At 62.7% G+C, this 94,461-nt stretch carries 80 protein-coding genes, 1 tRNA gene and 1 riboswitch (1 of these 82 cut by a window edge); of the genes, 35 read left to right on the top strand and 46 right to left on the bottom strand.

The window, feature by feature from the left end; translation table 11 throughout:
* The first annotated feature begins 175 nt into the window (after positions 1–175).
* Both NKI16_RS25245 and NKI16_RS25240 read left to right on the top strand, forming a co-directional pair.
* Positions 176–625 carry a hypothetical protein gene (locus tag NKI16_RS25245; protein WP_352572214.1) on the top strand — a complete coding sequence of 150 codons (450 nt, stop codon included), beginning with the start codon at positions 176–178 and terminating at the stop codon, positions 623–625.
* Between the two features lie 181 nt (positions 626–806).
* Positions 807–1,148 (top strand): hypothetical protein, encoded by a 342-nt coding sequence (locus tag NKI16_RS25240; protein WP_292663955.1) that lies wholly within the window; start codon positions 807–809, stop codon positions 1,146–1,148.
* 64 nt (positions 1,149–1,212) lie between these two features.
* Here NKI16_RS25240 and ggt read toward each other — a convergent pair whose 3' ends face one another.
* From ggt to NKI16_RS25225, 3 genes are all read right to left on the bottom strand, one after another.
* Positions 1,213–2,949 carry a gamma-glutamyltransferase gene (gene ggt, locus NKI16_RS25235; RefSeq protein WP_023677383.1) on the bottom strand — a complete coding sequence of 579 codons (1,737 nt, stop codon included), beginning with the start codon at positions 2,947–2,949 and terminating at the stop codon, positions 1,213–1,215.
* A 573-nt stretch (positions 2,950–3,522) separates the two neighbouring features.
* Positions 3,523–4,815, bottom strand: coding sequence for an L-rhamnose catabolism isomerase (rhaI, locus tag NKI16_RS25230; RefSeq protein ID WP_023677382.1), 1,293 nt, complete (start codon positions 4,813–4,815; stop codon positions 3,523–3,525).
* 125 nt (positions 4,816–4,940) lie between these two features.
* Positions 4,941–7,043, bottom strand: a complete 2,103-nt coding sequence (locus NKI16_RS25225; protein WP_023677381.1) for a bifunctional rhamnulose-1-phosphate aldolase/short-chain dehydrogenase — start codon at positions 7,041–7,043, stop codon at positions 4,941–4,943.
* 187 nt (positions 7,044–7,230) lie between these two features.
* Between NKI16_RS25225 and NKI16_RS25220 the strand changes: the two genes are divergently transcribed.
* The 7 genes from NKI16_RS25220 to NKI16_RS25190 all read left to right on the top strand — a co-directional run bounded on the left by NKI16_RS25220 (position 7,231) and on the right by NKI16_RS25190 (position 14,372).
* Positions 7,231–8,040 (top strand): DeoR/GlpR family DNA-binding transcription regulator, encoded by an 810-nt coding sequence (locus tag NKI16_RS25220; protein ID WP_023677380.1) that lies wholly within the window; start codon positions 7,231–7,233, stop codon positions 8,038–8,040.
* A 55-nt stretch (positions 8,041–8,095) separates the two neighbouring features.
* On the top strand, positions 8,096–9,091 hold the full coding sequence (gene rhaS / locus NKI16_RS25215; protein ID WP_352448664.1) for a rhamnose ABC transporter substrate-binding protein: 996 nt from the start codon (positions 8,096–8,098) through the stop codon (positions 9,089–9,091).
* Positions 9,092–9,174: 83 nt separating this feature from the next.
* Positions 9,175–10,716 carry a sugar ABC transporter ATP-binding protein gene (locus NKI16_RS25210; RefSeq protein ID WP_352635691.1) on the top strand — a complete coding sequence of 514 codons (1,542 nt, stop codon included), beginning with the start codon at positions 9,175–9,177 and terminating at the stop codon, positions 10,714–10,716.
* Positions 10,713–11,690: an ABC transporter permease gene (locus tag NKI16_RS25205; RefSeq protein ID WP_352635693.1), complete on the top strand. Its 978-nt coding sequence runs from the start codon at positions 10,713–10,715 to the stop codon at positions 11,688–11,690. Before NKI16_RS25210 ends, NKI16_RS25205 begins: the two co-directional genes overlap by 4 nt.
* Positions 11,687–12,688: an ABC transporter permease gene (locus tag NKI16_RS25200; RefSeq protein WP_352448661.1), complete on the top strand. Its 1,002-nt coding sequence runs from the start codon at positions 11,687–11,689 to the stop codon at positions 12,686–12,688. Before NKI16_RS25205 ends, NKI16_RS25200 begins: the two co-directional genes overlap by 4 nt.
* Positions 12,688–13,005 carry an L-rhamnose mutarotase gene (gene rhaM / locus NKI16_RS25195; RefSeq protein ID WP_352635695.1) on the top strand — a complete coding sequence of 106 codons (318 nt, stop codon included), beginning with the start codon at positions 12,688–12,690 and terminating at the stop codon, positions 13,003–13,005. The genes NKI16_RS25200 and rhaM overlap by 1 nt, the downstream gene beginning before the upstream one ends.
* A complete protein-coding gene (locus NKI16_RS25190; protein ID WP_352756047.1) occupies positions 13,002–14,372 on the top strand; it encodes an FGGY-family carbohydrate kinase in 1,371 nt (456 codons plus the stop codon). The genes rhaM and NKI16_RS25190 overlap by 4 nt, the downstream gene beginning before the upstream one ends.
* 36 nt (positions 14,373–14,408) lie before the next feature.
* Here NKI16_RS25190 and NKI16_RS25185 read toward each other — a convergent pair whose 3' ends face one another.
* Together NKI16_RS25185 and galE are read right to left on the bottom strand one after the other, a co-directional pair.
* Positions 14,409–15,659 carry a D-amino acid dehydrogenase gene (locus NKI16_RS25185; protein ID WP_352572218.1) on the bottom strand — a complete coding sequence of 417 codons (1,251 nt, stop codon included), beginning with the start codon at positions 15,657–15,659 and terminating at the stop codon, positions 14,409–14,411.
* Between the two features lie 43 nt (positions 15,660–15,702).
* On the bottom strand, positions 15,703–16,698 hold the full coding sequence (gene galE, locus NKI16_RS25180) for a UDP-glucose 4-epimerase GalE (protein WP_352572219.1): 996 nt from the start codon (positions 16,696–16,698) through the stop codon (positions 15,703–15,705).
* Positions 16,699–16,963: 265 nt separating this feature from the next.
* Here galE and hemA point away from each other — a divergent pair, with 265 nt between their 5' ends.
* The gene (gene hemA / locus NKI16_RS25175; protein ID WP_023677371.1) at positions 16,964–18,241 is read left to right on the top strand and encodes a 5-aminolevulinate synthase; all 1,278 of its coding nucleotides are present in this window, start codon (positions 16,964–16,966) and stop codon (positions 18,239–18,241) included.
* 53 nt (positions 18,242–18,294) lie between these two features.
* On the opposite strand, the gene NKI16_RS25170 is transcribed toward hemA, so the two are convergent.
* Positions 18,295–19,461: a pyridoxal phosphate-dependent aminotransferase gene (locus tag NKI16_RS25170; protein ID WP_352572220.1), complete on the bottom strand. Its 1,167-nt coding sequence runs from the start codon at positions 19,459–19,461 to the stop codon at positions 18,295–18,297.
* A gap of 110 nt (positions 19,462–19,571) precedes the next feature.
* Positions 19,572–19,994, bottom strand: a complete 423-nt coding sequence (mscL, locus tag NKI16_RS25165) for a large conductance mechanosensitive channel protein MscL (protein ID WP_023677369.1) — start codon at positions 19,992–19,994, stop codon at positions 19,572–19,574.
* Between the two features lie 231 nt (positions 19,995–20,225).
* Here mscL and NKI16_RS25160 point away from each other — a divergent pair, with 231 nt between their 5' ends.
* The gene (locus NKI16_RS25160; RefSeq protein WP_352621853.1) at positions 20,226–23,714 is read left to right on the top strand and encodes a PAS domain-containing hybrid sensor histidine kinase/response regulator; all 3,489 of its coding nucleotides are present in this window, start codon (positions 20,226–20,228) and stop codon (positions 23,712–23,714) included.
* A gap of 3 nt (positions 23,715–23,717) precedes the next feature.
* Here the strand turns inward: NKI16_RS25160 and NKI16_RS25155 are convergent, their stop codons facing one another.
* Positions 23,718–24,380 carry a response regulator transcription factor gene (locus tag NKI16_RS25155; RefSeq protein WP_031211969.1) on the bottom strand — a complete coding sequence of 221 codons (663 nt, stop codon included), beginning with the start codon at positions 24,378–24,380 and terminating at the stop codon, positions 23,718–23,720.
* Between the two features lie 118 nt (positions 24,381–24,498).
* Entirely contained in the window at positions 24,499–24,930 is a 432-nt protein-coding gene (locus NKI16_RS25150) for a hypothetical protein (RefSeq protein ID WP_023677367.1), read from the bottom strand.
* A gap of 126 nt (positions 24,931–25,056) precedes the next feature.
* Between NKI16_RS25150 and NKI16_RS25145 the strand changes: the two genes are divergently transcribed.
* Together NKI16_RS25145 and NKI16_RS25140 are read left to right on the top strand one after the other, a co-directional pair.
* Positions 25,057–25,407: a DUF952 domain-containing protein gene (locus NKI16_RS25145; RefSeq protein WP_023677366.1), complete on the top strand. Its 351-nt coding sequence runs from the start codon at positions 25,057–25,059 to the stop codon at positions 25,405–25,407.
* Positions 25,404–26,480, top strand: a complete 1,077-nt coding sequence (locus NKI16_RS25140) for a quinone-dependent dihydroorotate dehydrogenase (protein ID WP_023677365.1) — start codon at positions 25,404–25,406, stop codon at positions 26,478–26,480. The genes NKI16_RS25145 and NKI16_RS25140 overlap by 4 nt, the downstream gene beginning before the upstream one ends.
* Positions 26,481–26,483: 3 nt before the next feature.
* Here NKI16_RS25140 and NKI16_RS25135 read toward each other — a convergent pair whose 3' ends face one another.
* Positions 26,484–27,908, bottom strand: a complete 1,425-nt coding sequence (locus tag NKI16_RS25135) for an MATE family efflux transporter (RefSeq protein ID WP_031211968.1) — start codon at positions 27,906–27,908, stop codon at positions 26,484–26,486.
* Between the two features lie 50 nt (positions 27,909–27,958).
* On the opposite strand from NKI16_RS25135, the gene NKI16_RS25130 reads away from it, so the two are divergent.
* Positions 27,959–28,861, top strand: coding sequence for a histone deacetylase family protein (locus NKI16_RS25130; RefSeq protein WP_023677363.1), 903 nt, complete (start codon positions 27,959–27,961; stop codon positions 28,859–28,861).
* A gap of 4 nt (positions 28,862–28,865) precedes the next feature.
* On the opposite strand, the gene NKI16_RS25125 is transcribed toward NKI16_RS25130, so the two are convergent.
* Positions 28,866–29,129 carry a DUF6460 domain-containing protein gene (locus NKI16_RS25125; RefSeq protein WP_023677362.1) on the bottom strand — a complete coding sequence of 88 codons (264 nt, stop codon included), beginning with the start codon at positions 29,127–29,129 and terminating at the stop codon, positions 28,866–28,868.
* A gap of 131 nt (positions 29,130–29,260) precedes the next feature.
* Between NKI16_RS25125 and NKI16_RS25120 the strand changes: the two genes are divergently transcribed.
* A tRNA-Gly gene (locus tag NKI16_RS25120) sits at positions 29,261–29,334 on the top strand.
* Between the two features lie 313 nt (positions 29,335–29,647).
* On the opposite strand, the gene NKI16_RS25115 is transcribed toward NKI16_RS25120, so the two are convergent.
* Entirely contained in the window at positions 29,648–30,637 is a 990-nt protein-coding gene (locus tag NKI16_RS25115; RefSeq protein WP_023677361.1) for a LysR family transcriptional regulator, read from the bottom strand.
* A gap of 317 nt (positions 30,638–30,954) precedes the next feature.
* Here NKI16_RS25115 and chvE point away from each other — a divergent pair, with 317 nt between their 5' ends.
* From chvE to NKI16_RS25090, 5 genes are all read left to right on the top strand, one after another.
* The gene (gene chvE / locus NKI16_RS25110; protein ID WP_023677360.1) at positions 30,955–32,019 is read left to right on the top strand and encodes a multiple monosaccharide ABC transporter substrate-binding protein; all 1,065 of its coding nucleotides are present in this window, start codon (positions 30,955–30,957) and stop codon (positions 32,017–32,019) included.
* A gap of 99 nt (positions 32,020–32,118) precedes the next feature.
* Complete coding sequence (gene mmsA / locus NKI16_RS25105; protein WP_352840737.1) at positions 32,119–33,651, top strand: multiple monosaccharide ABC transporter ATP-binding protein; 1,533 nt, start codon at positions 32,119–32,121, stop codon at positions 33,649–33,651.
* The gene (gene mmsB, locus NKI16_RS25100; RefSeq protein ID WP_023677358.1) at positions 33,648–34,940 is read left to right on the top strand and encodes a multiple monosaccharide ABC transporter permease; all 1,293 of its coding nucleotides are present in this window, start codon (positions 33,648–33,650) and stop codon (positions 34,938–34,940) included. Before mmsA ends, mmsB begins: the two co-directional genes overlap by 4 nt.
* Before the next feature lie 185 nt (positions 34,941–35,125).
* Positions 35,126–36,118 carry an AraD1 family protein gene (gene araD1, locus NKI16_RS25095; protein WP_352923777.1) on the top strand — a complete coding sequence of 331 codons (993 nt, stop codon included), beginning with the start codon at positions 35,126–35,128 and terminating at the stop codon, positions 36,116–36,118.
* A 27-nt stretch (positions 36,119–36,145) separates the two neighbouring features.
* Positions 36,146–36,598, top strand: a complete 453-nt coding sequence (locus tag NKI16_RS25090) for a hypothetical protein (protein ID WP_023677356.1) — start codon at positions 36,146–36,148, stop codon at positions 36,596–36,598.
* 16 nt (positions 36,599–36,614) lie between these two features.
* On the opposite strand, the gene NKI16_RS25085 is transcribed toward NKI16_RS25090, so the two are convergent.
* Complete coding sequence (locus NKI16_RS25085; RefSeq protein WP_023677355.1) at positions 36,615–37,709, bottom strand: 2'-deoxycytidine 5'-triphosphate deaminase; 1,095 nt, start codon at positions 37,707–37,709, stop codon at positions 36,615–36,617.
* A 135-nt stretch (positions 37,710–37,844) separates the two neighbouring features.
* A riboswitch (SAM riboswitch) is annotated at positions 37,845–37,922 on the top strand.
* A gap of 70 nt (positions 37,923–37,992) precedes the next feature.
* Here NKI16_RS25085 and NKI16_RS25080 point away from each other — a divergent pair.
* Positions 37,993–39,183 (top strand): O-succinylhomoserine sulfhydrylase, encoded by a 1,191-nt coding sequence (locus tag NKI16_RS25080; protein WP_031211967.1) that lies wholly within the window; start codon positions 37,993–37,995, stop codon positions 39,181–39,183.
* A 36-nt stretch (positions 39,184–39,219) separates the two neighbouring features.
* On the opposite strand, the gene NKI16_RS25075 is transcribed toward NKI16_RS25080, so the two are convergent.
* The gene (locus NKI16_RS25075; RefSeq protein WP_023677353.1) at positions 39,220–40,374 is read right to left on the bottom strand and encodes a glycosyltransferase; all 1,155 of its coding nucleotides are present in this window, start codon (positions 40,372–40,374) and stop codon (positions 39,220–39,222) included.
* 226 nt (positions 40,375–40,600) lie between these two features.
* On the opposite strand from NKI16_RS25075, the gene apaG reads away from it, so the two are divergent.
* Complete coding sequence (gene apaG, locus NKI16_RS25070; protein WP_023677352.1) at positions 40,601–40,993, top strand: Co2+/Mg2+ efflux facilitator ApaG/CorD; 393 nt, start codon at positions 40,601–40,603, stop codon at positions 40,991–40,993.
* Positions 40,994–40,999: 6 nt separating this feature from the next.
* On the opposite strand, the gene NKI16_RS25065 is transcribed toward apaG, so the two are convergent.
* From NKI16_RS25065 to NKI16_RS25055, 3 genes are all read right to left on the bottom strand, one after another.
* Positions 41,000–42,010, bottom strand: a complete 1,011-nt coding sequence (locus NKI16_RS25065) for an Hsp33 family molecular chaperone (RefSeq protein ID WP_023677351.1) — start codon at positions 42,008–42,010, stop codon at positions 41,000–41,002.
* Positions 42,011–42,172: 162 nt separating this feature from the next.
* On the bottom strand, positions 42,173–43,084 hold the full coding sequence (argF, locus tag NKI16_RS25060; protein WP_031211966.1) for an ornithine carbamoyltransferase: 912 nt from the start codon (positions 43,082–43,084) through the stop codon (positions 42,173–42,175).
* Positions 43,085–43,098: 14 nt separating this feature from the next.
* Positions 43,099–44,298, bottom strand: coding sequence for an aspartate aminotransferase family protein (locus tag NKI16_RS25055; RefSeq protein WP_023677349.1), 1,200 nt, complete (start codon positions 44,296–44,298; stop codon positions 43,099–43,101).
* Between the two features lie 355 nt (positions 44,299–44,653).
* On the opposite strand from NKI16_RS25055, the gene NKI16_RS25050 reads away from it, so the two are divergent.
* The gene (locus tag NKI16_RS25050) at positions 44,654–45,178 is read left to right on the top strand and encodes a GcrA family cell cycle regulator (RefSeq protein ID WP_023677348.1); all 525 of its coding nucleotides are present in this window, start codon (positions 44,654–44,656) and stop codon (positions 45,176–45,178) included.
* Between the two features lie 182 nt (positions 45,179–45,360).
* Here NKI16_RS25050 and NKI16_RS25045 read toward each other — a convergent pair whose 3' ends face one another.
* From NKI16_RS25045 to NKI16_RS25035, 3 genes are all read right to left on the bottom strand, one after another.
* On the bottom strand, positions 45,361–46,368 hold the full coding sequence (locus NKI16_RS25045) for a magnesium and cobalt transport protein CorA (protein WP_023677347.1): 1,008 nt from the start codon (positions 46,366–46,368) through the stop codon (positions 45,361–45,363).
* Positions 46,369–46,484: 116 nt separating this feature from the next.
* Positions 46,485–47,210 (bottom strand): phosphate signaling complex protein PhoU, encoded by a 726-nt coding sequence (gene phoU / locus NKI16_RS25040; RefSeq protein WP_023677346.1) that lies wholly within the window; start codon positions 47,208–47,210, stop codon positions 46,485–46,487.
* 117 nt (positions 47,211–47,327) lie between these two features.
* On the bottom strand, positions 47,328–48,590 hold the full coding sequence (locus NKI16_RS25035; protein ID WP_352570369.1) for a sensor histidine kinase: 1,263 nt from the start codon (positions 48,588–48,590) through the stop codon (positions 47,328–47,330).
* Positions 48,591–48,787: 197 nt separating this feature from the next.
* On the opposite strand from NKI16_RS25035, the gene ppk2 reads away from it, so the two are divergent.
* Complete coding sequence (gene ppk2, locus NKI16_RS25030) at positions 48,788–49,690, top strand: polyphosphate kinase 2 (protein WP_352570368.1); 903 nt, start codon at positions 48,788–48,790, stop codon at positions 49,688–49,690.
* Positions 49,691–49,714: 24 nt separating this feature from the next.
* Here ppk2 and NKI16_RS25025 read toward each other — a convergent pair whose 3' ends face one another.
* From NKI16_RS25025 to NKI16_RS25015, 3 genes are all read right to left on the bottom strand, one after another.
* On the bottom strand, positions 49,715–50,464 hold the full coding sequence (locus tag NKI16_RS25025; RefSeq protein ID WP_352570367.1) for an enoyl-CoA hydratase-related protein: 750 nt from the start codon (positions 50,462–50,464) through the stop codon (positions 49,715–49,717).
* A 15-nt stretch (positions 50,465–50,479) separates the two neighbouring features.
* A complete protein-coding gene (locus NKI16_RS25020) occupies positions 50,480–51,118 on the bottom strand; it encodes an acyl-homoserine-lactone synthase (RefSeq protein WP_023677342.1) in 639 nt (212 codons plus the stop codon).
* A 97-nt stretch (positions 51,119–51,215) separates the two neighbouring features.
* A complete protein-coding gene (locus NKI16_RS25015) occupies positions 51,216–51,947 on the bottom strand; it encodes a helix-turn-helix transcriptional regulator (RefSeq protein WP_023677341.1) in 732 nt (243 codons plus the stop codon).
* A gap of 271 nt (positions 51,948–52,218) precedes the next feature.
* On the opposite strand from NKI16_RS25015, the gene NKI16_RS25010 reads away from it, so the two are divergent.
* A complete protein-coding gene (locus tag NKI16_RS25010) occupies positions 52,219–53,070 on the top strand; it encodes an ABC transporter substrate-binding protein (RefSeq protein WP_352570366.1) in 852 nt (283 codons plus the stop codon).
* Positions 53,071–53,084: 14 nt separating this feature from the next.
* Here NKI16_RS25010 and NKI16_RS25005 read toward each other — a convergent pair whose 3' ends face one another.
* Positions 53,085–53,495 (bottom strand): tellurite resistance TerB family protein, encoded by a 411-nt coding sequence (locus NKI16_RS25005; protein WP_023677339.1) that lies wholly within the window; start codon positions 53,493–53,495, stop codon positions 53,085–53,087.
* A gap of 246 nt (positions 53,496–53,741) precedes the next feature.
* On the opposite strand from NKI16_RS25005, the gene NKI16_RS25000 reads away from it, so the two are divergent.
* Positions 53,742–55,397 carry a lysine--tRNA ligase gene (locus NKI16_RS25000; RefSeq protein ID WP_352570365.1) on the top strand — a complete coding sequence of 552 codons (1,656 nt, stop codon included), beginning with the start codon at positions 53,742–53,744 and terminating at the stop codon, positions 55,395–55,397.
* Here NKI16_RS25000 and NKI16_RS24995 read toward each other — a convergent pair.
* From NKI16_RS24995 to NKI16_RS24965, 7 genes are all read right to left on the bottom strand, one after another.
* Positions 55,360–56,199 carry a thermonuclease family protein gene (locus tag NKI16_RS24995; protein WP_352570364.1) on the bottom strand — a complete coding sequence of 280 codons (840 nt, stop codon included), beginning with the start codon at positions 56,197–56,199 and terminating at the stop codon, positions 55,360–55,362. The two genes, NKI16_RS25000 and NKI16_RS24995, sit on opposite strands and share 38 nt — an antisense overlap.
* Positions 56,200–56,210: 11 nt before the next feature.
* Complete coding sequence (locus NKI16_RS24990) at positions 56,211–56,855, bottom strand: S24 family peptidase (protein ID WP_352570363.1); 645 nt, start codon at positions 56,853–56,855, stop codon at positions 56,211–56,213.
* 82 nt (positions 56,856–56,937) lie between these two features.
* Complete coding sequence (locus NKI16_RS24985; protein ID WP_352570362.1) at positions 56,938–59,157, bottom strand: 3-hydroxyacyl-CoA dehydrogenase NAD-binding domain-containing protein; 2,220 nt, start codon at positions 59,155–59,157, stop codon at positions 56,938–56,940.
* Positions 59,158–59,169: 12 nt separating this feature from the next.
* On the bottom strand, positions 59,170–60,378 hold the full coding sequence (locus tag NKI16_RS24980; protein WP_352570361.1) for an acetyl-CoA C-acetyltransferase: 1,209 nt from the start codon (positions 60,376–60,378) through the stop codon (positions 59,170–59,172).
* 31 nt (positions 60,379–60,409) lie between these two features.
* Positions 60,410–61,579 (bottom strand): acyl-CoA dehydrogenase family protein, encoded by a 1,170-nt coding sequence (locus tag NKI16_RS24975; RefSeq protein WP_352570360.1) that lies wholly within the window; start codon positions 61,577–61,579, stop codon positions 60,410–60,412.
* A 237-nt stretch (positions 61,580–61,816) separates the two neighbouring features.
* On the bottom strand, positions 61,817–63,613 hold the full coding sequence (locus NKI16_RS24970) for an acyl-CoA dehydrogenase (protein ID WP_352923774.1): 1,797 nt from the start codon (positions 63,611–63,613) through the stop codon (positions 61,817–61,819).
* Between the two features lie 237 nt (positions 63,614–63,850).
* Positions 63,851–64,312, bottom strand: a complete 462-nt coding sequence (locus NKI16_RS24965; RefSeq protein WP_023677331.1) for a MerR family transcriptional regulator — start codon at positions 64,310–64,312, stop codon at positions 63,851–63,853.
* Between the two features lie 552 nt (positions 64,313–64,864).
* On the opposite strand from NKI16_RS24965, the gene NKI16_RS24960 reads away from it, so the two are divergent.
* From NKI16_RS24960 to NKI16_RS24945, 4 genes are all read left to right on the top strand, one after another.
* Positions 64,865–68,725 (top strand): peptidoglycan-binding protein, encoded by a 3,861-nt coding sequence (locus tag NKI16_RS24960; RefSeq protein WP_352756034.1) that lies wholly within the window; start codon positions 64,865–64,867, stop codon positions 68,723–68,725.
* A 191-nt stretch (positions 68,726–68,916) separates the two neighbouring features.
* Positions 68,917–69,840 (top strand): sulfite exporter TauE/SafE family protein, encoded by a 924-nt coding sequence (locus NKI16_RS24955; RefSeq protein WP_023676949.1) that lies wholly within the window; start codon positions 68,917–68,919, stop codon positions 69,838–69,840.
* Entirely contained in the window at positions 69,840–70,631 is a 792-nt protein-coding gene (locus NKI16_RS24950; RefSeq protein ID WP_352448631.1) for a TIGR02186 family protein, read from the top strand. Before NKI16_RS24955 ends, NKI16_RS24950 begins: the two co-directional genes overlap by 1 nt.
* A 108-nt stretch (positions 70,632–70,739) precedes the next feature.
* Positions 70,740–71,996: an Hsp70 family protein gene (locus NKI16_RS24945; RefSeq protein WP_352756033.1), complete on the top strand. Its 1,257-nt coding sequence runs from the start codon at positions 70,740–70,742 to the stop codon at positions 71,994–71,996.
* A 5-nt stretch (positions 71,997–72,001) separates the two neighbouring features.
* On the opposite strand, the gene NKI16_RS24940 is transcribed toward NKI16_RS24945, so the two are convergent.
* Positions 72,002–72,904, bottom strand: a complete 903-nt coding sequence (locus NKI16_RS24940; protein ID WP_352455139.1) for a LysR substrate-binding domain-containing protein — start codon at positions 72,902–72,904, stop codon at positions 72,002–72,004.
* A 282-nt stretch (positions 72,905–73,186) separates the two neighbouring features.
* On the opposite strand from NKI16_RS24940, the gene NKI16_RS24935 reads away from it, so the two are divergent.
* From NKI16_RS24935 to NKI16_RS24925, 3 genes are read left to right on the top strand one after another with little or no spacing between them, the layout of a single operon-like run.
* Positions 73,187–76,117: a molybdopterin oxidoreductase family protein gene (locus tag NKI16_RS24935; protein ID WP_352756031.1), complete on the top strand. Its 2,931-nt coding sequence runs from the start codon at positions 73,187–73,189 to the stop codon at positions 76,115–76,117.
* Positions 76,114–76,848: a 4Fe-4S dicluster domain-containing protein gene (locus NKI16_RS24930; RefSeq protein WP_352455137.1), complete on the top strand. Its 735-nt coding sequence runs from the start codon at positions 76,114–76,116 to the stop codon at positions 76,846–76,848. The genes NKI16_RS24935 and NKI16_RS24930 overlap by 4 nt, the downstream gene beginning before the upstream one ends.
* Before the next feature lie 11 nt (positions 76,849–76,859).
* Positions 76,860–77,795, top strand: a complete 936-nt coding sequence (locus tag NKI16_RS24925) for a dimethyl sulfoxide reductase anchor subunit family protein (RefSeq protein ID WP_352570352.1) — start codon at positions 76,860–76,862, stop codon at positions 77,793–77,795.
* Positions 77,796–77,797: 2 nt separating this feature from the next.
* Here NKI16_RS24925 and pdeM read toward each other — a convergent pair whose 3' ends face one another.
* From pdeM to NKI16_RS24900, 5 genes are all read right to left on the bottom strand, one after another.
* Positions 77,798–78,514 (bottom strand): ligase-associated DNA damage response endonuclease PdeM, encoded by a 717-nt coding sequence (gene pdeM, locus NKI16_RS24920; protein WP_023676942.1) that lies wholly within the window; start codon positions 78,512–78,514, stop codon positions 77,798–77,800.
* On the bottom strand, positions 78,511–81,033 hold the full coding sequence (locus NKI16_RS24915; protein WP_352455135.1) for a ligase-associated DNA damage response DEXH box helicase: 2,523 nt from the start codon (positions 81,031–81,033) through the stop codon (positions 78,511–78,513). Before NKI16_RS24915 ends, pdeM begins: the two co-directional genes overlap by 4 nt.
* Positions 81,034–81,100: 67 nt before the next feature.
* A complete protein-coding gene (locus tag NKI16_RS24910; protein ID WP_502896642.1) occupies positions 81,101–82,012 on the bottom strand; it encodes a C40 family peptidase in 912 nt (303 codons plus the stop codon).
* Positions 81,975–82,325: a MarR family winged helix-turn-helix transcriptional regulator gene (locus NKI16_RS24905; RefSeq protein ID WP_023676939.1), complete on the bottom strand. Its 351-nt coding sequence runs from the start codon at positions 82,323–82,325 to the stop codon at positions 81,975–81,977. The genes NKI16_RS24910 and NKI16_RS24905 overlap by 38 nt, the downstream gene beginning before the upstream one ends.
* A 69-nt stretch (positions 82,326–82,394) precedes the next feature.
* Entirely contained in the window at positions 82,395–83,759 is a 1,365-nt protein-coding gene (locus NKI16_RS24900) for a leucyl aminopeptidase family protein (RefSeq protein ID WP_352455133.1), read from the bottom strand.
* Between the two features lie 122 nt (positions 83,760–83,881).
* Here NKI16_RS24900 and NKI16_RS24895 point away from each other — a divergent pair, with 122 nt between their 5' ends.
* Positions 83,882–84,703, top strand: coding sequence for a tetratricopeptide repeat protein (locus NKI16_RS24895; RefSeq protein WP_023676937.1), 822 nt, complete (start codon positions 83,882–83,884; stop codon positions 84,701–84,703).
* Between the two features lie 116 nt (positions 84,704–84,819).
* Here the strand turns inward: NKI16_RS24895 and NKI16_RS24890 are convergent, their stop codons facing one another.
* The 9 genes from NKI16_RS24890 to NKI16_RS24850 all read right to left on the bottom strand — a co-directional run bounded on the left by NKI16_RS24890 (position 84,820) and on the right by NKI16_RS24850 (position 93,883).
* Positions 84,820–85,836 (bottom strand): type II secretion system F family protein, encoded by a 1,017-nt coding sequence (locus NKI16_RS24890; RefSeq protein WP_023676936.1) that lies wholly within the window; start codon positions 85,834–85,836, stop codon positions 84,820–84,822.
* 9 nt (positions 85,837–85,845) lie between these two features.
* The gene (locus NKI16_RS24885) at positions 85,846–86,859 is read right to left on the bottom strand and encodes a type II secretion system F family protein (protein ID WP_023676935.1); all 1,014 of its coding nucleotides are present in this window, start codon (positions 86,857–86,859) and stop codon (positions 85,846–85,848) included.
* 29 nt (positions 86,860–86,888) lie between these two features.
* The gene (locus NKI16_RS24880; protein ID WP_352455132.1) at positions 86,889–88,397 is read right to left on the bottom strand and encodes a TadA family conjugal transfer-associated ATPase; all 1,509 of its coding nucleotides are present in this window, start codon (positions 88,395–88,397) and stop codon (positions 86,889–86,891) included.
* A 29-nt stretch (positions 88,398–88,426) separates the two neighbouring features.
* Positions 88,427–89,710, bottom strand: a complete 1,284-nt coding sequence (locus tag NKI16_RS24875) for a CpaE/TadZ family protein (protein ID WP_352455131.1) — start codon at positions 89,708–89,710, stop codon at positions 88,427–88,429.
* Positions 89,711–89,765: 55 nt separating this feature from the next.
* The gene (locus NKI16_RS24870; protein ID WP_023676933.1) at positions 89,766–90,500 is read right to left on the bottom strand and encodes a CpaD family pilus assembly protein; all 735 of its coding nucleotides are present in this window, start codon (positions 90,498–90,500) and stop codon (positions 89,766–89,768) included.
* Positions 90,501–90,514: 14 nt separating this feature from the next.
* Positions 90,515–92,044, bottom strand: coding sequence for a type II and III secretion system protein family protein (locus NKI16_RS24865; RefSeq protein WP_023676932.1), 1,530 nt, complete (start codon positions 92,042–92,044; stop codon positions 90,515–90,517).
* The gene (cpaB, locus tag NKI16_RS24860) at positions 92,041–92,856 is read right to left on the bottom strand and encodes a Flp pilus assembly protein CpaB (protein ID WP_023676931.1); all 816 of its coding nucleotides are present in this window, start codon (positions 92,854–92,856) and stop codon (positions 92,041–92,043) included. The genes NKI16_RS24865 and cpaB overlap by 4 nt, the downstream gene beginning before the upstream one ends.
* A gap of 189 nt (positions 92,857–93,045) precedes the next feature.
* Positions 93,046–93,564: an A24 family peptidase gene (locus NKI16_RS24855; RefSeq protein ID WP_023676930.1), complete on the bottom strand. Its 519-nt coding sequence runs from the start codon at positions 93,562–93,564 to the stop codon at positions 93,046–93,048.
* A gap of 148 nt (positions 93,565–93,712) precedes the next feature.
* Positions 93,713–93,883, bottom strand: a complete 171-nt coding sequence (locus NKI16_RS24850; RefSeq protein ID WP_023676929.1) for a Flp family type IVb pilin — start codon at positions 93,881–93,883, stop codon at positions 93,713–93,715.
* Positions 93,884–94,226: 343 nt separating this feature from the next.
* Here NKI16_RS24850 and NKI16_RS24845 point away from each other — a divergent pair, with 343 nt between their 5' ends.
* Positions 94,227–94,461: the 5' portion of a pilus assembly protein N-terminal domain-containing protein gene (locus tag NKI16_RS24845; protein WP_352455128.1), read on the top strand. Its footprint extends 188 nt past the window's final position; the window shows 235 of its 423 coding nt (coding positions 1–235); its start codon is at positions 94,227–94,229; its stop codon lies beyond the right edge, outside the window.

The following is a 94,461-nucleotide window of genomic DNA, read 5'->3' as shown; positions in this document are numbered from 1 at the left end:
CCACCCAGGCGTATTCTCGTCTATATCAGCCTGTCTGGTCAATGCGGGGGTGGTTCCGCCCCGGCGCCGGCATAGGTGGGGCGGGCGACGTATGCGTTAGGCGGTTCCTCGGCGTCGTCGCTCAGCAGGAACCCGCCGTACCGTCGAGGGCCGGGGGGCCTCACAGGCAGTTTCAATGCGAACAATCAGCAGACTTTTTGATTCCCATGACCAGGCGGCGCGAGCCGTCGAAGCACTTCAGGCGGCAGGGATCGCCCGCCACGAAATCAGTGTCATCGGACCCTACGATGACGAAATCGGCGCCGTCTTGCGCGGTCCAGGCACCGGTGCCGCCCTTGGCGCGGCGGCGGGTTTGTTGGCCGGCCTCGGCGCCTTTGATATCCCCGGCATCGATCCCCTCGGCGCGGGATGGCTGGCATCGGCCTTCGTCGGTGCAGCCTTGGGCTGCGTTGCCGGCAGACTTTTCGACACATTGTCCGGTACCGGCAAGCAGCTAGGCCAGCCGGATGCCGCACAAGGTGTGATCCTGGTGCTGGCGCATGTCGATGAAAGGCAGGCCGACACCGCACAGGCGGTGCTTGGGGCTTCCGTTCAGGCGACGCGGTCTTTGGCCAGGGCGGCATGAAGATTCAGCTCGGGCAAAGCGCTTGACCAGGCCGCGCAGCGGGGCGGCGATCCAAGCGCGAATTCAAAAATCTCTGGCAAGCCGCCGCCAGAAAGTGTTGAACACCGTGCCGATCACATTCGGCGAGCGGTTGCGCTCGGCGAGGCTTGATGATTTGCTGTCGGTTTGCGGAGAACGAATAATGCATGAGCCTGTCGGTCAAGACGAATATGGGTCGACCAGCCCGTTCGATCCGGACGATCTGTCGAGGTTGAACGCAATCGGCCCGAGCGCCGGCAGCAACGATTTCGAAAAATACGCAGTCGCCGTGATCATCGTGTTCGGCGCCCTGATCATCGGTGGCCTGATGGCTGCCGGCTTGAGCTTCGGGCGCCGCAGCACCTTCTTTTTCGCGCTTGGTGGCGCCACCGCGGCATGGATATCCGGCAATGCACTTCTGCTCGACCGGCCGCGCATCTACGCCCTGTTCGTCGGCATCGCGGCGCTGATGCTGATAGCGTCGACGATCGCGCTGGTCACCTGAAGCAAGGCGCAATCTTCTTGTTGACCATGATCTTATCCGAAAACCGGTTCCCACTTTTTGGGGTTTAATACCCGATAGCCTTGCCGGCTGCGGCGCGGCTGTCGATGGCGCCATTGTAGCGGGCGCCGCCACCCTTCTCGATTTCCGCCAGGCTCTTGCCGCCGACCAGGATGCCGGCCGCCTGGCCCCAGGTCGTGTCGGCAAGATCGAGGCGGTAGCCCATGCCGGTAAGCAGCTTTTCGGTATCGGGCGACAGGCCGAAGGGTTCGATATAGACCGTGTCAGGCAGCCACTGGTGATGGATGCGCGGTGCGTCGATGGCCTCCTGGATGTTCATGCCGTGATCGACGACGTTGACGATCGCCTCCAGCGTGATGGTGATGATGCGTGAACCGCCGGGGCTGCCGATGACCATGAACGGCTTGCCGTCTTTGGCGAGGATGGTGGGGCTCATCGACGACAGCGGCGTCTTTTTCGGCGCAATCGCATTCGCCTCGCCCTGGACGAGGCCATAGAGATTGGGCACGCCGGGTTTCTGGGTGAAATCGTCCATCTCGTTGTTGAGCAGGATGCCGGTGCCGGCGGCGACAACGCCGGCGCCGAAAGAGCCGTTCAGCGTGTAGGTTACCGCGACGGCATTGCCGTCATTGTCGATGATCGAAAAATGCGTCGTCTCGTTGCTCTCGCCAAAGCCCTTCGGCATCAATTCCTGCGAGACGCCGGCCCGGAACGGATCGATCTTTTCGCGAATTTCCCTGGCGTAATTCTTGTCGAGCAGTTTTGCGACCGGATTGTCGATGAAGCCGGGATCGCCGAGCGCCGAATTGCGGTCGACATAGGCGTGGCGCATCGCCTCGACCATGACGTGAACCGTCTCGGCCGAACCGGCGCCGAGATAGGACAACGGATAGAACTCAAGCACGTTGAGGATCTCGCAGATGATGACGCCGCCGGAGCTCGGCGGCGGCGAGGAAATGATCTCGTAGCCGCGGTAATTGCAGGTCGCCGGCTTGAGCTCGCGCACCGCATAGTTTTCGAAATCAGCCCTGGCCAGAATGCCGCCCTTCTCGCCACTCGCCTTGACGATGGCGTCGGCGGTCGCGCCTTTGTAGAAGGCATCCGCCCCGCGTTCGGAAATGGCGGCAAGCGAAGCCGCGAGATCGGGCTGAACAAGGCGCTCGCCGACAGCATAAGGCTTGCCGTCCGGCTTGAGGAAAATGGCCGCCGCCGCTGGGTCCCTGGCCAACCGCTCCGCGCCGCCCTGGAGCGAGGCCGCATCGCCCTGCTCCAGCACGAAGCCTTCTTTGGCAAAGCGGATGGCCGGCGCCAGCAAGTCCTGCCGCGACAGCGTGCCGTATTTCTCCCGCGCCATTTCGAAACCAGCGACCGAGCCCGGCACGCCGACCGCCAGATAGCCGTCGAGACTGGCGCCTTTTACCGGCTTGCCGTCCTTGTCGAGATACATGGTTTTGGTCGCGGCCAGCGGCGCGCGCTCGCGAAAATCGAGGAAGGTCGAGCGGCCGTCCTTGAAGCGGATGGTCATGAAGCCGCCACCGCCGATATTGCCGGCGGTCGGATAGACCACGGCCAGCGCATAGCCGACGGCGACGGCGGCATCGACCGCGTTGCCGCCCTGCTTCAGCACCTCGACGCCGACCTCAGACGCAAGGTGCTGGGCGGTCACCACCATGCCGTGCTCGCCCTTCGCCGGCTGCGGCGAGGCGGCATAGGCGAGGAAGGGTACGAAGGTCAGGGTGAGGGAAAGGCTTACGGCGATTAGGGTTCGGCGGGTGTTGTGCATGGCCGTACTCCGAGGCGTGGGGTAGGCCTAGGAAACGCGCTTGGAGCGGTTGAGTCTACTGCGAAGATCGAAAGAATCGGGAGGGTTCGCACGCCTGTGCCGGTTCGCCTCGCAACCGCCGTTGCAATCTTCGGCGACTGCAACGGCATGGATCCTAGGGTCTCCGCTACGTCGCTTCGCTCCTGCTCCGCCCTAGGATGACGAAGGGAGGGAGGGATCGGCTAATCCCGAAAGTTTGCGATTTGCCAGCAGCCGCCAGCCTGCAACGTTTGCCATTGCCATCAGCCGCCAATCCCCAACATCTGCGATTAGCTGTAGGCCCTCACGCCTTCGTCATCCTAGGGCGGAGCAGGAGCGAAGCGACGTCGCGGAGACCCTAGGATCCATGCCGTTACTTCTGAGCGCCGCAGCGTTGGAAACAAGGCCACGCTTCATCGCGGCTCCCAGAATTTTCACGTTACAGCAATTTTGTTCTTGCTTTGTGCCGGCAGCTATGCTACTAATTTGAGTGTGGTGCTAATTGGCTCCAACGACCCGCCCTTCGTGGCGGGTTTTTCATTTTCACCCCCAACATCAAACAATCCCGCCGCCGACGCTCGCCACCGCCGGCCGTTCGGCTGCGACCTTCGCTCGGTAGCCGGCGGCGCGGTAGGCGGCGACCGGATCGATGGCGCCGCCGGTCTTCAGCCGCGCCATGGCAAGGATCGGCTCGACGTCGGTGCGATAGGCTATCTTCAGCGTCTGCGTCGCCATCAGCGCGTCATTGGCGTCCTGGAAACCTTCGAGCGCCTTGCGGTCGACCAGCAGCGCCTGAGCATAGGCGCGCTGCACCTCAATTGCCGACAGCATCAGGCTTTCGATCGGGTCGGTGACGTTGTGGCTCTGGTCGAGCATGTGAGCCGGATCGAACCCTTCTGCACCTGAAAGCTCGGCATCGACCAGTTCATTGAAGACGAGGAACAGCCGGTAGGGATCGATCGAGCCGGCGTCGAGATCGTCGTCGCCGTATTTCGAATCGTTGAAATGGAAGCCGCCAAGTTTCTTGAACTGGATCAGTCGCGACACGATCATCTCGATGTTGACGTTGGGGGCGTGATGGCCAAGGTCGACCAGACAGAACGCCTTGTCGCCAAGCTCTTTGGCGATGATGTAGTTGGTGCCCCAATCCTGCACGACGGTCGAATAGAAGGCCGGCTCGTACATCTTGTGCTCGGTGAACAGTTTCCAGCCGTCCGGCAGTCCGGCATAGATCTCCTTCATCGCGTCGAGATAGCGCTCGAATGCCTTGGCGAAATTGACCTGGCCGGGAAAGTTCGAGCCGTCACCGATCCATACCGTCAGCGCTTTGGAGCCCAGCGTCCTGCCGATCTCGATGCATTCGAGATTGTGCTCGACCGCCTGCCGGCGTGTTGCTGCATCGGCATGCGACAGCGAGCCGAATTTATAGGAAAGTTTTTGGTCCCTGGCGTCGGAGAAGGTGTTGGAGTTGATGGCGTCGAAGCCGAGGCCGAAGCGGGATGCCGCCTGCTTCAGCCGGTTCGGATCGGCCTTGTCCCAGGGAATATGCAGCGAGACGGTCGGCGTCGCCTGCGTCAATTGCCGGATGACGGCGCAGTCCTCGATCTTGTCGAAAATGTCACGCGGCTCTCCGGCGCCGGGAAAGCGGGCAAAGCGGGTGCCGCCGGTGCCGACGCCCCAGGACGGGATGGCGACGGCGAATTTCTCGACCTTGTCGCGGATGGCGTCGATGGCGATGCCGCGGCGGTCGAGGCGCTCGCCGAGAGACTCGTAGTCGCGCTTGAGATTGGCGTTGCGCGCGGCATTGTCTTTCTCGACAACATCGGCGGAGATGATGGTTTCGGACACTAAAGTTTCCTCCCAAATGCGTTCGGTTGGCGCTGCCCCTCATCCGCCTGCCGGCACCTTCTCCCCGTATGGTGACGGGGAGAAGGGTAAAGCTCCGGCGTCGGCGCCAACCCTCAAACGACTGCTTATCGCGTAAAGCTCTGTGCGTTGCCGGCGTCGACGTTGATGATGTTGCCGGTCGATTTGGCCGACATATCGGAGGCGAAGAAATAGATCGCCTCGGCGATGTCTTCGGGGAACACCGACCGCTTCAGCATCGAACGCGAGCGGTAGTGCTCCTCGAGATCGTCGGTCGACATCTTGTAGGCGGCGGCGCGCTGTTCCTTCCATTCGCCGGTCCAGATCTTCGAGCCGCGCAGCACAGCGTCGGGGTTGACGACATTGACCCTGATCTGCGCTTCCGCGCCTTCCAGCGCCAGGCAGCGTGCCAGATGGATTTCGGCGGCCTTGGCAGTGCAATAGGCGGCGGCGTTTGGCGATGCGGCAAGCCCATTCTTGGAGGCGACGAAGACGACGTTGCCGCCGATCTTCTGCGCCCGAAACAGCCGGAACGCCTCCCGCGAAACCAGGAAATAGCCGGTCGACAGGATGTCCATGTTCTTGTTCCACAGCGTCAGCGTGGTGTCCTCGATCGGCGCCGAGGAGGCCAGGCCGGCATTGGAGACCAGAATATCGATGCCGCCGAATTCGACCGCCGTTTCGGCAAAGCCGGAGATCACCTGATCCTCGGACGTGACGTTGATGACTACGGGCCGCACGAAATCCTTGCCATAGGCCTTGGCAAGCTCGTCATTGGCGCTGGCAAGGGCTGCTTCGTCGATATCGGCCAGCACGACGCACGCGCCCTCGCGCAGCAGCCGGTTGGCGGTGGCCCGGCCGATGCCGCCGGCGCCGCCGGTGACCAGCGCAATCTGGCCGGCAAGAGCCTTTGGTTTCGGCAGGCGCTGCAGCTTTGCCTCTTCGAGCAGCCAGTATTCGATGTCGAAGGCTTCCTGGTCGGGCAGGCCGACATAGGTCGAGACCGTCGAGGCGCCGCGCATGACGTTGATGGCGTTGACGTAGAATTCGCCCGAAATGCGCGCCGTCGCCTTGTCGCCGGCGAAGGTGAACATGCCGACGCCCGGCATCAGATAGACCACCGCGTTAGGGTCGCGCACCGGAGGCGAGTCAGCGTGCTTGCAGCGGTCATAATAGGCCTGATAGCCGACGCGATACTCCGCCACATCATCGGCAAGACGGGCAATGACGGCATCGACGTCGGGATTTTGGGGGTCGAACTCGATGACCAGCGGCCGGATCTTGGTGCGCAGGAAGTGGTCCGGGCAGGACGTGCCGAGTGCCGCCAGCGGCCGCAAATCCCTGGAATTGACGAATTCGAGCACGGCAGGGGAATCGTCGAAATGGCCGAGCTTGTGGCTGTTCTCCGAGATCAGGCCACGGATCCTCGGCATCAGTTTTGCGGCCACGGCGCGACGCGCAGGCGCATCGAGGGATTTGACGACTTCGCCGCCGAAAATCGGCTTGCCATGGCTCTTGCGCTCGAACCAGTCGATCGCCTGGTTGATCACCGAGATCGTCGTCTCGTAGCATTCCTTCGGCGTGTCGCCCCAGCTGAACAGGCCATGACTGGCCAGTACGACACCCTTGGCTTCGGGGTTTTCGCGGCAGAATTTCTCCAGCCATAGGCCGAGCTCGAAGCCCGGACGTTTCCATGGCAGCCAGCCGATCGTGTCGCCGAAGATTTCCTTGGTCAGCGCCTGCGAATCCTTGGCGGCGGCAATGGCGATGATGGCATCGGGATGCATATGGTCGACATAGGGCTTCGGCACGAAGGCATGCAGCGGCGTGTCGATGGAAGCCGCGCGCGGGTTGAGGTTGAAGGTGCAATGGGGCAGATAGCCGACCATCTCGTCTTCATGTTCGAGGCCGCGATAGAGACCTTTCAGCGCGCGCAATTTGTCCATGTAGAGCGTGGCGAAGCCGTCGAGCTTGATCGAGGCGCTGTCGCCGCCCGAGCCCTTGACCCACAGCACTTCCACGCTCTCGCCGGTGAGCGGATCGTTTTGCCAGATCTTGGAGGAGGTGTTGCCGCCGCCATAGTTGGTGACGCGCTTGTCGGAGCCAAGAACATTCGAGCGATAGACCAGACGTTCGGGCTCGCTCATTGCTTGCGCTTTTGCGTCATCCCAAAGATTGGCGAGGCGCGTGCCGGAGCGCTTGTCGAGCATAGGTATCCTCCCTTTGGGACACGCAAACGGCGCGGGTCCCTTTTGTACGAATTTCTACGCAAGCGGCGGCCTTGTCAATCACAAACGATCAATATCAGTCATATTGCATTGCACAATGAAATTATCTGATCGGAAATGATTGACACTGCGCGCTTTGGGTGACTAGATGCTCCGGCAGGGAGGAACCATGCACGAGAAAGAGCGCCACAGGATCATTCTGTCCGCCGTCCAGGAAAAGCCTGTGGTGACGGTGCAGGAGATGGTCGACCTGACGGAGTCGTCGGAGGCGACGATCCGGCGCGACATCGCGGCATTGCATGTGCAAAAACGGCTGCGCCGGGTGCGCGGCGGCGCCGAGGCGCTTTCGCCGCCGCAGTTCATCGGCCTTGCCGGCCGGCCCTTTTCCGTCAACGAGACCATCAACGCTTCGCAGAAGCGGGCAATCGCGCGGGAAGCCGTGGATCTGTGCAAGGACGGCGAGCCGATCATCATCAATGGCGGCACCACCACCTTCCAGATGGTGCATTTCCTGACCGGCCGCCGCATGCCGATCTTCACCAATTCCTTCCCGATCGCGGAGCACTTGCTCAGGCACTCCAAGAACACGGTGATGCTGTCGGGCGGCACCATCTACCGCGAGCAGAACATCATCCTGTCGCCGTTCGACAATGACGTGACGCGCAATTTCTACGCGCGCCGCATGTTCATGGGCGCGCAAGGGCTGGGGCCGCTCGGTCTTATGGAAGGCGACCCGCTGCTGATCCAGGCCGAGCAGAAACTGATCGACCAGGCAGACGAATTGGTGGTGCTGGTCGATTCCTCGAAGTTCCGCAAACGCTCGAGCCTGATCCTGTGCGGCCTGTCGCGCATCGCCACGGTGATCACCGACGACGCCATCGAGGATCGCGAAGCCAAGATGCTGGAGACCGCCGGCGTGACGCTGATCATCGCCCGCACAACGGCAACCAACAAGGAAGAATCTTCGCTGCAGGCCTGAGAACCACTCACGCCCGCAGCGGCGATGGAATGCAACGCTCAAGGGAGGATATTCGATGAGCTTTCTGAAGAAATTGATGGTTACGGCGGCGTTCTCCGCCGCCATGTTCGTGAATGCCGCCTACGCCGAAAACGTCAAGATCGCGCTGGTGGTGAAGTCGCTCGGCAACGGCTTCTTCGACGCCGCCAACAAGGGCGCCGAAGAGGCGGCCAAGGAGCTCGGCGATGTCGACATCATCTACACCGGCCCGACCAAGGCGACCGCCGAAGCGCAGATCGAAGTGGTCAATTCGCTGATCGCCCAGAAGGTCAATGCCATCGCCATTTCGGCGAACGACGCCGACGCGCTGGTGCCAGTGCTGAAGAAGGCGATGCAGCGCGGCATTACCGTCATCTCGTGGGATTCAGGCGTCGCGCCGGAAGGACGCCAGCTTCACCTCAACCCCTCCGATACCAACCTGATCGGTGAGACCATCATCAAGCTGGCCGCCGACTACCTGCCGGAAGGCGGCGATGTCGCCATCCTGTCGGCTTCTTCGACCGCGACCAACCAGAATGCCTGGATCGACGCGGCCAAGAAGGTGCTGCCGGAGAAGTTCCCCAAGATCAAGCTCGTCGCCACCGTCTATGGCGACGACGACTCGGCCAAGAGCACGGACGAAGCCAAGGGCCTGCTGAAGTCCTATCCGAACCTCAAGGCGATCATCGCACCGACCACGGTCGGCGTCGTTGCCGCCGCGCAGGTGGTGACCGACGAGGGCCTGATCGGCAAGGTCAACGTCACCGGCCTGGCGCTGCCGTCGGAGTTCAAAAAGTTCATCGACAATGGCGCCAGCCAGGCGGTTGCGCTGTGGAACCCGATCGATCTCGGCTACTCCGCCGTCTACCTCGCCCACGACCTGGCGGTGAAGAAGGAAGAGGCCAAGCCCGGTGCTACGCTGTCGATCGGCCGCGTCGGCAAGGTCACGCTCGACGACACCAACTCGGCTGCGATGGCTCCGCCATTCCAGTTCGACAAGTCGAACATCGAAAAGTTCTCCAAGATCTATTGATCCTGGAACCTTCGAAACGGTGCGGCGGGGCTCAGGTTCCGCCGCGCTTTCAAACGAACCTTGCTACAGGGCCTGATACGATTATGGACACGACAGCCCAGCACGAAGTGGCAAATGAAGCGCCTTTGTCATCCGGACCGCGCCTGACGCTGTCCGGCATCTCGAAAAGCTTTCCCGGCGTGCGGGCGCTGCACAATGTCGGCCTGTTGCTCTATCCCGGCCAGGTAACCGCGCTGATCGGCGAAAACGGTGCCGGCAAGTCGACGCTGGTCAAGATCATGACCGGCATCTACCAGCCGGATGCTGGCACGATCAGCATCGACGGCCAGCCGGTCACACTGCCCAGCGCCCACGCCGCGTTCGGGCACGGCATCACCGCCATCCACCAGGAAACCGTGCTGTTCGACGACCTGACGGTGGCCGAAAACATCTTCCTCGGCCATGCGCCGCGCACGCGTTTCAAAACCATCGACTGGCGCACCATGCGCAAGAATGCCCGCGAGGTGCTCGACACGATGGGCGCCGGCCATATCGACGCCGACGCCAGGCTGAAGGATCTCGGCATTGCCAACAAGCACCTGGTCGCGGTTGCCCGCGCCATGTCCATCGACGCGCGGATCGTCATCATGGACGAGCCGACGGCAGCGCTTTCGATGAAGGAGATCGAAGAGCTTTTCCTGCTGATCGAATTCCTCAAGAGCGACGGCAAGGCGATCCTGTTCATCAGCCACAAATTCGATGAGATCTACCGCATCGCCGACCGCTATACCGTGTTCCGCGACGGCGAGATGGTCGGCGAAGGCCTGATCAAGGACGCCGGCCAGAGCCAGATCGTGCGCATGATGGTCGGCCGCTCGGTCGATCACATCTTTCCGCAGCGCAAGGCCGAGATCGGCGCGCCGGTGCTGGCCGTCTCCGGCCTGTCGCACCCGACCGAGTTCGACGACATAGGCTTCGAGCTGCACAGGGGCGAAATCCTCGGCTTCTACGGCCTTGTCGGCGCCGGGCGCAGCGAGGTGATGCAGGCGATATCAGGCATCACCCGCACCAGCGGCGGCACGATCACGCTGGAGGGTAAGGCAATCGCGCCGAAATCGGCGGCGGATTCGATCGACGCCGGCATCGTCTATGTGCCGGAGGAGCGCGGCAAGCAAGGCGTGGTGATCGGCCTGCCGATCTTCCAGAATGTCTCGCTGCCATCGCTCAAACAGACATCCAAATCCGGCATATTGCGGCTGGCCGAAGAGTTCGCGCTGGCCCGCTCCTACACCGAGCGGCTCGATCTGCGCGCCTCCTCGCTCAGCCAGGACGTCGGCACGCTGTCGGGCGGCAACCAGCAGAAGATCGTCATCGCCAAATGGCTGGCGACCGCGCCCAAGGTGATCATCCTGGACGAGCCGACCAAGGGCATCGACATCGGCTCGAAGGCGGCCGTGCACGGCTTCATGGCCGAGCTCGTCGCGCAAGGCCTGTCGGTGATCATGGTGTCGTCCGAATTGCCGGAAATCCTCGGCATGTCGGACCGCGTCGTCGTTATGCGCGAGGGCCGCATTGCCGAGGTCTACGACAATAAAGGGCTCGACGCCGAAACCTTGGTCAGGACGGCAGCGGGGATCGCGGCATGAAGGCTCTTCTCAAATATCGCGAGGTCTGGCTGCTGGCGGCAATCGTCGTGCTGATCGGGCTGATCTCCACGCGGTTTCCAGGTTTTGCCGATCCGGCCAACCTGCGCCAGGTGTTCAACGACACGTCGATCCTGATGATCCTGGCGCTCGGCCAGATGGTCGTCATCCTGACCCGCTCGATCGACCTGTCGATGGCTTCAAATCTCTGCTTCACCGGCATGGTGGTGGCAATGCTGAACGCCGCGCATCCGGCGATCCCGATCCCGCTGCTGATCGTCATCGCACTGCTGGTCGGCCTGGTGCTCGGCGCCATCAACGGCCTGCTGGTATGGCGGCTGAACATTCCCTCGATCGTGGTAACGCTCGGCACCCTCACCATCTACCGCGGCGCCACGTTCGTCATTTCAGGCGGCGCCTGGGTCAACGCCGACCAGATGAGCGCTGATTTCATCGGGTTGCAGCGCGCGGCTTTCCTCGGCATTCCGGTACTGTCGTGGATCGCCCTGCTGGTTATTGCGCTGTTCTTCCTCGTGATGACGCGCACCGCGCTCGGCCGCTCGATCTATGCCATCGGCGTCAACCCGACCGCATCGGTCTATGCCGGCATCGATGTCGGCCGGACGAAATTCATCGTCTTCTGCATTTCGGGGATGATCGGCGGCCTCTGTGGCTATCTCTGGATCTCGCGCTACGTCATCGCCTCGGTCGAGGTCGCCAACGGCTATGAGCTCAACATCATCGCCGCCTGCGTCATCGGCGGCATTTCGATCGCCGGCGGCATCGGCTCGGTCGGCGGCGCGGTGCTCGGCGCGCTGTTCCTCGGCATCATCTCCAACGCGCTGCCGGTGATCAACATTTCACCCTTCTGGCAGATGGCGATTTCAGGCAGCGCCATCATCCTGGCCGTGGTGCTCAACGCGCGCGGCGAACGCCGGCAAGGCCGCATCATCCTCAAGAAGGCGGAAGCGGCATGACCGACACCCCTGCCCCACGCCATATTCCCGACCGGCTCGACAAGCCGCTGACGTCGGCGATCTTCTCATGGGAGGCGCTGCTGGTCGTCGTGGCGGTTGCCATCTTTGCCGTCAACAGCTTTGCCTCGCCCTACTTCCTCGACGCGTGGTCGTTGTCGGACCTGACCTTCAACTTCACGGAAAAGGCGCTGATCGCGCTGGCCATGGCGCTGCTGATCATCTCCGGCGAAATCGACCTGTCGGTGGCCGCCATCATCGCGCTGGCGTCAACAATGATGGGTATGGCGGTGCAGGCCGGCGCCGGCATGCCTGAACTGGTGGCAATCGGCCTCGTCGTCGGGCTCGGCTGCGGCGCCTTCAACGGACTGCTCGTCACCAGGCTCGGCTTGCCGTCGATCGTCGTCACCATCGGCACGATGAGCCTGTTTCGCGGCATTGCCTTCATCATCCTCGGCGACCAGGCCTACAAGGGCTATCCCGCGAGCTTCGCCTTCTTCGGCCAGGGCTATGTCTGGTGGGTGGTGTCGTTCGAACTGACGCTTTTCCTGATCGCGGCAGTCGTCTACTGGTTCCTTCTGCACCGGACGAGCTTCGGCCGCCGGGTCTTTGCCATCGGTAACAACCCGGTCGCGGCGCAGTTTTCCGGCGTACGCGTCGGCCGTATCAAATTCATCCTGTTTTGCCTGACCGGCCTGATGGCGGGCATCGCCTCGGTGCTGATCACATCGCGGCTCGGCTCGACCCGGCCGTCCATCGCACAGGGCTACGAGCTGGAAGTCATCACCATGGTGGTGCTCGGCGGCGTCAGCATCCTGGGCGGCGCCGGCAGCATTCTGGGTGTGGTGCTGGCCGCCTTCATCATGGGACTGGTGACCTTCGGCCTCGGCCTGCTCAACGTGCCGGGGATCGTTATGTCGATCTTCATCGGCCTGCTGCTGATCATCGTCATCGCGCTGCCGATCCTGTGGCGGCGCGTGCGGCGGGAGCGCTTTGCCTGATGCCGGAGAAATACGCGTTCAAGATGAAGCTCAATCCGGGCATGAAGGCCGAATACAAGAGGCGCCACGACGAGATCTGGCCGTCGCTGGTCGCGCTGCTCAAGCAGGCCGGTATCTCCGATTACTCGATCCATCTCGACGAAGAGACCAACACCTTGTTCGGCGTGCTGTGGCGCCGTGACGACCATGGCATGGACGAATTGCCGAAGCATCCGGTGATGCAGCGTTGGTGGGCCGAGATGGCGGACATCATGGAGACCAAGCCGAACAACGAGCCGGTGGCGGTGCCGCTGGAAACAATGTTCCATATGGAATGACCCGCCACGTCGCCGTCATCGATATCGGCAAGACCAACGCCAAGGTGGCGCTGGTCGATCTTGCCGCAGCAAGCGAAGTCGCGCTGCGCAGGATGGTGAACGAGCCGGTTCGGCAAGGCCCATACCCGCACCATGACGTCGAGCGGTTATGGGCGTTTATCCTTGGCAGCCTGGCCGAGATCGATCGCGAGCAGCGCATCGGTGCGATATCGATCACCACCCATGGCGCAACGGGCGTGCTGGTCGACGCATCAGGCGAACTGGCGCTGCCGGTGCTCGACTACGAATTCGACGGGCCGGATGCCCTTGCCGGGGACTATGACACGATCCGTCCGGCGTTCTCCGAGACCGGCACGCCGCGCCTGCCGGCCGGCCTCAATCTCGGCGCGCAGCTGTTCTGGCAGCAGAAGCGCTTTCCGGCGGATTTCGCCAGAACCGCCGCGATCCTGATGTATCCGCAATACTGGGCCTTGCGCCTGACCGGCGTCGCCGCCAGCGAGGCGACTTCGCTCGGCTGCCACACCGATCTGTGGAACCCGTGGAAAGCGGATTTTTCGTCGCTGGTCGACCGGCTGGAATGGCGCCGGCTAATGGCGCCGGTACGGCCGGCGAAGGACCGCCTCGGGCCGATCCTGCCCGCGCTTGCGACACGGACCGGGCTCGACTCGCAAACGCCGGTGTTTTGCGGCCTGCACGATTCCAACGCCTCGCTGCTGCCGCATCTCCTGTCCGACAGACCGCCTTTCTCCGTGGTCTCGACCGGCACCTGGGTGGTGTCGATGGCAGTCGGAGGCAACAAGATCGCGCTCGACCCGGCACGCGATACGCTGGTCAATGTCAACGCGCTCGGCGATCCCGTGCCGTCGGCGCGCTTCATGGGTGGCCGCGAGTTTTCCGTGCTGACCGAGGGCCAATCGGAGAACTGGACGGAAGACGATGTTGCCACGGTGCTGGCGCGCAAGACGTCCCTATTGCCCTCGACCCAACAGGGTTCGGGGCCGTTTCCGCATCATACCGCATCATGGCTTAACGCGGACGGTATGAGCGTCGGCCAGCGCTTTGTCGCCATCTCGTTCTACCTGGCGCTGATGACCGCGACCTGCCTCGACCTGATCGGCGCGGACGGTCCCACCATCGTCGAAGGACCCTTCGCCCGCAACCGGCTGTTCACCCGCATGCTGGCTGCGGCGGCGGCGCGCGCCGTCATTGCCTCCGGGGCTGCGACAGGCACCAGCATCGGCGCCGCCTTGCTGGCGTCGGACCAGGGGACACCGCAAGGCAGAGGCGAAAGGACCGAACCGTCGGCCGATCCGAGTTGGGCGAACTACGCGCGCTCGTGGCGTGCGGCGGTCGACGAACGAGCCTGACCGCCGAGCTCATGGCGCCCTGATGTCTGGAGATGCCTAGTTCCTGTAGACCAGCCCTTGCGGATCGATCTCCGGCTTGCGGCCGGCAACTATGTCGGCAAGGAATTTTCCCGAACCGCAGGCCATGGTCCAGCCGAGATGGCCGTGGCCGGTGTCGAGGTAGAGATTGTCGTACCGCGCCCGTCCGATGACCGGCACGGAGTTCGGCATCATCGGGCGAAGTCCAGCCCAGAGCTCAGCCTTGCTCTCGTCGAAAGCGCCGGGGAACAGGTCCTTGCCGGTGTTCAGGATCGAGTTGAAATCGCGTGGCTTGAACGTGCGGTCGAACCCGGTGAACTCCGCCGTCGAGGACATCCGCAGCCGATTTCCCAGCCTGGAATAGCCGATCAGCCGGTCCTCGTCGGCGCCGCCCATGATCGGCCCCTTGCTTTCATCTTCCAGCGGAACAGTCACGGTGTAGCCCTTCACGGGATAGACGGGCAGGTCGATGCCGTAGCGGCGGCCGAGCAGACCGCTCTCAGGCCCCATGGAAATGACCACCGCGTCACCGGCCGCCGGGCCGGCCGAGGTCATCACGGCGCGCACCCGGTCGCCGTCGATGTCGAGGCCTTCGACCGTGGTGCCGTAGAGGAATTGGACGCCGAGTTTCTCGGCGGCATAGGCAGCGAGGCGCTGCGTGAATTGGCTGGAGTCGCCGGTCTGGTCGATCGGCGAATAGACGCCGCCGGCTATCTTGTCCTTGGCGCCGGCAAGGCCGGGTTCGAGCTCGACCAGCCGGTCGCGGCCGACGATCTCGATCGGCAGGCCGTGTTCGCCGAGATAACGATAATTGTCGGTGCCGGTATCAAAGCTCTGCTGCGAGCGGAAGAAATACAGAATGCCTTTCTTGCGCTCGTCATAGTGGATGCCGGTTTCGGCGGAGACGGCGTTGATGCAGTCGCGCGAATAGAGCGCCAGACGCAGCTTGACGTCGGTGTTGGCGCGCATGCGCTTATGCGTGCACTGGCGCAGGAAGCGCAGGCTCCAGGCGAAAAAATACGGATCGAAGCGCAGCCGCACCTTGATGCCGAGATCGTGGTTGTAGAGGCCGCGCAGGAACGTCTTCAGCGCGGCTGGCGAGGCCCAGGCGGTGGCATCCCCGGGCGACACAAGGCCGGCATTCGACCGGCTGGTGCCGCGTGCTGCCGCCGGATGGCGCTCGATCACCGTCACCTCATGGCCGTCGCTGGCCAGATAATAGGCCGCCGCCGTACCGACGACGCCGGCCCCAAGCACCAGGATTTTCATTCCGCCCCCAGCGCGCTGAACCAACCTTTGCGGAGAGCCCACTTCACCCCAGAGCCGAATTCTTGCTGGTCAGGATGCGCTCCCAGGCAAGCGCATCGGCAACGATCCGGTCGAGGTTGTCGCGCTGCGGGGTCCAGCCGAGCTCGCCGCGCGCCAGCTCCGAATTGGCGACGACCGCGGCGGCGTCGCCGGCGCGGCGATCGCCCATCCGTACCTCGAAATCATGGCCGAAGACGCGGCGGACGCTGTCGATGACCTCGAGCACCGAATAGCCGTGGCTGTAACCACAATTGGCGACCAGGCTCGATCCGCCGGCACGCAGCCGCTGAAGCGCCAGCCGATGCGCCGCCGCCAGGTCGCTGACGTGGATATAGTCGCGCATGCAGGTACCGTCCGGCGTCGGATAGTCGGTGCCGAACACCTGCATGAAGGGGCGCTTGCCGAGCGCCGTCTCGCAAGCGACCTTGATCAGATGCGTGGCACCGGGCGTCGACTGGCCGGTGCGGCCCTTCGGATCGGCGCCGGCGACGTTGAAATAGCGCAGCGCCGTATAGCGCAACCCATGGGCAATTGCCGCGTCGCGCAGCATCCATTCGCTCATCAGCTTGGACAGGCCATAGGGCGATTCCGGCGCAAGCCGGGCATCCTCGCGCACCGGCTCCAGGCCGGCGCCGCCATAGACGGCGGCGGTCGAGGAAAAGATGAAATTGGGCACGCCTTCGCGCACCGCGGTCTCGATCAAGGTGCGCGTCTTGCAGGTGTTGTTCTCGTAATAGGCAAGCGGGTCGGCGACCGATTCGGGGACCACGATCGAGCCGGCGAAATGGATGATCGCGTCGACCTTATTGTCGCGAATGATCGAGGCGACCAGTTCCCTGTCGGCGACGTCGCCGACGACGAGCTTTGCTTCCGGGGCCACCGCCCATTCAAAGCCGGTGGAAAGCCGGTCGAGGACGACGACGTTGTCGCCCGTGTCCAGCAATTCCCAGACCATATGGCTACCGATATAGCCGGCCCCGCCTGTCACCAAAACCGTCATCCGCATCCTCGCTATTCATGATTTGTCGGAACTGTCTCAAACGCCGCCTTACTGGAAAACCTGCCGCCAGGCCATTAGAACCTGCGGTAACCGGTCTCATCGGCGCGTGGCATTGTCGTGAAACAAGATTGATCCACATCAAGGGAATAGGCCACGTTCCGTGGTCGTTAGGAACAGGCTCGGGGCGTGGCATTTTGACCAAAAAGGCCAGGTGGACGACGAATGGGCCAATGACTATGATCCCGCGCAAAACTGGGAAGGCGACATGAACTATCAGCGGTTTTTCGAGGAAGCGATCGACCAGCTCCATGCGGAGCGTCGCTACCGCGTCTTCGCCGACCTTGAGCGTATCGTCGGGAAATTCCCGCGCGCCATCTGGCGCGCCAATGGCCGCGCCGAGGAAATCACCGTCTGGTGCTCCAACGACTATCTCGGCATGGGCCAGCATCCCGACGTCATTGCCGCGTTCCAGAAGGCGGCAGGCAAGATGGGGTCGGGGGCCGGCGGCACCCGCAACATCTCCGGCACCAGCAACCCGCTGGTCGAGCTCGAACTGGAGCTGGCCGACCTGCACGACAAGGAAGCGGCACTGGTTTTCACCTCCGGCTTCGTTTCCAACGAGGCGTCGATCTCGACCATTGCAAAGCTGCTTCCCAATTGCCTGATCATCTCGGACGAGCTCAACCACGCTTCGATGATCGAGGGCGTGCGGCGCTCGGGCGCCGAGAAGAAGATCTTCCGCCATAACGACGTCGCGCATCTCGAAAGCCTGCTGCAGACGGCCGGCCGCGAGCGCGCCAAGCTGATTGTCTTCGAGAGCGTCTATTCGATGGACGGCGACATCGCGCCGATCAAGCAGATCGTCGATCTCGCCGAGCGTTACAACGCCATGACCTACATCGACGAGGTCCACGCCGTCGGCATGTACGGGCCGCGCGGCGGCGGCATCACCGAGCGCGAAGGGCTGGCCGACCGCATCGACATCATCGAGGGCACACTGGCCAAGGCGTTCGGCACGCTTGGCGGCTACATCGCCGGCAACACTGCGGTGATCGACGCGGTGCGCTCCTATGCGCCGGGCTTCATCTTCACCACGGCGTTGCCGCCGGCGATCGCTGCCGCGGCAACCACCTCGATCCGCCATCTCAAGCGCTCGCAGGCCGAGCGCGATGCGCAGCTGCGTCAGGCGACACGGACCAAGCAAGTGCTGGCCGCGGCCGGCCTGCCGGTGATGGAGTCGCCTACCCACATCGTGCCGCTTCTGGTCGGCGATCCCGAGCTCTGCAAGATGGCCACCGACCGCCTGCTCGGTGTGCACGGCATCTACATCCAGCCGATCAACTACCCGACAGTGCCGCGCGGCACCGAGCGGCTGCGCATCACGCCGACACCGTTCCATTCGGACGCGCTGATCGCGTCGCTGCAGGACGCACTGGTCGAGACATGGGACGCGTTGGGGATTCCGTACGGGTCCGCCGGCCGACCGTCGGTCGCCAAAAGCGATCGCGTCATTCCGCTGCTGGTGCCGAAGTCGGGCGGCTGAAGGTCGTTTAAAACTCTACGCCGAGAACCATTTGGTCGTCAGAGCGAAGTCGCTCAGACAGTCTTCATCCATTTCGCCAGCCTATTTGCCGCTTCCTCGAGCTGGTCGAGGCGGCGGTGGAAGCACAGCCTGAGGAAGGCTTCGCCGCCGGGGCCGAAGGCGGTGCCGGGCGCCAGGCCGACATTGGCGCGGTCGAGCATGTCGAAGGCGGCAGCGCGGGAATCGGTGATGCCGTCGACCGCAAAGAACAAATAGAATGCGCCCTGCGGCACTGTGAACCGCGCCCTGCCGGTGGTAGCGAGAATGCCGCAGACCAGGTCGCGCGCCGCCCTCGCCCGCTCCACCTGCTCGACGATGAAGGCGTCGCCTTCGTCGAGGGCGACGACGGCGCCGCGCTGCATGAACTGCGCAACGCCGGAAGTCGAATACTGGACCAGGTTCTCGAACACCTGCTGCAAGGCGGGATGGATCTTGATCCAGCCGATGCGCCAGCCGGTCATCGCCCAGTTCTTGGAAAAGGAATTGACGAACAGGATGCGATCCTCATCGGCCATGATGTCGATGAAGGACGGCGCGCGGCCATGGCCGTAATGAAACAGCGAGTAGATCTCGTCGGCGATGATCCACAGGCCCCTTTCGCGGGCGAGATCGAGGATCGCCTGCAGCGTCTCCTTGTCGGCGGTCCAGCCGGTCGGGTTGGACGGCGTGTTGACGAACAGCGCCTTGGTCCGTGGCGTGATCGCCGCTGCGATCTTGTCGACATCGCAAGACCAGCCATTGCCCGACTGATCGAGCGTGACCGCGACTGGAACGGCGCCCGCGATGCCGGCGGCGGCGGCGAAGTTCGGCCATGCCGGCGACAGGTAGACGAGTTCGTCGCCCTTGCCGGCCACCGCATCGATGGCCATCTGGATGGCATGCATGCCGGAGCCGGTGACGATGAATTCCTCGTTGGCGAAAGTCTTGCCGAAATGCCTGGTGTAGTAGCGGGCGAGCGCCTGCCTGAGTTCAGGAATGCCCCTCTGCCAGGTGTAGAAGGTTTCGCCGCCAGCCATCGCCTTGGCGGCGGCATCGGTGATGAAGGCAGGCGTCGGCAGGTCGCCCTCGCCGGCCCAGAGCGGGATCATGCCGTCGCGGCCGCGGCCGCGATTCATGACGGCGACAATGCCGCTTTCAGGCGCCGCCCGCGCTTCGGCGCGCAGAGTATCGATCAGGGTCATGGATGGTCCGCTTTCGTTTGCTCGACTGCTAGCGTGTTTCAGGGCGGACGAAAACAGAAAACCCCGGCCGCAAGCGACCGGGGTTTTGGTCCAGAAAGTTACCGCAGGCGCTACTTTCTGGCGAGGAGATCGCGAATTTCGGTGAGCAGCGCGACATCGGCCGGCGGCGGAGCGGCCGGGGCGGCCGGTTTCTCGCGCTCCAGCCGCTGGCGCAGATTGTTCACCGCTTTGACCATCAGGAAGATGATGAAGGCGAGGATAAGGAAGTTCAGCGCCACGGTGATGAAGCTGCCATAGGCGAAGACCGCGCCCTGTTTCTTTGCCTCAGCCAGCGATGTGGCGTTAACGGCCGAGGACAAGGGCAGAAAGTAGTTGTTGAAGTCCAATCCGCCCAAAATCGCCCCGATGACCGGCATGATGATGTCGTCGACCAGCGAGGTGACGATCTTGCCGAAGGCAGCGCCAATGATGACGGCGACGGCCAGGTCCATCACATTGCCCCTGGAAATGAATTCCTGAAACTCTTTCAGCATTCGACGCCTCCTTGTCTTGACCGGCCGTTCTGCCGCTCCTCCGGCATCGACCGGCAGGCAGAATAGCAAAAACCTGCGGTTGCAACAGGAGCAAAAGCTGGTTTCAGCCGGTCACGATTGCCCGACGCAGCCGATATAATACGCCGAAAGCCGCGATGGACTCGGTCGCCAAGCTGTGATTGCGTCTGGAAGGCCGGATGAAAAAGCCGGCGCAGGGAGGAAGTTCGAGCCGTGCAAGGCTGGTTCATCGTCATCATCGCGATCGCCTATGTGACGTTGCTGTTCGTCATCGCCAGCCTGGGCGACCGCCGCTCGACTTCAACCGGGCCCGGCCGCGCCCGGCCGTTCATCTATGCGCTCAGCCTCGCGATCTACTGCACCTCCTGGACTTTCTTCGGCTCGGTCGGCCTGTCCTCCGAGCGCGGCCTGGAGTTCCTCGGCATCTATATCGGACCGGTCCTGGTGTTCGTGTTCGGCTTTCCGCTGCTGCAGCGCATCGTCAGGCTGGCCAAGACCGAGAAGATCACCTCGATCGCCGACTTTCTCGGTGCCCGCTACGGCAAGAGCTTCGCTGTCGCGGCGATCGCCACGCTGATCGCGACCATCGGCGCCGTGCCGTATATCGCGCTGCAATTGAAGGCAATCTCCGGCTCGGTCAGCCTGATGGTCGAGCACTATACCGGCTCGCCGCCGTCGTTCGATCCGTTCGTCAGTGACATCTCGCTGGTCGTGGCCATGCTGCTGGCGCTGTTTGCGGTGCTGTTCGGCACGCGCCATGCCGATGCCACCGAGCACCAGGACGGGCTGGTGCTGGCTGTGGCGGTCGAGACCGTGGTCAAGCTCGCCGCCTTCCTGGCGATCGGCCTGATGGTCACGTTCCTGATCTTCGGCGGGCCAGGCGATATGTTCGACCAGCTCGCCGAAAACACGCAGGTGCGCAAGGCGATGGGCTACAACACCTCGCTCGCTACCTGGCTGGTGCTGACATGCCTGAGCGGCTTTGCCATCCTCATGCTGCCGCGCCAGTTCTACGTCACCATCGTCGAAAACCGCAGCGAGGCCGAGCTGCGCACCGCGACATGGGTGTTTCCGCTCTATCTGGTGGCAATCAACCTGTTCGTGCTGCCGATCGCATTGGCCGGCCTGGAACTGGTCGGCCCCAGGACCAGCAGCGACCTTTACGTGCTGTCGCTGCCGCTGTTCAGCGGCCACGACGTGCTGGCCATGGCCGCCTTCATCGGCGGGCTGTCGGCGGCGACCGCAATGGTGATCGTCGAAAGCGTCGCGCTGTCGATCATGATCTCCAACGACCTGGTCATTCCGCTGTTCGTGCGCCGGCTTCTGCGGACCACGACATCCGAGAACGAGGACTGGTCGACGCTCATCCTCAATGTACGGCGGGCGGCGATCTTCATCATGCTGTTCATCGCCTTTCTCTACTACCGCGAGAGCACCAACAGCGCGCGGCTGTCCTCGATCGGCCTGATGTCGTTCGCCGCGATCGCACAGTTCGCGCCGGCAATGATCGGCGGCCTGGTCTGGCGCGGCGCCAACGGCCGGGGTGCGGCGCTTGGCATGGTCGCCGGCATCGTCGTCTGGAGCTATACGCTGCTGCTTCCCTCGCTCGTCGCGCCCGATACCGGCATCCTCGTCCACGGCCTGTTCGGCTTCGATGCATTGCGGCCGCAGGCTCTTTTCGGCACCGTCGCCGAGCCGCTGAACCATGGCGTGCTGTGGAGCCTGTCGATCAACACGCTGTTTTTTGTGTTCGGCTCGCTATCGCGCGCCTCTGTGCCGCTGGAACGCATCCAGGCGTCGATCTTCGTGCCGCGCGAAGCGGGTCCGCTGCCCAGCCTGCGCCGCTTCCGCACCACCATTACCGTCAACGACCTCAAGGACACGATCGCGCGCTATCTCGGTGTCGAACGGACCGAGCGGTCCTTTCAGTCGTTCGAAAAGAGCAGCGGCACTTCACTGCTCGGCAACGAACAGGCCAGCATGGATGTCATCCGCTTCTCCGAGCAGCTTCTGGCCAGTGCCGTCGGCTCCTCTTCGGCGCGGCTGATCCTGTCGCTGCTGCTGCGCCGCAACGACCGCGAATCCAAGGACGCCTTCCGCCTGCTCGATGACGCCACCGAGGCGCTGCAGCACAATCGCGACCTGCTGCAGATCGCACTCGACCAGATGGAACAGGGCATCACTGTCTTCGACCGCGATTTCCGGTTGATTTGCTGGAACCGCCAGTACCGGGCGCTGTTCGACCTGCCCGACGAGATGGGCCAGGTCGGCGTCTCACTCGATCGTATCCTGCGCCACCTTGCCGAGCGCGGTGACATACCGGCAGACCAGCGCGTCACCATGCTCAACCGCCTGACCAGCTTCGTCAGCCCATGGCAGATGGAGCTGAAGACAAGCGGGCGCATCCTGGAATTGCGCTCCAATCCGATGCCGGACGGCGGCATCGTCGCCACCTACGCCGACATTTCCGGACGTGTCGAGCAGGATCTGGCGCTGAAGCGCGCGAACGAATCCCTGGAACAGCGAGTGAAGAGCCGCACCGCCGAGCTCACCCGCGTCAATGAGGAGCTGGCGCAGGCGCAGATGCTGGCCGAGGAGGCCAATCTCGGCAAGACCCGCTTCCTCGCTGCCGCCGGCCACGACATCCTGCAGCCGCTGAACGCCGCCCGCCTCTATTGCTCGTCGCTGATCGAGAAGACCGGCAAGGGACCTGCCGGCAAGGCGGCGATGAACATCGAATCGTCGCTGGAATCGGTCGAGACCATCCTCGGCGCGGTGCTCGACATTTCGCGCCTCGATGCCGGCGCGATGAAGCCGGACGATACGAGCTTCGGCCTCGACGGGCTGCTGCGCCAGATCGGCAACGACTTCCGGCCGCTTGCCGCCGAAAAGAAGCTCGAACTCTCGATCATGCCGTCGTCGCTCAGCGTCATGACGGACCGCAATCTGCTGCGCCGGCTGATCCAGAACCTGGTTTCCAACGCCATCAAGTATACGCGCCGTGGCCGCATCCTGGTCGGCGCGCGGCGGCGCGGCGAACTGGCCGAGATCCAGGTTATCGACACCGGCATCGGCATTGCCGGCGACGAGCTCAACACCGTGTTCCGCGAATTCACCCGGCTCGACGAGGGCGCACGCGAGGCGGAAGGCCTCGGCCTTGGGCTCTCCATTGTCGACCGCATCGCCCGCGTCCTGCGCCTCGAAATCCGGATCTTCTCCAACCCAGGCAAGGGCACACGCTTTTCCGTGTTGCTGCCGGTGGTGGCCGTGCAGGCACCGCGGCGCGAGGCCGAGGCGAAGCCGCCTGCCCGTGCCGCGGCCTCGCTTGCCGGGCTCCATGTGCTCTGCATCGACAACGACGCCCGCATCCTCGACGGCATGCGGCTGCTGCTCGAGGGTTGGGGCTGCAGCGTCGACACGCTTTCCGGCGCGGAGGATCTCGACAGGTCCGGCATGCATCGGCCGGACCTCGTGCTTGCCGACTATCATCTCGACAACAGGACCGGCCTCGAATTGATCGCCCAGTTGCGTGCGATCCATGGCGAGGACCTGCCGGCCGTGCTGGTCACCGCCGACCGCTCCAGCGAGGTTCGCGCCGCCGCCGGCAGGCTCGACGTGCCGGTGATCAGCAAACCACTGAAACCGGCGATGCTGCGCTCGATGATGGCCAGGGTCAGGCCGCTGGCGCCGGCGGCCGAATAGGAATCAGCCGGCCGTCTGCAGCGGGTCGCTGCCGATTTTGGACAAAAGGATGACCGCCTGCGTGCGGCTGTCGACGCCGAGCTTCTGCAGGATGGCCGAGACATGCGCTTTGATCGTCGCTTCGGAGACCCCGAGCTCATAGGCGATCTGCTTGTTGAGCAGTCCCTCAGCCAGCATGCCGAGCACGCGCGTCTGCTGCGGGGTCAGCGCCTGCAGCCGCTTGATCAGGTCGGAAATCTCGGGATCGCGCTCGACGCCGAGATCGATGCCGACGGGAGCCGCGATATCGCCTGCGAGCACCGACTGCACCGCATTGCGGATCTCCTCCATGCTGGCCGATTTGGAGATGAAGCCGGAGGCGCCGAGATCGAGCGCGCGCCGGATCGTCACCGGATCGTCATGCGCCGAGACCACCATCATCGGCACCGCCGGATGGATGCCGCGCAGCGAAATCAGGCCGGAAAGACCGCTTGCCCCCGGCATCGAGAGATCGAGCAGCACCAGATCGACATCCTCATTGGCCAGGACAAGCGCCTTGGCGCTTTCGAAATCGCCAGCCTCGTGAATGGCGGCAACATCTCCGATACCCGCGAGTGCCTCCCTCAATGCACCGCGAAAAAGCGGGTGATCATCGGCAATGACGAATGTGTAGCCCAACGGTGATATCCCTCCCCGAATCCCGTTGGCGATGTTCCGCCTTGCAGGATCTGAACGATTGTAACGCTACGCCTGCCGTCCGGCGTGGGCGGCTTGCTATTCCCGCCCCAGGTCTTTTGCGAATTGCCTAGGTCTTTTGCGAATTGAGCTTGGCGCCGTCGTCGTCCTTGTCCATGTCCTTGACGATATCCATGAAGCTGCGCAGGAAGCGCTCCATGTAGCCCATCGTCTTGTTGAAATCCTCCTCGCTGGGCAAAGTCGATTCGAAACGGGCGGCAAGCGAATTTTCGAGCTTGGCGACGCGTTCGTCGAGCGCCTTCACCGAACTTTGCAGCCGGTCGACCTCATCTTGTAGGGCGGCACGTTCGTCGGCCGCCGTCTTGCAGACGAGCTGGCCGGAGCGTTCCTCGCAGAGCGACATGGCGCCGGTTTGCGTATCCATGCGGACATAGCCATTGGCCGATTTCTCCAACCGGTAGCGATCGGCTTCCTCGGAAAAGGCCGACGCCGCGACAAGCGACACCAGTGCTGCGGGGATCAAGACGTGTTTCAGACGCATGTTTTCCTCCATGAGCCAGTCAGCGCAATCTATCACAGTTTGCGCCTGAAATGGGGATGAACCTGAAATGGGGAAGAACACGGGCCTGCCCTTCCCCGCGTGGTCGGTTCGGACTATAGCGCAACGATGTCCGAGATCATCTACAAGATAGTTCCCGAGGCGCTGTGGCGCGAGGCTGAAAGAGAAGGCGGCTTCACCGGCGCGCCGATCGACGTCGCCGACGGCTTCATCCATTTTTCCACCGCCGGGCAGGTTCGGGAAACGGCGGCCAAACATTTCGCCGGCCAAAGCCGGTTGCTGCTGGTCGCCGTCGATAGCGCGCGCCTCGGCGATGCGCTGAAATATGAGGTCTCGCGCGGCGGCGCCCTGTTCCCGCATCTCTATGGCGGGCTCGGCCTCGATGCGGTCGTTTCGGTGCAGGCATTGCCGCTCGGCGCTGACGGCCGGCATGAATTCCCGGCGCTGGAGGCCGAATGAGCGCGTTCGACCGGATCGGCCAGAAACTGCTGTTCACGCTCGATCCGGAAACCGCGCATGGGCTGTCGATTGCCGCGCTGAGATGCGGGCTGCCGGTCGCCGGTCGTCCGCCGCAGGACAACAGGTTAAAGGTCAGCCGTTGCGGGCTCGGTTTCCCGAACCCGCTCGGCATGGCCGCGGGTTACGACAAGAATGCCGAAGTGCCGGACGCGCTGCTCGGCCTCGGCTTCGGCTTCGCCGAGGTCGGCACGATCACGCCGCTGCCGCAGACCGGCAATCCGAAGCCGCGCATCTTCCGGCTGCCTTCGGACGGGGCAGTGATCAACCGGCTGGGCTTCAACAATGAAGGCCACGCCGCCGCGGAAAAGCGCCTTGCCGCCCGCATGGGCCGTGCCGGCATCGTCGGCGTCAACATCGGCGCCAACAAGGACAGCACCGACCGCGTCAGTGACTATGAACGCGGCGTGGTCCGGTTCGCGCGATATGCCAGTTATCTGGCAATCAACATCTCCTCGCCGAACACGCCGGGCCTGCGCAACATGCAGGCACGCGAACAGCTTGGCGAACTTCTGTCGCGGGTCATGGCCGCGCGTGCGGCAGCACCGGCAAAACCGCCCGTGTTCCTCAAGATCGCGCCGGATCTGGTCGAGGCCGAGCTTGAGGACATCGCCGCCGAGATCAGCGACAAGCAAATGGACGGCGTCATCGTCTCCAACACAACGATCGCGCGAGCCGGCCTGAGCAGCGCCGGCCTTGCCGGCGAGACCGGCGGGCTTTCGGGGAAACCCTTGTTCGAGCGCTCGACTATCGTGCTGGCAAGGATGCGAAAACTGCTTGGCCCGGATCCCACCATCATCGGCGTCGGCGGCGTCGATTCCGCCGAGACGGCGCTGGAAAAGATCCGTGCCGGCGCCGATCTCGTCCAGCTCTATACCGGCATGATCTATGCCGGGCCCGCGCTGCCGGGGCGCATTCTTTCCGGCATGGCCCGTTTCATGGACAGTCAACGGCTGAAGTCGCTGCGCGAGCTTCGCGACAGCCGCCTCGATCACTGGGCGGCGAAACCGTTTTAGCGATCAGCCAAAGACCGCGCGCACCCGCAGCCGCAATATGGCGAGCAGGCTGAAGCCGCGTACCAGCAGGAAGACATGCAACGCCGCCCACAAGCCGTGATTACCGAAGGCCGGCGCCAGGATCAGCAGCGCGGCGCTGAACGCCAGGAATGACAACAGCATCATGTTGCGCATGTCGCGCGACCATGTTGCGCCGATGAAGACACCGTCCATCTGGAAAGCCAGCACGCCGCTGAGCGCGGTGAACGCCGCCCAGGGCAGGTAGATGTCGGCAATGGCGCGGACGTCCGTCGCGGTCGTGATCAGGGCGATCAGATCCGTGCCCTCCAGCAGGAAGAAGAGTGTCGCCGCGCCGGCCAGACCGAGTCCCCAAAGCAGCGTCAGCCGCACCGCCTGGTTAAAGGCGGTGGCGGCGCGCGCTCCGATGGCGCGGCCGGCGAGCTGCTCGGCGGCAGTGGCGAAACCGTCGATGAAATAGCCGGCAACCAGGAACAGGTTCATCAGCACGGCGTTGGCGGCCAGCGTCAGCGTGCCGAACTGCGCGCCCTGGCGCGTGAACAGCGCGAAGGCGGCGAGCAGCGAAAAGGAGCGGATCATGATATCGCGGTTGAGCGACATCATGCGCAGGAATGCCGGCAGATCGAGGACGCGGTGGCGCGGCAGCCTGGGTGCCGCCCAGAAGCGCCGGCCGACGATGGCGAGACCCAGCAGCATGGCGACGAATTCGCCGGTGAGCGTCGCCCAGGCGACGCCGGCGACGCCCCAGCCGAACTCCAGGCCAAGCAGGAAGCAGAGGGCGATGTTGATGCCGTTCAGTATCAATTGCAGCATCAGCCCGAGCCCGCCCTCGCCGCGCCCAAGCACGTAACCGAGGATGGCGTAATTGATCAGGGAGAACGGTGCGGCGAGCATCCTGATGCGGATATAGACGTCCATCGCCGCGCTGACGCGCGGTTCGGCGCCTATGAACCATTGCCCGGCGGTGGAGACCAGCGGCGCAAGCGCGGCAAGCACGACGCCGGCGACGACCGCGATCAGCACGGCGCGCCAGAACACCGCCTGCTCCTCCAGCGCATCGCCGCGCCCGAAGGCCTGGGCGACGAGGCCGGTGGTGCCGGAGCGCAGGAAGTTGAAGGTGGTGAAAACGACGTCGAAGATCAGGGCGCCGGCCGCCAGGCCGCCGAGAAGGGCGGCGTCGCCGAACTGCCCAATCACCGCCGTGTCGACAATTCCGAGCAACGGCGTCGTCAGATAGGCAAGCGTCATCGGCACGGCGATGGCGAGCACCGAGCGGTTGGTGACGACGAAGGCCCTGGCTTCGGTGGCGTGGACTTCGGTGGGTAAAGCCTGCTCCAAACGCGTGTTGCTTCCTGTTGCGGCTTGATCGGCTAGCCGATGTGCCCCAGTTTGCGGACCTCGCGCAACCATCCACCCCGCTATGGTCAACCGAAACCCGCCTCTGGCGCACCGCCCGTCCCATGCCCTTGCAGATCGTTCATCATCCCGACTACGACGCCGGCTTCGCCGTCAACCACCGCTTCCCGATGAGCAAATATCCGCTGCTGATGGATGCCTTGCGGGCACGCGGCCTGGCGCAGCCCGAAGCGCTCAACATGCCGGAGGCGGCGCGGCCATCATGGCTGAAGCTTGCCCACGCGGTCGACTATGTCGACCAGGTGCTTGCCTGCGAAGTGCCGGTGGCGATCGAGCGCGAGATCGGCTTTCCCGTGGGACCGCGGGTTTCGCTGAGGGCGCAGCTCGCAACGGCCGGCACGGTGCTGGCAGCGCGGCTGGCGTTGCTGAACGGCATCGCCTGCAACACCGCCGGCGGCAGCCATCACGCGCGGCGCGCGCAAGGCGCCGGCTTCTGCACCTTCAACGACGTAGCCGTTGCCGCGCTGGTGCTGCTCGCCGAAGCTGCTGTCCAAAACATCCTGGTCGTCGACCTCGACGTGCATCAGGGCGACGGCACGGCGGATATCCTCAACGACGAGCCGCGCGTGTTTACCTTCTCCATGCATGGCGACCGCAACTACCCCGCGCTCAAGATCGCCTCCGATCTCGATGTCGCCCTGCCCGACGGCGCCGGCGATTCAGCCTATCTGGAGCGGCTGGACGCCATCCTGCCGGAGTTGTCGGCGCGAAGGCGCTGGGACCTCGTCTTCTACAATGCCGGCGTCGATGTCCATGTCGAGGACCGGCTCGGCAGGTTGTCGCTCACGGATGACGGGCTGCGTGCCCGCGACGATATGGTGATCCGCCATTTCCGCACGCTTGGCATACCGGTATGCGGCGTTATCGGCGGAGGCTATTCGACGGATGTCGCAGCACTTGCTGCACGGCACGCCATCCTGTTCGAGGTGGCGGCGGGCTACGCCTGAAAATTCATTTCCGGTAGTTAGCGATCCTGAGCAGGATGAAGGCCGGCACGACGATCGCGGCACCGAGCAGGATGTAGCCGAGGAAACGGTCGATGGCGTGGAAGCCCAAATTCCACAGGTCGATGAAGAATTTGCGAATGCCGTAAAGCACATCCATCGGCGACCAGCCGAAGGCATTCATGACCAGCCCGACGAGGAACGACACCACAAGCAGCTTCAGGATCACCCGGAGCGGCGTATCGCCGAGAAAGCGGTTCAGTGCGGACAAGCCTGTCTCCACAGTCGGGTGCCGCGATTCGGGCACATGCCTAGAAATACGCAGTTGATAGCCCTGCATCAAGCCGAGCCCTCAAACCGGATTGCGCATCGGCGCCGGGCCATGATATCGGAGGAACCAGCGCGGGTATGATGTAATGGTAGCTTGTCAGCTTCCCAAGCTGAACGCGCGGGTTCGATTCCCGCTACCCGCTCCAGCTTTTGCCCCCGGTGCATTGCACTTGTTCTGGCCAAGCTGAAAACCAGCGGATTTATAGGCAGTTTTACAGCCCGGCTGGCCGTCTTTCATCTGTTTGGCCGATGTGCCAGTTCGTGGAATATCTCACATTGAGGGTCGGCGGGGCCTCGAATGACCCCAACCGGAAAGTCTACCCTTGGCCCGCTGGCTTCTGCTGGCGGGCTTTTTTTGAGCATCAGGCAGTAGTGGCCGACGTGCATCGGCGCCGCTGCTGGCGGGCCTGTCTGGTCGTCTGGCCGGCCACGGGATGCGCCCGCTACCCGCTCCAACCCTCAGCCCACCTCTCGCAAAATAAAATCGTGCAGCATCTTGGCTGCCGGTGACAGCGCGCGGTTCTTCACCGTGATCAGGCTGTACGGCCTGACCTCGATGTCGAATTCAGTGTGGACGACATCGATAGCGCCGGCCAGGCCCTCGGGGTTCTGGATGAACTTCGCGACCTGGATCGACACCGGCGCGATGGCGTCGGATTGCGCGACCATGACCAGAGTCAATAGCAGCGAGCTGGTGTTGAGGATGCGGTCCGGCAGCGCGATGTTGCGGTTCAAAAAGTTGCTTTCCATCGCCTGGCGCAGCGGCGAGCCGCCCGACTGGAAAACCCAGTCATAGGCGGCGGTGTCTTCCAGCCGCACCGCCTTGCCCTTGGTCAGCGGGTGGCCGCGGCGCACGATCAGGCAGGCTTTCTCGACGCCGATGACGCGCGCTTCGAACAGCCGCGGATTGAGGTCGTCGGGGATGCGGGCGATGATGAAATCGTGGCGCGAGGCGATCAGCTCGCGCGCCAGGACGTTCGATGTCTCGACCTGCATGGTGATTTCGATGCGCGGATAAAGGCGCCGGATCTCGCGGATCGCCGGCACCGCCAGCTCGATCGCCGGTGCTGTCACCGCGCCCAGGAACACCGAGCCGCCTTTGCCCGCCTTGAGCTCGAAAATCTCGCGATCGACCTCGCGCATCTCGAGCAGGATCGATCGCGCGCGCCGTGCCAACGCCTTGCCATAGGGTGTCAGCGTGACGCCGCGCGGCAGCCTTTCGCAGAGCTTGACGTCGAGCACGGCCTCCATCTCGGCGATCATGCGCGAGGCCGCCGGCTGCGAGATGTTCATGACCTGGGCCGCGGCGCTCACCCGGCCGTGCTCGTCGAGGGCTGCGATCATGCGCATGTGACGCAGGCTCAAGCCGCTGCGCAGCAAGGTTCCGCCATCACCCGGAATTTCATCGTAACTGGCTGATATTCCGTCAGGATTTCGCAGCGCCGCCATGATTCTTCCCTACTCTTACGCCCGGCGCCCTGGCTGGATCCGGCAGCGTCGTCACTAGCCTAAGCCATATCAGTCTCGATATAGCAACCATCAAAGATCGCATTTGACAGTTATGGCAAAGCGACACACCCTTCGCGCGTCCTGAGGCTTGACGGTCGGTGACGAGGGAAAACTCGTATCGATTGAAACCAGAGTCTCGGGGCCGATTGGGAGGATACCGGAGATCGATTGACGGCAGCGGCGCGTTTGGCGCTCCTGCACGATTGCGCGGCCCACGAAACCCAAGGGTACGCGTCCATCAACCAGGGAGAGTTAATGTGAAGATTGTCAAGACACTGGCCGCCGTCGCGGCCCTAGGCATCGCGGCCATGACGCTGCCGGCGCAGGCGGGCGAAGGCCTGATCGGCGTGCTGATGCCCACCAAGACCTCGCAGCGCTGGATCAACGACGGCGACGCCGTCAAGTCCCAGCTCGAGGCTCTGGGCTACACTGTCGACCTGCAGTACGCGCAGGACGACATTCCGAACCAGCTCAGCCAGCTGGAAAACGAAATCACCAAGGGCCCCAAGGCGCTGATCATCGCTTCGATCGACGGCACCACGATGGGCGATGCGTTGCAGAAGGCGAATGACGCCGGCGTTGTCGTCGTCGCTTACGACCGCCTGATCAAGAAGACGCCAAATGTCGACTACTACACCACCTTCGACAATTTCGGCGTCGGCGTCATCCAGGCCAAATCGCTGCTCAAGGGTCTCGGTTATCCCGAGAAGAAGGGCCCGTTCAACATCGAGCTGTTCGGCGGTTCGCCGGACGACAACAATGCGTTCTTCTTCTATAACGGCGCCATGTCGGTTCTTCAGCCGCTAATCGACGACAAGACCCTCGTCGTGAAGTCCGGCCAGATGGGCATGGACAAGGTCGGCACGCTGCGTTGGCTGGCGGCAACCGCCCAGGCCCGTATGGACAATCTGCTCTCCGCCAACTACTCGGACGGCAGCCGCGTCGATGGCGTGCTCTCGCCCTATGACGGCCTGTCGCGCGGCATCATCGCTTCGCTGCGCGCCGTAGGCTACGGCACCGCCGATCAGCCATGGCCGATCGTCACCGGACAGGACGCCGAGACCGCTTCGGTCAAGGCGATCATCGCCGGCGAACAGTATTCGACGGTGTTCAAGGACACCCGCGAACTCGCCAAGGCGACGGTCGAACTCGTCGATAAGGTGCTCTCGGGCGGCAAGCCGGAAGGCCTCGACACCACGACCTACAACAACGACGTCAAGGTCGTTCCCTCGATCCTGTTGACGCCGCATGACGTCGACAAGTCGAACTACCAGGCCCTGGTGGTCGACTCCGGCTACATCAAGGCCGAAGAACTGAAGTAATCGCGGTTACAAAGCCTGGGGTCCTGCGCAGGCAGGGCCCCTTTTCGTTGGCGAGCCAGCCCGGTATTGTTTGCGGACCTCGCAGGAGTGGTATTCTCAATGGCATCGACGATTTTGGAGATGCGCGACATCACCAAGACGTTTCCCGGCGTCAAGGCGCTGTCGAACGTCAAGCTCATGGTCGAGGAACGCGAGATCCATGCCGTGGTCGGCGAGAACGGCGCCGGCAAGTCGACGCTGATGAAGGTGCTGTCGGGTGTGTATCCGTCCGGCACCTATGACGGCCAGATCATCTATCGCGGCGATGAGTGCCATTTCAAAGGCATCCATGACAGCGAGCGCAAGGGCATCGTCATCATCCACCAGGAGCTTGCGCTGGTGCCGATGCTGTCGATCGCCGAAAACATCTTTCTCGGCAACGAGCACGCCAGATACGGCGTCATCGACTGGAATGCCAATGAGGCGCGCACCAGCGCCCTGCTCAAGAAGGTCGGCCTCAAGGAGGACCCCAACACGCTGATCACCAATATCGGCGTCGGCAAGCAGCAGCTGGTCGAGATCGCCAAGGCGCTCAGCAAGGAAGTGAAGTTGCTCATTCTCGACGAGCCGACCGCGAGCCTGTCCGAAAAGGACAGCCAGGCGCTGCTCGATCTGCTGCTCGAATTCAAGCGGCAAGGCATCACTTCGATCCTGATCTCGCACAAGCTCAACGAGGTGAACCGGGTCGCCGACAAGGTCACCATCATCCGTGACGGGCGGACCATCGAGACGCTGGCCAAGAAGGACATCTCGGAGGACCGCATCATTACCTCGATGGTCGGCCGTTCGCTCGACGACCGCTATCCGCCGCGCGAGCCGAAGATCGGCGAGACCGTTCTCGAAGTGAAAAACTGGTCGGTCTACCACCCCATCCATGCCGAGCGGCAGGTCATCAAGGGTATCAACCTCAACGCCCGCAAGGGCGAAGTGGTCGGCATTGCCGGGCTCATGGGCGCCGGCCGGACCGAGTTTGCCATGAGCCTGTTCGGCCGGTCCTATGGCCGTCGCATCACCGGCGAGGTGTTCCTCAACGGCAAGCCGATCGACGTCTCTTCGGTGAGCAAGGCGGTGGAACACGGCATTGCCTACGTTACCGAGGACCGCAAGACCTACGGTCTCAACTTGATCGACCACATCAAGCACAACATCACGCTGGCCAACCTGCCCGGCGTGTCGCGCCACGGCGTGATCGACGATTTGCGCGAGCTTTCGGTCGCCAACGATTATCGCGGCAGGACCAATATCCGCGCCTCGAGCGTCTACCAGATGACCGGCAACCTTTCTGGCGGCAATCAGCAGAAGGTGGTGCTGTCGAAATGGCTGTTCGCCAATCCGGAAGTGCTGATCCTCGACGAGCCGACACGCGGTATCGACGTCGGCGCCAAGTATGAAATCTATACGATCATCGCGCGTCTCGCCTCCGAGGGTAAGGCAATCATCGTCATCTCGTCGGAAATGCCCGAACTGCTCGGCATCACCGACCGCATCTACGTCATGAACGAAGGACGCATCGTCGGCGAAATGGCGGCAAGCGACGCCAGCCAGGAAAAGATAATGCGCGCCATCGTCCGCGGAGAAGGAAAAGCATCATGAGCACCGAAAGCGCTCCCGGGCCGCAGACCGGCGTTGCCCAGGATCTACAACAGGGACCTCGCATTGCCGTCTCGGCGCTGGTCACCAACCTGCGCGAATACGGGTTGGTGCTGGCGTTGATCGCAATCATGGTGTTCTTCCAGTTCACCACGTCCGGAACGCTGTTCAAGCCGGTGAACCTCAGCAATCTCGTGCAGCAGAACAGCTTCATCATCGTGATGGCGCTGGGCATGCTTCTGGTGATCGTTTCGGGTCACATCGATCTCAGCGTCGGCTCCGTCGCCGGCTTCATCGGCGCACTGGCGGCGATGATGATGGTCATCTGGCCGCTTGGCCCATTGAGCAATCCGCTGGTGGTGTCGATCATCTGCCTGATCGTCGGTGGTGCGATCGGCGCGGCACAAGGCTACTGGATTGCCTATCACCGAATACCGAGCTTTATCGTCACGCTGGCGGGCATGCTGATCTTCCGCGGCATCTGCCAGGCGCTGCTGGGTGGCGGGTCTTCCGTAGGGCCGCTTCCCGTCGGCTTCAAGGCGCTCAGTTCCGGCTTCATTCCGGACCTGATCGGCCCATTGACGCTGATACCGCCAACCGTGAACGCCGCCGGCAAAACCATTGTCGGCAGCGGCCTGACGCTGCACCTGACGACGATCGTGATCGGCCTCGTCGCCGTGCTCGCCTATGCCTATTTCGGGCTCAGGGCACGGCGCACCCGCGAGAAACATGGCTACGAAGCCGAGCCCTTCTCGCTGTTCGTCGTCAAGACCCTGGTGATCAGCGCGCTGGCGCTGTTTCTCGTCTACCAATTCGCCACCTATAGGGGCCTCCCCATCGTTCTCATGGTGATGGGCGTGCTGATCGCGTTGTTCGTCTTCGTTACCAAACGCATGACGATCGGCCGTCGCATCTATGCGATGGGCGGCAATGTCAAGGCAGCCCAGCTATCGGGCATCAAGACCGAACGGCTGACGTTGATGGTGTTCATCAATATGGGCGTGCTGTCGGCACTCGGCGGCCTGATTATCGCAGCGCGCCTGGGGCAGGCTGTGCCGGCGGCCGGCCTCGGCAGCGAGCTCGACGTCATCGCCGCGGTGTTCATCGGTGGCGCTTCGGCGATGGGCGGCGTCGGCCAGGTCATCGGCGCGGTGGTCGGCGGCTTCATCATGGGCGTCATGAACAACGGCATGTCGATCATGGGCGTCAATGTCGATTGGCAGCAGGTGGTCAAAGGCCTGGTGCTGCTCGGCGCCGTCGTCTTCGACGTCTACAACAAGAACAAGGCTTGAGAGGCAACCAGGAGGCGGTCACATCGCGGCGCTGCCGGGCGGCGCAAAGAAGTCCCCCGAGGGACCTGATCCGCGAGCGCAATCCGGACGAAGAATTTCAACCGAGGCGCGGACAGGGTCCGGGCCGCGCAGGGCAGGGTTTGCCAAGAAAGGCACGCCAAGCCCACAATTCAGAGAGGGTTACCATGCTGATCTCACAAATCCTCGACGACGCCGAGACGATCCGCGTCGTTGCCCGCAGCGGCGGCAAGACCCGCGTCATCAACGGCGCCCGCAGCGTCTATTCGCTGGCGATGGAAGCCGCGCGTACCGGCAGCGGGCTTGTCGCCCTGATCGAGCGCAAGGGCTTCGGCGAAACCGTCGATCTCGACGCAGCCTACAAGAAGGGCCGGCTGCTGTCGCCGATCAACCATCCCGATCCGGCGCATCTCCATCTCACCGGTACCGGGCTGACGCATCTCGGCTCCGCCGCGACCCGCGATTCCATGCACAAGAAGCTCAGCACGGACGGCGAGGAACAGCTGACCGATTCCATGAAGATGTTCCGCATGGGGCTTGAGGGCGGCAAGCCGGCGAAGGGCCTGACCGGCGTGCAGCCGGAATGGTTCTACAAGGGCAACGGCACCATGGCGGTGGCGCCCGGTGCGGCGCTTATGTCGCCGGCCTTCGCCCAGGATGCCGGCGAGGAGCCGGAAATCGCCGGGATCTATGTGATCGGCGACGACGGCGCCCCGTTCCGTGTCGGCTTCACCCTGTCGAACGAGTTTTCCGACCACGTCACCGAGCGTGTGAACTATCTCTTCCTCGCCCATTCCAAGCTGCGCAACGCTTCGTTCGGCCCGGAGATCCTGATCGGCGACCTGCCGTCCGACATCCGCGGCGCTTCACGCATCCTACGCGACGGCAAGCTGCTTTGGGAAAAGCCGTTCCTGTCGGGCGAGGCGAACATGTCGCACACCATTGGCAATCTCGAGCATCATCACTTCAAATACTCGGCCTTCCGCCAGCCGGGTGACGTGCATGTACACATGTTCGGCACGGCGACGCTGTCCTTCGCCGACGGCATCAGGACCGAGGCCGGTGACGTATTCGAAATCGAGGCGCAGGATTTCGGCCTGCCTCTGCGCAACCCGCTTGAAATCGAGCAGCCGGTGAAGGTGGCGGTGAAGGCGTTGTAAACTGGTGACATAATTCAGGGGCGAGAAATGAACGGCCTGCGGATTGGCACTGTGTTCGTAAGTTTAGTCCTGTTCCTCGCCTATTTCTCCCCAGCGGCTTACAGCGCCGGACAATGCAGCGCAAGATCCTATCGCGAAGCCCGAATGTCGATGACTGACCGGCTTCTGGCCACCGGCTATTCGAAATCGCAAGTGAGCTTTCTGATGCGCAACGCGGATCGCATGACGTCCGCACTCCGCGCTGACAGACTGAACGACAATGGCAGAGCCTGCGGTATCGACTCCGCCAGAGCCCATGTGCTGGGATGTCTCGGCAAGCAGTTGTTCCCCTTGCAGTCCAGCTCAAGCGCTTCACTTGACGACGAGAAGCAAACCAGAGGTTTTTGGGGGAAGAAGCGATTGGCAGTGCGAGAACTGCTCTTTGTCGGTCAGTTTCATGGCTGCCTTGGCGCCGCGAAAGAATATCTGTTTCGCGGCTGATGGCCTGCGAACAAGATCAGCGGGCGACGCGGAAATGCTTGGACAGTTTCAGGCCCTGCGCCTGATAGTTCGAGCCTAGATCTGTGCCGTAGAGCGCCTGCGGCCGTTTCAGCATGTGCTCGTAGACCAACCGTCCGACGATCTGGCCGTGATCGAGGATGAACGGCACTTCGTGGCTGCGCACCTCGAGCACCGCCCGGCTGCCGGTGCCGCCCGACGCCGAATGGCCGAAACCCGGGTCGAAGAAACCGGCATAATGGACGCGGAACTCGCCGACCAGCGGGTCGAAAGGCGTCATTTCGGCGGCGTAGACTGGCGGCACATGCACCGCCTCGCGCGACACCAGAATATAGAATTCGTCCGGATCGAGCACCAGCTCGCCGGCACCGCTCTTGTAGAGCGGCTCCCAGAAATCGACGACATCCTGCGCGGCGCGCTTGTCGACGTCGACCAGGCCGGTGTGGTGCTTGCCGCGATAGCCGACAAGCCCATCCTTGTCGCCGTCGAGGTCGATCGACAGCGCGATGCCGCCGCCTGAGATGTTGGGTGGTTCGGTGGCGACCAGCATCTCGGCGCGGTGCAACTCGTGCAGCTCGCTTTCTGACAAGAGCGCATTGCCGGTGCGGAACCTGATCTGTGACAGCCGCGAGCCGGTGCGCACGACGATCGGGAAAGTGCGCGGGCTGACCTCCAGATAGAGCGGACCTTCATAGCCTGCGGCGATCTTGTCGAACTCGTGGCCACGGTCGGTCATTACCCGGGTGAAGATATCGAGCCGTCCGGTCGAGCTTTTCGGGTTGGCCGAGGCGGAAATATGCGCGGGCAGCGCCAGGCTTTCGAGCAGCGGCACGATGTAGACGCAGCCGGTTTCCAGCACGGCACCTTCGGCGAGGTTGATCTCGTGCAGCTTCAGCCGGTCGAGCTTGTTGACAACCCTGTAGTCCGGGCCGGGCAAGAAGGAAGCACGCACCCGCCAGGCCTTGTCGCCGAGCCTGAGGTCAAGGCTGGCCGGCTGGATCTGATCGGAATCGAGCGTGCGCGGCGATTTCAGCGCGCCCGTCTGGAACAGCGCGGAAATATCCTGATCGGGAAGAATGCCTGTCTGCCGCAAGGGTCTGGCTCCGTTCGAACGCCGGGCGAGGTCTTGTTCTGTCGCAGGTCCGACCGTGGACGCCTTTGGCACCTGCTTGGTACAACCCTCTTAATCATGCCGGCAATTGACGCAAGCGTGGCGCGGGTCTAAAGCTCGTTATCCCGTGGTGATTTGGCCGGTCGGCTTGCAGCCACGTTAAACAAGTCGCTAAAGGACCGTCGGGCCGCAAGGCCATATGGACCGGTTGCGACTTTCGCGACCGGTTTTTTGTTGTTTGGACCAATTTTGGTGTTTGGATGGAATGATGACCAAGAAGCGCGACTGGAAGCCTCAGACCGCACTCGTGCATGCCGGGACGCTGCGTTCCGGCTTCGGCGAGACCTCCGAGGCGATGTATCTCACCCAAGGCTATGTCTACGAGACGGCGCAAGCGGCGGAGGCCCGCTTCAAGGGCGAGGAGCCGGGCTTCATCTATTCGCGCTATGCCAATCCGACGGTCGACATGTTTGAGAAACGCATGTGCGCGCTGGAAGGAGCCGAGGACGCGCGCGCCACGGCATCCGGCATGGCGGCGGTGACGGCAGCACTGCTGTGCAGCGCCAAGGCGGGCGACCATATCGTCGCGGCGCGCGCGCTGTTCGGCTCCTGCCGCTGGGTGGTCGAGACGCTGGCGCCGAAATACGGCATTGAGGCAACGCTGGTCGACGGCACCGACATCGCCAATTGGGAAAAGGCGGTCAAGCCGAACACCAAACTGTTCTTTCTGGAAAGCCCGACCAATCCGACGCTGGAGGTGATCGACATCGCCGCCGTCGCGGCACTTGCCAATTCGATCGGCGCCAGGCTGATCGTCGACAATGTCTTCGCTACGCCCTTGCAGCAGAAACCCCTGCAGCTCGGCGCCCACATCGTCGTCTATTCGGCCACGAAGCATATTGACGGCCAGGGGCGCTGTCTTGGCGGCATCGTTCTGTCGGACAAGAAATGGATCGACGAGAACCTGCATGACTATTTCCGCCACACCGGCCCAAGCCTCTCGCCCTTCAATGCCTGGACGCTGCTGAAAGGCCTGGAGACGCTGCCGCTACGCGTACGCCAGCAAACGGAAAGTGCCGGCCGCATCGCGGATTTCCTCGCCGAGCGCCCGCAAATCGCCCGTGTCATCTATCCTGGCCGTGCCGACCACCCGCAAGCGGCGGTGGTCAAGAAGCAGATGTCGGGTGGCTCGACGCTGATTTGCCTCGATGTGAAGGGCGGCAAGCAGGCGGCCTTTGCCTTCCAGAACGCACTCGACGTCGTGCTGATTTCCAACAATCTCGGCGACGCCAAGAGCCTGATCACCCATCCGGCGACGACGACGCACAAGAACTTGACCGATGAGGCCCGCGCCGAGCTCGGCATCGGACCGGGAACGCTCAGGCTGTCAGTTGGCCTTGAGGACGCCGACGACCTGCTCGAAGACATCGAGCAGGCACTGAGAGTTGCCGGATAAGGGCTGGCCGAATAGAGGCGAGCGGGGACGCGCCGATCAGGCGCCGGACGGGGTCTCTTCCAGCTCCGCGACGGGCTTGGTCTGGATAGTCATCACATTGCCGCGCCAGTCGACGGCGCCGCTCAGCCATCCGCGCGCCCAAATGGCGGGAAGCATCAGGTCTCGCGCCATCATCGCCAGGATGGTGCGCAGCGACAGGTGCCATCCCTTGGCCGAGGCCAAGGCGCATTCCGGCAGGTAGGCCGCGACCAGCACGGCGATGGCGGTTGCCGGCAGGCTGACGCCGGCGTCAGCCGCCGCGATCAGCGCAAGCACCAGCGGCGGCGCTGCGCCGATCAGGATCTCGGGGGCGAAGAACAGCGCGAAGGTGACGCGGCGCAGCCGCGCCCAGCGCGCCTGCCGCGACCAGATCTCGCCAAACGTGCGCCGGCCGAGCGGCTGTTCGAAGGGCGAGGCGACAAGATTGACCCGCAGTCCGAACCCGTTGACCAGCTTGGTCGCGGCGGCGTCTTCGGCGATCTCGGCAGCAAGCGCGCAGATGCCGCCATTGGCGTCGAGCATCGGCTTATTCCACAACATGCTCTTGCCCTGCGCGAAGCCGAGGCCGAGCGCCTCTCCGGCGTACTGCCAGCGTGCCTGCAGCGTGTTGAGAAAGGCGCATTCGACCTCCCCCCAGAAGCCGTCCGGCCGCGAGCCGATCGGCGTCGAGCAGACGAGGCCGGTGTCGTGCCGCCACGCCGCCATCAGGTGCTGGACGTAGTCGCTCGGCATAAGCACGTTGGAATCGGCAAGGATGACCCAGCTATAATGCGCCGCTTCCCAACCCTTCACGCAATTGTTGAGTTTTGGATTGCCGCTGATGCGGTCGTCACCGACTAGAAGACGGGCGCGAATAGCTGGAAAGCGCGCCATTGCGGCGGTGATCGGCTTGACCACCGGGTCGTCGGCATGGGCAACGCAGAAGATGAGTTCGTAGCGCGGCCAGTCGAGTGAGAAGGCGCGCTCCAGCGTCTCTTCGGCAAACGGCTCGACGCCGCGCGCCGGGATGACGATCGATACCGGCGGCGCGTTGGCCGCGGGCGGTGCGATCCTGCCTGGTCGCTTCAGCTTCAGCGAAGCTAACAGGATGCTGGCGAGATTTGAAAGAAGGAGGGCTATGGAAAGGAGGGCGGCTGCGAATGTCGGTTCCATCGAGATCTGGTCACTCCAGAAGTGCCGGCCGCATGACGGCCGTTTTCAACAATTCGACAGAACGCTGAGTCGCCCGGCACAAGCCTGCACACCATCATTGTCATGTGTCACTTAAATGACATTGTTTTTCGGCACCTGCGCTCGAGTCGGGCAAGGAGATGACGCGCATCGTTGATCAAACTGCGCTGAGCGTCGAAGTTCCATCTACATTGCTTTGGAGCAGTTTATGTACAGCGCCGTCACCCGCAACATCGAAGTGCAGGTCAGGCCGTTCTATCTGGAGGATCACTCCGACCCGCCGCAAAACCGCTATGTCTGGGGATATCAGGTGACCATCGACAATCAGTCGGATGAGTTCGTGCAGCTTCTGTCGCGCTACTGGCACATTACCGACGGCACCGGCAAGGTCGAGGAAGTGCGCGGCCCCGGGGTCGTCGGCGAGCAACCCGGACTCAACCCCGGCGACAGCTATCAGTATACGTCTGGATGCCCGCTCTCGACGCCGTCCGGCATCATGGTCGGGCACTACACCATGCGCAACAAGCGGGGCGAGACGTTCGACGTCGCCATCCCCGCCTTCTCGCTCGACTTGCCGGGAATGCGGCGCACCGTCAATTGACGGCCGTCATCCGGCCGCTGCAAACTCCGCCGGGTCGAAGTCATATTGCTTCGAGCAGAATTCGCAGGCGACGTGAATGCTGCCATCCTCGGTGCTGTCCCTGATCTCCTCGGCGGAAAAGCCTTCGAGGATGCCGTGGATCTTCTCCCTCGAGCATGAGCACTGGTCGGCGACCGGCACCCCGCCGAACACGCGGACGCCATGCTCGTGGAAAAGCCGGTAAAGCAGCCGTTCGGCGCCGATCGTCGGATCGATCAGCTCGGTCGGTTCAATAGTACCAACCAGCGCCAGCAGCTCCTGCCAGGAATTGTCGGTCGGGTCGTGGATTTCCTCACGCGGATCGCCGTCGCCACCGGGAAGGTCGGGTACGCGCATGCGCTCCGCCGACTGCGGCAGGAATTGTGCCAGCAGGCCACCGGCCCGCCATTGCTCGCGGGCACCGCCGACGCCGGGCGTCAGAAGCTTGGCAACCGAAAGCCGGAGGTCGGTCGGAATCTGCTCCGACTGGCGGAAATAAGTGCGTGCGGCATCTTCCAGTGTGACGCCGTCGAGCTGGACGATGCCCTGGTAGCGTTGTGTGTGAGCGCCCTGGTCGATGGTCAGCGCCAGGACGCCGCTGCCGAGCAGCGTCTGCGGTGACGTCTCGCCGGCAGAAGTCAAAGCCTGCAGCCGGTCGGCATCGAAGCGGGCATAAGCGCGCAGCGCGTGCGGCGTGGAGAAATCCGCGACCAGCATGTCGACCGGCCCGTCGGTGCGGGTCTGCAGAATGAACTTGCCCTCGAACTTCAGCGAAGTTCCGAGCAATACCGTCAACACACAGGCTTCAGCCAGGAGCCGGGCGACCGGCTCGGGATAGTCGTGGCGGCTGAGAATAGCATCGAGCATCGGCCCGAGCTGGACGGTGCGACCGCGCACGTCGAGCGGGCCGACCTCGAACGGCACGACATGGTCGTCGCCGGCGTAGCCGAATTCGCCGAGCTTGGGTTTATGTTCAGCCAATTGATGAGTTTCCAACATGACAAAGCTCCGGGGCGCGGCGATGCCGCCCTCCGGGGCGCATGCGACGAGACGCGCTCGATTTGCGTGATGCGCCTGAGATAGGCACCACCAACTCCCGGATCAAGGCGGCCCAGATCAAGGCGGCGCAGATCAGGCCGGCCCGGATCACCGCGGCTCGTATCAAGCGCCCAGGCACCAGGCCAAGACCGCCTTCTGGGCATGGAGCCGGTTCTCGGCCTCATCGAACACCACCGAATGCGGTCCGTCGATGACCTCGTCGGTAACCTCCTCACCGCGATGCGCCGGTAGACAGTGCATGAACAGCGCGTCCGGCTTGGCTTTCGCCATCAGTGCCGCATTGACCTGATAGGGCAGGAAGACATTGTGGCCGCGGGCACGGTGCTCCTGGCCCATCGACACCCAGCAGTCGGTGACGATGCAGTCGGCCTCGTGAACGGCCTCCTCGGGCGAACGGCTGAATTTCAGCTTGCCGCCATTGGCTTTCGACCAGTCGACATGCTTCTGGGCCGGTTCGCTGCCCTCGGGCACGGCGACGTTCAGCTTGAAATGGAACCGCGCGGATGCCTCCAGCAGCGAATGCAGCACGTTGTTGCCGTCGCCGGTCCAGGCGATCGTTTTACCGGCCACCGGACCGCGGTGCTCTTCGAAGGTCATGATGTCGGCCATCAGCTGGCAGGGATGGGTCTCGTCGGTCAGCCCGTTGATGACGGGGACCGTAGCGTTTTCCGTCAGTTCCAGCAGCCGGTCATGCGAGGTGGTGCGGATCATGATGGCATCGACATAGCGCGACAGCACCTTGGCCGTGTCGGCAATGGTCTCCGAGCGGCCAAGCTGCATCTCGGTGCCGGTCAGCATGATCGTCTCGCCACCCAACTGCCGCATACCGACGTCGAACGACACGCGCGTGCGCGTCGACGGCTTGTCGAAGATCATCGCCAGCACCTTGCCTTCGAGCGGCTTGCTGCGTTCGCCGGCCTTGAGCCTTGCCTTTCGCACCGCTGCGTCGTCGAGCATGAAGCGCAGATCGCCTTCGGAAACGGCGGAAAGATCGGTGAAATGGCGAAGGGACATCAGAAATTCCAGGATTACTTCGCAGCGGCAGCGACGATGGCATCTGCCAGGCTCTTGGCGCCGGCACGAATGCGCTCGAGCGCTTCGTGGATCTCGGCGTCGGTGACGGTGAGAGGCGGTAGCAGGCGGATAACGTTGTCGCCGGCCGGAACCGTCAAGAGATGCTGGTCACGCAGTGCCACCGTGACCTTGGTGTTGGGCATCGCGCATTTAAGCCCGAGCATCAGGCCGGTGCCCCTGATGCTTTCGATAACATCCGGAAATTCGTCGGCGACGCCAGCGAGCCCCTGCTTCAACAGCAGTGCCTTGCGCCGGACGTCTTCGAGAAAGCCGTCTTCCAGCACCACGTCGAGCACGGCGTTGCCGACCGCCATTGCCAGCGGATTGCCGCCGAAGGTGGTGCCGTGCACGCCGGCGGTCATGCCGACCGCTGCCTCGTCGGTGGCGAGGCAGGCACCCATCGGAAAGCCGCCGCCGATGCCTTTGGCCACCGCCATGAGGTCGGGTGTGACACCCGCCCACTCATGCGCGAACAGCTTTCCGGTGCGGCCGACGCCGCATTGGACCTCGTCGAAAATCAGGAGCAGTCCGTGCTGATCGCAGAGCTGCCTGAGCCGCTTCAGCGATTGCGTCGGCACTTGCCTGATGCCGCCCTCCCCTTGCACCGGCTCGATCAGGATCGCCGCGGTTTCAGGCGTGATCGCCTTCTCGGCGGCATCCACATCGTCGAAGCCGACCTGGTCGAAGCCGTCGACCTTGGGGCCGAAACCTTCCAGATACTTGTACTGGCCGCCGGCGGCGATGGTCGCCAGGGTGCGGCCGTGGAAGGCGCCTTCGAAGGTGATTGTGCGGTAGCGCTCGGGATGGCCCTTGACGAAGTGGTAGCGCCGCGCCGTCTTGATGGCGCATTCGAGCGCCTCTGCGCCGGAATTGGTGAAGAACACCTTGTCGGCGAAGCTTGCGTCGGCCAGCCGCTCGCCGAGCCGGCTCTGTCCAGGAATCTCGTACAGATTGGAGACGTGCCAGAGCTTGGCGGCCTGCTCGGTGAGGGCCGCGACCAGATGCGGATGGCTGTAGCCCAACGAATTCACGGCGATGCCGCCGGCGAAATCGAGATATCGCTCGCCCTTGTCGGTGACCAGCCAGGTGCCTTCACCGTGGTCGAAAGCCAGGGGTGCGCGAACAAAGGTCTCGAAAAGCGCCGAACCGCTCATTATATGCGTCTCCGGAACCGGAAAAATCAAAAAGCCGCCAAAGCGGCGGCCCTTGTGGCTTATCGTGTTTTTCGGCCGTGAAGTCAACGAAAAGGTCGCGCAAGGTCGCGCGGCAAGCCCCCCAGCATAACGCCGGCTCATAAGCGACCGGGCAAGTTGGGGAAAACCGAAAAAACCGATTCGTGTTGGCCTTGGGACTCTTGTCACCGAGTCAGCGCATAAGGTAATTGTAGTAGAGAAATAACTAGATTTCGTGCGGCGGACCTAATCACCCGATATATGTGGTGTCTGCCCGGCAGAAGCCGGGTCGGGAATGGATTCCGATTGCCGCACGTTTCAGCAGGAGCGCGGTCTCATGAACTGGACTGACGAGCGAGTCGAACTTCTCAGAAAATTGTGGTCGGAGGGCCTCAGCGCCAGCCAGATCGCCGCACAGCTTGGCGGGGTCAGCCGCAATGCGGTCATCGGCAAAGTGCACCGGCTGAAACTGTCCGGTCGCGGACGCACGACCGCCTCACCGGCACGCCAGAAGAAGACGGTGCAGGGATCGACGATCCAGAAATCGGTGTCCCGGGCAGCAAGCGCCACGCGCCATGCCACCACCTCGATGTCGATCGGTGCGACCGCGCTCAAGGCGCAGTTCGATGCCGAACCGGTGGCGCGCCACTATATCCGCCCGGTCGAGAACGTCGTCGTGCCGATCTCGCGGCATCTGCAACTTGTCGAACTCAACGAGCGCACTTGCAAATGGCCGAACGGCGATCCGCTTTCGGAAGACTTCCATTTCTGCGGCAACGACGCCGCCGAAACCGGCCCCTACTGCAAGTACCACGCCCGCGTGGCGTTCCAGCCGGCATCGGAGCGGCGGCGGAGCAGATAGTTAGGGGAATAGGGGAGTAAGGCAGTACGGCAGTAGGTGAATTGTAGAGAAGCGCGCTCCCGAAGCGATAGCCTACTGCCCTACTGCCCTACTGCCCTACTGCCCTACTGCCCTACTGCCCTACTGCCCTACTGCCCTACTGCCCTACTGCCCTACTGCCCTCCTGCCCTACTGCCCTCGCTTCAAAGCCACCCATTCTTGCGAAACCGCCAGTAAAGAAACGTGCAGATCAGGGCAATTGCCGCCAGGACGGCCGGGTAGCCATATTCCATCCTCAGTTCCGGCATGTCGCTGAAATTCATGCCGTAAATGCCGGCGAATGCCGTCGGCACGGCCAAGATTGCGGCCCATGAGGCAAGCTTCTTGGAGATCGCCGTCTCCTGGCTTTGACCGACCAGAAGGCTCGCCTCGAAGGCGAAGGCGAGAACCTCACGCAGGCTGTCGATCTTTTCCTGGACAGTGCGGATGTGGTCGGTGACGTCGCGAAACAGCGGGTGCATGGCTGTGTGGATTTGCGGCAGATCGGCGCTGGTGAGCCGCCGGCAGACCTCCACCAGCGGCAGGGCCGCATTACGCAGGCGCAAGAGATCGCGGCGCAGCATATAAAGCCGTTCGATATCGGAGCCGGTCATCGGTTTCAGCAGAACCTTGTCCTCGATCGCCTCGACCTCGTTTTCGATCTGCTCAAGCACCGGCATATAGTTGTCGACGATGAAATCGAGAATGGCGTAGAGGACGAAATCCTCGCCCTTGGCAAGCGAATGCGGGCAGCTTTCCCAATGCTGGCGAACGGCCGCGTAGGAGGTCGACGGGCCATGCCTGACGCTGACAATGTAGCCCGCGCCGACGAACAGATGCGTCTCGCCGAAGGTGACGCGGCTGTCGATCAGCTGCGCCGTGCGGGCAACGATGAACAGGGCATCACCATATTGCTCGATCTTCGGTCGCTGGTGCGGATGCTCGGCGTCCTCGATCGCCAGCTCATGCAGATGGAATTGCGCCTGGACGCGCAGCAACAAATTGCGGTCGGGCTCCAGCAGTCCGATCCAGACCACGTGGCCCGGCTTCCCGGCCCATTCGCCGGCTTCCTCGATCGGAATGTCGGCGATGCGCCGCCCAGCCGTATAGACGCCGCAAGCGATTATACCCGACATCGGCGGCGCAGGAGCAAACTCGCGGACGTATTCCATCGCAGCCTCCTGAAGGCGGGGCCTTCATCGCGGAACTGAGAAGTCGGCGCGTCGAAAGCTTAGCGCAATTTTCTGTCAGGTGGCGAATCCGAAATTCGCATCAGTTCTGAGAGAACTCACTTCGCTGGTTGGGTTGCGGGAAGAATAATCTTGTCCGTCTTGTCGCCCTTCGGACGATCGGCCGGCATCTGATCGCCGGTGACGATATAGTAGATCGTCTCGGCGATGTTGGTAGCGTGGTCGCCGATGCGCTCGATGTTCTTGGCGCAAAACAGGAGATGTGTGCAGGGCGTGATGTTGCGTGGGTCTTCCATCATGTAGGTCAGCAATTCGCGAAACAGAGAGGTGTACATGGCGTCGATCTGGTCGTCGCGGTCGCGCACGAAACCGATTTTCTCCACCGACCGCGACGCGTAGACGTCGAGTACTTCCTTGAGCTGGGTCAGTGCCAGATTGGCCAAAGCCTCGAGGCCGCGGAACAGGCTGTTCGGCTGGCGCCCGTCTGCGACGGCAACCACCCGCTTGGCGACGTTCTTGCCGAGGTCGCCTACCCGTTCGAGGTCAGCCGAGATGCGGATCGCGCCGACGATCTCGCGCAGATCCGTCGCCATCGGCTGGCGTTTGGCGATGATGATGATCGCCTTGTCGTCGATCTCGCGCTGTCCCTCATCCAGAACCAGGTCGTCCCGAATGACTTTCTGGGCAAGCCCCGGATCCGCATTGACCAGCGCCGCGACCGCCTGCTCGACCATGCGCTCGGCATGCCCGCCCATCGCCGCGATGCGCTTCGACAGATATTTCAGCTCCTCGTCATAGGCGCTGACGATATGCACGGATTGCATGGACGAAATGCCTTCCCGGGATCTCGTGGTTGAGTCGTTCCCTCGAATCCCCGCTGATACGCTAGCCGGATGACAGAAAAAAGAAACGGCCCATTATGTGCTAGAGATAGTACTACGTTAGCGAGCCGGCAAATGGACCGTGAACGCCGCACCCTTGCCGACCTCCGACCTGATGGAGAGTCTGGCGTTGTGGCGGGTCAGGATATGCTTGACGATGGACAGGCCAAGGCCGGTGCCCTTCTGGGTTCGGCTGTTCTCGACGTCGATGCGGTAGAAGCGCTCGGTGATGCGCGGGATGTGCTCTTCGGGGATGCCGGGGCCGAAATCCCTGATGGTGACGTCGATGCCTGGTTCGGGATCGCTGTCGCTGCGTATGATCGACACCACGACGCGTCCGCCCGACTGACCATATTTGCAGGCGTTTTCCAGCAGGTTTTCGAAGACCTGGAAAAGCTCGTCCCGATCGCCGGGCACGTCGAGCGGCCCTTCCGCGAAATCACGCTCGATGACGACGCCGTTTTCCTTTGCGAGCGGCCCAAGCGAATCGATGACGCTGTCGATGGCCTGGCGCAGGTCGACCTCGGTTCCCGGCTTGAGATAGGGCTTCATCTCCAAGCGCGACAGCGACAGAAGGTCGTCGATGAGGCGCGCCATGCGGCTGGTCTGGTTCTGCATGATCTGCAGGAACTGCTCGCGCGCCGCGGGGTCGTTGCGGGCCGGCCCGCGCAGCGTCTCGATGAAGCCGGCGATCGAGGCGAGAGGCGTGCGCAGCTCGTGGCTGGCATTGGCAATGAAGTCGGCACGCATTCTGTCGATCCGGCGCGCCTCACTCTGGTCCTTGAACACCAGCACGTAGAGATCCGTGGCATGGCCGACTGAAGACGCGCTCACCCGATAGGCTCGTTCGACCGGCAGCTTTTCTATGTAGTCGACGCTGTCCGAAGCGACGTTGCCCGCCAAGATACTATCCAGCAAGGCCTGCATTTCCGGCGCGCGGAATTTCAGCGACAGCGACATGCCGGGGGCAATCCCGCCGAAGGCGGCAAAGGCAGCGGCGTTGGCGTGGACGATGGCGGCGGAGCGATCGAAAATGATCAGCGGATCGGCAACCGCCGCCGCGAGATATTCGCCGGAAAGTTGTTGCACGCTTGACTCGATGGCCGCGGCATTTTCGGTCGATTGGCGGGCGATGCCGGCCGGCAGCATCGCAGCGGCAACCAGCACGGCGCCAGCCAGCAGCACCACATAGCCAGACATGCCGGCAAAACCATAGACCATCAGAACTGCAACGAGGCCGGCCGCCAGCAGCCAGCGGCTGTTCCACAGCCGCATGGCGACGGCTTGCGCCCTGCCTCTCCGCTCTGTGCCGATGTCGGCCATTTGCGCTCCGTCTGCGGCCACTTCAAGAACTTCTTGCTGGACCGGCGCTAGAGCGCAGTGCGTCCAATTGGACGCACAAAGGACGCTCTACCACTTTATCTGCTGCATCGTTCTTTCCGAAAATCGATTCCGATTTTCGGGCCGATGCAGTAAGGCTCCCAATAGCACGAGTCCGGAAGCTGGAAAGGTTCGCCTCGATGAAAAACGCTAAGGAAAGCCCCACCGCACCCTCATCGGGGCCGCTGAAGATCATGATCGACGGCAAGGAGAGGGCGTTCGACATCGAGGCCCCCGCGCTTCCCGACTGGGTCGAGGACCGCAAGCTCACCGCCGGCGGTTACCCTTACGACAAGAAGATGAAGAGCGAGGAGTATGACGAGAGGCTAGAGAAGCTGCAGATCGAGCTGGTCAAGGCGCAGGCGTGGCTGCAGTCGACGGGCAAGCGGGCAATGTCGCTGTTCGAGGGGCGCGACGCTGCCGGCAAGGGCGGCACGATCTTCGTTTTGCGCCAGTATCTGAACCCTCGCACGGCGCGCAACGTGGCGCTGACCAAGCCAACGCCCACCGAGCTTGGACAATGGTACTTCCAGCGCTACGTCGACCACTTCCCGACGTCGGGCGAATTCGTCACCTTCGACCGCTCCTGGTATAACCGCGCCGGCGTTGAACCGGTGATGGGATTCTGCACGCCCGAGCAGCACGAGCAATTTCTGAACGAGGTTCCGCATTTCGAGCGGATGATCCGCAACGAGGGCATACATTTCTTCAAATTCTGGCTGAACATCGGCCGGGAAACGCAGCTCGAGCGATTCCACGACCGCCGCTGGAGCCCGCTGAAGAGCTGGAAGTTTTCGCCAATCGACATCGCCGGCATCACCAAATGGGACGAATACACCAAAGCGCGCGACCTGATGGTCGAGCGCACGCACAAGGAGTTCGCGCCCTGGATCATTGTGCGGGCGAACGACAAACGGCGCGCGCGGCTGGCCGTGATGCAGCGCATTCTCCTTTCGCTTCCCTATGACGGCCGCGACCTCGACGTCATCGGCAAGGAGGACAAGAAGATCATCGGCGAAGGGCCGACTTTCCTCGAAAAATAAGCTCACCTCATCGATACGCGGCTCTCATGCCGCCAGCCGGGCAATCCGCTGCAGTCGCTTCAGCGTGGTGTCGTCCTGCAGCGCCTGCTGGAAAAGCGAGATCTCCTGGTCGATGCGGTCGCAGAGCGCGCCGGTGTCGCCCCTAAGCAGGTCGCGCGTCTGTAGCAGCGCCGCGACAGGCTTCTTGGCGAGTTGCCTGGCTCTTGCCAACGTGGCTTCCTCGACGCTGCCGTCCGTCACGATCTCGCCGACAAGGCCCAGTGCCCTGGCATCTTCGGCGGCGAGCGTGTCGCCCAGGCAGAAGAAGCGGAACGCCCCGGCATAGCCGAGCTTCTGCGGCGCCAGAATGCTGGTCGCCGCGTCCGGCACCAGGCCGAAATCGACGAACGGCACCCGAAACGTGCTCTTGCTCGAGGCGATCACCATGTCGCAGTGGAACAGGATGGTGCAACCGACGCCGACGGCGTCGCCGTCGACACAGGCAAGGACCGGTTTCGGGAACGTCGCCAGCGTGCGGAACATATCGGTGACGGCGGCGATCAGTCGCCGATGTTTGGTGGCGTCGAGAAATTCGGAGAAATCGGCACCGAGGCAGAAGCACCCGGCCAAGCCGCGCAGGACCACGACGCGGACGTCGTCGTCGACAGCGGCTTCGTGGAATGTCCTGGCCAGGCTTTCATAGGCCCGCCTGTCCAGCACCGGGCGGCCGTCACCCGACGATACCGTGACGATCAGCGTGTGATTGCGGAATTCTGCTTTTGCGTGAACGTTCATGGCCTCTCTCCAATCTCACGAGGCGCGTCTCTGTCCGAGCATGTCCGGGTACCCTCTGGCCAGCACCGGCGCAAAATGGTTGCGGCGCGAACGCACCACGTCGAGCGTGTGCTCGTTGAAGGTGAGCAGTGTGGCAACCACCTGCTGGTTGCCATAGGTACGCTGGTAACCGAGCGGCGTTGCCAGGAAATGCAGCTGCAGCGCGCGAAGCACCCACATCGGCTCGAATTCGATGATCACCTGATTGACGTTGCGCTTCAGACCCCACTCGACGAAGCCGGCGATCAGCTCGGTGCCGACCGTCGACACGCCGCGCCGACCGTCGCGGAATCCCGGCGCAACCGCATAGCGGGTCAGTTCATAGACATTCGGGCCCGACGGTGGGGTTCCCTCATAAAGGTCCGCCAGCACATCGGTTAGAAGATGTGCCCGGGTCGTCGGCAACATCCGCTGATAACCGGCGAGCTCGCCATTGCGGATGACGATCTGGTGCACTGCCTCGTCGTGGTCGAATTGATCGATCTCGAGGCCATCAGGGCGCTGCAGATCGGTCCATCCCATCTCTTCGACGAAAACTCTGTAACGCAAACGATGAACTGCCTCCCAGAGGTCGGGCCGTTCCATCAATTCCTGGGTCGTGAGGGAAAAAAGCATTTGCCGTCTCCTAGTTTCAATAGGAAGATACGGCCGTGCTTTCCCAAAAAAATTACGCGATCACGCAAGCAAGAATTTCTAGGCCGGCGCGGCCGACCTAGTTAATATAGCCGCGCCTTATCGCTTCCGCGACGGCCTGGACCCGGTTGACGGCACCGAGTTTGCTTTTGGCGTTAAGAAGGTGTTTCTCTGACGTGTGTTCCGAAATGCCGAGAATTTGTGAAATCTCCCATTCGGACTTGCCAACAGCAGCCCATTGCAGGCATTCGCGCTCACGCGGCGTTAATTCGACATGATCGATGGTTTTGCCCGCCATGGTGTGGAGCTGCATTGCGCGGCCAATCGCATAAGTCGAGACCAGCGACACCAACCCGAACTCGGCACTCGACAATTCGACAGCCTCGCCGCCTAGCGACACCATGACGATCTGGCCATCGAGCGTGATTAGCGGGAAGGCCAACCCGTCGCGCAGCTTGAATTCGCCGGCATCGCCCATCACCTCGCCGCCGCTCTTGCCGATGCGGATGCCCTGAGATGCTTCCCGCCACTGGAATGGCGCTTGAAGCTGCTTCATGTGGCTGACGACGGGGTCGTGATCGACGTAGTTGCGCGCGACGTAGCGCTCAAGCCATTCAGCCGGCCAGTCGCAGAGCAGCACATGGTCCTTTTGCTGGTTTCTCGGCGTGCCAGGTTGCGGAACCGTCCCGGCCATCAGCGCCGTCAGCCCGAACCCGCTTGTTACCCCCAGCAGCTTTTCGCAGACGGCGGCGGCTGTGCCGGCGTGCTGCAACTGATCTATCAACTCCAGCGTACGATCGAAATGACCCATCGCAACATCTACCCCATGTTGCCTTCCGCTCTTGAGGCCAATGGCAGTGATCAACCCGCACCACGCCATCAACCCCGGACTGCAAAGCTGCCTCCCCTGTGCGTCCTACTGCTCCTCTTCAGCCGGCATCACGCAGTCACTTGCAAACTCACTAAACAATATCCCTAAATTGCAATGATGAAACCAAAAACCGTCGTACCTGTGTTTTTTTCGTACAAAAACCTGTGTTATTTCGTACGAAAGGCGGGGCAAGACCGGACGGAGTCGTCGCGTGGCGTTTCGGCGCATATCCATTTCATTGATCTTGATATTGATCGGAGCGCAATCGCTTGCGGCTGCTGCGCTCGCCGCGGAGCCGCAGGTGCCGGTGTTCTGGGACGCCAAGGAGCGGCTGCCAAAGCCGGACCTTTCGATGCTGCCGCGGCTGCGATTCCTGACCACCACGGATTTCCCGCCGTTCAATTTCCTCGATGGGGCAGGCCGGCTGTCGGGCTTCCATGTCGACCTGGCGCGCGCCATCTGCGCCGAGCTCGGCATTGCCGAAAAATGCCAGATCCAGGCGCTGCCCTGGGCCGAGCTCGAAGGTGCGCTCGGGAAAGGCGAGGGCGAAGCGATCATTGCCGGCATCGCCGCGACGCCGGAGTCGCGGTCGAAATACGCATTTTCACGCTCCTACCTGCAATTTCCGGCACGCTTCATCATGCTGAAGACACAGGCGCTGACCGAACCAATGTTCGACAAGCTGCGCAGCAAGCGTGTCGGCGTGATCGCCGGCTCCGCGCACGAGCGGATGCTGCGCGATTATTTCGGCGACGTCCAAATCGTCCCGTTCGCAAAGCCGGAGGAGCTTTATGGCGAGCTGAAAGCCGGCAAGATCGACGCCGCCTTCGGCGACGGCATGCGTTTCGCCTTCTGGCTCGGCGGTTCGGATGCAGCGGGCTGCTGCCGCTTTGCCGGCGGCCCCTATCTGGCGCCCGAATATCTCGGCTCAGGCATGGCAATCGCCACCAGGGCCGACGATCCGGCACTGGCCGCCGCTTTCGACTACGCGCTGCAGGAAATCTCGGTGAAAGGCACGTTCGCCGAGTTCTATCTGCGCTATTTTCCCGTCAGTTTTTTCTGAGCTTGGCCGCCGGCTCAGGTCAGCGTGCGAAGGCGGGCCTTGGCGGCTCGCGCAATGGCGGCGACCGTCAGCGCATCGAGGTCGAGTTCCCGGCGGACGAGCTGCAGGACGCGCACCTCCTCCAGGCGCATTTCGAGATCGACAGCTGCGACCTCGAAGGCGGCGGCATAGGCGGTGTCACGCAGGCGTTCGGGCAGCGCCTCGGCGACGCGCGCCAGGACGCCCTCCAGCCCATCCTTTTCATGCAGCATTTTCTGGCAGGCCTGGGCGACCTCGACCAGCCGCTCCTGGTTGAAATCCTCAAACACCGGCCAGGATCGAACGACGTCGCCGATCCGCGCCAGTTCGACGTCGGTCATGTCGCGGTCTGACGCCGAGGTGATGACCATCAGGTAGATCATGGCTTCGTGTGGCGACAATGGCATTTACAACTCCTTGAGACGGTCCCGAAGTTAGGAACGAGGGACCGGCGCCGCAAGGAAAAACAGCCGCGATCGTTGGCGCTCCGATCACGCCTTGGAACTTGATCCATCCTGACTATCGGGACGGGGGCTCTTAATCTTCTTGCCTGATCACGGTGCTGCCCGAAAACCGGGTTCCACTTTTCGGGATCATGGTCTAGAGCATGCGGCTGCCGGCATGGATGCTGGCAAAGTTGCAGGAATAGCATCATGGCCGAACAACAGCCGATCGATCTCAGCCCGGAAGTCCTCGCCGCCGCCGCCGAAAGCAAGGCGTGGCCATTCGAGGAAGCGAAAAAGATCGTCGCCCGCTACGCGAGCAGCGGCTACCCGGAAACGGTGCTGTTCGAGACCGGCTACGGCCCGTCCGGCCTGCCGCACATCGGCACGTTCGGCGAGGTGGCGCGCACATCTATGGTGCGCCACGCCTTCCGCGTGCTGACTGAAGACAAGGTCAAGACGCGGCTGCTGTGCTTCTCCGACGACATGGACGGATTGCGCAAGGTGCCGGACAATGTGCCTAACAAGGACATGCTGCGCGCCTATCTCGGCAAGCCGCTGACCAGGATACCGGACCCGTTCTCCAATGAGTATCCGTCCTTCGGCGCCGCCAATAACGCACGGCTGCGCGCTTTCCTCGACCGTTTCGGCTTCGATTACGAATTCGCTTCCTCGACCGACTATTATACTTCCGGCCGCTTCGACGCGACGCTGCTCAAGATGCTCGAGCGCTTCGATAAGGTGATGGCAATTATGCTGCCGTCGCTGCGCGAGGAGCGGGCGCTGAGCTATTCGCCCTTCCTGCCGATCCATCCCAAGACCGGCATCGTCATGCAAGTCGCGATCGACGAGCGCAAGCTCGACGCCGGCACCATCGTGTGGCGCGACCCGGACACCGGCGAGCGCTTCGAGACGCCGGTGACCGGCGGTCATGCCAAGCTGCAATGGAAGCCAGATTGGGCGATGCGCTGGGCAGCACTCGGCGTCGATTACGAGATGTCCGGCAAGGATCTGATCGATTCCGTCAAGCTCGCCGGGCAGATTTGCCGCGCGCTCGATGCTCCGGCACCGGAGGGCTTCAATTATGAGCTGTTCCTCGATGAGAACGGCCAGAAGATCTCGAAGTCGAAGGGCAATGGGCTGACCATCGACGAGTGGCTGACTTACGCGCCGACCGAGAGCCTTAGCCTTTATATGTTCCAGCGCCCGCGAACCGCGAAGAAGCTTTATTTCGACGTCATCCCGAGGGCGGTAGACGAATATTACACGTTCCTCTCTGCCTATCAGAGGCAGGACTGGAAGGAGCGGCTGGGCAATCCGGTCTGGCACATGCATGACGGCAATCCCCCGGCAGTCGACCTGCCGGTTCCGTTCTCGCTGCTGCTCAACCTGGTCAGCGCCTCGAATGCGCAGAACAGGGACGTGCTGTGGGGTTTCATTTCGCGCCACGCGCCGGGTGTGACGCCGACAACCCATCCCGAGCTCGACCGGCTGGCCGAATATGCCATCCGCTATTTCGACGATTTCGTGAAGCCGGCGAAAGTGTACCGTGCTGCCGACGCGGTCGAGCGCGAGGCGCTGACCAAGCTTTCGGAAGCGCTCGCCGCGCTGCCGGCTGATGCCGACAGCGAGGCAATCCAGAACGCTGCCCTCAATGTTGCGCGCAAGATCGAGCGCTACCAGGATCATTCCAAGCAGAGCCCGGAGGGCGGACCCGGTGTCTCCGTCGCCTTCTTCCAGATGATCTATCAGGTGCTGATAGGTCAGGAACGCGGGCCGCGCTTCGGCTCCTTCGCCGCGCTCTACGGCATCGCCGAAACGCGCGAGCTCATTCAGCGGGCGCTGGCTGGTCAGCTGGCGGCATGAGGACGCCGTCTTGCTCCTCCAGGATCGAGCTAGGCGCTACAGGCGCGGATCGCGACGCAGCAGCCGGGAGCGGCGGCAGGCCTGAAACGCTCGGCGGCGGCCCGAAGACGCCTTTTTTTGCTGCACGCGCCTTCTCGCCGGCTTCTGCGTAAGGGCCGCCCTTGGCGGCGCGCGCCCAGCCATTTTCGACCAGCCATTGGCCGATATCCTGATTGCCGATCCGGCACTCGGCGGCGATCAGATCACGACCGCCTTCGGGCGGCACGGCACAGACCACCGCACGACTGCGGAGAAAGGCGCGGAAGGCCGTTCGCGCCCGAATGCCGCAATTCCAGGACTCGCCGCCGTCGGTGCAAGTCTCCTCCTGCTTGACGATGTCGATACCGGAAACCGCAATCGAATAGCCCTTTACTTCGATGACCCCGGCGGCCGACGCGACTGGCTGGAATAGTTTCGTGCCTTTCCAGTCGTCGGGCATTTTCGTTTTTGGCGGCTTGGGCGGTCCGGCCAATGCCAGATCGCTCAACGGGGCGCGCGGCTCTATCCGTTCAAGCTCGTTGGAACCGAGCTGCGGCGGCACCACGATTTCTGGATCGATTGCCCTCGAATGCGCCGCCTGCTTGGCCGGCACTGGCTTCGGGATGGCCGACGTAGCCGGCGCGGCGGGCTGCGGTTCAACGCCGACCTGGATTTGCTCCCAGGGGCCGCCGCTTTCGCTCTGGACGGCGCGGCCGGCGGCGACAATTGCCGTGGCCATCGCCGGGATCGCCAGAACAGCCAAGGCAAGGTGAGGCAGACGCACCGGCCCCGCGCCTACTGGCTTGCCCAGACAATCCGCGCCACCCATTCGACATCGCGCATGGGGATGTCGCGGTCCGGGTGATCGGGATTGAGGGAGACCAGCGCGATTGACCTCGGTGTCTGGCCGTCGAGCACCTTGGCCATCACCTCGCCGGCATTGGTCTTGACGACGACGCGATCACCCTTTCGTATGGTAGCCCCTGGCTCGACGATCAGGACATCGCCATTGCGATAGAGCGGCAGCATGGAATCGCCCTGGACCTTCAAGGCATAGGAGGTTTCGGTTGCCCGTGCCGGAAGCTCGATCAGGTCCCATCCCTGCCCCGCTGGAAACCCGGCGTCGTCGAAGAAGCCACCGGCGCCCGCCTGGGCGAAGCCGAGCAGCGGCACCGACGATCTCTGCACGGGTAGTGCGCCGGAATGACTCCGACCCTCGACCAGCCCCGCAAATTCATCCAGCGAGGCGCCGGTTGCCTCGATGATCTTGGCCAGCGATTCGGTCGACGGCCAGCGCGGCCGTCCATCTGAGGACAGCCGCTTCGATTTGTTGAAGGCGGTCGAGTCGAGGCCAGCGCGCCTGGCCAGTCCAGAGGCCGAAAGCGAATAACGCTCGGCAAGAGCGTCGATGGCGGCCCAAACGCGGTCGTGCGAGAGCACCTTGCTCTTCCTTCGAAACAGGAAAAAATACCTTCCCTGTTCTATCCCTTGGCCGCCATCTTGTCCACCGCCGAAGACGGGGTCAGGCTGCCTCCTTGGCCTCGTCTCTGGTATAGGGATCGAAGCGCTCGTAGAAGGTCTCGCCCTTCTCGGCCATATCAAGCAGCAGCTTCGGCGCCTTGAACTCGGTGCCGTATTTCTTCTGCAGGCGCTTGGCGAGTTTGACGAATTTCTTCGCGCCGATGCCGTCGATGTAGGACAGTGCACCGCCTGTATAGGGCGCGAAGCCGAAGGCCAGGATCGAGCCGACATCGGCCTCGCGTGGGTCGGTAACGATGCCCTCTTCCATCACCCGTACCGCCTCAAGCGCGATGGTGACCAACAGCCGCTGCTTCAGTTCCTCATAATCGACCTGCTCCGGCGCCAGCTGCGGGTAGAGATCCCTGAGGCCTGGCCACAGCTTCTTCTTGGCCGGTTTTGCCGGATAGTCATAGAAGCCCTTGCCGTTCTTGCGGCCCAAGCGACTATGCGTGTCGACCATCGTGTTGATCAGCGCCATCTGCTTCGGATCGACCGCCTTGTCGCCGAGGTCGCGCATGGTCTGCTTCATGATCTTCTGGGCAAGGTCGATCGCCGTCTCGTCGGTCAACGCCAAAGGACCGACCGGCATGCCGGCGGCCTTGGCCGCGTTCTCGATCATTGGCGCCGGAACACCTTCGATCAGCATCTTGTAGGCCTCCGACATGTAGCGCAGCACGCAGCGATTAACATAGAAGCCGCGCGTATCGTTGACGACAATCGGCGTTTTCTTGATGGCACGGACAAAGTCGATCGCGGTTGCCAACGCCTTGTCGCCGGTCTTCTTGCCGAGGATGATCTCGATCAGCATCATCTTGTCGACCGGCGAGAAGAAATGGATGCCGATGAAATTCTTCGGCCGCGCCGAATTCCTGGCCAGCGATGTAATCGGTATGGTCGACGTATTCGAGGCGAAGATCGCCGACGGCTTGAGCACAGCCTCGGCCTGTTCGGTGGCACCCTTCTTTACGGCCGAATCCTCGAATACCGCCTCGACCACAAGATCGCAGCCGGCGAGATCCGCATAGTCGGCCGTCGGCGTGATTAGCGACAGCAACTGATACTTGTCCTGCGGCTTGGCACGGCCCTTCTTTACCTGATCCGAGATCAGGTTGTCGGAATGCGCCTTGCCCTTGGCGGCGGACTCCATGTCGCGGTCGAGCAGCACCACCGGAATGCCGGCCTTGGCCGTCACATAGGCTATACCGGCGCCCATGAAGCCGGCGCCGAGTACGCCGATCTTCTTGAACTTCGTTTCCGGCACACCGGCCGGGCGGCGCGCGCCCTTGTTCAGTTCCTGCAGCGACACGAACAGCGAACGGATCATCGCTGCCGCTTCCCTGGTCTGCATGATCTCGGTGAAATAGCGTTGCTCGATCCGCAAGGCGGTGTCGAACGGCACCAACAGGCCCTCATAGACGCATTTCAGGATGGCGGCAGCGGCGGGATAATTGCCATAGGTTTCTCGGCGCAGAATGGCGATGGCCGGCGGCCACAGATTGGCACCGGCCACCGAATAGATCGGGGCGCCGGGCAGCTTGAAGCCCTTTTCATCCCATGGCGCCACCGGTTTCAAGCCGTTCCTGATCATCGCCTTGGCGGTTTCGACCAGCTTGTCCGGCTCGGCAATCTCATGGATCAGGCCCATCGACTTGGCCTTCTGAGGCGACAGCGTCTGGCCGGACGTCAGCATTTGCAGCGCCTGCTGCTGGTCGGTCAGCCGTGGCACGCGCTGGGTGCCGCCGGCCCCCGGAAAAATGCCGATCTTCACTTCGGGAAGCGCCATCCTCACTTTGTCTGAATCGGCCGCGACACGGCCATGGCAGGCGAGCGACAATTCGAACGCGCCACCCATGCATGTGCCGTTGATCGCCGAAACCCATGGCTTTCCCGAAGTTTCCAGCTTACGGAACAGGCCGTTCATGGTGCCCGCATTGTCGAACAGCGCCTTGGTCTCCTTCTCCGGGTCCTTCGCCTTGTCGGCGGCGAAGGTCGCCAGCATCTTCTGCAGCATGGTGATGTCGGCGCCGCCCGAGAACGTATCCTTGCCGGAGGTGATCACCGCGCCCTTTATCGCTGCATCGCTCGCCACTTTGTCGACGATGGTATTCAGTTCGAGCATCACCTCCTCGGTGAAGACGTTCATCGAACGGTCCGGCATGTCCCAGGTGACCAGCGCAATGCCGTCGGCGTCGATGTCGAGGGTGAAATTGGTGTAGCTCATCATCTCTCTCCGTCAGACGCGTTCGATGATCGTTGCAGTGCCCATGCCGGCGCCGATGCAAAGCGTCACCAGCGCGGTGTTGAGGTCGCGGCGTTCCAATTCGTCCAGCACCGTACCGAAGATCATCGCACCGGTGGCGCCGAGCGGATGGCCCATGGCGATGGCCCCACCATTGACGTTGATCCGGTCATGCGGAATGTCGAAAGCCTGCATGTAGCGCAGCACCACCGAAGCGAAGGCCTCGTTGAGCTCGAACAGGTCGATGTCCGACAGCCTCATCTTCGCCCGCTTCAACAGCTTCTCGGTGACGTCGACGGGGCCGGTCAGCATCAGCACCGGTTCGGAGCCGATATTGGCGAACGCACGGATGCGTGCGCGCGGCTTGAGGCCGAGCGTCTTTCCCGCCTTTTTCGAGCCGAGCAGCACGGCCGCCGCGCCATCGACGATGCCGGAGGAATTGCCGGCATGGTGGACGTGGTTGACCTGTTCCACCTCGGGATGCTTCTGCACGGCGACGGCGTCGAAGCCGCCCATTTCGCCGGGCATGACGAAGGACGGGTTGAGCGCGGCCAGCGACTGCATGTCGGTCGAGGGCCGCATATGTTCGTCATGGTCGAGAATGGTCAGGCCGTTCTGGTCCTTGACCGAGATCACCGAATTCTTGAAGCGGCCCTCGCCCCACGCCTTGGCGGCACGCTTCTGGCTTTCGACTGCGTAGGCATCGACGTCGTCGCGCGAAAAGCCGTATTTGGTGGCGATCAGGTCGGCCGAGATTCCTTGCGGCACGAACCAGCCGGGCAGGCCGACCGATGGGTCCATGAACCAGGCGCCGCCGGAGGCGCCCATGCCGACGCGCGACATCGATTCGACGCCACCGGCAATGACGATCTCGTCGGCGCCCTGCGCGATCTTGGCGGCGCCGAAATTGATGGCGTCGAGGCCCGAGGCGCAGAAGCGCGATATCTGCATGCCAGGCGCCTTGGTGTCGTAGCCGGCCTCGAAAGCGGCGGCACGTGGAATGACCGCACCCGCCTCGCCAACCGGATCGACACAACCGAAGATGATGTCGTCGACGGTGCCGGTGTCCAGCCCGTTGCGATCGCGGATGGCCTCGAGCACCTTGGCGCCGAGCCGCACCGCCGGCACTTCGTGCAGCGAGCCATCCTTCTTGCCCCTGCCGCGCGGCGTGCGCACGGCATCATAGACATAAGCTTCGGCCATTTTCCTGCTCCTTGGGTTTGCTGAAACTCGCTCAGAGCGAGCGCCCGATCAGCAATTTCATGATCTCGTTGGTGCCGCCGTAGATGCGCTGGACGCGGGCGTCGCGGAACATGCGCGCAATCGGATATTCATTCATGTAGCCATAGCCGCCATGCAATTGAAGGCATTCGTCGACTACTTTTCCTTGCAGGTCCGACAGCCAGTATTTGGCCATAGACGCGGTCACCGGGTCGAGGCCGCCGTTAATGTGGCGGGCAACGCAGTCATTATAGAAGACGCGGCCGATGGTCGCCTCGGTCTTCAATTCGGCAAGTTTGAACTGGGTGTTCTGGAATTCGATGATGGCCTTGCCGAAGGCCTTGCGCTCCTTGACGTAGTCGATGGTAAGCGCCAGCGCCCGCTCGACCATGGCGATAGCAGTGGTGCCGATCTGCAGCCGCTCCTGCGGTAATTGCTGCATCAACTGGACGAAGCCCTGGCCTTCCTCGTTGCCGAGCAGGTTCGAGGTCGGCACACGCACGTCGTTGAAGAACAGTTCCGACGTGTCGTTGGCCTTGAGGCCGATCTTGTCGAGGTTGCGGCCGCGCTCGAAACCTTCCACCTCGTCAGTCTCGACGACGATCAGCGAGATGCCCTTGGCGCCCTTCTCAGGATCGGTCTTGGCAACGACGATGATGAAATTGGCGAGCTGGCCGTTGGTGATAAAGGTCTTCGAGCCGTTGAGCTTGTACTGGTTGCCGTCCTTTTCGGCGCGCGTCTTGACGCTCTGAAGGTCGGAGCCCGCACCGGGCTCGGTCATGGCGATGGCGCCGATCAGCTCGCCGGTCGCCAGCCTCGGCAGCCACTTCTTCTTCTGCTCCTCCGAGCCGTAGTGGAGGATGTAGGGGGCAACGATCGAATTGTGCAGGCCAATGCCGAACCCGTCGACGCCGACATGGCCGATCGCCTCGATGATGGCGCTCTCATGCGCGAAGGTGCCGCCCGATCCGCCATATTCCTCCGGCATCGAGGCGCAGAGCAGGCCGGCAGCACCCGCCTTCAGCCAGCTCTCGCGGTCGACCATTTCGTTCTTCTCGAATTCGTCGTAACGCGGCGCGATCTCTTCCGACATGAAGCGGTGCGCCATGTCGTAAAGCATGCCGACCTCGTCCGCCGCCCAGGCGGGCTTGGGAAGGCCGAGGATTTCGGCGGGGTGGGTCATGGTTTCTCCCTCGCGCCAACGTTCTCCTCCCCCTCGAGGGGAGGGTAGCCGCGAAGCGGCCGGGTGGGGTCGCCGATGACGTGCTCGACCTTGTCTTTTACAACCTGCGCCATATGCCACGGCATTGCGATCATTTTCCTCCAAGGCATGCACCAGAATGGAGGTCGGCGCACTGCACGCAGGACCCCTCCCGGCCCTTCGGGCCACCCTCCCCTCGAGGGGAGGGGAACGCCGAAGCTAGAACGCTTCCGCCGGCAGTGCCATCAATGTGTCGGCACCGCTGGAGATGCGGGCAAGATGCGCCGACGTCTCCGGCATGATCCGCTCTATGAAGAAGCGCGCCGTCACCAGCTTGTTGTCGTAGAAAGACGAAGCGCCGTCGGCGCCATTCGCCAATTTCGCTGCGGCCACCCTGGCCATCTGCGCCCACATATAGCCCAGCGCCACCAGGCCGAAGAGATGCATGTAATCGGTCGAGGCGGCACCGGCGTTATCGGGCTTGGCCATGCCGTTCTGCACCAGCCACATCGTCGCCGTCTGCAGATCGTTGAGGCCCTTCTTCAGCGCCTTGGTGAAGGGCGCCATCGTCTCGTCGGTGCGGTTTTCCTCGCAGAACTCTCCGACTTCCTTAAAGAAAGCCTGGACCGCGCGGCCGCCATTCAAGGCCAGCTTGCGGCCGACGAGGTCGAGCGCCTGGATGCCGTTGGCACCCTCATAGATCATGGCGATGCGCGCATCGCGGACGAACTGGCTCATGCCGTGCTCTTCTATATAGCCGTGGCCGCCGAAGACCTGCTGCGCCATTACCGCATGATCGAACCCCTTGTCGGTGAGCACGCCTTTGACCACCGGCGTCATCAGGCCGGTGTAGTCGTCTGCGACCTGGCGATCTTTGTCGTCACCGGAGCGGTGAGCGATGTCGGACTTGATCGCCGTCCACAGCGCCAGCGCGCGGCCGGCCTCGTTGAAAGCCTTCATGGTCATCAGGCTGCGGCGGATGTCCGGATGGACGATGATCGGATCGGCCTTCCTGTCCGGCGCCTTCGGCCCTGACAGCGAGCGGCCCTGCAGACGATCCTTGGCGTAGGAAACCGCATTCTGGTAGGCAACCTCAGATAGCGAAAGTCCCTGCAGGGCGACGCCAAGCCGCGCCTCATTCATCATGGTGAACATTGCTTTCAGCCCGCCATCGGCCTCGCCGAGCAGCGTGCCTTCAGCGTCGTCGTAATTCATGACGCAGGTCGAGTTGCCATGGATACCCATCTTCTCCTCGATCGAGCCACAGGAGACGGTGTTCTTCTCGCCCGGATTGCCTGAGGCATCGAGCTTGAGCTTCGGCACGATGAACAGCGAGATGCCCTTCACGCCATCCGGCGCGCCCTCGATACGGGCCAGCACCAGGTGGACGATATTGTCCGACATGTCATGCTCGCCGGCCGAGATGAAGATCTTCTGACCGGAGATCCTGTAGGTGCCGTCGCCATTTGGGACGGCCTTGGTGCGCAGCAAGCCAAGATCGGTTCCGCAGTGTGGCTCGGTCAGGTTCATGGTGCCGGTCCAGGCGCCCTTCACCAGCTTCGGCAACCATGTTGCCTTCTGCTCTTTGGTGCCATGGGTGATGATCGCAGCGATCGCGCCTTGCGTCAGGCCGGCATACATCATCAGCGACATATTGGCCGACACCATGTATTCGGCAACCGCAGTGTGCACCGCGTAGGGCAAGCCTTGCCCGCCAAACTCGACAGGTGCCGCGAGCCCCATCCAGCCGCCTTCGCGATACTGGTCGAAAGCTTCCTTGAAGCCTTTCGGCGTCGTTACCGAACCGTCGTCATGGCGCATGCAGCCTTCCACGTCGCCAGCGCGGTTCAGCGGCTGCATCACGTTTTCGGCGAGCTTCGCGCCCTCGGCAAGGATGGCCTCGAGCACATCCGGCGTCGCGTCGGAAAATCCGGGAAGATTGGAATAACGCTGATATCCCAGCACTTCGTTCAGCACGAACAGCGTGTCCCGGACCGGCGCTCTGTAGATCGGCATGCGTTTCCTCCACCATGCGGTCTTGGCCCCGAAATCAGCCCCAGCATATGAGGATGGCAGACGGACCAACGTTGTGGTCGAGATAACAAATATTGACGTTTGCGTAAACGTCAATTCGGCGGTGCGGCAAATTTTCTCCCGCGCGCCAGGACGACAAACGACAAAGCACGGCAAACGACGAAGAACCGCGCAGCGAAAGCCACGCGGCTCTTATTCGTCACAAATCGAAAGCTTAGTTTAGCTCGCTACGCTGGCCTGCGGCGTCGAGCGCTCGATCAGCATTTGCCGGACGGTCGACATCGAAGCACTCAGTTCGCTGATGGCGTCGTCGATCAGCGCCCGCTGCTTCTGCAGACGGGCAAGCTGCTTCTCCGACTTGTCGAGCGCCAGCCGCAATTGCTTGGTGTTGGAGCCGTTCGGATCATAGAGGTCCATCATCTGCTTGACGTCGCGCAGCGAGAACCCGACCTTGCGGCCAAGCAGGATCAGCTTCAGCCGGGCCCTGTCGCGGCGTGTATAGAGACGGGTCGAGCCGTCGCGCTGCGGGTTGAGCAGACCCTTGTCCTCATAGAAACGCAGCGTACGCAGCGTCACTCCGTATTTCTTGGCCATTTCGCCGATGCGGACAAGCTCTTCACCGGCTTCGCTCGACATATCGTTGGTGTTGGCCGCGGCTTGGCCGGGCGAAATAAGTTTCATGGTCACTGGCTTTCCCCGTCTGGTGGCGTCGCGGTCGCGGACCTTGCGTCGCCTGAGTGAAAGCGGGGGCGTGCTTCCACTCGTGGTTTCAACAAACAAATCGCAAACGGCGTAATCCGCTCATTTACGTTTACGTCAATTCTATATCGATAGCCGCCTCACCACGCAAGAGCGTTCTGGTCTTGCAACTTTATGCCGCAGCACCAGCGGACAACCTAAAAGGTCGTTGCCGATTTCGGGAGCGATCATGCGGCTGATCAAAATTCTACAACGTCTTTTGCGCGTCCAAAAAAGACACCCGGCGCCGTCGACAGCCAGCCGACAAAGTTGCAACTTCTTAAGCTTGGTTAACGCGTTGTTTACCACGTTGGGGCGAAATGTGCGCATGTCGGTTACCCGTGTCTATCCTGTACTGAATTTTTCACGGTTTTTCGGAGCGCGGATGAGACCCGGGAAGCTCGTCTTCCACTGCAACAAGCCAAGCAGTCGCCTTCGTCCCGGCAGGACTTTGGGAACCTGGTGAAAGCCAGCAATTCTGAAACGGGCGCATTGATGAACAGCAAGCGGTCCTACCTCGATACACTCAACGCCGGCAGGCAACGCCGGCCGCACACGACGCTTGAAGAGCTCAACCGCTCCCTGGAAACTCTGGAGCAGCGGCTGGAGCGGACGCGCGAGGAGACGGCAAGCCACCCCGATCCGCGCCGACCAGCGGCAGAACCACGCTATCCCAGCGCCCAACCCTATGGCCAGCAGCGCCGGTATGAGGATCCACGCGCGCAGCGGCCGAAAGGTCCAGCAGCGGCTTTCGACCAGAATTACCAGGCGATCGCCCGCGATATCGACCGGGTGCGCGGCCAGGAGGACGGCGTCGCCCTAGCCGGCAAGATCGCCGGGGAATTGCGCGGCCTGCGCGAAGAGTTGCGCCAGCAGATGACCTCCGGCCTGCAACGCGAGTTCGAGGTACTGCGCAAGAATATTGAGCGAGCCTTCCAGTCAAATGGCGGCGGCAAAGGCAGCGCCGAACTCAGCGTCGAATTCGAGCGGCTTTCCGGCGCCATCCAGACACTGGCCGAAAAAAGCGACGACAGAAGCGTCAATATGCTGCGGCTCGAGCTTGAGCAGGTCAAAGCCGCGCTCGATACGCTGGCGCGCGAGGAGAGCGTGCAGGCGGTCGGACGCCGCTGGGACGATTTCGACCGCCGCTGGAACGCTTTCGAGGATCGCGTCGAGGCCGATCAGCGCAAGCGTTCCGATGCACCCGGCCTGTCGGCGCTGACGGAGCGGCTCGAACAGATCAGCAATGCCGTCAGTAATCTGCCGGAATCGCTGTCGCTGCGCTCGCTCGAGGAAAAGGTCCGCACGCTTGCCGGAGCGGTCGACCATTTCGCCCGCCAGCAGGACAATCGCGGCGGCGACACATTCAGTCAGATCGACGAGCGGCTCGACGAGATTTCCCGCGCGATCGTCGCCTCGACGGTTGCCGCGCAAGCCAATTCGTTCGACCCCGAGCCCTTCGAACGCATCGAGAAGCGGATCGATTCACTGGCCCAGCAAATCGAAGAAGTGTCGCAGGATCGTCCGGGTCGGGAGGTCATCGACCGTCTCAACACATTGTCGAGCCGCGTGGATGAACTGGCCGGCCGAGCCAATCTGCCGGAACAGGCGATGGAGCGCCTTGCCAGGCAAGTCGCGCTTATTGCCGACAAGATCGACCACGCACCTGCCATGCCCGACGCCGACTACATCTTCCAGGGGCTCGAGCAGCGCTTCGACGTGCTGTCCAGCATGATGGAACGTCGCCAGGGCGACGCAATCGAACAAGGCAACATGCTGTTTCGCGATCTTGAGCGCCGGTTGGACGAGGTCGCCGACAGGCTGGACCAGCGCATGCCGCAGGTCGATAGCGCCGGCATCATGGATGCCATCGACGCCCGCTTCACCGCGCTAGCCAAGCGGATTGAGACGCGCGTTCCAGATCCCGCCAACGAGGCGGCGATCCGTGGCCTGGAGAGCCGGCTCGAAGACATCTCAAGCCGGCTGGATTCGTCCGCGGCACAGGTCGCCAGCATCGACCCGGCGTTGATCCGCAGCCTTGAAGCGCAGGTCGCCGGCCTGACGGCGCATCTTTCCAAGCCCGGCACGCCGCTGCCGGAATTCGACGACATCAGCCCGCGTCTCAACGAAATCGAGAAGTCGCTGGCCGGAACCCGCGATTCCATCCTCGGCGCGGCGCGCGAGGCGGCTGAGAGCGCCGTCCGCTCACTGGCCGGATCAAGCGCCAACACGGCGGCCGTTACCGGCCTCGCCCAGGACCTGAAGACGCTCGAGGCACTGACGCGCCGTTCGGACGAGCGCAATTCGAGAACGTTCGAGGCTATCCACGATACGCTGCTCAAGATCGTTGACAGGCTTGGTTCATTGGAGACGGGCGAACCGGCAAGCGCGGAGTTGAGCAAGCGTTTCGGCCGGCCATCCAAGATCTCGGTGCAGGACGCACCGTCGATGGACCTCGACCAGCCGCTGCCGTTGACGGGCAGCATGGCCGATCTCGACGGCCGCGCCGCGGCGCTCGTGCGCGACGAGCCAGGTCCGCGTACGCCAGCCGAGGCCGCCGCCGCAGCAGCCCTGGCGGCTCTCGGTTCAGACACGACGCGTGAAAAAACCGAGCAAGGCGGCGGCAGGAAATCGATGTTAGGCGGGCTGGCGCGCGCCTTGAAGGGCAAGAAGGACGCCGAGATGCCGCCGCTTGCAGGCTCGGCGCAGAGCGCCGAGATACCGAGCGTCGATCTCGACGAGCCCCTCGACCCCAAGCTCGCCAACCGGCCACTGGAACCCGGCTCCGGCGCACCCGACCTCAGCGCCATCATGAAGCGCGTGCGCGACGAGCGCGGGCAGCCGACCCGGGAAGGCGGCGCTGAGGCGGCGAAATCGGACTTCATCGCGGCAGCCAGACGGGCTGCGCAAGCGGCGGCCGCCGAGGCGGACGCCCTCAAGCGCCAGTCGACGATGAAAGGCCCGGTCAAGGCACTCAGGATCGGCGACCTGCTCAAGGCGCGGCGCAAGCCGATCCTGATGGGGGCAATCGCCATCATGCTGGCGCTTGCCGGCCTGCAACTGGGCAAAGCCTTCTTCTCCGACCCAGTCGAAGTCACCAACAATGAGGCGGCACCGGCCGTGGCCGTACAGCCGGTGGAAACCGCTTTGGCCAGCGTTGCCAGCGAGCCGAAGGCGGACGCGCAGACGACAACACAGGAGAGCGCGCCGTCGCCCACCGTCAGGCAGGCAGAGCCATCCGCATCGATGACCAAGGACGACACGGCGGCGCAAACCGGCCCCGCTACACCGGCAGCCGAGACATCGACGGCGCCCTCGGCTTCCGCGGCGCCTGCTGACCTGGCGGCGCAAGACACCGCGGCCGCAGTGCCCGCGCCGGCAGCGGCGACGGCCAGCGACGCCGAGCCAATGGCTGCCGCGCCTGCTATAGCCACCGCTGCGACGCAGGACACGACCGGCACGGTGCCGCCGGCGGATGCCGCCGCGGCAGGCGTTGCCAAGATCGACGTTCCGGCCGATGCCGGTCCGGCCGCCCTGCGCGATGCAGCGGCCGGCGGCGACGCCAAGGCGCTGTTCGAGATCGGCTCGCGCTACGCCGAGTCTCGCGGCGTCAAAGAAGACATGGCGGCGGCGGCCAAATGGTATGAGAAAGCTGCCGAACTCGGTTTCGCACCGGCAGAATACCGCATCGGCAATTTCTACGAGAAGGGCATCGGCGTCGCACGCGACATCAAGAAAGCGAAAACCTGGTACGAGCTTGCCGCAGCGCAGGGCAATGCCAGCGCGATGCACAATCTTGCCGTGCTGTTTGCGATGGCGGCGGATGGCGTGACCGACAATGAATCGGCAGCGCGCTGGTTCCAGGCGGCGGCGGATCTCGGCGTCAAGGATAGCCAGTTCAATCTCGGCATCCTCGCGGCGAAGGGCGTCGGCATGAAGCAGAACCTCGAGGAGAGCTACATATGGTTCGCACTCGTCGCCAAGACCGGCGACAAGGATGCGGCGGCCAAGCGCGACGAGATCGCCAAGGCGCTGAGGCCCGAGCAGCTGGAGCGCGCGCGGGCCGCGGCTGAACTGTGGAAGGCCAAGCCGCTCGATCCAGCCGCCAATTCGGCCGACGTTCCTGAATCGTGGCAGGACGGCACACCGCAGACGACCGCCGGCATCGACATGAAGAAAGCGGTCCAGAACATCCAGCGCATTCTCAACAAGAACGGCTACGAGGCCGGCAATCCCGACGGCATGATGGGCCAGAAAACCAAGAACGCGATCATGGCCTTCCAGGCCGACAACGATATGAAGGCAACCGGCGCGATCGACGAAAAGCTGGTCAAGGCGCTGCTTGCGCGTAAATAACGGCGGATGCGTCGTTTCCGCGACGCCCTTGCCACAGATTTGCCTGTTAACTGATTGAGTTGTTTTTTGTTTCGGCGGTGCGGCGAAGTTTGACTTCACGGCCCGGCCGGCGCAAGAACGAGATAGCCTTCTGACGCAAAATGCCCGCAACGGTTGCATTCGCCAGGAGGCAAACTGATCGAGACTGACGGGTGGGCATCTATCTCCCGATCGCGGAAATTTCCGTCAACATCTTCGTGCTGCTGGCCATGGGTGCGGCGGTGGGTTTCCTGTCGGGCATGTTCGGCGTGGGCGGCGGCTTTCTCATTACGCCGCTGCTGATTTTCTACAACATACCGCCGGCAATCGCGGTCGCCACCGGCGCCAACCAGGTCATCGCTTCCTCCTTCTCCGGCGCCCTGTCGCACATGAAGCGCGGCACGCTCGACTTCAAGCTCGGCGGCGTGCTTTTAGCCGGCGGCATCGTCGGCTCGACCGGTGGTATCTATGTCTTTGCGCTCCTGCGCCGGCTCGGCCAGCTCGACCTGTTCATCTCGCTGCTCTACGTCGTGCTGCTCGGCACCGTCGGCGGACTGATGCTGGTCGAGAGCGTCAATGCGCTGCGCGCCACTCGCAGCGGCGCCGCACCGGTGTTGAAGAAATCCGGCCAGCATAATTGGATCCACCGCCTGCCGCTGAAGATGCGGTTCAGGGCCTCGAAGCTCTTCGTCAGCGTCATTCCGGTGCTTGGGCTGGGCGCGGCGATTGGCTTCCTGTCCTCGATCATGGGCGTCGGCGGCGGCTTCATCATGGTGCCGGCCCTGATCTACCTTTTGAAAGTGCCGACCAACGTCGTCATCGGCACCTCGCTGTTCCAGATCATCTTCACCTCGGCTTACACCACGCTGGTCCACGCCACCACCAACCAGACGGTCGACGTCATGCTCGCCTTCCTGTTGATGGCAGGCGGCGTTGCCGGCGCGCAATATGGCGCCAAGGCTGGTCAGAGGCTGCGGGGCGAGCAACTCAGGGCGCTGCTGGCGCTGCTCGTGCTGGCGGTAGCCATCCGGCTTGCCATCGATCTTTTCGTCACGCCGCCCAATCTCTATTCTCTGTCCGGCGTGGGCCTGAGCTGATGGCCGGCCTAAGGACGCTCGCGGCCGCCGTCTTGCTGTCGCTGCTGGCTGCTGCGCCACCGGCGAAGGCGCAGGCGCCACTAACCGAAAACATCCAGATCGGCCTTTCCACCGACAATGTCTCGATTACCGCCGGCTTTTCCGGCGCCGACCTGACCATTTTCGGCTCACTGGAAAATGCCGATCCGCTTGTCGCGCGGCAAGGGCGCTACGACGTGATCGTCGTGCTGGAAGGCCCGGCTCGGCCGGTCGTCGTGCGCCGCAAGGACCGGGTGCTCGGCGTCTGGGTCAATCTGGAGTCGGAGACCTTCAAAAACGTACCTGTCTCCTATTCGGTGGCGACGACGCGGCCGCTGCAGGACGTCACCGATCCGAACAGCTACAAGCAGCTATCGCTTGGCGCCTCCAACCTCTATTTGCAGCCGGCCGACGCGGAGGACAGCCCGGCGACAATCGAGGAGTTCACCGCCGCGCTGCGCGAACGCAAGGCGGCGACCGGCCTCTACAGCGAGAATGTCGGCGGTGTGCAGTTCCTGTCGCAGAACCTGTTCCGCGCCACCGTCAGGCTCGCCCCAAACGTTCCGGTCGGCACCCATAAGGCCCGCGCGTTCCTGTTCAAGAGCGGCCTGTTCATCAAGGAAAGCTCCGCCCAGCTCGAAATCCGCAAGTCCGGTTTCGAACAGTCGATCTTCCGCGTCGCGCACGACTATTCCTTCCTCTACGGTGTCTTTGCCGTATCGCTGGCCATGCTGACCGGCTGGCTCGGAAGACTGGTGTTCAGGAAAGACTGAACTCTCGTAAAAGTGGTTTCCCTTTCCGAGGGTATGGGTTAGACCGCGACCCCCGGCCCGACCGGATACGAGCTGCTGCTCCCCAAATCAGAACTACAGGAACGCACGATGCGACCAGCATTTGCCGGTATCGACTTCGGCACTTCGAATTCCACCGTGAGCGTGGTCAGGAACGGGCAGCCGCGGCTGGTGGCGTTGGAAGACGGCCAGGTCACGCTGCCCAGTGCGGTATTCTTCAATTTCGAGGACAACCGCACCTATTTCGGGCGACGCGCCCTTGCCAACTATACGGACAGTATCGAAGGCCGCCTGATGCGCTCGTTGAAGAGTGTGCTCGGCAGCTCGCTCGCCCACGAAAAGACGCGCATCAAGGCGCGCTCGATCGGCTTCATGGAGATTGTCGGCCTGTTCGTCGGCCATCTGAAAAAGAAGCTGGAAGAAGAAGCCCATGACGCGGTCGACAGCGTCGTGCTGGGACGGCCCGTGCAGTTCGTCGACGACGATGCCGAGGCCGACGCCAAGGCGGAGCACGAACTCGAAAATGCCGCTCGTGCCCACGGCTTCAAGCACATCGCCTTCCAGTTCGAACCGATTGCCGCGGCACTCGACTACGAACAAAAGGTGACGCGCGAGGAACTGGCGCTGATCGTCGACATGGGCGGCGGCACGTCCGACTTCTCAATCGTGCGGGTCTCGCCCGAGCGCGCCCGCTCGCTTGACCGCAAGGACGACATCCTGGCCAGCCGCGGCATCCACATCGGCGGCACCGACTTCGACCGGCTGTTGAGCATCGCCCATGTGATGCCGCAGCTCGGCCATCTCTCACCGACCAAGGATGGCAAACGTAATCTGCCGGCGAGCTACTTCATCGACCTGGCGACGTGGCAGCGCATCAACCTGGTCTATACCGCAAGGGCGATGACGCATCTGCGCCAGATCCGCTATGAGGCGGAGCGCGCAGACCTGGTCGACCGCTTCATCCACATCGTCGAGCATCGTTACGGCCACGCGCTGGCGGCGCTGGTCGAAAAGGCCAAGATCGAGCTGACGGACCGATCGTCGGCCGATGTCGAGGTCGCGCTGCCGGAGGTGAGGTTCACGGCAGAAATCACGCGCAAGAGTCTCGAAGCCACCATAGCCAGGGACATTGAGCGTGTTGCGGCTACGGTCGAGCAGACCGTCCGCGACGCACAGGTGAAGGCCTCGGATATCACCGCGGTGTTCTTGACCGGCGGATCGACCGCGATCCCGCTGGCCAGGCAGCAGATCCTGGCGCTGGTGCCGCAGGCGTCGGTAATCGAAGGCGATGTGTTCGGCTCGGTCGGGCTTGGGCTGGCGCTCGACGCGCAGCGGAAGTTCGGCTGATCGGCTTAAAGCGGCGCGGATCTCTCGGCTTTGCCGCCAAGATGCGCCTTGAGCGCCATCTGGGCCAGGCTTGGCTGCCGGTCGCGATGCGTGATCATGGCAAATTCGCGCTTCGGCAGATCGATCGGCACGGAACGCAGACTGCCTTCGGCGACCGCGCGCGCGACGACGAGTTCCGAAATGATGCTGGCGCCGGCGCCGGCCTCGACCGCCTGGCGAATAGCCTCATTGCTCGGCAATACCAGGAATATCTGCAGGTCCGCGAACGAAATCCCGTCGCGTCGGGCAAGGTCCTCCAGCGCCTCGCGCGTGCCCGACCCGCCTTCGCGAATGATCCAGCGAAGCCCGCCAAGGTCGGGATGTCCAGGCGAAACTTCCGCGATCTCAGGGTGCGAGCGCGCCACGACCAGCATCATGCGATCGATATCGACCTTGGCACGCCGCAAAATGTCGGATTCGGTGCGCCCCTCGACCAAGCCAAAATCGGCTGCGCCATCAAGTACATTGGTCTCGACCTGCCTGGTGTTGCCAATGCTCACGCTCAGCCTGACGGCAGGATAGGCTTCGTGGAAAGAGGCGAGCCGGCGCGGCAGCCAATAGCTGGCGATGGTCTGGCTGGCAGCGATCGAGAGACTGCCTGATATCGTTTGCGAGACATGCTCCAGCACATTGTGGGCGGCCGCAGTCCGCTCGAGGACCGCCTTGGCCTCGGGCAAGAATCGGCGTCCGGTCTCCGCGAGCTCGATATTGCGGCCCACTCGGTTGAACAACTGGACGCCGTGCTGCTGTTCGAGCGAGCGGATGGCGGCCGACGCGGCCGACTGTGAGATGCCCAGCAACTCGGCCGCTTTGGTCATGTGCGCCCGTTCCGCGACGGCGACGAAGATCCGCAATTGGTCCAGAGTCATGCCAGCAATTAAGAAGCAAGTCCGATTGGAATTACAAGAGCAAGTTGTTAGACAGATTGATTGCTTTGTTCTAAATTTTGGCTCGAAATTGGAAAAAAGTCGCGCCAGAACAGTCGAGGGTAGAGATTTGGTGAGGCTGTTCAAATCGGTGTTCACGCATTGGTCCCGCAGCCTGCGGTGGCGGCTCGTCGGTGAACGCTATCGTCCGGAACAACATTACATGCGCGGCCCAGGTCCGAAGACGAGAGCCAAGGCCGCCGAACGCAAAAACATCGCCGGATCATGACCAACAGACCGCTGCGCGGCGCCAACTCAGCACCATCCCAACGGCCGCTCGCCGATACCCGCTCGCCCGCTGAAGGCGACGGCGTCGATACGTCGCCCGATGTCTCCGACAGCGTCGCCAAGACGACTTGCTATATGTGCGCCTGCCGCTGCGGCATCGACGTCCACATCAAGGACGGCAAGGTCCGCTACATCAACGGCAACAAGGATCACCCGGTCAACCGCGGTGTGCTGTGCGGCAAGGGCAGCGCCGGCATCATGCAGCATTACAGCCCGGCCCGGCTGAAGAAGCCGCTACTGCGCACCGGCCCGCGCGGCTCGGGTGAGTTCCGCGAAATCGAGTGGGAGGAAGCCTTGTCGATCGCGACAGAACGGCTTTCGAACATCCGCCGAACCGATCCGAAGAAACTTGCCTTCTTCACCGGGCGCGACCAGTCGCAATCGCTGACCGGCTGGTGGGCGAGCCAGTTCGGCACGCCGAATTTTGCCGCCCATGGCGGCTTCTGCTCGGTCAATATGGCGGCCGGCGGCCTCTACACGATTGGCGGTTCGTTCTGGGAGTTCGGCGAGCCCGACTGGGACAACACCAAATATTTCATGCTGTTCGGGGTTGCCGAAGACCATGATTCCAATCCGATCAAGATCGGCCTCGGCAAGCTCAAGGCGCGCGGTGCCAAGGTGGTTTCAATCAATCCCTGCCGCACCGGCTACAACGCGATTGCCGACGACTGGATCGGCATCCGGCCCGGCACCGACGGCCTGTTCGTGTTCGCCCTCATCCACGAATTGCTGAAGGCAGGGCGCGTCGATCTCGACTACCTCTTGCGCTACACCAACACCCACATCCTGGTCGTTCAGGAGCCTGGAGCTGCCGATGACGGGCTGTTCATGCGCGACGGCGACGGCAATCCGCTGGCTTGGGACAGGGTGGCGAAGACGCCTGTCGACGCCGGCGACACCGACGCAAAGCCCGCACTGACCGGCAGCGTTCTCGTCGACGGCCGCCGATGCGTGCCGGTCTTCCAACTCGTCGCCGACCGCTATCTGGACGAGTGCTATTCGCCCGACGCCGTCGCTGACCGGTGCGGCATCTCCGCCGACACCATCCGACGCATTGCTGCAGAACTCGCTCATGTCGCCTTCGAACAGCAAATCGAACTGCCGGTGGCCTGGACGGACTGGGCCGGCCGCCGGCACGAGACCATCAAGGGTCGGCCGGTGTCGATGCATGCGATGCGCGGCATCTCGGCCCATTCGAACGGATTTCACACTTGCCGCGCCATTCATCTGCTTCAGGTGCTTCTCGGCACGGTGGACGTGCCGGGCGGCTTCCGCTTCAAACCGCCTTATCCGCGGTCCGCGCCGCCGGGTCCAAAGCCCGCCGGCAAGAATGTGAAGCCGATGACACCACTCGAAGGCATGCCGCTCGGCTTCGTCTGCGGGCCGGAAGACCTGCTGATCGACGGAGGCGGCAAACCGATCCGTATCGACAAGGCCTACTCCTGGGATGCGCCGCTGGCCGCACACGGACTCATGCACACGGTCATTCGTAACGCCTGGGCCGGCGATCCCTACACGATCGACACGCTGTTCATGTACATGTCCAACATGGCCTGGAACTCGTCGATGAACACCGTCGAGACGATGGCGATGCTGACCGACGCGGACATATCGGGCGAATACAAGATCCCGTTCATCATCTATTCCGACGCTTATTATTCCGAGACCGTGCCTTTTGCCGATCTGGTGCTGCCCGACACGACCTATCTCGAGCGTCATGACTGTATCAGTCTGCTCGACCGGCCGATCAGCCACGCCGACGGGCCGGGCGACGCCATCCGCCATCCCGTCGTCGAGCCGGACCGCGACGTCAGGCCGTTCCAGACGGTGCTGATCGAACTCGGCGCGCGGCTCAGCCTGCCCGGCTTCGTTGACGACGACGGCTCCGCCAAATACCGCGACTATGCCGACTACATCGTCAATCACGAGCGCACGCCAGGTGTCGGTCCGCTCGCCGGCTGGCGCGGCAAGGACGGGGCCTCGGTCGGCAAGGGCGAGGTCAATCCCGACCAGTTGCAGCGCTACATCGATAATGGCGGCTTCTGGCACCAGGATTTCGCCGCCGATCAGCGCTACTACAAGATGGCCAACCGCTCGTATCTCGAATTGGCTGAGGGCATGGGCTTCATGCCGAAGGCCGAGCCGATCGTCTTCCAACTCTATTCGGAGCCGATGCAGCGCTTTCGCCTTGCGGCGCGCGGCCATGGCCGGGTGCTGCCGCCGGAGGCGGAGCGCAGCCGCATCGAGACCTATATGGATCCGCTGCCATTCTGGTATGCGCCCTTCGAAGAGGCTGCGGTCGACAGCCAAGCCTATCCGCTGCACGCGCTGACGCAGCGGCCGATGCACATGTATCATTCCTGGGGCGGGCAGAATGCCTGGCTAAGGCAGATCACCAGCCAGAACCGACTGTTCGTGCACTACCGGACGGCAGCCGGCCTCAGCCTTGTCGACGACGACTGGGTGTGGATCGAGAGCATCAACGGCAAGGTCAAAGGACAGATCAAGCTGGTCGACGGCGTCAACGCCAATACGGTGTGGACGTGGAATGCGATCGGCAAGCGTCGCGGCAGCTGGGGGCTGAAGGATGATGCGGCCGAATCCAATCGCGGCTTTCTACTCAACCACATCATCGGCGACCAGACCTCTGCCGATGCGAATGGCAAACACTATTCGAATTCCGATCCTGTCACCGGCCAGGCGGCATGGTTCGACCTGCGCGTGCGCATCGTCAAATGCGCAGACGAGGAAGCAGGCTTCACCGAACCGCAGTTCGAGCGGTTCCGACAGCCCCCGCATTTTGAGCCCCCGCCCGATAAGCTTAGTTTCGGCGCCGAATTCCGTCGGGAAAGAGAAGCTGCCAAATGACTTGCCTTCCCACCCATACCGACAAGAAGCTCGGCCTTGTCATCGATCTCGACACCTGCGTCGGCTGCCAGGCCTGCGTTACCGCCTGCAAAGAATGGAACACCGGCGGCCATATGGCGCCGCTAACCGACATCGACCCCTATGGCGGCAATGTCGACGGCGTCTGGTTCAACCGCGTGCACAGTTATGAGCACATGACCGAGATGGGTGGGCGCACGGTCAATTTCCCACGCTCCTGCCTGCACTGCGAGACGCCGGCGTGCGTCACGGTCTGCCCGACCGGCGCCTCCTACAAGCGGGCGTCGGATGGCATCGTGCTGGTCGACGAGGACAAATGCATCGGCTGCAAACTGTGCAGCTGGGCCTGTCCCTACGGAGCGCGCGAATTCGACACCAATGTCGGCGTGATGAAGAAATGCACGTTGTGCGTCGACCGCATCTACAACGACAATCTGGCGGAAGAAGATCGCGTGCCGGCCTGCGTCGCTGCTTGCCCGACCAGCGCGCGGCATTTTGGCGATCTGGGCGATCCGGCATCCGCTATCTCGCAACTGGTGGCCGAGCGCGGCGGTGTCGATCTGATGCCGGAAATGGGCTATAAGCCGACCAACAAATATCTGCCGCCACGTGCCCACACCACCCGCGCCGCATCGGTGCCGGCGCCAGCGCTTGAAGCGGTGCGGGCCGAAGGCGGCTTCCTCGGCTGGGTCGACCGCATGCTTTCGAACTGACCCGTGCCTTCATGCATCCAGCCTTCTCCGTCGTCTTTTTCACCACGGCCACGGGCGCCGGTTACGGCCTGCTCGCGCTGCTTGGCGTGCTCGCCGGACAGGGCTTTATCCCGCCCGATTTCTGGCTTGGCCTCACCGGCATGGGGCTGGCGCTTAGCCTGATCTCGACAGGCCTGCTGTCGTCGGCCGGCCATCTCAGCCGGCCCGAACGCGCCTGGCGTGCCTTCTCGCAATGGCGTAGCTCATGGCTGTCGCGCGAAGGTGTTGCCTCGGTCGCCACCTTCGTGCCGGCGGGGTTGTTCGGTATTGGCTGGGTGGTCCTCGGCCGTACGAGCGGCTGGGCGGCTGTCGCCGGGCTGCTCGCTGCCATCGGCGCGGTCGCAACCGTCTGCACCACCGGCATGATCTACGCGTCGTTGAAGCCGATTGCCCAGTGGCACAGCCGCTTCACCCTGCCCGCCTACCTGGTCTTTTCGGCGATGACCGGCAGCGTACTGCTCAACGCCCTGCTGCAGGGATTTGCCGCAGGCTCGAATATGCCTCTGGCGGGTGCCCTGTTGCTGACCGCGCTCGGCTGGGGTTTGAAGCTGGCGACCTGGCGATACAATGACAGGCTGGAGATCCCGACCAATGCCAACACCGCAACCGGGCTTTCCGGCGGCACGGTGCGGTCGCTGGAATGGCCGCATACCGAGGAAAACTATCTGCTCAAGGAGATGGGTTTTCGCATTGCGCGCAAGCACAGCGCTAAACTCCGCCAGATCACGCAGGTGCTGGCCTTTGCTTTGCCCGCGTTGCTGCTGGTCGCGGCGTTCGCCTTGCCGTGGCCCTATGCGGCAGCACTGTCGATACTCGCCGCAATCGCCCAACTCGCCGGAATGCTGGTCGAGCGCTGGCTGTTCTTCGCCGAGGCCAAGCACACAGTCACTTTGTACTACGGCAGGTAGGTTCAGCCCGGTCTGAGCATCGCGTGGGAAATCGCGAAAATGCGCTCTGTGCCAAGCATATAGGCCATCAGCGTTTCGCGGCGGAACAGCCCGGCATAGGCGCGATCGAGCACGTTGAGCGAGCCGGTATAGGCGCCGAAAGCCGGCATGATCATGCGGCCGCCATCGCCGGCAAAGCAACGACGCCGCACCGAACGGCCTTGCTGCACGATGCGGGCGCAAGGATGCAGGTGGCCTGATATCTCGCCTTCCACTCTCACCGCCGAAGGCTCGTGCCGGAAGAGTAGCGAGCCTATGGCCAGCTCGCGTACGGTCTCGCCTGGCAAGTCGGCCGGCGCTTCTGGATCATGATTGCCGGCGACCCAGAACCAGTCGCGCCCGACCATCAGCCCTTCCAGCCTTTGGCGAAAGCTCGCGTGCATACGTGCGGCGCCGCCGCCATCGTGAAAACTGTCGCCCAGGCTGATAACGATCGCAGGCTGATAATCGGCGATCACCGCCTGTAGCCGGAGCAACGTCGCACCGGTGTCGTAAGGTGGGACCAGCGTGCCGCGCCTCGCCAGTGATGAGCCTTTTTCCAGATGCAGGTCGGATACGGTCAGAAGCCGGAATTCGGGAAAATAGAGCACGCCGCGACGGTCGCAGATCGCGCGTTCGCCGGCGATACGGACAGCGCCCGCATCCGCCAGAGGCGCAGCCATGGCGAGCGCGACAGTCATTTCGTCCCCATGGCCTCCTCGACCAGCGTGGCTGCATCCATCAGCAGCGTGTCATCGGCCTCGCCATGCACCGGCATTTTGCCGATCTCGAGCATGATCGGCACGGCGAGCGGCGATATCTGCTCGAGGTTCTTATGCATGATTCGACCTTGGACGCGCGAGAGCATCTCGGCAAGTCTGCTGACATCCAAGAGACCGGTCGCGGCATCGGCACGCGTCGCCTGCAAAAGGATATGGTCGGGCTCGTGGCTGCGCAGCACGTCGTAGATGAGATCCGTCGACACGGTTACCTGGCGGCCGCTCTTCTCCTGCCCCGGGTGGCGTTTCTCGATCAATCCCGAGATCAGCGCGCAATTGCGAAAGGTGCGCTTCAACAACCAACTGCCGGCGAGCCAGGCTTCGAGGTCGTCGCCCAGCATGTCCTGATCGAATAGCGCAGCCAGCGACGGTTTCTTCGCCCTGAACATATGGCCCATATCGGCCAGCGACCATATGGCAAGCGCATAGTCGGTGGCGACGAAGCCGAGCGGCTTGGCTCCCGCCCTGTCGAGGCGGCGGGTGAGCAGCATGCCGAGCGTCTGGTGCGCCAGCCTGCCCTCGAACGGATAGGCCACCAGATAGTAGCGGTTGCCGCGCGGAAAGGTCTCGATCAGCAGATCGTCGCGTTTCGGCAGCACCGACTTGTCGGCCTGGAAGCGTAGCCAGTCGGCGACCTGCTCCGGCAGCTTCTTCCAGCGCTGCGGATCGTCCAGCATGGCGCGGACCTGTTCGGCCAGGTACGTCGAAAGCGGGAATTTGCCACCACCGTAATACGGCACCTTGGCGTCGCTGCCGGGTGCATTCGAGACAAAGCACTCATTCTCGCGGATACCTTCGAAGCGCAGCACCTTGCCGGCGAACATGAAGGTGTCGCCATGCGTCAGCGTTTCGAGGAACGCCTCCTCGATCTTGCCCAGAACCCGGCCGCCACGCGAAGCCGCGCCTCTGCTGCCCGCCTGGACGTAGCGGACGTTGAGCGCCGGCACTTCGATGATGGTGCCGACGTTGAGCCGGTATTGCTGGGCGACGCGAGGATTTGAGACCCGCCACAGTCCGTCCTTGTTCAACCGGATGCGGGCATAGCGCTCGTAGTTCCTTAGCGCATAGCCGCCAGTGGCGACGAAATCGATGACGCGATCGAATGTCGGGCGATCGAGATCGGCATAGGGTGCTGCCGTCCGCACCTCCTCGAACAGCGCATCGGCATGGAACGGCGCACCGCAGGCACAGCCCAGCACGTGCTGCGCCAGGACGTCGAGCCCGCCATCGACCAGCGGCGGCGTATCCTGGGCACCGAGATAATTGGCGTCGAGCGCCGCCCTGCATTCCAGCACCTCGAAGCGGTTGGCCGGTATCAGGATCGCCTTGGACGGCTCGTCCATACGGTGGTTGGCGCGGCCGATGCGCTGCGCCAGCCGGCTGGCACCTTTCGGCGCACCGACATGGACGACCAGGTCGACATCGCCCCAGTCGATGCCGAGGTCGAGCGTCGACGTGGCGACGATGGCGCGCAGGGTGTTCTCGCCCATTGCCTTTTCGACACGCCGGCGCTGCGCGACGTCGAGCGAGCCGTGATGCAGCGCGATCGGCAAGGTCTCCTCGTTGACCCGCCACAACTCCTGGAACAGCAACTCCGCCTGGCTGCGCGTGTTGACAAACAGCAGGGTTGTCTTGTGGCCCTTGATCTCGTTGTAGATTTCCGGCGTTGCGTAGCGGGCCGAATGTCCCGCCCACGGCACGCGCTCCTCCGAATCGAGAATGGAGATGTCGGGCTTGGCGCCGCCAGTGACGACGATCAGTTCGGCCATCGGCCCCGGTGGATTCTGGCTGACCAGCCAGCGCCGCAATTCGTCAGGCTCGGCGACCGTCGCCGACAGGCCTATCGTCTGCAGGGCGGGCACAAACGAGCGCAGCCGGGCCAGCCCGAGCGACAGGAGATGCCCGCGCTTCGAGGTCACCAGCGAATGCAATTCGTCGAGCACGACATAGCGCAGGTCCTCGAAGAAGCGCCTGGCATCGGGCGCGGCAATCAGCAGCGCCAATTGCTCGGGCGTGGTCAGGAGAATGTCGGGCGGCGCCAGCTTCTGCCGCTGGCGCTTGTGTGCGGGCGTGTCGCCGGTGCGCGTCTCGACGGTGACCGGCAGCCCGATTTCTTCGACGGGTTTGCCGAGATTGCGCTCGATGTCGACGGCCAGCGCCTTCAGCGGCGAGATGTAGAGTGTGTGGATGCCTCGATGCGCCTGCCCCGGCCTTCTCCTCGGTCGGCCGGCCAGTTCGGTCAGCGATGGCAAGAACCCGGCCAGCGTCTTGCCGGCGCCGGTCGGGGCGATCAGCAATACCGACTGCCCACCCTGGGCTTTGGCCAGCAAATCGATCTGGTGGGCGCGCGGCGACCAGCCCTTTTCCGCAAACCATTTGACGAATGGCTGGGGCAGGACGACGGCGGCATTCTGTTGGGCAAGGCGCGGCTGCTCTGTCACGCGCCAGAGGTAGCGCGGCGACGCGCAATCGCCAAGCAGAATCAGAACAAAAGGTGATCGATTCGCGTTACGGCCGGCGAAACCCGGTCGGTCCGCCATAGAGATAGCCGATACGGGCGACCGCCTCCCCCAGTCCTTCACGCGACACCAGCATGGTGTGGCCGTTGGCGTGGATCATGGTCTCCGGATCCGTCATGATCGCGACGTGGCCTTTCCAGAAGACCAGGTCGCCGCGCCGCAACCCGGCAAAATCCGGCCCGGGTTCGAGCGGCTCGCCGACGGTCGCCGCCTGCATGTCGGTGTCGCGCAGCACTTGCCTGCCAGCCATGTGCATTGCAAGTTGCACGAGACCGGAACAATCGATGCCGAAGCCGGAAACGCCGCCCCACAGATAGGGCGTGCCGAGAAACGCCTCGGCGACCGCGACGTAGTCGGGGGCAACCTCGGCGACAGGCCTGAGATGGTCAGATATGACCGCCTCGCCGGATGGCAGCAGAGCATAGTACGTGCGGCGTGTTTCAGCCGCGCCTTTCACTGTTACCGCCGATCCCATCGAGAGTTGCCCGCTGATCGGGAACCGCAAATCCGGTCCCGGATAGAGGAAAGTGCGCGGCACCGAGACAACATGCGTGGGCGCATGGTCCCGACCGCCCAGCACAGTGTCGGCGACATAGCCGACATAGCCGTCGCGCTCGGCCTGTATCCAGGCCCAGCCCTCAACGTCCTCGAAGACGAGGACGTCTTCGCCGAACAGAAGCTGGGTATCGACGCCGGCATCCGGGCGCGGAGCCTTGCGGACATCGGCCACGGAGGCTGATATGCGAGCCGGCCGGCCGGCGACGAAACGGTCGGCGGAAACCTCGCCTTTCAGCCTGGCGTCGGCGAGATCGGAGCGGAAGGCATGGAGGCGGGCATCGCTGGCGGTCAAATCGGCAACTCGTTCAAATGGGCAACTCTTGGGCTCTGGCAATGATAACATCGCCAAAGCGCTCGACAAAGAGCGCGCCTTCGACTGTACGCCTGACCAGCACGTTGCGCTTGTCGAGCTCGTCGCGATGGCGCGACACCAGTTTCAGTGCCCCCATCGTATCGAGCGCACGGGTGATCACCGGCTTGGTGACGTTGAGGCGGGCGGCTAACCCCCGCACCGTGTGTGGCGGCGGATCGAGATAGATGGTGAACAGGATCGCCGTCTGGCGCATGGTGAGATCGGGCGCGTCGTCGCGCACCTCCGACAGCACCACCTGTTGCCATAGTCGCAACGCTTGGCTTGGACGCATGATAATCGACATCCGTCCAGCATGTCGGAAAATTGTTTCGGTTCCGTTTCAGTCAATACCTTCGTCGGCTATGTCCTAGAATCAGCCGTAGCGGTTCGAAATGACCTGCTCCAGCGCCCGGATGCCTTGCGCTTCGCCACCCGCAAGGCCGTGCGGGCGGTCGAACGGGTTCCAGGCGAAGATGTCGACATGCGCCCAGCCGGCGGTCTTTTCGACGAAGCGCTTCAGGAAAAGCGCCGCGGTGATCGAGCCGGCGAAACCGTCCGACGTGACGTTGTTGATGTTGGCCACCTTCGACGCCAGCTTGGCGTCATAGGGCTTCCACAACGGCATGCGCCATAGCGGATCCTCGACCGCAACGGAGGCGTCCGCCAGCTCGGATGCAAGCGCCTCGTCACCGGTGTAGAACGGCGGCAGGTCGGGACCGAGCGCAACACGGGCAGCGCCTGTCAGCGTCGCCATATCGACCAGCATCTGCGGCTCTTCGTCATCGGCCAAGGCCAGGGCATCGGCGAGCACCAGCCGCCCTTCGGCGTCGGTGTTGCCGATTTCGACGGTGATGCCCTTGCGGCTCACCAGCACGTCGCCTGGCCGGAAGGCATTGCCGGCTATCGAATTCTCGACAGCCGGGATAAGCACGCGCAGCCGAACCTTCAACCCGGTGGCCATGATCATGGAAGCGAGACCCAGCACGTTGGCAGCGCCACCCATGTCCTTCTTCATCAAAAGCATGCCCGAGGACGGCTTGATGTCGAGACCGCCTGTATCGAAGCAGACGCCCTTGCCGACCAGCGTTATCTTGGGGGCATTGTTCGGCCCCCAAATCATGTCGATCAGGCGTGGCGCGTCGGCAGAAGCCCGACCGACGGCGTGGATCATCGGAAAGTTGGCGGTAAGAAGATCGTCGCCTTTGGTCACCGATATTTCGGCCTTGTGCGTCGCGGCCAAGGTCCGGGCGGCCTTCTCCAACTGCCCGGGGCCCATATCGCTGGTCGGCGTGTTAACCAGATCGCGCGCCAGGAAAATGCCATCGGCGAGGCGGCGGATGCGGGCGGCGTCGGTGCCTGCCGGCAGCGCGAGGCGAAGCGTCTTGCCTGGCTTCTTGCCGTAGCGGGTGAAGACATAGCCGCCGAGCGCCACGGCGAGTGCCGTAAGCTCCGGCTTGGCCGGTGCGGACGCAAAATGCCACTCGCCTTCGGGCAAGGCTCTCGCTAGTGCGCCGATGGCCAGTGCGCCCTCGCCATCACCGGTGCCGAACAGGGCTCCGGCAATCGCGCCGTTGTCGCCAGGCACGATGAGCGTCCTGCCGGCCTCGCCGGAAAAGCCGTTGGCCTTGGCCCAGGCGACCGAGGATGGCGCAAGGCCCGACGCCGCCAGAGCATCCTTCGCCACCAGATGGACCGGCAGCGCATTGCTCAATTCTTTCTCGACGAGTTCGACAGGCATTCGCTGGCCTCCGGCTTCCGAGTCGACGTTTCTTAACTCTCCGTTAGGGTTAACAGAATATTTCTGCGGGAGGAAAGATGACCTCGCAAATGGTCACGCGCATGAACGGAGCCCTGGTGCCGATGCCGACCAACCGCAGGATGAACGCCAGCGCAAATAGGCTGATCAGCACGGCGTTGATGATGGCGCTTGCCGCAGGCGTCGCTGGCTGCGGAACCAGCAAATTGACGACTGGCTCGATTTCTCGTCCAAGCGGCAAGCCGCTGGAAACAATGTCGGCGGGCGAACTGCACAACGCTACGATGGCGCTTGGCCAGTCCTATTCGAAAAACCCCAGCGACAAGCGGATCGCGACAAATTATGCCGCGGCGCTGCAGATGGACGGCGACGCAGACCAATCGCTTGCGGTGATGCGCAAGCTGGCGATCGCCCTGCCGAAGGACCGCGACGTGCTCGCCGCCTATGGCAAGGCGCTTGCCGCCAACGGACAGTTCGAACCGGCTCTCGATGCCGTGCGCCGCGCGCAGACCCCTGAATATCCTGATTGGAAACTGGTGTCGGCGGAAGCTGCCATTCTCGACCAGCTCGGCCAAAAGGACGAGGCGCGCCAAGGCTATCGCAAGGCGTTGGATCTCAGGCCGAACGAACCGTCGATCCTTTCCAATCTCGGCATGTCGTACGTGCTGGAAGGTGATTTGCGCACGGCCGAAACCTATATGCGCTCAGCCGCCCAGCAGCCGAATGCAGATAGCCGCGTCCGCCAGAACCTTGCGCTGGTCGTCGGTCTGCAAGGCCGTTTCGACGAGGCCGAGAAGATCGCCTCGCAAGAGCTGTCGCAGGATCAGGCGCAGGCTAACGTCGCTTACCTTCGCCAGATGCTGGCGCAGCAGAATGCCTGGAGCCAGCTCAAGGACCAGGACAAGGCAAAGCCCGCCACCAACTGACCGCTTCGAGCGCCGAACCGGCGCGCGAATTCCGCAACATGTCTAACGCAAAGAGCCGCGCTGCACCGGCAGCGTGGCTCTGAATCGTATCAGCGTTTCTGGCAACGCCGCTGGCGCTACTCGCTGCTGGATTTCGGCTGGTCGCCAAAGATGCCGCGCTGGCTCACCTGGATGCCGGCGGGACCCAGAATAATGGCGAACAGCACCGGCAGGAAGAACAGGATCATCGGCACGGTGAGCTTCGGCGGCAGCGCGGCCGCCTTCTTCTCGGCGGCATTCATGCGCATGTCGCGGCTCTCACTGGCAAGCACCCGCAACGCATGCGCCACGGGCGTGCCGTAGCGCTCGGCCTGAACCAACGCCTGGGACACCGACCTGACGGATTCCAGGCCAGTTCGGCTTGCAAGGTTCTCGTAGGCCTGCTTGCGCTCCTGCAGATAGGAAAGCTCGGCGTTTGTCAGGATGAATTCTTCCGCCAATGCCACCGATTGCGCGCCGATCTCATCGGCGACCTTGCGAAGCGCCGCTTCCACCGACATGCCGGACTCGACGCATATCAGCAACAGGTCGAGCGCGTCCGGCCACGCCATCTGAATCGATTGCTTGCGCTTGGTAGCGCGGTTGTTGACGTAGAGCACGGGCGCGTAGAATCCCGCATAGGCTACCACGATGCACACGAACAGCTTCACGAAAAGCGGCTGCTCGGGCAATCCGCCGAGCACGAACAGATACATCGCCGCCAATGCAAAGCCGATGAAGGGCAGGACGAGACGGAAGAAAAGGAAGCGCGTCAGCGGATTTTGCCCGCGAAAACCCGCCACTTTCAATTTCTGCAAGGTACCTTCATCCGCCAGCGCACGCCTGAGATCCAGGCGATCGACAATATTGCGCATGCCGACCGACTGTTCTTCGCGCAGGCCCTTGCGGCGGCGGTCGGCTTCGACTGCCAGCCGCGCGCGCTGCTTGGCGCGCAGCTCATCGCGCTCCAGCGCTACGGATTTCATGCGCGCCTTGAGCTGGTTCCCGCCAAAAGCGGGCAGCAGCGTGAAGACGGTCGCAAACACCGCGATACCGACCAGCAGTGCGATCAGCAGGGACGGGTCGGTGAGAGTTCTGATGACGTGATCGGTCATACGCGAGTCCTAGACTTCGAAATTCATCATCTTGCGCATTACCAGGACGCCCATCGACATCCAGATGCCGGAACAACCGAGGATCAGATGGCCGGTGCTGGTGATGAAGAGGGGCATGATGTAGTTCGGGCTCGTCAAATAGACGAGAAAGGCGACGACGAAAGGCAACGCGCCGATGATCACGGCGGATGCCTTGGCTTCCATGGACAATGCCTGGACCTTGGCTTTCATTTTCTTGCGGTCGCGAAGCACGCGCGAAAGATTGCCCAGCGCTTCGGAAAGATTGCCGCCGGCCTGAGACTGGATCTGGATGACGATGCCGAAGAAGCTCGCCTCGGTGCACGGCATCGTTTCTGGCATGCGCATGGCCGCGTCGGGGATCGACAAACCCATTTGCTGCGAATCGACGATGCGGCGGAACTCGGTCTTGACCGGCTCGGGGGATTCGTTGGCGATCAGGCGCACGGCATCGTTCAGCGGCAGGCCGGATTTTACCGCACGCACAATGATATCGAGCGCGTTCGGAAATTCGTTTAGGAACGCCTTGACGCGGTGCGCGCGGCGAAACGAGACGAACCAGCGGGGCAGACCCAAGACGCCGACCAGCAGCGCAGCCGGCAAGACCAGCAACGGTGCGCCGATGAAATAGACAAGAGCCGTCAAGACGACGCCGCAGACCGCCGAGTAGACATAGAAGCGCTCAAGCGAGATCTTCATGCCGGCCTGACGGATTTGGATCTTCAGCGGTGGTTTCTTGACCAGGCTCTGATTGGACTTTTGCTTTTGATCGAGATCCTTCAGCGAATCCTGGACGGACTTGCGACGCTTGGCCGCTTCCGCCACGCGATCGCGCGACGCCTTGACGACGGAACGATCCGTCTCGGCGGTCTTGATCGATTCAAGCCGCTTGCCGACCTGCTTCTCGGTGCTGATCCGGTTAAACAGGAAAGCATAGGCCACAGCGCCGGCGCTGAAGCCGGCGAGCACGACGAATGCCAATACGGTGCCGTCAATTCCGAACATCGACCCTGGCCCCCACGCTTCCAGACGGATCAATCAGCGCGTTTCTCCATCGCCTCGAGCGCAACCGCGAGGCGCTGCTCCTCACCGTAGTAGCGGGCGCGCTCCCAGAAATGCGGACGGCCGATGCCAGTCGACACGTGCTCGCCCAGCAGCCTGCCGTTCGCGTCCTCGCCCTTGATGTTATAGAGAACGATGTCCTGGGTGATGATGACGTCGCCTTCCATGCCGATCACCTCGGTGATGTGGGTGATACGCCGCGATCCGTCGCGCAGGCGTGCAGCCTGTATGATCACGTCGACGGAGCCGACGACGATTTCGCGCACGGTTTTTTGCGGCAGCGTATAGCCGCCCATGGCGATCATCGACTCTATACGGTTGAGGCATTCGCGCGGGCTGTTCGAGTGGATCGTTCCCATCGAGCCGTCATGGCCGGTGTTCATCGCCTGCAGCAGGTCGAACACTTCGGGTCCGCGCACTTCGCCGACGATAATACGTTCGGGGCGCATGCGCAGACAGTTCTTGACCAGGTCGCGCATGGTCACTTCGCCCTCGCCTTCGAGGTTGGGCGGACGGGTTTCGAGACGCACCACATGCGGCTGCTGCAATTGCAGCTCAGCTGAGTCCTCGCAGGTGATGACGCGTTCTTCGCGGTCGATATAGTTGGTCAGGCAATTGAGCAGCGTCGTCTTGCCTGAGCCGGTACCGCCCGAGATGACAATGTTGCAGCGGACACGCCCGATGATCTTGAGAATCTCGGCCCCTTGCGGAGAAATCGAGCCGAACTTGACCAGCTGGTCGAGCGTCAGCTTGTCCTTCTTGAACTTGCGGATGGTAAGTGCGGTGCCGTCGATAGCCAGGGGCGGTGCGATGACGTTGACACGGGAGCCATCAGGAAGACGCGCATCGCAGATCGGGCTTGATTCATCGACGCGGCGGCCAACCTGGCTGACGATACGCTGGCAGATGTTGAGGAGCTGCTGGTTGTCGCGGAAACGGATGCCGGTCTGCTCGACCTTGCCGTTGACTTCGATGTAGACGTTCTTGGAGCCATTGACCATGATGTCGGCAATATCGTCGCGGGCAAGCAGTGGCTCCAGCGGCCCGTAGCCCAAAACGTCATTGCAGATATCCTCGAGAAGCTCTTCCTGCTCGGCGATGGACATCGCGAAATTCTTGATCGCGATGATGTCGTTGACAATGTCGCGGATTTCCTCGCGCGCGCTTTCGGGATCGAGTTTGGCGAGCTGCGACAGATCTATCGTATCGATGAGTGCGGCGAAGACCTGGCTTTTGGTGTCGTAGTAGGTTTCGCTCTTTTGGCGCTGGATACTTTTCGGCTCCGGGGCCAATGGCGGCGGCTCGACCGCACGGCGAACCGCCGGCGCGGCAGGCGCGCCGGATGGCGGCAGCGCCGCCGACCTGGCAGTTACAGCCGCTTCCACAGGGTTTGCGGCCGCCGGCGCAGCAGGTGCGGGTGCTGGCTGACGGAATTCCGGAATGGTCCGGTTGCCGTCGTCGCTGCCTCTTTTACCAAACATGATCGCTTACCAATTCCACCGCTGAGGCATCACTTCTTGTTGCGCGAAAGCTTGCCGATCAGATTGCCGAGGCCAGCCTTTTTCTTCACCTTGATTTCGCTGCGCCCTGTCAGCACATGGGCGATCTCGTTGATCGTGGCGACAACCGGATTCTTGGCATCCATCTCACCGAGCATACGTCCGTTGTTGGCAGCATTTCCGAACAAAAGCGGCTCGAACGGGATGACCGACATCGGCGAAAGGCCGAGCGATTCGGAGAAGTCGGACGGCGTAATCTCAGGACGTTTCGGCACACCGGCCTGGTTGATCACAAGCTTTGGCGCGGGATCGTTCGGACGAAGCCGCTTCAGCATGTCGACCAGGTTCTTCGTGTTGCGCAGATTGGCCAGTTCGGGCGTCGCCGTGATGACGATCTCGTCGGCCTTGACCAGCGTGTTCTTGGTCCAGCCGGCCCACACGTGGGGAACATCGAGCACGAGGAGCGGCGCGCTACGCTGGGCTATGTCGATAAGCTGGGTGAAGGCGTCGGGATCGAAATCGTAGACCCGCTCCAGGGTCGAAGGGGCCGCAAGCAGCGACAGGTGCTCGGCGCATTGGGCGAGCAGCCGGTCGAGATAGACCTCGTCGACGCGTTCCGGCGAGAAGACTGCCTCGGCAATGCCTTGCGCCGGATCCTGGTCGAAATTGATATTGGCCGTTCCGAAGGCGAGGTCGAGATCGGCGACAACCACTTCGGATTTGAAAAGGGACGACATGGCCCAGGCCACATTATGGGCTATGGTCGAGGAGCCGACGCCGCCTTTGGCGCCGATGAAGGCAATCGAGCGGCCGATCGGCTCCGCTTCCGGATCAACGAAGATCGAAGACACCACGCTGACGATGTCGGCCATCGATACGGGCGCGATGACATACTCGGAAATGCCCGAACGAATGAGTTCGCGGTACAGGCCGACATCGTTGTAGTGGCCGACAACCACCACCTTGGAGGTCGGGTCACAATGCTCGGAGAGCTGGGCGAGTTGTTCAAGCAATAGCTTCGGCTCGCTGCGCGATTCAAGCAGGATCAGGTTCGGTGTCGGCGCCGACTGATAGAATTCGATAGCGGTAGGGATGCCCCCCATATGCACCTTCAGATGGGCCTTGGCCATGCGGCGATCCTCGCCGGCGCGCTCGACCGGATTGGCTACGCCTTCGGTCTCGCAAAATGCCTGGATCGAAATGCGCGGGATCGGCCGCAACGCCTGCATCGCGGCAATATCCTGCTCCGAGGTTTCGCCGCCCGGTACCTCTGTGTCATAGGCAAGATTGCTCATTGTCATCACTTTCCGTGACTTGCGCGGCTTAGGGTTTGTTGAGCCTCAACACTCGTTAATATTCGACTTCCGAATTGCCGAGGAATTCGTCCGAAATACCTCTGTCACGATAGACGTCGATCACCGCGCCGCGATTTTCCGCGTCGATCGGGGTCGGCTTGCGTGGCCCGATCAAATCGGACGGATTGGCCATCTGGGCAGCCAGGTTGTTCTGATACGAACAGCCGAAATCGGCATAGTGCTTGTTTTCCGAAGTCTGCAGCAGGTCTTCGGGCCAGCGCCCGCATTTATCCGTCTGAGCCTTCACCGAGACGTAGGCAACACGGATCGGTGCGGACGCTTCGGCCGAAACAGACTGATAGGACCGCATGGCGATCCGCTTCCGGCTGATGCCGCTGGCTATGGCCAGCCTGGCGAAATCGCGGCCGGCCACGGCCGCTGCGATTTCGTTGGCTGAGCCGCTCGGAATCTCGATCGTCAGCACCGGAGCCGCGCTCCTGTCGTATCCGTCCAGGAAGCCCAGGAGCGTGTCACGCTGGGATCTGGTCATGCCACGGTCGCCGGCGCCGACCGGAAGGTCGATCTTCTGTATCTTCTCGGCTATGACGATCGGATGGGTGGTGCGATAATCGTCCGGTATGGCACCCACCGTGACGCTGTCGCGATTGGCGCAGCCGGCCAGCAATGCCGCCACCGCGATCGCCATAATGGGAACGGCCGGCCGCCAGATTCGCGAATGGACCGACCGCGTCGCGGTGATCGCCCGTGCCTTCGATGCTGCCTTAGACATGACCGCTTCCCCGCTTACTTGTAGATAAAGCCGACAACGCCGTGGTAACGGCCGTTGGGCTTGTCGGTCTGCATGGTGCCGTAGACACGGTTGACGCGGCCAAGGAAGATGCCGGCGCCATCGCTGGCGGCGTTGAAATTGTCATCCGGCTTGGCAAGATCGTTGCGCGCCACCGGCTTCACCAGATAGGGCGTAATGATGATGACGAGCTCGGTCTCGTTGCGAACGAAATCCCTGCTGCGGAACAGCGCGCCAAGCACTGGAATCTTTGTCAGACCAGGTAAGCCGTTGACGGCTTGCCTGAGATCATCGCGGACAAGGCCGGCAATCATCATCGAGCCGCCCGAAGGCAGTTCCACTGTTGTGTCGGCCAAGCGCTTGCGGAGCGACAGGGCATTCATGCCCGGGCTTGTTACGCCTTCGGACAAAGACACAGACCCCTCCGTTGTCGGCTCGGAAACCGAGGTTCTGACTTTCAGGCTGATACGGCCGGGAGACAGCACCACCGGCTGGAATTCCAGGCCAATGCCGTATTCGATCTTCTCGACCGAATACGTCTTCAGACCGGTCTGGTTATCGTTTGATACGGCTTGGGAAACGCTGGTCACCATGTTGTATTCGCCGCCAACCTTGAAGGTCGCCTTCTCGCCGGATACGGCCGTCAATGTTGGTTCGGCGAGGGTTTTCATGACACCGGACTGTTCCATGGCATTGATGTAGGCCTGCAGCGTCGAGCTCCCGATAGAGAGGCCCGAGTTCGACAGCGACTTGCCCAAACCAGTGAAATTGTCGCTTACCGCGCCCCAGCTGATGCCGTTGCTGCTGCCGTTGCCCACCATGTTGACGCCGAGCTGCTTCATCACCGAGCGGCTGACTTCCGCGACCGTTACCTTCAGCGTCACCTGGTCGTCGCCGATGATCTGCAGCAGGTTGACGATCTTGCTGACGCGGCGCTCGGCATCTGGGTTATCGATCGCGACGCCGGCTTCAGCCGAACCGCCGGCAGCGGTCTGCGAATATTGACCCGTGGTCGCCTCGCCGCCGGACACGAAAATGGTTGCCAGATCGGCCGCGCGCTTGGCGTCCAGAGGAGTGTCCACGGTTCCGGTCAGAACGACGTTGTCGTTCAGCAACTCGACCTTGACCTCCGATGACGGGATGAAGCGCTTGATATAATCCTCCAGCCCGGCGACGTCACGTTCGACCGCTAGGTCAAGGCTGACGATCTGCTCGCCATTCGGGCCAAAGACGAAGATATTGGTCTCGCCGACCGCCTTTCCAAACAGATAGATGCGCCTGGCGGTGCGGGTCACCGCGTCGGCTACAGCGGGGTTGGCGACGAGAATGTCGTAGGCATCGCTCGGGAGGTCGATGACCACCGACTTGTTCAGTCCGAGCTTGACCCGCTGGGTGGCGGTCGAAGCCGTCACCCTGGCGTTGTCGCCTGCTGCGCTGGCACAGAGAACGCCATATGCATTCGTTCCAAGGAAAAGCAGGCCGATCGCCGCAGCCAGCGTGACCGGCAATTTGGTTTTTAGCCTCATTTCCTCGCCCCCACTTCGGAAACTTCGCCCGACTTGATCAACCGCACGGTTCCGCGCCGGCCATTGCCGGAAACCAGGTAATCGGCTTCGCCCACATTCTTGTCCTGACTGTCCTTGATCGAGCGCAGCGCCAATGTCAGGCGATCCGCCATCTGCTGTGCGACGGTGATGATCTCGGACTGCTGCGGCGTCAGTTCCAGGGTGGCGGTCTGGCCAACCCTGGTCTTCTTACCTTCCTCGTCCTCCTGAATGGTCTGGTCGATCGCCAGGACGCGAATGTTCTTCAGGATAGTTTCGGTCGTGAAGCCCGGACCACCGCCATTGGCGGGATCGGCTCTGCGGGTCATGATGACGTCGACGAAATCGTTGGGAAGAATAAAGCCACCGGCCGAGGTGTCGGCCGAGATGCTTGTGGCAACGGCCCGCATGCCGGAGGGCAGGATCGACGACATGAAGCTTTGCCCTTCACCGATCAGCTTCGAGCGCCGCAGCGGCTCGCCGGCGTAGAGCGCCACGCGAGCGACGGCGCCCTTCAGCTTGTCCAGCGCTTCAGGCTCGGCGGCGCGGGTGATGAAATTTGCGTTGATGCCGGCGGACGGCCATGACTCCCAGGAAATGTTGTTTTCAAGCGGACTGCCCATCGGAACGTCGCCGGAAAGAACAAGCACATCCTGCAGCGCGATCGCCGGCGCCTGAGGACCGGAATCGACAACCGGAGGCGGCGGAGCCACGACCATGTTCTTCGCGACATAGCCTGCACCACCGGCCGCGGCTATCGCCACGCTCAGAATAATCAATCGGGATGCTGGCATCTGTCCGAACCTCGCCTTGGCAAACCACGTAGCCAAGCGGGACTTTGCAGCGGCAATCGTCAAAACAAGGTTAATGTTATACTTACGATCGTGATTAATTTAACGTTTACATAAATTGGACCGACAAGCCCGGCCCGAAGGAAAACGTGGCCAACTCGCCTGCTCGGCGCCAACCGCGTAAAGCGAAATTCAGCCCGCCAGCCTGGTAAGTGCCCAGGCCATCAATGGCGAGTCGGAATAGGTGAGCAGACCGCCAATGCCAAGCGCGATGCCGTACGGAACGCCGGTCGCCTCATCGGCGAAATGGCGCAGGAACGGATTGTGGCTTGTGACGGCGGCAAGCGGCGATTTTCGATAGGCGAGGATGGCTAGCGTCAGCAGTCCGCCGATGAATGTCGAGGCGACGAGGTATTCGATGAGATGGATGTTCAGTCCCATCCACATGGCAGTGGCAGCCAGAAGCTTGGCGTCGCCGCCGCCCATGCCGCCCAGCGCGAACAGGCCGAACGTCACCGCGAGAACCAGGCCGGCGGCGGCGAAATGCCAGCCATAGGTGGCCCAGTCCATGCCGGTCAAAGGCGCAACCAAGGCGAAGACAACCACAAGCAACACCGGCACGCGATTGGCGATCGTCATCGAAAGCATGTCGGAGATCGCGGCAAAAAGCATGCAGAACGGAAACACGACGAAGATCACGGCTTCAAGCATCGGCGCGCCTATGACCCAATTGCATCTGGCCCCAGCCTAATCCTATTCGATTAACGACTGATGAGGCCTAAATTTCAAATCATACCAGGACTAAATAAGGGCCGCCAGTGCGGCGGCCCTTATTTCAGAACAACCGAACCCGTTACGGTCAGCTACCGTTCACCTTAGTGGAGATGGCGGTGAACTTGGCGTTCAGCGAGTTGCCGAGCTGGCCGGCGCCGACCATGATGGCGAGTGCGATAAGAGCGGCGATCAGACCGTATTCGATAGCGGTCGCGCCGGATTCGTCCTTCACAAAACGTGCGATGAGGTTAGACATTCGAGCTCCTACTCCAATTGTTACAGCACTTCCGTCAACTTCTCTTGGTGGCTGATCGGATACTGCGAATCTAAGGAGAAGCTGTTTCAATCGGCTTAATAAACAGGCTTACCGATTCCTTTCCCGCTTCGACGAGATTGCGTGGTTAACCCAGAACTAAAATACCCGCCGCTAGGCGCCCGGGCTGACAAAAGGCGCAAAAGGCGCAATTCGGCAAAGACGTTCCAGCCGTGCCGGCTAGGCCCAATGCCGGTTCCGGCTTGATCCTGAACTCCAGCCGCTTAACGATTGGTTCACCAATCTCGTTCATGTTCCGTTGAACAGTTTGCCAGGGGGCGCCTCAATGGCCGGGCCGAGATCATCATTTCCAGTTGCCGTGCTTTTTGCCGCAGCGGCTTTCGCCTTTCCAGCCAAGGCCGGCGCCGGCATCGAGGTGACGATGAACCAGGCAAAGATCATCAAATTGTCGCGCGCCGCCGATACGATTGTCGTCGGCAATCCGGCGATCGCCGACGCCTCCGTGCAGGACGCATCGACCATCGTACTGACCGGCAAGGGATTTGGCGTCACCAATCTCG

Origin of the sequence: Mesorhizobium sp. M0698, from assembly GCF_040320455.1 — a bacterium.
Lineage (GTDB): Bacteria > Pseudomonadota > Alphaproteobacteria > Rhizobiales > Rhizobiaceae > Mesorhizobium.
The sequence above is the reverse complement of the archived record's forward strand: the minus strand, read 5'-3'. Positions and strand labels throughout refer to the sequence as shown.

What these genes read in the sequence shown, in the direction of transcription:
- NKI16_RS25220 (WP_023677380.1), top strand. Translation starts at nt 7,231, where the DNA reads ATGCACGAGAAAGAGCGCCACAGGATCATTCTGTCCGCCGTCCAGGAA.
- NKI16_RS25130 (WP_023677363.1), top strand. Translation starts at nt 27,959, where the DNA reads ATGCCCTTGCAGATCGTTCATCATCCCGACTACGACGCCGGCTTCGCC.
- araD1 (WP_352923777.1), top strand. Translation starts at nt 35,126, where the DNA reads ATGCTGATCTCACAAATCCTCGACGACGCCGAGACGATCCGCGTCGTT.
- NKI16_RS25005 (WP_023677339.1), bottom strand. Translation starts at nt 53,495, where the DNA reads ATGCCATTGTCGCCACACGAAGCCATGATCTACCTGATGGTCATCACC.
- NKI16_RS25170 (WP_352572220.1), bottom strand. Translation starts at nt 19,461, where the DNA reads ATGACCCTGATCGATACTCTGCGCGCCGAAGCGCGGGCGGCGCCTGAA.
- NKI16_RS24865 (WP_023676932.1), bottom strand. Translation starts at nt 92,044, where the DNA reads ATGAGGCTAAAAACCAAATTGCCGGTCACGCTGGCTGCGGCGATCGGC.
- argF (WP_031211966.1), bottom strand. Translation starts at nt 43,084, where the DNA reads ATGTCCCTTCGCCATTTCACCGATCTTTCCGCCGTTTCCGAAGGCGAT.
- NKI16_RS25000 (WP_352570365.1), top strand. Translation starts at nt 53,742, where the DNA reads ATGGCCGAACAACAGCCGATCGATCTCAGCCCGGAAGTCCTCGCCGCC.
- NKI16_RS24980 (WP_352570361.1), bottom strand. Translation starts at nt 60,378, where the DNA reads ATGGCCGAAGCTTATGTCTATGATGCCGTGCGCACGCCGCGCGGCAGG.
- mscL (WP_023677369.1), bottom strand. Translation starts at nt 19,994, where the DNA reads ATGCTGAAAGAGTTTCAGGAATTCATTTCCAGGGGCAATGTGATGGAC.
- NKI16_RS24870 (WP_023676933.1), bottom strand. Translation starts at nt 90,500, where the DNA reads ATGTCTAAGGCAGCATCGAAGGCACGGGCGATCACCGCGACGCGGTCG.
- NKI16_RS25080 (WP_031211967.1), top strand. Translation starts at nt 37,993, where the DNA reads ATGATGACCAAGAAGCGCGACTGGAAGCCTCAGACCGCACTCGTGCAT.
- mmsA (WP_352840737.1), top strand. Translation starts at nt 32,119, where the DNA reads ATGGCATCGACGATTTTGGAGATGCGCGACATCACCAAGACGTTTCCC.
- NKI16_RS25065 (WP_023677351.1), bottom strand. Translation starts at nt 42,010, where the DNA reads ATGTTGGAAACTCATCAATTGGCTGAACATAAACCCAAGCTCGGCGAA.
- NKI16_RS25090 (WP_023677356.1), top strand. Translation starts at nt 36,146, where the DNA reads ATGAACGGCCTGCGGATTGGCACTGTGTTCGTAAGTTTAGTCCTGTTC.
- NKI16_RS25200 (WP_352448661.1), top strand. Translation starts at nt 11,687, where the DNA reads ATGACCGACACCCCTGCCCCACGCCATATTCCCGACCGGCTCGACAAG.
- NKI16_RS25245 (WP_352572214.1), top strand. Translation starts at nt 176, where the DNA reads ATGCGAACAATCAGCAGACTTTTTGATTCCCATGACCAGGCGGCGCGA.
- NKI16_RS24940 (WP_352455139.1), bottom strand. Translation starts at nt 72,904, where the DNA reads ATGACTCTGGACCAATTGCGGATCTTCGTCGCCGTCGCGGAACGGGCG.
- NKI16_RS25025 (WP_352570367.1), bottom strand. Translation starts at nt 50,464, where the DNA reads ATGAACGTTCACGCAAAAGCAGAATTCCGCAATCACACGCTGATCGTC.
- ppk2 (WP_352570368.1), top strand. Translation starts at nt 48,788, where the DNA reads ATGAAAAACGCTAAGGAAAGCCCCACCGCACCCTCATCGGGGCCGCTG.
- NKI16_RS25015 (WP_023677341.1), bottom strand. Translation starts at nt 51,947, where the DNA reads ATGGGTCATTTCGATCGTACGCTGGAGTTGATAGATCAGTTGCAGCAC.
- NKI16_RS24900 (WP_352455133.1), bottom strand. Translation starts at nt 83,759, where the DNA reads ATGCCTGTCGAACTCGTCGAGAAAGAATTGAGCAATGCGCTGCCGGTC.
- mmsB (WP_023677358.1), top strand. Translation starts at nt 33,648, where the DNA reads ATGAGCACCGAAAGCGCTCCCGGGCCGCAGACCGGCGTTGCCCAGGAT.
- NKI16_RS25140 (WP_023677365.1), top strand. Translation starts at nt 25,404, where the DNA reads ATGAGCGCGTTCGACCGGATCGGCCAGAAACTGCTGTTCACGCTCGAT.
- pdeM (WP_023676942.1), bottom strand. Translation starts at nt 78,514, where the DNA reads ATGACTGTCGCGCTCGCCATGGCTGCGCCTCTGGCGGATGCGGGCGCT.
- NKI16_RS24875 (WP_352455131.1), bottom strand. Translation starts at nt 89,710, where the DNA reads ATGAGCAATCTTGCCTATGACACAGAGGTACCGGGCGGCGAAACCTCG.
- NKI16_RS25240 (WP_292663955.1), top strand. Translation starts at nt 807, where the DNA reads ATGCATGAGCCTGTCGGTCAAGACGAATATGGGTCGACCAGCCCGTTC.
- hemA (WP_023677371.1), top strand. Translation starts at nt 16,964, where the DNA reads ATGAACTATCAGCGGTTTTTCGAGGAAGCGATCGACCAGCTCCATGCG.
- NKI16_RS24880 (WP_352455132.1), bottom strand. Translation starts at nt 88,397, where the DNA reads ATGTTTGGTAAAAGAGGCAGCGACGACGGCAACCGGACCATTCCGGAA.
- NKI16_RS25045 (WP_023677347.1), bottom strand. Translation starts at nt 46,368, where the DNA reads ATGGAATACGTCCGCGAGTTTGCTCCTGCGCCGCCGATGTCGGGTATA.
- rhaS (WP_352448664.1), top strand. Translation starts at nt 8,096, where the DNA reads ATGAGCTTTCTGAAGAAATTGATGGTTACGGCGGCGTTCTCCGCCGCC.
- NKI16_RS25225 (WP_023677381.1), bottom strand. Translation starts at nt 7,043, where the DNA reads ATGCTCGACAAGCGCTCCGGCACGCGCCTCGCCAATCTTTGGGATGAC.
- ggt (WP_023677383.1), bottom strand. Translation starts at nt 2,949, where the DNA reads ATGCACAACACCCGCCGAACCCTAATCGCCGTAAGCCTTTCCCTCACC.
- NKI16_RS25055 (WP_023677349.1), bottom strand. Translation starts at nt 44,298, where the DNA reads ATGAGCGGTTCGGCGCTTTTCGAGACCTTTGTTCGCGCACCCCTGGCT.
- NKI16_RS24855 (WP_023676930.1), bottom strand. Translation starts at nt 93,564, where the DNA reads ATGCTTGAAGCCGTGATCTTCGTCGTGTTTCCGTTCTGCATGCTTTTT.
- NKI16_RS24890 (WP_023676936.1), bottom strand. Translation starts at nt 85,836, where the DNA reads ATGACCGATCACGTCATCAGAACTCTCACCGACCCGTCCCTGCTGATC.
- NKI16_RS25190 (WP_352756047.1), top strand. Translation starts at nt 13,002, where the DNA reads ATGACCCGCCACGTCGCCGTCATCGATATCGGCAAGACCAACGCCAAG.
- NKI16_RS25075 (WP_023677353.1), bottom strand. Translation starts at nt 40,374, where the DNA reads ATGGAACCGACATTCGCAGCCGCCCTCCTTTCCATAGCCCTCCTTCTT.
- NKI16_RS25135 (WP_031211968.1), bottom strand. Translation starts at nt 27,908, where the DNA reads ATGGTTGCGCGAGGTCCGCAAACTGGGGCACATCGGCTAGCCGATCAA.
- NKI16_RS25210 (WP_352635691.1), top strand. Translation starts at nt 9,175, where the DNA reads ATGGACACGACAGCCCAGCACGAAGTGGCAAATGAAGCGCCTTTGTCA.
- NKI16_RS24985 (WP_352570362.1), bottom strand. Translation starts at nt 59,157, where the DNA reads ATGAGCTACACCAATTTCACCCTCGACATCGACGCCGACGGCATTGCG.
- NKI16_RS24850 (WP_023676929.1), bottom strand. Translation starts at nt 93,883, where the DNA reads ATGTCTAACCTCATCGCACGTTTTGTGAAGGACGAATCCGGCGCGACC.
- NKI16_RS24965 (WP_023677331.1), bottom strand. Translation starts at nt 64,312, where the DNA reads ATGAAACTTATTTCGCCCGGCCAAGCCGCGGCCAACACCAACGATATG.
- NKI16_RS24975 (WP_352570360.1), bottom strand. Translation starts at nt 61,579, where the DNA reads ATGACCCACCCCGCCGAAATCCTCGGCCTTCCCAAGCCCGCCTGGGCG.
- galE (WP_352572219.1), bottom strand. Translation starts at nt 16,698, where the DNA reads ATGACGGTTTTGGTGACAGGCGGGGCCGGCTATATCGGTAGCCATATG.
- NKI16_RS25185 (WP_352572218.1), bottom strand. Translation starts at nt 15,659, where the DNA reads ATGAAAATCCTGGTGCTTGGGGCCGGCGTCGTCGGTACGGCGGCGGCC.
- phoU (WP_023677346.1), bottom strand. Translation starts at nt 47,210, where the DNA reads ATGCAATCCGTGCATATCGTCAGCGCCTATGACGAGGAGCTGAAATAT.
- NKI16_RS24910 (WP_502896642.1), bottom strand. Translation starts at nt 82,012, where the DNA reads ATGTTATCATTGCCAGAGCCCAAGAGTTGCCCATTTGAACGAGTTGCC.
- NKI16_RS24930 (WP_352455137.1), top strand. Translation starts at nt 76,114, where the DNA reads ATGACTTGCCTTCCCACCCATACCGACAAGAAGCTCGGCCTTGTCATC.
- NKI16_RS25115 (WP_023677361.1), bottom strand. Translation starts at nt 30,637, where the DNA reads ATGGCGGCGCTGCGAAATCCTGACGGAATATCAGCCAGTTACGATGAA.
- NKI16_RS25035 (WP_352570369.1), bottom strand. Translation starts at nt 48,590, where the DNA reads ATGGCCGACATCGGCACAGAGCGGAGAGGCAGGGCGCAAGCCGTCGCC.
- NKI16_RS24925 (WP_352570352.1), top strand. Translation starts at nt 76,860, where the DNA reads ATGCATCCAGCCTTCTCCGTCGTCTTTTTCACCACGGCCACGGGCGCC.
- cpaB (WP_023676931.1), bottom strand. Translation starts at nt 92,856, where the DNA reads ATGCCAGCATCCCGATTGATTATTCTGAGCGTGGCGATAGCCGCGGCC.
- NKI16_RS25145 (WP_023677366.1), top strand. Translation starts at nt 25,057, where the DNA reads ATGTCCGAGATCATCTACAAGATAGTTCCCGAGGCGCTGTGGCGCGAG.
- NKI16_RS24905 (WP_023676939.1), bottom strand. Translation starts at nt 82,325, where the DNA reads ATGTCGATTATCATGCGTCCAAGCCAAGCGTTGCGACTATGGCAACAG.
- NKI16_RS24950 (WP_352448631.1), top strand. Translation starts at nt 69,840, where the DNA reads ATGGCCGGCCTAAGGACGCTCGCGGCCGCCGTCTTGCTGTCGCTGCTG.
- NKI16_RS25150 (WP_023677367.1), bottom strand. Translation starts at nt 24,930, where the DNA reads ATGCGTCTGAAACACGTCTTGATCCCCGCAGCACTGGTGTCGCTTGTC.
- NKI16_RS25205 (WP_352635693.1), top strand. Translation starts at nt 10,713, where the DNA reads ATGAAGGCTCTTCTCAAATATCGCGAGGTCTGGCTGCTGGCGGCAATC.
- NKI16_RS24960 (WP_352756034.1), top strand. Translation starts at nt 64,865, where the DNA reads ATGAACAGCAAGCGGTCCTACCTCGATACACTCAACGCCGGCAGGCAA.
- NKI16_RS24970 (WP_352923774.1), bottom strand. Translation starts at nt 63,613, where the DNA reads ATGCCGATCTACAGAGCGCCGGTCCGGGACACGCTGTTCGTGCTGAAC.
- NKI16_RS24945 (WP_352756033.1), top strand. Translation starts at nt 70,740, where the DNA reads ATGCGACCAGCATTTGCCGGTATCGACTTCGGCACTTCGAATTCCACC.
- apaG (WP_023677352.1), top strand. Translation starts at nt 40,601, where the DNA reads ATGTACAGCGCCGTCACCCGCAACATCGAAGTGCAGGTCAGGCCGTTC.
- rhaM (WP_352635695.1), top strand. Translation starts at nt 12,688, where the DNA reads ATGCCGGAGAAATACGCGTTCAAGATGAAGCTCAATCCGGGCATGAAG.
- NKI16_RS24885 (WP_023676935.1), bottom strand. Translation starts at nt 86,859, where the DNA reads ATGTTCGGAATTGACGGCACCGTATTGGCATTCGTCGTGCTCGCCGGC.
- NKI16_RS24895 (WP_023676937.1), top strand. Translation starts at nt 83,882, where the DNA reads ATGCCGACCAACCGCAGGATGAACGCCAGCGCAAATAGGCTGATCAGC.
- NKI16_RS25020 (WP_023677342.1), bottom strand. Translation starts at nt 51,118, where the DNA reads ATGCTTTTTTCCCTCACGACCCAGGAATTGATGGAACGGCCCGACCTC.
- NKI16_RS25050 (WP_023677348.1), top strand. Translation starts at nt 44,654, where the DNA reads ATGAACTGGACTGACGAGCGAGTCGAACTTCTCAGAAAATTGTGGTCG.
- NKI16_RS24935 (WP_352756031.1), top strand. Translation starts at nt 73,187, where the DNA reads ATGACCAACAGACCGCTGCGCGGCGCCAACTCAGCACCATCCCAACGG.